97 protein-coding genes and 2 pseudogenes (1 of these 99 running past the window's edge) are annotated in these 115,343 nt (G+C 61.2%); 50 read left to right on the top strand and 49 right to left on the bottom strand.

Annotated features, from left to right (window positions below):
- A protein-coding gene (locus O7A70_RS29100; RefSeq protein ID WP_337143415.1) for a DUF1176 domain-containing protein crosses the window boundary here: on the top strand, positions 1–446 show its end. 604 nt of this gene lie to the left of the window's left edge; only the last 446 of its 1,050 coding nucleotides appear in the window; its start codon lies beyond the left edge, outside the window; it ends in the stop codon at positions 444–446.
- Positions 447–466: 20 nt separating this feature from the next.
- Here O7A70_RS29100 and O7A70_RS29095 read toward each other — a convergent pair whose 3' ends face one another.
- From O7A70_RS29095 to O7A70_RS29065, 7 genes are all read right to left on the bottom strand, one after another.
- Positions 467–1,318, bottom strand: a complete 852-nt coding sequence (locus O7A70_RS29095; protein ID WP_337143436.1) for an alpha/beta hydrolase — start codon at positions 1,316–1,318, stop codon at positions 467–469.
- Between the two features lie 252 nt (positions 1,319–1,570).
- On the bottom strand, positions 1,571–3,181 hold the full coding sequence (locus tag O7A70_RS29090; protein WP_337143414.1) for a molybdopterin-binding/glycosyltransferase family 2 protein: 1,611 nt from the start codon (positions 3,179–3,181) through the stop codon (positions 1,571–1,573).
- Positions 3,178–3,882, bottom strand: a complete 705-nt coding sequence (locus tag O7A70_RS29085) for an XdhC family protein (RefSeq protein WP_337143413.1) — start codon at positions 3,880–3,882, stop codon at positions 3,178–3,180. The genes O7A70_RS29090 and O7A70_RS29085 overlap by 4 nt, the downstream gene beginning before the upstream one ends.
- Before the next feature lie 6 nt (positions 3,883–3,888).
- Positions 3,889–4,227 carry an XdhC family protein gene (locus O7A70_RS29080; protein WP_337143412.1) on the bottom strand — a complete coding sequence of 113 codons (339 nt, stop codon included), beginning with the start codon at positions 4,225–4,227 and terminating at the stop codon, positions 3,889–3,891.
- Positions 4,228–4,276: 49 nt separating this feature from the next.
- On the bottom strand, positions 4,277–5,527 hold the full coding sequence (locus O7A70_RS29075) for a vWA domain-containing protein (protein WP_337143411.1): 1,251 nt from the start codon (positions 5,525–5,527) through the stop codon (positions 4,277–4,279).
- Positions 5,528–5,531: 4 nt separating this feature from the next.
- The gene (locus O7A70_RS29070; protein WP_337143410.1) at positions 5,532–6,461 is read right to left on the bottom strand and encodes an AAA family ATPase; all 930 of its coding nucleotides are present in this window, start codon (positions 6,459–6,461) and stop codon (positions 5,532–5,534) included.
- Positions 6,458–6,985 carry a flavin reductase gene (locus tag O7A70_RS29065; protein ID WP_337143409.1) on the bottom strand — a complete coding sequence of 176 codons (528 nt, stop codon included), beginning with the start codon at positions 6,983–6,985 and terminating at the stop codon, positions 6,458–6,460. Before O7A70_RS29065 ends, O7A70_RS29070 begins: the two co-directional genes overlap by 4 nt.
- A gap of 175 nt (positions 6,986–7,160) precedes the next feature.
- Here O7A70_RS29065 and O7A70_RS29060 point away from each other — a divergent pair, with 175 nt between their 5' ends.
- The gene (locus O7A70_RS29060) at positions 7,161–8,234 is read left to right on the top strand and encodes a branched-chain amino acid ABC transporter substrate-binding protein (protein WP_337143408.1); all 1,074 of its coding nucleotides are present in this window, start codon (positions 7,161–7,163) and stop codon (positions 8,232–8,234) included.
- On the top strand, positions 8,234–9,259 hold the full coding sequence (locus O7A70_RS29055; RefSeq protein WP_337143407.1) for a P1 family peptidase: 1,026 nt from the start codon (positions 8,234–8,236) through the stop codon (positions 9,257–9,259). The genes O7A70_RS29060 and O7A70_RS29055 overlap by 1 nt, the downstream gene beginning before the upstream one ends.
- 9 nt (positions 9,260–9,268) lie before the next feature.
- Here the strand turns inward: O7A70_RS29055 and O7A70_RS29050 are convergent, their stop codons facing one another.
- Positions 9,269–9,523, bottom strand: a complete 255-nt coding sequence (locus O7A70_RS29050; RefSeq protein WP_337107049.1) for a DUF2171 domain-containing protein — start codon at positions 9,521–9,523, stop codon at positions 9,269–9,271.
- A 266-nt stretch (positions 9,524–9,789) separates the two neighbouring features.
- On the opposite strand from O7A70_RS29050, the gene purB reads away from it, so the two are divergent.
- Positions 9,790–11,097: an adenylosuccinate lyase gene (gene purB, locus O7A70_RS29045; protein WP_337143406.1), complete on the top strand. Its 1,308-nt coding sequence runs from the start codon at positions 9,790–9,792 to the stop codon at positions 11,095–11,097.
- 246 nt (positions 11,098–11,343) lie between these two features.
- Here purB and O7A70_RS29040 read toward each other — a convergent pair whose 3' ends face one another.
- On the bottom strand, positions 11,344–12,156 hold the full coding sequence (locus O7A70_RS29040) for a VOC family protein (RefSeq protein WP_337143405.1): 813 nt from the start codon (positions 12,154–12,156) through the stop codon (positions 11,344–11,346).
- Positions 12,157–12,401: 245 nt separating this feature from the next.
- Here O7A70_RS29040 and O7A70_RS29035 point away from each other — a divergent pair, with 245 nt between their 5' ends.
- A complete protein-coding gene (locus tag O7A70_RS29035; protein ID WP_337143404.1) occupies positions 12,402–12,950 on the top strand; it encodes an RBBP9/YdeN family alpha/beta hydrolase in 549 nt (182 codons plus the stop codon).
- Between the two features lie 125 nt (positions 12,951–13,075).
- On the top strand, positions 13,076–14,248 hold the full coding sequence (locus O7A70_RS29030) for an acyltransferase family protein (RefSeq protein WP_337143403.1): 1,173 nt from the start codon (positions 13,076–13,078) through the stop codon (positions 14,246–14,248).
- 48 nt (positions 14,249–14,296) lie between these two features.
- On the opposite strand, the gene O7A70_RS29025 is transcribed toward O7A70_RS29030, so the two are convergent.
- Together O7A70_RS29025 and O7A70_RS29020 are read right to left on the bottom strand one after the other, a co-directional pair.
- Positions 14,297–15,070, bottom strand: coding sequence for an HpcH/HpaI aldolase family protein (locus O7A70_RS29025; protein ID WP_337143402.1), 774 nt, complete (start codon positions 15,068–15,070; stop codon positions 14,297–14,299).
- Positions 15,071–15,180: 110 nt separating this feature from the next.
- Entirely contained in the window at positions 15,181–15,501 is a 321-nt protein-coding gene (locus O7A70_RS29020) for a DUF1476 domain-containing protein (protein WP_027143682.1), read from the bottom strand.
- Between the two features lie 276 nt (positions 15,502–15,777).
- On the opposite strand from O7A70_RS29020, the gene purC reads away from it, so the two are divergent.
- The 7 genes from purC to O7A70_RS28985 all read left to right on the top strand — a co-directional run bounded on the left by purC (position 15,778) and on the right by O7A70_RS28985 (position 19,564).
- Positions 15,778–16,572 carry a phosphoribosylaminoimidazolesuccinocarboxamide synthase gene (purC, locus tag O7A70_RS29015; protein ID WP_013532127.1) on the top strand — a complete coding sequence of 265 codons (795 nt, stop codon included), beginning with the start codon at positions 15,778–15,780 and terminating at the stop codon, positions 16,570–16,572.
- 43 nt (positions 16,573–16,615) lie between these two features.
- Positions 16,616–16,858: a phosphoribosylformylglycinamidine synthase subunit PurS gene (gene purS, locus O7A70_RS29010; RefSeq protein ID WP_013895864.1), complete on the top strand. Its 243-nt coding sequence runs from the start codon at positions 16,616–16,618 to the stop codon at positions 16,856–16,858.
- Between the two features lie 18 nt (positions 16,859–16,876).
- Positions 16,877–17,116 carry a hypothetical protein gene (locus O7A70_RS29005; RefSeq protein ID WP_084636618.1) on the top strand — a complete coding sequence of 80 codons (240 nt, stop codon included), beginning with the start codon at positions 16,877–16,879 and terminating at the stop codon, positions 17,114–17,116.
- The gene (gene purQ, locus O7A70_RS29000) at positions 17,113–17,781 is read left to right on the top strand and encodes a phosphoribosylformylglycinamidine synthase subunit PurQ (RefSeq protein ID WP_015318137.1); all 669 of its coding nucleotides are present in this window, start codon (positions 17,113–17,115) and stop codon (positions 17,779–17,781) included. Before O7A70_RS29005 ends, purQ begins: the two co-directional genes overlap by 4 nt.
- Before the next feature lie 64 nt (positions 17,782–17,845).
- The gene (locus O7A70_RS28995; protein WP_337143401.1) at positions 17,846–18,511 is read left to right on the top strand and encodes a glutathione S-transferase family protein; all 666 of its coding nucleotides are present in this window, start codon (positions 17,846–17,848) and stop codon (positions 18,509–18,511) included.
- Positions 18,508–18,915 carry a hypothetical protein gene (locus O7A70_RS28990; RefSeq protein WP_027143680.1) on the top strand — a complete coding sequence of 136 codons (408 nt, stop codon included), beginning with the start codon at positions 18,508–18,510 and terminating at the stop codon, positions 18,913–18,915. The genes O7A70_RS28995 and O7A70_RS28990 overlap by 4 nt, the downstream gene beginning before the upstream one ends.
- A 7-nt stretch (positions 18,916–18,922) precedes the next feature.
- Positions 18,923–19,564, top strand: coding sequence for a Pr6Pr family membrane protein (locus O7A70_RS28985; protein ID WP_337143399.1), 642 nt, complete (start codon positions 18,923–18,925; stop codon positions 19,562–19,564).
- An 8-nt stretch (positions 19,565–19,572) separates the two neighbouring features.
- On the opposite strand, the gene O7A70_RS28980 is transcribed toward O7A70_RS28985, so the two are convergent.
- A complete protein-coding gene (locus O7A70_RS28980) occupies positions 19,573–19,824 on the bottom strand; it encodes a DUF1127 domain-containing protein (protein ID WP_337143398.1) in 252 nt (83 codons plus the stop codon).
- 92 nt (positions 19,825–19,916) lie between these two features.
- Between O7A70_RS28980 and O7A70_RS28975 the strand changes: the two genes are divergently transcribed.
- The gene (locus O7A70_RS28975) at positions 19,917–21,326 is read left to right on the top strand and encodes an aminotransferase-like domain-containing protein (protein ID WP_337143397.1); all 1,410 of its coding nucleotides are present in this window, start codon (positions 19,917–19,919) and stop codon (positions 21,324–21,326) included.
- A 77-nt stretch (positions 21,327–21,403) separates the two neighbouring features.
- Here the strand turns inward: O7A70_RS28975 and O7A70_RS28970 are convergent, their stop codons facing one another.
- Complete coding sequence (locus tag O7A70_RS28970; RefSeq protein ID WP_167531216.1) at positions 21,404–21,568, bottom strand: hypothetical protein; 165 nt, start codon at positions 21,566–21,568, stop codon at positions 21,404–21,406.
- A gap of 247 nt (positions 21,569–21,815) precedes the next feature.
- Here O7A70_RS28970 and purL point away from each other — a divergent pair, with 247 nt between their 5' ends.
- The 5 genes from purL to O7A70_RS28945 all read left to right on the top strand — a co-directional run bounded on the left by purL (position 21,816) and on the right by O7A70_RS28945 (position 26,927).
- Positions 21,816–24,047 (top strand): phosphoribosylformylglycinamidine synthase subunit PurL, encoded by a 2,232-nt coding sequence (purL, locus tag O7A70_RS28965; protein ID WP_337143396.1) that lies wholly within the window; start codon positions 21,816–21,818, stop codon positions 24,045–24,047.
- Between the two features lie 7 nt (positions 24,048–24,054).
- Complete coding sequence (locus tag O7A70_RS28960; RefSeq protein WP_337143395.1) at positions 24,055–24,618, top strand: hypothetical protein; 564 nt, start codon at positions 24,055–24,057, stop codon at positions 24,616–24,618.
- 122 nt (positions 24,619–24,740) lie between these two features.
- Positions 24,741–24,974 carry a BolA/IbaG family iron-sulfur metabolism protein gene (locus O7A70_RS28955; protein WP_015318146.1) on the top strand — a complete coding sequence of 78 codons (234 nt, stop codon included), beginning with the start codon at positions 24,741–24,743 and terminating at the stop codon, positions 24,972–24,974.
- Between the two features lie 151 nt (positions 24,975–25,125).
- The gene (gene grxD, locus O7A70_RS28950; RefSeq protein ID WP_013895877.1) at positions 25,126–25,461 is read left to right on the top strand and encodes a Grx4 family monothiol glutaredoxin; all 336 of its coding nucleotides are present in this window, start codon (positions 25,126–25,128) and stop codon (positions 25,459–25,461) included.
- Positions 25,462–25,604: 143 nt separating this feature from the next.
- Positions 25,605–26,927, top strand: coding sequence for a multidrug effflux MFS transporter (locus O7A70_RS28945; protein ID WP_442921224.1), 1,323 nt, complete (start codon positions 25,605–25,607; stop codon positions 26,925–26,927).
- Between the two features lie 30 nt (positions 26,928–26,957).
- Here the strand turns inward: O7A70_RS28945 and O7A70_RS28940 are convergent, their stop codons facing one another.
- From O7A70_RS28940 to rpsD, 3 genes are all read right to left on the bottom strand, one after another.
- Positions 26,958–27,785, bottom strand: a complete 828-nt coding sequence (locus O7A70_RS28940) for an inositol monophosphatase family protein (RefSeq protein ID WP_337143394.1) — start codon at positions 27,783–27,785, stop codon at positions 26,958–26,960.
- Positions 27,775–28,662 (bottom strand): tRNA 2-thiocytidine(32) synthetase TtcA, encoded by an 888-nt coding sequence (ttcA, locus tag O7A70_RS28935; protein WP_337143393.1) that lies wholly within the window; start codon positions 28,660–28,662, stop codon positions 27,775–27,777. Before ttcA ends, O7A70_RS28940 begins: the two co-directional genes overlap by 11 nt.
- A 137-nt stretch (positions 28,663–28,799) precedes the next feature.
- On the bottom strand, positions 28,800–29,417 hold the full coding sequence (gene rpsD, locus O7A70_RS28930) for a 30S ribosomal protein S4 (protein ID WP_027028657.1): 618 nt from the start codon (positions 29,415–29,417) through the stop codon (positions 28,800–28,802).
- Between the two features lie 374 nt (positions 29,418–29,791).
- Here rpsD and O7A70_RS28925 point away from each other — a divergent pair, with 374 nt between their 5' ends.
- On the top strand, positions 29,792–29,989 hold the full coding sequence (locus O7A70_RS28925) for a hypothetical protein (RefSeq protein ID WP_136618780.1): 198 nt from the start codon (positions 29,792–29,794) through the stop codon (positions 29,987–29,989).
- Positions 29,990–30,074: 85 nt separating this feature from the next.
- Here O7A70_RS28925 and O7A70_RS28920 read toward each other — a convergent pair whose 3' ends face one another.
- A complete protein-coding gene (locus O7A70_RS28920) occupies positions 30,075–30,257 on the bottom strand; it encodes a DUF3008 family protein (RefSeq protein ID WP_015318153.1) in 183 nt (60 codons plus the stop codon).
- A gap of 155 nt (positions 30,258–30,412) precedes the next feature.
- Here O7A70_RS28920 and O7A70_RS28915 point away from each other — a divergent pair, with 155 nt between their 5' ends.
- Positions 30,413–31,795, top strand: a complete 1,383-nt coding sequence (locus O7A70_RS28915) for an RNB domain-containing ribonuclease (protein WP_337143392.1) — start codon at positions 30,413–30,415, stop codon at positions 31,793–31,795.
- On the opposite strand, the gene murI is transcribed toward O7A70_RS28915, so the two are convergent.
- Together murI and O7A70_RS28905 are read right to left on the bottom strand one after the other, a co-directional pair.
- A complete protein-coding gene (gene murI / locus O7A70_RS28910; RefSeq protein WP_337143391.1) occupies positions 31,739–32,608 on the bottom strand; it encodes a glutamate racemase in 870 nt (289 codons plus the stop codon). The genes O7A70_RS28915 and murI overlap by 57 nt on opposite strands.
- Complete coding sequence (locus tag O7A70_RS28905) at positions 32,601–33,524, bottom strand: RNA methyltransferase (protein WP_337143390.1); 924 nt, start codon at positions 33,522–33,524, stop codon at positions 32,601–32,603. Before O7A70_RS28905 ends, murI begins: the two co-directional genes overlap by 8 nt.
- Positions 33,525–33,737: 213 nt before the next feature.
- On the opposite strand from O7A70_RS28905, the gene O7A70_RS28900 reads away from it, so the two are divergent.
- Complete coding sequence (locus O7A70_RS28900) at positions 33,738–34,949, top strand: NADP-dependent isocitrate dehydrogenase (RefSeq protein ID WP_337143389.1); 1,212 nt, start codon at positions 33,738–33,740, stop codon at positions 34,947–34,949.
- A gap of 79 nt (positions 34,950–35,028) precedes the next feature.
- Entirely contained in the window at positions 35,029–35,655 is a 627-nt protein-coding gene (locus O7A70_RS28895) for a glutathione S-transferase family protein (RefSeq protein WP_337143388.1), read from the top strand.
- 65 nt (positions 35,656–35,720) lie between these two features.
- Here O7A70_RS28895 and alaS read toward each other — a convergent pair whose 3' ends face one another.
- Both alaS and recA read right to left on the bottom strand, forming a co-directional pair.
- Positions 35,721–38,387 (bottom strand): alanine--tRNA ligase, encoded by a 2,667-nt coding sequence (alaS, locus tag O7A70_RS28890; RefSeq protein ID WP_337143387.1) that lies wholly within the window; start codon positions 38,385–38,387, stop codon positions 35,721–35,723.
- Positions 38,388–38,659: 272 nt separating this feature from the next.
- A complete protein-coding gene (recA, locus tag O7A70_RS28885; protein ID WP_013895892.1) occupies positions 38,660–39,760 on the bottom strand; it encodes a recombinase RecA in 1,101 nt (366 codons plus the stop codon).
- 302 nt (positions 39,761–40,062) lie between these two features.
- On the opposite strand from recA, the gene O7A70_RS28880 reads away from it, so the two are divergent.
- Both O7A70_RS28880 and O7A70_RS28875 read left to right on the top strand, forming a co-directional pair.
- Entirely contained in the window at positions 40,063–41,007 is a 945-nt protein-coding gene (locus O7A70_RS28880) for a carbohydrate kinase family protein (protein WP_337143386.1), read from the top strand.
- Positions 41,008–41,064: 57 nt separating this feature from the next.
- The gene (locus O7A70_RS28875) at positions 41,065–41,982 is read left to right on the top strand and encodes a pseudouridine-5'-phosphate glycosidase (protein WP_337143385.1); all 918 of its coding nucleotides are present in this window, start codon (positions 41,065–41,067) and stop codon (positions 41,980–41,982) included.
- A gap of 185 nt (positions 41,983–42,167) precedes the next feature.
- Here the strand turns inward: O7A70_RS28875 and O7A70_RS28870 are convergent, their stop codons facing one another.
- Positions 42,168–42,491 carry a TfoX/Sxy family protein gene (locus O7A70_RS28870; RefSeq protein WP_337143384.1) on the bottom strand — a complete coding sequence of 108 codons (324 nt, stop codon included), beginning with the start codon at positions 42,489–42,491 and terminating at the stop codon, positions 42,168–42,170.
- A 90-nt stretch (positions 42,492–42,581) separates the two neighbouring features.
- On the opposite strand from O7A70_RS28870, the gene O7A70_RS28865 reads away from it, so the two are divergent.
- Positions 42,582–43,079 (top strand): GFA family protein, encoded by a 498-nt coding sequence (locus tag O7A70_RS28865; protein ID WP_337143383.1) that lies wholly within the window; start codon positions 42,582–42,584, stop codon positions 43,077–43,079.
- 35 nt (positions 43,080–43,114) lie between these two features.
- Here the strand turns inward: O7A70_RS28865 and sufA are convergent, their stop codons facing one another.
- Positions 43,115–43,495, bottom strand: coding sequence for a Fe-S cluster assembly scaffold SufA (gene sufA / locus O7A70_RS28860; RefSeq protein ID WP_027143660.1), 381 nt, complete (start codon positions 43,493–43,495; stop codon positions 43,115–43,117).
- Between sufA and O7A70_RS28855 the strand changes: the two genes are divergently transcribed.
- On the top strand, positions 43,494–44,213 hold the full coding sequence (locus O7A70_RS28855; protein ID WP_337143382.1) for an STM3941 family protein: 720 nt from the start codon (positions 43,494–43,496) through the stop codon (positions 44,211–44,213). The two genes, sufA and O7A70_RS28855, sit on opposite strands and share 2 nt — an antisense overlap.
- 2 nt (positions 44,214–44,215) lie before the next feature.
- On the opposite strand, the gene O7A70_RS28850 is transcribed toward O7A70_RS28855, so the two are convergent.
- From O7A70_RS28850 to O7A70_RS28815, 8 genes are all read right to left on the bottom strand, one after another.
- Positions 44,216–44,608, bottom strand: coding sequence for an SUF system Fe-S cluster assembly protein (locus O7A70_RS28850; RefSeq protein ID WP_027143659.1), 393 nt, complete (start codon positions 44,606–44,608; stop codon positions 44,216–44,218).
- A 5-nt stretch (positions 44,609–44,613) separates the two neighbouring features.
- Positions 44,614–45,855 (bottom strand): cysteine desulfurase, encoded by a 1,242-nt coding sequence (locus tag O7A70_RS28845; RefSeq protein WP_337143381.1) that lies wholly within the window; start codon positions 45,853–45,855, stop codon positions 44,614–44,616.
- Positions 45,856–46,061: 206 nt separating this feature from the next.
- The gene (gene sufD / locus O7A70_RS28840; protein ID WP_337143380.1) at positions 46,062–47,330 is read right to left on the bottom strand and encodes a Fe-S cluster assembly protein SufD; all 1,269 of its coding nucleotides are present in this window, start codon (positions 47,328–47,330) and stop codon (positions 46,062–46,064) included.
- Between the two features lie 39 nt (positions 47,331–47,369).
- Positions 47,370–48,125, bottom strand: coding sequence for a Fe-S cluster assembly ATPase SufC (sufC, locus tag O7A70_RS28835; protein ID WP_337143379.1), 756 nt, complete (start codon positions 48,123–48,125; stop codon positions 47,370–47,372).
- Positions 48,118–48,300, bottom strand: coding sequence for a hypothetical protein (locus O7A70_RS28830; RefSeq protein WP_337143378.1), 183 nt, complete (start codon positions 48,298–48,300; stop codon positions 48,118–48,120). The genes sufC and O7A70_RS28830 overlap by 8 nt, the downstream gene beginning before the upstream one ends.
- A gap of 5 nt (positions 48,301–48,305) precedes the next feature.
- Complete coding sequence (locus O7A70_RS28825; RefSeq protein ID WP_337143377.1) at positions 48,306–48,545, bottom strand: hypothetical protein; 240 nt, start codon at positions 48,543–48,545, stop codon at positions 48,306–48,308.
- A gap of 8 nt (positions 48,546–48,553) precedes the next feature.
- Positions 48,554–50,071 carry a Fe-S cluster assembly protein SufB gene (sufB, locus tag O7A70_RS28820; protein WP_337143376.1) on the bottom strand — a complete coding sequence of 506 codons (1,518 nt, stop codon included), beginning with the start codon at positions 50,069–50,071 and terminating at the stop codon, positions 48,554–48,556.
- A 215-nt stretch (positions 50,072–50,286) separates the two neighbouring features.
- Entirely contained in the window at positions 50,287–51,447 is a 1,161-nt protein-coding gene (locus O7A70_RS28815; RefSeq protein ID WP_337143375.1) for a cysteine desulfurase family protein, read from the bottom strand.
- A 254-nt stretch (positions 51,448–51,701) separates the two neighbouring features.
- On the opposite strand from O7A70_RS28815, the gene O7A70_RS28810 reads away from it, so the two are divergent.
- Positions 51,702–52,376: an alpha/beta hydrolase gene (locus tag O7A70_RS28810; protein ID WP_027028091.1), complete on the top strand. Its 675-nt coding sequence runs from the start codon at positions 51,702–51,704 to the stop codon at positions 52,374–52,376.
- Between the two features lie 97 nt (positions 52,377–52,473).
- Here the strand turns inward: O7A70_RS28810 and O7A70_RS28805 are convergent, their stop codons facing one another.
- The 4 genes from O7A70_RS28805 to O7A70_RS28790 are packed head-to-tail and all read right to left on the bottom strand — an operon-like array spanning position 52,474 to position 56,068.
- Positions 52,474–53,295 carry a phosphatase PAP2 family protein gene (locus tag O7A70_RS28805; RefSeq protein WP_337143374.1) on the bottom strand — a complete coding sequence of 274 codons (822 nt, stop codon included), beginning with the start codon at positions 53,293–53,295 and terminating at the stop codon, positions 52,474–52,476.
- A 25-nt stretch (positions 53,296–53,320) separates the two neighbouring features.
- A complete protein-coding gene (locus tag O7A70_RS28800; protein WP_337143373.1) occupies positions 53,321–54,970 on the bottom strand; it encodes an ArnT family glycosyltransferase in 1,650 nt (549 codons plus the stop codon).
- A gap of 38 nt (positions 54,971–55,008) precedes the next feature.
- Positions 55,009–55,341 carry a lipid-A-disaccharide synthase N-terminal domain-containing protein gene (locus tag O7A70_RS28795; RefSeq protein WP_140506409.1) on the bottom strand — a complete coding sequence of 111 codons (333 nt, stop codon included), beginning with the start codon at positions 55,339–55,341 and terminating at the stop codon, positions 55,009–55,011.
- Positions 55,334–56,068, bottom strand: coding sequence for a glycosyltransferase family 2 protein (locus O7A70_RS28790; protein WP_337143372.1), 735 nt, complete (start codon positions 56,066–56,068; stop codon positions 55,334–55,336). Before O7A70_RS28790 ends, O7A70_RS28795 begins: the two co-directional genes overlap by 8 nt.
- A gap of 323 nt (positions 56,069–56,391) precedes the next feature.
- On the opposite strand from O7A70_RS28790, the gene tyrS reads away from it, so the two are divergent.
- Positions 56,392–57,645, top strand: a complete 1,254-nt coding sequence (tyrS, locus tag O7A70_RS28785) for a tyrosine--tRNA ligase (RefSeq protein ID WP_337143371.1) — start codon at positions 56,392–56,394, stop codon at positions 57,643–57,645.
- A gap of 7 nt (positions 57,646–57,652) precedes the next feature.
- Here the strand turns inward: tyrS and O7A70_RS28780 are convergent, their stop codons facing one another.
- Positions 57,653–61,033 (bottom strand): hypothetical protein, encoded by a 3,381-nt coding sequence (locus O7A70_RS28780; protein WP_337143370.1) that lies wholly within the window; start codon positions 61,031–61,033, stop codon positions 57,653–57,655.
- A gap of 95 nt (positions 61,034–61,128) precedes the next feature.
- Between O7A70_RS28780 and O7A70_RS28775 the strand changes: the two genes are divergently transcribed.
- Positions 61,129–61,596 (top strand): peroxiredoxin, encoded by a 468-nt coding sequence (locus O7A70_RS28775; protein WP_140506416.1) that lies wholly within the window; start codon positions 61,129–61,131, stop codon positions 61,594–61,596.
- A gap of 41 nt (positions 61,597–61,637) precedes the next feature.
- On the opposite strand, the gene O7A70_RS28770 is transcribed toward O7A70_RS28775, so the two are convergent.
- A complete protein-coding gene (locus O7A70_RS28770; protein WP_337143369.1) occupies positions 61,638–62,774 on the bottom strand; it encodes a GNAT family N-acetyltransferase in 1,137 nt (378 codons plus the stop codon).
- Entirely contained in the window at positions 62,771–63,772 is a 1,002-nt protein-coding gene (locus tag O7A70_RS28765; protein WP_337143368.1) for a sterol desaturase family protein, read from the bottom strand. The genes O7A70_RS28770 and O7A70_RS28765 overlap by 4 nt, the downstream gene beginning before the upstream one ends.
- A 303-nt stretch (positions 63,773–64,075) precedes the next feature.
- Between O7A70_RS28765 and O7A70_RS28760 the strand changes: the two genes are divergently transcribed.
- The 6 genes from O7A70_RS28760 to O7A70_RS28735 all read left to right on the top strand — a co-directional run bounded on the left by O7A70_RS28760 (position 64,076) and on the right by O7A70_RS28735 (position 70,592).
- A complete protein-coding gene (locus tag O7A70_RS28760; RefSeq protein WP_337143367.1) occupies positions 64,076–65,380 on the top strand; it encodes a M23 family metallopeptidase in 1,305 nt (434 codons plus the stop codon).
- A gap of 274 nt (positions 65,381–65,654) precedes the next feature.
- Positions 65,655–66,821: an ROK family transcriptional regulator gene (locus tag O7A70_RS28755; RefSeq protein ID WP_337143366.1), complete on the top strand. Its 1,167-nt coding sequence runs from the start codon at positions 65,655–65,657 to the stop codon at positions 66,819–66,821.
- Positions 66,818–67,582, top strand: coding sequence for an ATP-binding cassette domain-containing protein (locus tag O7A70_RS28750; RefSeq protein ID WP_135864119.1), 765 nt, complete (start codon positions 66,818–66,820; stop codon positions 67,580–67,582). The genes O7A70_RS28755 and O7A70_RS28750 overlap by 4 nt, the downstream gene beginning before the upstream one ends.
- 39 nt (positions 67,583–67,621) lie before the next feature.
- Positions 67,622–68,662, top strand: a complete 1,041-nt coding sequence (locus O7A70_RS28745; protein WP_140506426.1) for a sugar ABC transporter substrate-binding protein — start codon at positions 67,622–67,624, stop codon at positions 68,660–68,662.
- A gap of 115 nt (positions 68,663–68,777) precedes the next feature.
- Positions 68,778–69,773, top strand: coding sequence for an ABC transporter permease (locus O7A70_RS28740; RefSeq protein ID WP_337107091.1), 996 nt, complete (start codon positions 68,778–68,780; stop codon positions 69,771–69,773).
- Positions 69,774–69,821: 48 nt separating this feature from the next.
- Entirely contained in the window at positions 69,822–70,592 is a 771-nt protein-coding gene (locus O7A70_RS28735; protein ID WP_337143365.1) for an SDR family oxidoreductase, read from the top strand.
- Between the two features lie 100 nt (positions 70,593–70,692).
- Here O7A70_RS28735 and O7A70_RS28730 read toward each other — a convergent pair whose 3' ends face one another.
- The 4 genes from O7A70_RS28730 to O7A70_RS28715 all read right to left on the bottom strand — a co-directional run bounded on the left by O7A70_RS28730 (position 70,693) and on the right by O7A70_RS28715 (position 74,608).
- Positions 70,693–71,877: an NAD(P)/FAD-dependent oxidoreductase gene (locus tag O7A70_RS28730; protein ID WP_337143364.1), complete on the bottom strand. Its 1,185-nt coding sequence runs from the start codon at positions 71,875–71,877 to the stop codon at positions 70,693–70,695.
- Positions 71,856–72,593 carry a methyltransferase domain-containing protein gene (locus tag O7A70_RS28725; protein WP_337143363.1) on the bottom strand — a complete coding sequence of 246 codons (738 nt, stop codon included), beginning with the start codon at positions 72,591–72,593 and terminating at the stop codon, positions 71,856–71,858. Before O7A70_RS28725 ends, O7A70_RS28730 begins: the two co-directional genes overlap by 22 nt.
- Before the next feature lies 1 nt (position 72,594).
- Entirely contained in the window at positions 72,595–73,674 is a 1,080-nt protein-coding gene (locus O7A70_RS28720) for a type III polyketide synthase (protein WP_337143362.1), read from the bottom strand.
- A gap of 763 nt (positions 73,675–74,437) precedes the next feature.
- Complete coding sequence (locus O7A70_RS28715) at positions 74,438–74,608, bottom strand: hypothetical protein (protein WP_337143438.1); 171 nt, start codon at positions 74,606–74,608, stop codon at positions 74,438–74,440.
- Here O7A70_RS28715 and O7A70_RS34265 point away from each other — a divergent pair.
- A complete protein-coding gene (locus O7A70_RS34265) occupies positions 74,567–74,791 on the top strand; it encodes a hypothetical protein (protein ID WP_442921225.1) in 225 nt (74 codons plus the stop codon). The genes O7A70_RS28715 and O7A70_RS34265 overlap by 42 nt on opposite strands.
- 328 nt (positions 74,792–75,119) lie before the next feature.
- On the opposite strand, the pseudogene O7A70_RS28710 reads toward O7A70_RS34265, so the two are convergent.
- Positions 75,120–75,371, bottom strand: a pseudogene (locus O7A70_RS28710) (NAD(P)-binding domain-containing protein); the annotation flags it as partial.
- 112 nt (positions 75,372–75,483) lie between these two features.
- On the opposite strand from O7A70_RS28710, the gene O7A70_RS28705 reads away from it, so the two are divergent.
- Positions 75,484–76,404 carry a LysR family transcriptional regulator gene (locus O7A70_RS28705; RefSeq protein ID WP_337143361.1) on the top strand — a complete coding sequence of 307 codons (921 nt, stop codon included), beginning with the start codon at positions 75,484–75,486 and terminating at the stop codon, positions 76,402–76,404.
- 844 nt (positions 76,405–77,248) lie between these two features.
- On the opposite strand, the pseudogene O7A70_RS28700 reads toward O7A70_RS28705, so the two are convergent.
- A pseudogene (locus O7A70_RS28700) lies at positions 77,249–78,175 on the bottom strand (IS110 family transposase); the annotation flags it as partial.
- A 247-nt stretch (positions 78,176–78,422) separates the two neighbouring features.
- On the opposite strand from O7A70_RS28700, the gene O7A70_RS28695 reads away from it, so the two are divergent.
- The 6 genes from O7A70_RS28695 (at position 78,423) to O7A70_RS28670 (ending at position 93,764) form a co-directional block, all read left to right on the top strand.
- Positions 78,423–79,160 (top strand): DUF2971 domain-containing protein, encoded by a 738-nt coding sequence (locus O7A70_RS28695; RefSeq protein ID WP_337143360.1) that lies wholly within the window; start codon positions 78,423–78,425, stop codon positions 79,158–79,160.
- A gap of 131 nt (positions 79,161–79,291) precedes the next feature.
- The gene (locus O7A70_RS28690) at positions 79,292–80,935 is read left to right on the top strand and encodes an SIR2 family protein (protein WP_337143359.1); all 1,644 of its coding nucleotides are present in this window, start codon (positions 79,292–79,294) and stop codon (positions 80,933–80,935) included.
- Between the two features lie 572 nt (positions 80,936–81,507).
- Positions 81,508–82,590: a hypothetical protein gene (locus O7A70_RS28685; RefSeq protein WP_337143358.1), complete on the top strand. Its 1,083-nt coding sequence runs from the start codon at positions 81,508–81,510 to the stop codon at positions 82,588–82,590.
- 122 nt (positions 82,591–82,712) lie between these two features.
- Positions 82,713–83,627, top strand: a complete 915-nt coding sequence (locus O7A70_RS28680; RefSeq protein ID WP_337143357.1) for a hypothetical protein — start codon at positions 82,713–82,715, stop codon at positions 83,625–83,627.
- A 168-nt stretch (positions 83,628–83,795) separates the two neighbouring features.
- The gene (locus O7A70_RS28675; RefSeq protein ID WP_337143356.1) at positions 83,796–86,564 is read left to right on the top strand and encodes a UvrD-helicase domain-containing protein; all 2,769 of its coding nucleotides are present in this window, start codon (positions 83,796–83,798) and stop codon (positions 86,562–86,564) included.
- 819 nt (positions 86,565–87,383) lie between these two features.
- Positions 87,384–93,764, top strand: a complete 6,381-nt coding sequence (locus tag O7A70_RS28670; protein ID WP_337143355.1) for an HTH domain-containing protein — start codon at positions 87,384–87,386, stop codon at positions 93,762–93,764.
- 868 nt (positions 93,765–94,632) lie between these two features.
- On the opposite strand, the gene O7A70_RS28665 is transcribed toward O7A70_RS28670, so the two are convergent.
- From O7A70_RS28665 to O7A70_RS28655, 3 genes are read right to left on the bottom strand one after another with little or no spacing between them, the layout of a single operon-like run.
- Positions 94,633–95,937 (bottom strand): HlyD family type I secretion periplasmic adaptor subunit, encoded by a 1,305-nt coding sequence (locus O7A70_RS28665; RefSeq protein WP_337143354.1) that lies wholly within the window; start codon positions 95,935–95,937, stop codon positions 94,633–94,635.
- On the bottom strand, positions 95,937–97,691 hold the full coding sequence (locus O7A70_RS28660) for a type I secretion system permease/ATPase (protein ID WP_337143353.1): 1,755 nt from the start codon (positions 97,689–97,691) through the stop codon (positions 95,937–95,939). Before O7A70_RS28660 ends, O7A70_RS28665 begins: the two co-directional genes overlap by 1 nt.
- 19 nt (positions 97,692–97,710) lie before the next feature.
- Positions 97,711–106,158 carry a calcium-binding protein gene (locus O7A70_RS28655; RefSeq protein WP_337143352.1) on the bottom strand — a complete coding sequence of 2,816 codons (8,448 nt, stop codon included), beginning with the start codon at positions 106,156–106,158 and terminating at the stop codon, positions 97,711–97,713.
- A 904-nt stretch (positions 106,159–107,062) separates the two neighbouring features.
- Here O7A70_RS28655 and O7A70_RS28650 point away from each other — a divergent pair.
- The 5 genes from O7A70_RS28650 (at position 107,063) to O7A70_RS28630 (ending at position 111,816) form a co-directional block, all read left to right on the top strand.
- Positions 107,063–108,031, top strand: a complete 969-nt coding sequence (locus O7A70_RS28650) for a UbiA family prenyltransferase (RefSeq protein ID WP_337143351.1) — start codon at positions 107,063–107,065, stop codon at positions 108,029–108,031.
- A gap of 5 nt (positions 108,032–108,036) precedes the next feature.
- Entirely contained in the window at positions 108,037–108,426 is a 390-nt protein-coding gene (locus tag O7A70_RS28645) for a GtrA family protein (RefSeq protein WP_337143350.1), read from the top strand.
- On the top strand, positions 108,426–109,148 hold the full coding sequence (locus O7A70_RS28640) for an HAD family hydrolase (RefSeq protein WP_337143349.1): 723 nt from the start codon (positions 108,426–108,428) through the stop codon (positions 109,146–109,148). The genes O7A70_RS28645 and O7A70_RS28640 overlap by 1 nt, the downstream gene beginning before the upstream one ends.
- Complete coding sequence (locus O7A70_RS28635; RefSeq protein ID WP_337143348.1) at positions 109,145–110,071, top strand: class I SAM-dependent methyltransferase; 927 nt, start codon at positions 109,145–109,147, stop codon at positions 110,069–110,071. Before O7A70_RS28640 ends, O7A70_RS28635 begins: the two co-directional genes overlap by 4 nt.
- Before the next feature lie 122 nt (positions 110,072–110,193).
- Positions 110,194–111,816, top strand: coding sequence for an ArnT family glycosyltransferase (locus tag O7A70_RS28630; protein ID WP_337143347.1), 1,623 nt, complete (start codon positions 110,194–110,196; stop codon positions 111,814–111,816).
- Between the two features lie 408 nt (positions 111,817–112,224).
- On the opposite strand, the gene O7A70_RS28625 is transcribed toward O7A70_RS28630, so the two are convergent.
- Positions 112,225–112,392, bottom strand: a complete 168-nt coding sequence (locus O7A70_RS28625; RefSeq protein WP_337143434.1) for a type IV toxin-antitoxin system AbiEi family antitoxin domain-containing protein — start codon at positions 112,390–112,392, stop codon at positions 112,225–112,227.
- 432 nt (positions 112,393–112,824) lie between these two features.
- Here O7A70_RS28625 and O7A70_RS28620 point away from each other — a divergent pair, with 432 nt between their 5' ends.
- Positions 112,825–113,046 (top strand): helix-turn-helix domain-containing protein, encoded by a 222-nt coding sequence (locus tag O7A70_RS28620; protein ID WP_337143346.1) that lies wholly within the window; start codon positions 112,825–112,827, stop codon positions 113,044–113,046.
- 496 nt (positions 113,047–113,542) lie between these two features.
- Here O7A70_RS28620 and O7A70_RS28615 read toward each other — a convergent pair whose 3' ends face one another.
- A complete protein-coding gene (locus tag O7A70_RS28615) occupies positions 113,543–115,177 on the bottom strand; it encodes a hypothetical protein (RefSeq protein ID WP_337143345.1) in 1,635 nt (544 codons plus the stop codon).
- Positions 115,178–115,343 lie beyond the last annotated feature (166 nt).

The following is a 115,343-nucleotide window of genomic DNA, read 5'->3' as shown; positions in this document are numbered from 1 at the left end:
TCTTTTCGATCAAATACAAGGACAAGAATGCTCAGCCGGGCGACCCGGACAAGGAAACCCGCCTGTTCCACTTCTCCTGCTCGGCCGCCGCCTACAATGAAAGCTCAGTTTATTACATGACCGACGAGGTGGACGTTGTCAGGCAATTGCAGTTCGCCGAACCCCAGACCGATATACGCTACGAGAATAATGACAGCGAAGGCAAGCTGTTGAGTGTAACGGTAATCGGCTTCCAGACCACAGGATGGGCGGTCAATTCCGACTATGACCAGGACGCCCACACGATCACCACGTTCAACAAATGGCGCGGCGTCGGCGATGCTTCGGACGCCGGGACGTATCTGTTCCGCAACGGCGATTTTTCGCTGGTTCAGTATGACGTCGACGCGTCCTATGACGGCGAGGAGAATCCGCAGACCATTGTCGACTACAACACCGCGCCTTAGAGCGGTCCACACATTGGCCTTTACGGCGCCTTCGACAGCATCCAATTGAGCGTGCCGCGCCAGTCGACCATGCGGATCGGCGTGCCGTGGGTACCGGTTTCGAAGCGGACGAAGCGGGTCGGATAGGTTTTTGATTTCGCAAGGATGGAGCGGAAGAACGCTTCCTGGCTGGCCACGGGAAAGACCACGTCATGGCTGCCCTGGCCAAAGAACACCGGCACGCGACGCTTGAAGGCGGGACTTGCGAGAAAACCCTCGTCCCACAGCGATCCGAGCAGCAGCAGTCCATTCACGCGGCCGCCAGTATCCTTGCGTGCGGCAAGCTTCCAGCACAGCGCGCCACCCATCGAGCCGCAGGCGACGAAGATTTTCGCGCCCGGGGACTGTTCGGCATAGTGATCGATCAGGGCGGCGACCAGTGCTGCGCCCTTATCGCCGAAATCAGGAAAATCCGGAGAGATGTAGAGCCCGCCATTGCCGGCCATCAGATTCTTGAGGCGGTTGAAATTGCCGCCGAAGGTGAAGTCGTCGACGCCTTGCTTACGGCTGCCGCCCTGCCCGTGCAGATAGAGCACGATGATCGCGGCCCCTTGCGTCTTGCCGACGGCGACATGCCTGACATCGCCGGCGTCCGTCTTCAGCATCAAATCCTGCTGCACCTTGCGCACGCCGGTGTCGGTGTACTGGGCATGTACGCGCTTTTCCGGCACCTCGTCGCGCTGGTTGATGTCGCGCATCTCGCGGTAGTCGAGGACCGTGTAGGCGCCGTTGCTGTCGGATGAGAGCGTCGCCGGATAGGTGAAGACATCGTCCTTGAACGGTTTTAGCGTGAGAGCATCAGCGTGAGCAGCGATTGGAAACAAGAAGGATATTGCAAGCAGAAATGCAGGGAAAGCGCGAGGCGCCCCCCTCTGGCCTGCCGGCCATCTCCCCCTCAAGGGGGGAGATTGGCAACGTCCATCCCTGCACCCTTTCTCCAGCATCGACGATTGGCGAAAGCCGTCGTCATGTCCGATCTCCCCCCCTGAGGGGGAGATGTCCGGCAGGACAGAGGGGGGTAAGCGGCGGCGAAGTAAGAAAGTGAAGGCCATGCCATCAGGCATGCGAAATTCGACCTCTATTTGTCAATCCTGCAGCACGCCGCCTGCGCCTTCCAGCGCCTCTCGGGTGTCGACGTCGACGGATGCGCCCTCGCCGATCTCGACATCGATGACATCGAGCCCCTCGGCCTCGACCAGATGGCGTGCGCCGGTGTCGCCTTCGAGATGGGTGATAGCCGCGAACAGCGAACGCGGCAGGAGCACCGGATTGCCGCGTTTGCCTTCATGCGAGGCGCGGACCACTGAGTTGCCGCCGGCCCGGCGGAAGGCATTGATGAGCCTGTCAAGGTCGTCGGATGCGACACCCGGCATATCTCCCAGAACGATCATCGCACCAGCGATGTCCTCGGGGAGATAGGCAGTACCGGCCTTCAGCGAGGTCGACAGGCCATCGGCAAAATCGGGATTGTCGGCGAAGGTGACGTCGAGGCCCGACAATGCCGCGCGTACCCGCTCGCGCTGATGGCCGGTGACGACAATCGTGCCTGAAGCCTTCGAGGCGAGAGCGCGTTCGGTGGTGCGGCGCACCAGCGGTTGACCGTCGAACAGCGCCATCAGCTTGTTCGGTCCGCCCATGCGGCTCGACCGGCCCGCCGCCAGAAGCACGATCCCGACCTTGAGCCGGTTTTTGGCCGGCAGCGGCTCGCGCGGCTGCGGCCGCGTCGGTATCTCCATCAGCAGGCCGCCGACACCCATGCCGGCGATGTCGCGCGCGGTGACATCGAGGCCTGCAATCAACCGGTCGAGTACCCAGTCGAAGCCGTTTTCCTTGGGGCTGCGGGCGCAGCCAGGCGCGCCGATGACGCGCTTGCCGCCGAGTGTGCCGAGCACAAGCAGATTGCCGGGATCGACAGGCATGCCCGCGCGGATGACGGTACCGCCCGCCCTCTCGATCGCCGCCGGAACGACGTCGGCGAAATCGCTCATGGCTGAAGCCCCGAAGATCACCACCATGTCGTTGTCGCGCGCAAGCGCGATGGCGGCCTCGGCGACAGGGCCGATCTCATGCGGCGTGCGGAGCTCCGCCGTCAGCCTGCCGCCCGATCGCGCCAGCCGGGCTTCGGTGACGCGCAACGTTTTGTCGAGCACAGTTGGTTTGGTACCCGGCAGCACCGTCTGAATGACACCGACACGCACCGGCTGATAGGCGTTGACGGCAAAAATTTCGACGCCGGCGCAGATTTTCACCACGGCGTCGACCAACGCGGAAGAGACCGCGAAGGGAATGATCTTCACTGTCGCGACCATCTGGCCCTTTTCGACCGGCGAGTGCCGGGCCAGCGTGGCGATGGTGATGGCGGGATCGACGGCATTGATGGCGTCGATGACAGCTGCGTTGACCGTGAAGATACCAGCCGCCTTGGCGTGGAGATTGACCCGACCGGTGGCGGCGGGCTTCGCCTCGATGCCGCCAAAGGTCATGCTCTGCGCAATTGTTTGCGCCGCGGCGTCCTCACCGAGATCGTCAGGGGCCAGCACGGCCGCGACGACCTGCAGGATACCCGCCCCTTTGAGTATGGAGACATCTTCGGCGCTCAGCCTGTGCGCCTTGCGAAACCGCTTTTCGCCCGCCGTGGTGGCATGCGCCAACACCGCCCCCTCAGCGGCCTCGATCGGTATCGGACCAAATTTCACGCCGCCGCGCCCTTCACATCGAGACCGCGCGAGCGGAAGGCAAGGATGGTCTGCGCGAGAATGGCGACGGCGATTTCGGCGGGGCTTGCCGCCCCGATGTCCAGCCCGATCGGCGCGTGGATACGCGCGATCTGGTCGGCACTCGCGCCCAACGCCAGCAGGCGCTCGACGCGCTTGGCATGCGTCTTGCGGCTGCCAAGTGCCCCGACATAGAAGCAGTTGGCGTCGAGTGCCGCCTTCAGCGCGAAATCATCGATCTTCGGGTCATGGGTGACAGCGGCGAGCGCGGTGTAACTGTCGAGCGGCTGGCGCTCCAGCACATCCTGCGGCCAGTCGGCATGCAACGCGACGTCGGGAAACCGGTCTGATGTGGCGAAGGCGGTCCGCGGATCGATGATCTCCAGGGGATAGCCGGCGATCCGGGCCATCGGCGCGAGCGCCTGGCTGATATGGACGGCGCCGATCACCACCAGGCGCGGCTGCGGCAGATGCGCATTGAGAAAAAAGCTCCGTCCTTCCGCCTCGACGGAGCCGGAATTACCGGACCGAAACGCCTTGGCGATCGCCGCTCCGAGATCGCCAGCGACCTGATCGCCCTCCCGCACGATACGATCGCGACCGTCACCGAGATCTGTGACGAGGATCGCCGCGCGGCGGGCGCGTCGTTCGGCATTGAGCGTCTTCAGCGCGTAGGGATCCATCCGAGGTCAGCCCAATCGCTCAACATAAACCTTGATGCGGCCGCCACAGGACAGGCCAACCTGCCAGGCCGTCTCGTCGGCAACACCGAACTCCAGCATCCTGGCCTTGCCGGAGCCGATGACGTCGACCGCCTCGGTCACGACGGCGCCCTCGACGCACCCACCCGAAACGGATCCGTGGAAATTGCCATCGGCATCGATGACAAGGTGGCTGCCGACCGGGCGTGGCGCCGAACCCCAGGTCTCGACCACGGTCGCGATAGCCACATCCTTGCCGTCCTTCATCCAGGTTTCCGCGATGATCAGCGGGTCGCGGGCCTCATCGAGATACATGCTGTCGCTCATCGTTGCTTCTCTCAGGGTCTGTTTTTCCAGGGAACCAGGAAACATATGGCTATGCGGCGTGCCTCGCGCCAGCACCCATCCACCGCCGCGGATCGACCGAAAGCGCCGATTTTTTGTCGAGCGAGGCGCAGAGATCGGCGAGCGCTTCGAGATTGTGCACCGAGCGGAATTCGTCGACATGCGGCAGCATCGCCTTGACGCCTCGGGCGCGCGCCTGAAAACCATCGAAGCGCAACAACGGATTCAGCCATATCAGCCGCCGGCAGGATTTGTGCAGCCGCTCCATCTCTTCCGACAAGCCCATGACGTCGTCGCGCTCCAGCCCGTCGGTGATCAAAAGCACCACCGCGCCCTGTCCCAGCACGCGCCGCGACCATACAAGGTTGAACTCGGCCAGCGTATCGCCGATGCGCGTGCCGCCCGACCAGTCCTTGACCGCCGCCGAGCAATCGGCAAGGGCGGCATCGGGATCGCGGTGGCGCATCTGCCGGGTCAAATTGGTCAGCCGCGTGCCGAAGACGAAGGTGTGCACGCGCCGGCGCTTTTCCGTCAGCGCATGCAGGAAATGCAGGAAGATGCGCGTGTACTGGCTCATCGAACCGGAAATGTCGGCCAGTACCACCAGCGGCGGGTGTGTTTCGCGGACCGAGCGGAATTTCGGCAGGATCAGTTCACCGCCGGTGCGCGCCGCCGAGCGCATCATGGCGCGTGGATCGATGCGGCGGCCGTGCGCATCAGCTTTGAAGCGCCTGGTCCGCACCATATCGAAAGGCAATCGCAGCTCGGCGATAGCCTTCCTGGCGTCCGCCATCTCGGCTGCATTCATCTGCGCGAAATCCTTGCCCCGCAACACCTCGTTGCCGGAAAAGGTGAAGCGGGCGTCGACCTCGATCTCAGGGACTTCCTGCGGTGGTTGCTTTTTCTGGTGGCTCTCGAACATCGCCTGGCTGACGCGGTTTTCGGCCGCGCGCGGCTTCTGCTTCTGCCTGACGTCAGGCGCCACCGGCGAAAACATCGCCAGCAGCTTCTCGATCAGTTCGCGCGATTTCCAGAACAGCCTGAAGGCTTCGTCGAAGGTGGCGTGATCCTCATGGCGCGAGACCAGCACGGCGTGCAGCGTCCAGTAAAAATCATCGCGCGAGCCGATGCCGGCGACGAGCACCGCCTCGATCGCATCCTTGACCGAGGCCGGTCCGACCCGCATGCCGGCCTTGCGCAAGGTGCGGGCGAAATAGACGATGTTGTCGGCGATCCGCCCGTCCTCGGTCGCCTCTCTGGGGTCGGGACGCGAAGCCTTCATTCCCCTACTCCGCCGCCGCGAGCTCGGCCTTGACCTCGTCGAGGATGCGCCGGCCCTCACCCGCACCGATGCGGGCAATGTCGTCCTGGTATTTCAGCAGCACGCCGATCGTGTCGGACACGGTCTCCGGATCGAGCGCCACCTTGTCGAGTTCGGTCAGTGCACCGGCCCAGTCAATGGTTTCGGCGACGCCAGGTACCTTGAACAGGTCGAGTTGGCGCAGCTTCTGGATGAAGGAGACCACTTCGGCCGAAAGCCGCTGGTTGGCCCGAGGCACCTTGCGGCGCACGATCTCCAGCTCGCGTTCCGCATTGGGATAGTCGACCCAGTGATAGAGGCAGCGCCGCTTCAGCGCGTCGTGGATCTCGCGCGTGCGATTGGTGGTGATGATGACGATCGGCGGCTCTTCCGCCTTGATCGTGCCGAGTTCAGGCACCGTCACCTGGAAGTCGGAGAGAATTTCGAGCAGGAAGGCCTCGAAGGCTTCGTCAGTACGGTCGAGCTCGTCGATCAAGAAGACCGGGGCGGCGCCCGTCTTGCCGGTCAGCGCATCGAGCACCGGGCGGCGGACCAGGTATTTTTCGGAGAAGACGTTGCGCTCCATGGCGGAGCGGTCGACCGTTCCGGCTGCCTCCTCCATGCGGATCTCGATCATCTGCGCGGCGTAATTCCACTCATAGACGGCCGAGGAGACGTCGAGCCCCTCATAGCACTGCAGTCGGATCAGCCGGCGGCCAAGCGCCTCGGCCAACACCTTGGCGATCTCGGTCTTGCCGACGCCGGCCTCCCCCTCGAGGAAAAGCGGCCGTTTCATGCGCAGCGACAGGAAAAGTACCGTGGCCAGCGACCGGTCCGCGACATAGTCCGCGCCGGTCAGGAGATCGAGCGTCTCGTCGATCGTCCGCGGCACGGGGCGCGGTTTCAAGTCGCTCATTCTTTCTCCGTGGGTGCGACCGCCCCACTTTCCAGGACGTGGTAGCCGCGCGCGTGGTAGATCAGCGGCCGCAAATTATCGCCCATGCGAAGGCCTGTCACCTTGCCAAAAAGCACACGATGGGTGGCCAGGTCCTTGGTGTCGATCAACTCGCAATCGAAAACGGCGAGCGCGCCCTTCAGCGTCGGCGCGCCGGTGGAAATCACGTCCCACTCGCCAAGCGCGAAACGCTCTTCGACCGGCAACCCAGTCATACCGGAGAATCCAATCGACAGCGGCTCCTGGTGCGAAGCCAGCGTGTTCAAGGCAAACCTGCCGTTCTTCACGAACGGCTCGTTTTTGGGGTTTTCACGGTTGAGGCAGACCAGGATGGTCGGCGGCGTGTCCGACACGGAACAAGCCGCGATCACCGTCGCGCCACGCTTGCCGGCGGGTCCGTCGGTGGTCACTACATGAACGTGACCGGCAAAATGGCTCATCGCGTCGCGATAGGCCTGCGGTCCAATATCGTTTATCTTCAGCACTGGAGATTTCCACAGCCAAAACCTGAACTGTTATATATGGCCAGACATCACATGCCACAAGCGAAGTGCTTGGCCCATATCCGGAATTCGCGTGTTGCACCAAGGCCGGACAGCCTTTAGGTCTTGGCGGGAATTGGCGCTCGCGCGCGCGGGCTTGGAGGGACGGTTCGGCAGGATGCGATCCGGGGGAACGATATCCATCGCACTGGCCTGGCTGTCGCTGACCGGGGCCGCCGGCGCCCAGACGCTCACGATCGGCGTCGCCGCGCCCCTGTCGGGACCATCGGCCATCCTCGGCAAGCAGATCGAGGCCGGCGCCCGGCTGGCGGCAGAGGCGAACGGCATCCAGTTCAAGACCGTGGATGACGCCTGCACCGGCAACGGCGGCGCCGCGGCGGCCAGCGAGTTCGTGGCAGCCAAGGTCAATGTCGTGATCGGCTTCCTCTGCACGGAGGCTATCGAAGCGGCGATGCCTGTCCTGAAGGACGCCAACATCCCGGTCATCACCATCGGCGTGCGAACCGAAAGCCTGACCGACCGCCGCGCCAAGACCGGCTGGCCGGTGTATCGCTTGGGACCACGCGGCGACGATGAGCGCTACGCTGTCGCCTCTAACCTCATGCGGCTGTGGCGTGACGAACTGTTCGCCATCATCGATGACGGCACCATCTATGGCCGCGAGATCGCCGAGACATTTCGCGCGGCGGCCGAGCAGGCAGCGCTGAAACCGGTCTTCGTCGACACGTTCCGGCCGCAGCTCGACAACCAGATCGGCCTGGTGGGGCGGCTGAAAAAGGCCGGCGCCACGCATGTTTTTGCCGGCGGCGACGGCGACGACATCGCCATCATGGGGCGCGATGCCGCCCAGCTCCAGACAAGCATCGTTCTTGCCGGCGGCGAAAACTTGCGCACGCCTCCCGGCGACGTGCCTTATGCAACGGGCACGCTGATGATCGCGCCGCCCGAATGGGCCGATGTCGCGGACCCTAAAGTGCTGGAGAGCTTCTCCGCGCAAAAGATCGTGCCGGATGGCTACACCTTGCCGGCCTATGCGGCCGTCGAGATTGCCAAGGCGGCGACGGCGGACGCCGCAAGCTCCGGCAAACCACTGACCGACGCGCTCACCGGGCATGATTTCACCACGGCGATCGGGCCAGTCCGCTTCGACGCCAAGGGCGACCTCAGCCAGAGCCCCTACCGTGTCTTCCGCTTCGACGGCACCCGCTTCGTGCCCTTGGAAAACAACTGATGTTCCGCACCGGTCCGCGCAATCTCATATCAGACGTCGCCGGCCTGCGCGTCGGCAATGCTTCCGATGCTAGGCTTAAGTCCGGCGTGACGACCGTCCTTTGCGACGAGCCGGCGGTGGCGGGTGTGCAAATCCTTGGCGGCGCGCCTGGGACCCGCGAGACGGATCTGCTGGAACCGCACAATTCCGTGGAGACAATCCATGCCGTCGTGCTGTCGGGCGGCTCGGCTTTCGGCCTCGATGCTGCGTCCGGCGTGCAGGCCGCGCTGCGCGAACGCGGCATCGGCTTCGAGGTGGGCGGCTTCCGGGTGCCGATCGTGCCGGCGGCGATCCTGTTCGACCTGCGCAATGGCGGCGACAAGGACTGGGGCCGCTATCCGCCCTATCGCGACCTCGGCTACGAGTCGGTACAGGCAGCCGCCGTCGATTTCCAACTTGGCACGGCCGGCGCCGGTACCGGTGCACTGACGTCGGGGCTGAAGGGTGGTCTGGGTTCCGCCTCGACGTTGCTGGACAATGGCGTCACCATCGGCGCGCTGGCCGCCGTCAACCCAACCGGATCGGTCACCGTCGGCCGCACCCGCCATTTCTGGGCGGCGCCTTTCGAAATCGGCGATGAATTCGGCGGGCTCGGTTATCCCTCGCCCATGCCCGACGACGCAAAGCGGATCTTGCTGAAATACCGCGACAAGGATCACGGGCGGCAGATGGAAAGCGGCGGCAACACGACCATCGCCATCATCGCGACAGACGCGGTCCTCACCAAGGCCGCCGCGAAACGCCTGGCGATTTCGGCGCATGACGGCTTCGTGCGCGCCATCTGGCCGACGCATACGCCGGCCGACGGCGACCTGGTGTTCGCGCTGGCCACCGGCAGGAGCGGGGTCGAACTGACCGCTGACGCCGCAGTCGACCTCTACGCCGCAGCCGGCGCCACCATGGCGCGCGCCATCAGCCGTGGTGTGTTTGCCGCGACGCCAGCGGGCAACGATCTGTTTCCTGTCTGGTCGTCGCGCCTGGGCTAAAGCCTTCGATCAAACCGGATCGGATTTTTCTTCCTCGAACGTCACCGCGACATCCGAATTTGCGGACAACCACACCTTCTTGCCATCGACCTCGGCAACCAGGGCCAGGGAAATATAATGGTGATGGCCCTTGTGAGCGCCCTCGCCGCTGTCGGCCCTGGTCAGCTTGATGCGCTGGCCATCGACCTTGTCGACGGTGCCGATATGCACGCCATCGGCGCCGACGACTTCCATGTGCTCACGAATTTTGCTGGTGTCGGTCATGTGAGGTTCTCCATTGGGGTGGTTGCCATTGGGATTGCGACAATAACAAATGACGAGCGGATTGGATGCATCGGCTTTGGCCCGCACGGCGTTTTGATTGGGCGGTCAACCGCGTCCAATTTCCTCTCAGGTCCCTGCGCTCGCCTTCACTCGCCTGCGGAATCCGGCTCTATTTCCGCTTGACCAGCCTCTGCAGCAACGTTGAGCATTTTGCCCGCCTCTGTTAGGACGCGACCAACGCAACGCGAAGCTGGAAATCGATCCATATGATCCCTCGCTACTCCCGGCCGGAAATGGTCGCCATCTGGTCGCCCGAAACCCGGTTTCGCATCTGGTTCGAAATCGAGGCTCATGCCTGCGACGCGCTGGCCGAACTGGGCGTCATCCCCAAGGAAGCGGCCAAAACCATCTGGGAAAAGGGAAGCGCGGCGGAATTCAACGTCGAGAAGATCGACGCCATCGAGCGCGTCACCAAGCATGATGTCATCGCCTTCCTCACCCATCTTGCCGAATTCGTCGGGCCCGACGCGCGCTTCATCCATCAGGGCATGACGTCCTCGGACGTGCTCGACACCTGCTTTGCGGTGCAACTCACCCGTGCCAGCGACATCCTGCTGGCCGACATCGATACGTTGCTTGCCGCGCTCAAGCGTCGCGCCTTCGAGCACAAGGACACCGTCACCATCGGCCGCAGCCACGGCATCCATGCCGAGCCGACCACCTTCGGCATCAAGCTCGCGCAGGCCTATGCCGAATTCTCGCGCTGCCGCGATCGGCTGGTGCACGCGCGCGAAGACATTGCCACCTGTGCGATTTCAGGGGCGGTCGGCACCTTCGCCAACATCGAGCCCTATGTCGAGGAACATGTGGCCCAAAAGCTGGGGCTGAAGCCGGAGCCGGTGTCGACGCAAGTGATCCCGCGCGACCGCCACGCCATGTTCTTCGCCACGCTCGGCGTCATCGCCTCGTCCATCGAGCGGCTGGCGATCGAGGTCCGGCATCTGCAACGCACCGAAGTGCTGGAAGCGGAAGAGTATTTTTCGCCGGGCCAGAAAGGCTCGTCGGCGATGCCGCACAAGCGCAATCCGGTGCTGACCGAAAACCTGACCGGCCTTGCCCGCATGGTGCGCTCCATGGCGTTGCCGGCAATGGAGAACGTGGCGCTCTGGCACGAACGCGACATCTCGCATTCCTCGGTCGAGCGTATGATCGGCCCGGACGCCACCGTGACGCTCGATTTCGCGCTGTCACGCCTGACCAGCGTCGTCGACAAGCTCGTCGTCTATCCCGAGAACATGCTGGACAACATGAACAAGTTCCGCGGCCTGGTGCATTCCCAGCGCGTGATGCTGGCGCTGACGCAGGCTGGCCTCTCGCGCGAGGACTCCTACCGGCTGGTGCAGCGCAACGCCATGAAAGTATGGGAACAAGGCGCTGATTTCCTTGAGGAACTTCTGGCCGACAAGGAAGTGACCGCAGCGCTGCCGGAGGCGCAGATCCGCGAGAAATTCGATCTGGGCTACCATACCAAGCACGTAGACACGATTTTCAAGCGGGTGTTTGGAGAGGCGTGAAGCGGATCTGGTGAAACGCAGGCGCCAAGCTGGAACACCCCTCATCCGTCTTGGCGCTACGCGCCAATCCACCTTCTCCCACAAGAAGGGGAGAAGGGAAGGTGTGCAGCGTCGGCGCCAAACGTCGACACCTGCGATTAGCCGAGGCCTAAGTGCAACGTTTTGCCTTCTCCCCTTGTGGAAGAAGGTGGCCGAGCGAAGCTCGGTCGGATGAGGGGTGCTCCAGCTTGGCGGAAGCTTCCGACTTCAAGCCTTGCCGGGAACAGTCCTGATCACCGTGCCCCAGGGGTCCTCACGGGTCGTTTCGCTGCTCACATTGTCCGAACGCATCTCAACCCAGGCGAGGCCGGAGCGGGAGGGGTCGCGGCGGCCGGCGCCGGCGCTCTGCCAGGCATTGGCGCCGATGTGGTGGTGGTAGTGGCCTGACGACAGGAACACCGCCTGGCCGCCATATTTGGCCACCGTGTCGAAGCCGAATTCCTGGTTCCACCAGGCTTCCGCCTCTTCCGGCCTGCCGACGCGCAGGTGGACGTGGCCGACAATGCTGTTTTCCGGCGCGCCCTGCCAGCCCGCATCGCCGGCCGGCACTTCGGCAACGACAGAAGGAATGTTCATCCGCTCGGTCGCCATGGCGATCCTGTCGCCGTTCCATTTCCAATCCTGCGGGCGGCGGTCGGCATAGATCTCGATGCCGTTGCCCTCGGGATCGGTCAGGTACAGCGCTTCGCTGACCAGATGGTCCGAAGCACCCTCGATGGCGATCTTGTCTGCGATGGCGTGGTTGATCCAGCGGCCGAGATCGGCGCGGCTGGGCAGCAGGAACGCCGTGTGAAAGAGGCCGGCGCTGCGCGGATCGTCCGGCTTGGCGGCTGCGTCCGGTTCAAGGACCAGCAGCGGACGGTCGGCTGCGCCCAGGGTGATCGCGCCATCGGCACGGCTCAGTTCCTGGAGGCCGACAACCCGGCGGTAATAGGCCGCGAGGCTTTCCGCATCACGCGCCTTCAGCCCGACCCGGGCGACGCTCACCGGCGTGGTGGCGGCAAATGGCAGTTCGCTCATCATTGTCTCCGTTGCGGCAACGCTTCGCGAAGTTCCCAAAGCCAGGAGCCCGGCGCCGCCGATCATTGTACGTCGTGTCAGCGCCAAAATCCCGGTCCCTCCACGGCTGTTTCTTTCCCGACAGAGATCGTCGATCGCCATCGTTCACACAAGACTGCGAAAAGCGAACATGGTGTTCACCATTGCAAGCACGAGCGCATCCATCAACGGTTGCATCACACAATCGCGCTCGCTATCTCAGCGCCATGAAAGTCAAGGACGCAGATATTCTGATCATTCCCGGATACACCAATTCCGGGCCCGAGCATTGGCAGACCCGCTGGCAATCGAAGCTGTCGACGGCGCGGCGCGTGGAACAGGCGGAATGGTCGAAGCCGGTGCGCGAGGACTGGACGGCGAGCGTGGCCAAAGCGGTCAACGAAGCGCAGAGACCTGTCGTTCTCGTCGCTCACTCACTGGGAGTGGCCGCGGCCGTGCAAGCCATTCCGCAATTCCGGAAGCCGGTCGCCGGCGCCTTCTTCGTGGCACCGCCCGACGTCGCCAATCCCAAGATCAAGCCAAGGCATCTGATGACCTTCGGCCCCTATCCGCGCGAGCCGCTGCCGTTTCCATCCATCTTGATCGCCAGCCGCAACGATCCCTTTTGCCCGTTCGATGTCGCCGAGGACATCGCCGGCACTTGGGGCTCGCTGTTCATCGACGCCGGCGAGACCGGTCATCTCAGCGAGGATTCAGGCTTCGGCCCATGGCCAGAGGGCTCGATGACTTTTGCCAAGTTCCTGACGGATCTCTAATCGCTCGGCAGTCCATGCTCCGCCTTTGGAGGTTATATGCCTGGCGAGACGATGGCCGCCGGGCAGCTTTACGGCAAATGGCCGGTCGGATAAGCCAAGGCGGCTGCGAAGTAAGAGGCTGGGATTTGCGTAAGGACGATTCGCTGGAATTCTTGCGGGGCGTCGCGTCAATTGTCGTGATGTTCTGGCACACGCTGCTCGGTTTTGCGCCTTCGGCGAGCGGTATTTTTGCGAATGGCCCAGCCAACTCGCTGCAAACGAGCTTCGTCTTCGTCGCGCTGAATGGCCAGTCCGCCGTGTATCTGTTCTTCGTGCTGTCTTCCTTCGTGCTGCTGAAACGTTATTTCGCGAGCCGCAAGATCGGGGATCTCCTGCTGGCCACGGCCAAGCGCCTGCCGCGGCTTGCGGGGCCCGTGCTTGTCACGGTGCTGCTGTCCTGCCTCATCTTCAGGCAGGAACTGTATTTCTTCCAGGATGCCGGCACCCAGACGGGATCACCCTGGCTCGCCAATTTCGCCTTTGCCTCAAAGCCGCTGACGCCGGAGACCGCGAACTTTTCGGACGCCCTCGCGCAAGGGGCATGGCGGACGTTCATTTTCGGGGACAGCTATTACGACACGAGCCTGTGGACCATGTGGTTCGAGTTCTGGGGCAGCCTGATGGTCTTTGCCCTCGCGCCGGCCATCTTCTTCGTGCACGACCGCATACCTTTGCTTTCCTGGTGCGTGCTTGCTATCGGCGTGTTCTTGGCGTGGTTGGTCAATTTCGTTCTCGTCGCTTTCCCCGTCGGACTTTCGCTGCATCTTCTGCTCGCCTCGAAATTTCGTCCGAACGCTTGGACAAGACTGGCTCTCGTCGCTGTGTCACTGGCTTTGCTGGGCTATGCCGGGAATGCGGTCGGCATCTACCGGCCCTTTGCCGTGCTGGAGGTCGGCGGTCTCCCCGAGAACGCCAGGCGGGCCTATACCGCCATATTGGGCAGCGTCATGCTCATCTATGCCGTGGTGGCCTCGCAGAGCCCGCCATCATGGCTGACGGGCAAAGCCGCGCGCTTCTTCGGCGACCTGTCATTCCCGCTTTATCTCGTGCATGTGCCGGTCATCTGCTCGTTGGGGTCCTGGGTTCTTTTGACCAGCGGCTCCGCTGCCTTCGGCGCGGCGGCCGCCATGCTGGGCTCGGTCCTCACAGCATTGCCGCTAATGGCCTTCAACAATTGGTGGATCGCAGCGCTTCGCGTCCTGTTCGACAGATTCAGGCGCATCGACACGGTAGCGGCGGCTGAAACCGCGCATATCTGATCGCAGGGCGCCCCGGCGACAGGCCAGCGAAATCTGGAGGAGGCCTGCTCAGGCCCCGATCGAATCCTTGATGTCTTTCAGCAGCGTCTTTGCTCCCAGTGAAATCAGCGCGTGTTCGGATCCGGTGGCCAGCAAGCGGTAGCCCATCGATACGACGCGGCCGGCGATAGCCGGTTCGACGACGTAGATCGCCGCATGCTTGCCGGCCTTGCGAGTGCGCTCGGCAACCGAGGCCACTGTCTCCATCATGCTTTCCAGCGTGGAGTTGACGGCGGCGCCGTTGGTCCAGGCGATCGAGAAATCGGATGGTCCGAGGAAAATGCCGTCGATGCCCGGCGTGTCGAGGATGCCGTCGAGCGCATCGAGCGCGGCGCGAGTCTCGACCATCGCAAAAGCCATGGTGCGCTGATTGGTATCGCGCAGCCATTCGGCATAGTCGCCCTTGCCATGGCGGGGGAAGGCATAGGTCGGCCCCCACGAGCGTTCGCCGAGCGGGGGATATTTCATGGCCGCGGCGAACAACTTTGCATCGGCCACCGAGTTGACCATCGGCGCAATGACCGCGTCGGCGCCAAAATCGAGGGCACGGCTGGCCATGTCGAAACGGCCAACGGGTATGCGCACCAGCGCCGGCTTGCCCAGGGCCAACACCGGTGCCAGGCCGCGCAGGACGCTGTCCTCGTGATGGCCGCCATGCTGCATGTCGAGTGTGACGGCATCGAAGTCCTGCCTGGCGAGGATCTCCACGGTCAGGGCGTCGGGCACGCCCGACCAGGCGGTGACCAGCGTTTCATCGGCGGCGAGACGGGACTTCAGCGACATCTAATCTCTTTCCTTGTTAGCGTCGGCAGTTTCAGCCGGAAACCGCCGCAAAGGCAAAGAAAAACCGCCCGGATCGGCCGGGCGGTCGATTGGTCCAGTAAGAGGCCGGATCAGGTGTTCCTGATCTGCTCGATCGCCTGCGCCATCAGTTCATCCATGGTACGGCGGATCTGGTGATCGGACTGCTCGACGCCCGCTGCGTCGAAATCCTTGCGGATCTTGCGGAACACGTCATGGTCGCCGGCTTCCTCGATGTCGGAAACAACGACTTCCTTGGCGTAGGCGTCGGCGTCATCACCGGATTTTCCGAGCTTTTCGGCGGCCCACAGACCAAGCGCCTTGTTGCGCCGCGCCGAAGCCTTGAACCGAAGCTCCTCGTCGAATGCAAATTTGCGCTCGAAGCCCTCTTCGCGGTCTTTCATGCTGCTCATGGCGTCCCTCCGGGTCAAATCCGATTCGTTGGCAGGTGAATATGTGTGTTGCCGAAGCACAAACCAAAAGGTCGCGGGCCGGTCAATATGCTTCGTCATATGCTGCGCTGCGGCATTTCAGTCCCGAAAGCGGTTGATTGGAAGGATTTGCCGATTGAGCAAACGGTGTGATTGGGATAGACCCGGCATTGAACGTCACCGTCGCCGCATTAATTCAGGCGGACGGACAGGAAGTGGTCGCTTACCGCCTGCCCGCAAATCCAGAGAAAAATTCAAATGAAAAATCGCCGCCGCATTTATGAAGGCAAGGCCAAGATCCTCTATGAGGGACCCGAGCCGGGCACGCTGATCCAGTTCTTCAAGGACGACGCAACCGCGTTCAACAAGAAGAAACACGAGGTCATCGACGGCAAGGGCGTGCTCAACAACCGCATTTCCGAATACATATTCAATCATTTGAACCGCATGGGCATTCCGACCCACTTCATCCGCCGGCTCAACATGCGCGAGCAGCTGATCAAGGAAGTCGAGATCATTCCGCTCGAAGTGGTGGTGCGCAATGTCGCCGCCGGTTCGCTGTCCAAGCGCCTCGGCATCGAGGAAGGCACCGTTTTGCCGCGCTCGATCATCGAATTCTACTACAAGGCCGACGCGCTCGACGACCCGATGGTTTCGGAAGAGCACATCACGGCGTTCGGCTGGGCAAGCCCACAGGAGATCGACGACGTCATGGCGCTCGCCATCCGCGTCAACGATTTCCTCTCCGGCCTGTTCATGGGCGTCGGCATCCAGCTGGTCGACTTCAAGATCGAGTGCGGCCGCCTGTTCGAGGGCGACATGATGCGCATCGTCGTGGCCGACGAGATTTCGCCGGACTCCTGCCGCCTGTGGGACGTGGCAACGCAGGACAAGCTCGACAAGGACCGTTTCCGCCGCGACATGGGCGGCCTCGTGGAGGCCTATCAGGAAGTCGCCCGCCGCCTCGGCATCATGAACGAGAACGAGCCGCCGCGTCCCACAGGTCCGGTGCTTGTCGCCTCGACCGACGGTCTCAAGGGCAAGCCGCACTGATTGCGGCTTGCGCCCCAACATTCAGAACAGGAGCATGTCCAGCGTGATCAAGGCCCGCATTACCGTCACCCTCAAGAACGGCGTTCTGGACCCGCAAGGCAAGGCAATCGAACACGCACTGTCAGGGCTGGGCTTCGATGGCGTCGGCGCGGTGCGGCAAGGCAAGGTGTTCGACGTCGAACTGGCGGAAAGCGACAAGGCCAAGGCCGAAGCCGATCTCAAGGCCATGTGCGACAAGCTGCTGGCGAATACGGTGATCGAGAATTATAGTGTGACGCTTACCTGAGGTTGTGTCGGAGGCAATATGCCGGAAGTCACGAATGAGTTGATGTTCGAGCTGCTGAAATGCGTGCATCACGAAATTGGTGAACTTCGTCAGGATGTGACGAAACGGGAATTGAGTGTTATGCGGGGTCATGTGGTGGCAACGCAAAGTGACATCTGTGGTATTCTCGCCCGCCAGGATGATCGATTTGAACGCATAGAACGCTGTCTCGATCCGCGCGAATTTGCCGAAGCTCAGAGGCCTTACGAACCAAAATGAAATCAGCTGTCGTCCTCCTGCCTGGCCTCAATCGCGACCGCGACATGATTGCGGCGCTGACCAAGATTTCCGGACAGGCGCCGGCAACCGTCTGGCAGACCGACACAGAAATCCCCGATGTCGACCTGATCGCCATCCCCGGCGGCTTCTCCTTCGGCGACTATCTGCGCTGCGGCGCCATCGCCGCGCGCATGCCGGTGATGCGGGCGGTCGCCGAAAAGGCCGCCAAGGGCGTCATGGTCATCGGCGTCTGCAACGGTTTCCAGATCCTGGTCGAGGCGGGACTGCTGCCCGGTGCGCTCATGCGCAACACCTCGCTGAAATTCGTCTGCCGGCAGGTCAAGCTCGAGATCGCCAACGCCAACACGATGTTCACCCGCCGCTACCAGCCGGGCCAGATCATCCGCTCGCCGGTGGCGCATCATGACGGCAATTACTTTGCCGACGCCGACACGCTTGCCCGTCTCGAAGGCGAAGGCCAGGTGGTGTTCCGCTATGCCGAAGGCACCAATCCGAACGGCTCAATCAACGACATTGCCGGCATCGTCAATGAACAAGGCAATGTGCTTGGCCTGATGCCGCATCCCGAGAACCTGATAGAAGCAGCGCATGGCGGCAATGACGGAAGGGCGCTGTTCGAAGGCGCCCTGGGCATTGCCGCTTGAAGTTTACAACCGCAACCTTAAGAATTGCGGCAATTCAAAATCATAGCGTGAGGGAGAGACGGTCATGAAGCTCTATTCGCGGCCGCTGTCGCCCTACTCTTCGATCGTGCGGGCACTGGCCTATATCAAGGACGTGCCGCTCAAGATCATCGCGCCGCCACCGGGTTTTCCGATCCCCGAAGAGTTTCGCGCCATCTCGCCGATGAACCGGATTCCGGTTCTGATCACCGGCTCGGGCGAAACGATCGTCGAATCGGTGGTCATCGCCGAATATCTTGAGGAGCGGTTTCCCGAACCGGCGCTGTTGCCGCCCGATTCGAAGGACCGCGCGCTGGTGCGCATGTTCGCCCGCATCACCGATCTCGATGTGCTGACGCCGACGATGAAGCTTTTCGAGCTGCATTTCGTGCCGAAGCGCAACACCGCCGAGATCGACGCCCAATTCGCCCGTCTCCACCATGGGCTGGCGGCCATCGAGGCACGCATGGCGCAGGGCCCCTTCGCGCTCGGTAGCGACATCAGTTTCGCCGATGCCTGGCTGACACCGACGCGGTTCATCCTCAACAACTTCCGCGCCATGACAGGCCGCCATGACCTGCTCGACGCCTATCCCAAATTCGATGCCTATGAGCAGATCGCCTCGCAGCACCCCGCATTGTCCAGGGTGTGGGGCGAGATGACCGACGGCCTCAAGATCTTTCTGTCCGAACTTGAAATGGGTGCCGCTTGATCAAGACGAGGACGATTGCCATCGTCGCCGCGGCGGGGTTTGCGCTGGCATCGTGCCAGTCGAGCCCCAAGAGCACGCCCATGCCGTCGGGCAAAAGTGCCGCGCTGCTGGCGATGGAACAGGTAGCGATATCGGCCCACAAATGCTGGATCGCCAGCAAGGACCCGGCCTTCAAGCAGTATCAGATGGCCAATGAGTTGAACTCGTTCAGCGGCCAGCCGCGCTTCCTTCTGGTGCCGGCCAAGCACTATGGCGGCAAACCGCTGCTGGTCGTGCAGGCGCAGGGGAATTCAAGCCATGTCGACGTCTTCGGACCGTTGATGAACGACCCGCTTGGCGCACGCATCAGCTCGGATGTAGCGCGCTGGCAGGCGGGCAATCCGGCCTGCGCAGCCACCGCCTGAGCCAGCCATGGGCCGGTTCCTGCAGATCGCGGGATTGGTTGTTGGCCTGATAGCGCTTGCCCTGCAGTTCTCGATCACCATTCCAGCGTCGATGGAAGCGGGCCGCGGCCTGTTTGGCTCGATCGTGTTCTATTTCAGCTTCTTCACCATCCTGACCAACATTGGCGCCGTGCTGGTTCACACCTCGCTGTTGTCATCCAACGGCCATGCGTGGCTGCCAGCCTTTGCCGGACCACGGATGCGTGCGGGCGTCGCGGTTTCGATCACCCTGGTCTTCATTGTCTATGCCACCGTGCTGGCGCGGCTCTGGCAGCCACAGGGCCTGTTCCTGCTTTGCGACGTCCTGCTGCACTACGTGACGCCGGTGCTGTTCGTGCTGTGGTGGCTGATATCAGGCGCCGACGGCAAAACGAGATGGAGCGATATTTCCTGGTGGGTTGTCTATCCCATCGCCTATTTGGCCTATGCGCTGGCGCGGGCGCCCCTGGCGGGCGAGGTGCCCTACCCCTTCCTCGATATCGCCAGGAATGGCGTTGAGAGCGTCACTATAGCGGCGCTCGCCATCACAGCGCTGTTCGTGGCGATATGCGTCGTCGCCGTTTTCGTCGATCACGGCATCGGACGCCTCAGGAGCAAAGGCACCCGATAGACCGGTCCCTATTCCCAGAGCGGCTTGATGCCCTCGCGGTGAGCGTCGCAGCGCGAGATGCCGATATCCTTGAGTTGATCGTCGGTCATCTCCAGCAGTGCCAGCCGGCCGCGCCGGCGCTCCAGCAGATGGTCGATCCATTTCGCCAGCGACCTGACCACTTGCACAAGTCGGCCGGCGAAGCCGCGCTGCCCGGACGGGCGAGCAGGCTGGCCGAGCAATTCGGTTCTCGAGTGGCGAAATGTTCCGATTGTATCCATTTTCTTTCTGCCAGAATATCAATTGCACCCTTTTTGGCGCGCTAGTGATATGTATTGACTCCCGAAACGGTGCAATATAGAAAATTGTCACCATGACAAATTGGGTTCCAGATCTCACGGGTTCAGGTCCGCTGTATCAGCGCCTCGCAGACGCCATTGAAGCGGATATCGACCGGGGTGTGATCGGCGCCGGGGCAAAGCTGCCGCCACAGCGCGACCTCGCCTACGACATCGGCGCCACGGTCGGCACGGTCGGCCGGGCCTATCAATTGCTGCGCGAGCGCGGTCTTGTCAGTGGCGAGGTCGGACGGGGGACCTATGTGCTGGGAGAGAACATTGGCGTTACAAAGCCAGAGGAGGCCGACACCAGCGTCGAAGGCACGCGTTATGCCGATGCCCCCAAGGACAAGCTGCGTTTCGACAGCACGGCAGCCCCTGACATCGGTCAGGGCGCCATTGTTGCCGACGTCCTGTCACGCGCCGCGCAAGACCATCCGCATGAGATTTCGAGCTACACGCGCGATTTCCCGGATCGCTGGTACGAAGCCGGCGCCCGTTGGCTGTCACGGAACGCCTTCCGGCCAGCGGCCGATACAATCGTCCCCACCCTCGGCACTCATGCCGCGGTGATGGCCGCGATCGCGGCCCTTACCACGCCCGGCGACTATGTCGCCTTCGAGCACCTCACCTACTCGCAGATTTCCCGCAGCGCCGGACTGATTGGCCGGCGCACCGCGCTGGTGGCCTCGGACGATGAAGGCCTTGATCCAGCGGATTTCGAACGCGTCTGCGCGCAAAAGCATCCCAAGATGATATTTCTGATGCCAACGGCGCAGAATCCGACCTTGGTGACCTTGTCGTCGGCGCGCCGTGAGGCGATCGCGCGTGTCGCTCGTGAATACAACGTCGTCCTGATCGAGGATGACCTCTACGGCCATCTGACCGACGACCCGACACCGCTGCTTGCCGAATTTGCGCCTGAACGCACCATCATTGCCGGTGGCCTGTCGAAATCGGTCGCGGCCGGCCTGCGTGGCGGCTGGCTCTCCTGCCCGCCCGCCTATCGCCACCGCATCCGGGTCGCCCACAAGATGATGACCGGCGGCATGCCATTCCTGTTGGCGGAGGTGAATGCCCGGCTGGTGCTTTCCGGCCAGGCCAGCGAAATCCGCGAGCGCAGCATCGCGGAGATCAGCGCCCGCATGGCCATGGTGCGCGAAAGCTTGACGGGCTTCTCATTCAAATCGCACGACAAAGTGCCGTTCGTCTGGCTCACCCTGCCCGATCCCTGGCTTTCCGGCACGTTCAAGAATGCCTGCCTGGAGCACGGCGTGCTGATCGACGATGAGGATGAGTTCAAGGCGGGGCGCTCGGAGCGGGTTTTCCATGGGGTGCGGTTCGGCGTCTCGCAGCCGAAGCGGCGCGAGGATATTGCCGGCGGCGTCGGGGTGATCAGGCGGCTGCTGGACGAGGGCCGCGCAGGTTACGACAGTTTTTCCTGAGCCATTCGCGGCCACCCGCCGTGCTTGCCTCGAGACGCCGCCTTTGTGAAACCGGGACTTGTCAGAACCGGACCGGATCAGCCTTCGGCCTTAAAGTTCTTGGCTTCCTTCTCGGCCTTGTCCTTGCCGTGCTTCTCAGCCAATTCCTTGGCTTGCCGGGGCGAAACGTCGGTGGTCTCCGCGATATGGAGAGCCTCCTTGTCCGAGAGGCGATTGTCGTTCTTGCCTTGCTTGGTAGCCATCGTGCTGTCTCCTGAGTGATAGGACCTAACGGCTGGGACATCATGGCGTTCCCCATTTGGCTTTTGGGGGAGCTTCAATCACTGGCCTGGCGCCTCTCATTGCTCACGAGAGAGCCTGCCGCGATCCATCGTGGTCATCACCCTGTTGCTTTCTGCCTTTTTCCTCAGCCGACGGGTGTATCGACCGCAAAGCTTGCGATAAGAGGAGACTCAAAAATCCCTGCTCCATGGACATAAACCGCCGCCCATGACCATTTCCAATTCCGTGCCGATCACATCAGAGCTCATCGCCGCGCATGGGCTGAAGCCCGACGAGTATCAGCGCATCCTCGACCTCGTCGGACGCGAACCGAGCTTTACCGAACTCGGGATCTTCTCGGCGATGTGGAACGAGCACTGCTCCTACAAATCCTCGAAGAAATGGCTGCGCACCTTGCCGACCACCGGTCCGCAGGTCATCCAGGGCCCGGGCGAGAATGCCGGCGTGGTCGACATCGGTGATGGCGACTGCGTCGTCTTCAAGATGGAAAGCCACAACCACCCCTCCTTCATCGAGCCTTATCAGGGTGCGGCGACCGGCGTCGGCGGCATTTTGCGCGACGTCTTCACCATGGGCGCGCGGCCGATCGCGGCCATGAACGCGCTGCGCTTCGGTGCTCCCGACCATCCCAAGACCAGGCATCTCGTCGCCGGAGTGGTTTCCGGCGTCGGCGGCTACGGCAATGCCTTCGGCGTGCCGACGGTCGGCGGCGAGGTCAATTTCGACGCTCGCTACAACGGCAACATCCTGGTCAATGCCTTTGCCGCGGGCCTTGCCAAGACGGACGCCATCTTCCTGTCAGAGGCAAAGGGGGTCGACCTGCCGGTCGTCTATCTCGGCGCCAAGACCGGCCGCGACGGCGTCGGCGGCGCCACCATGGCCTCGGCCGAGTTCGACGACAAGATCGACGAGAAGCGCCCGACCGTGCAGGTCGGCGATCCCTTCACCGAAAAATGCCTGCTCGAGGCCTCTCTCGAACTGATGGCCTCGGGCGCGGTCATCGCCATCCAGGACATGGGTGCGGCCGGCCTTACCTGTTCGGCGGTCGAGATGGGCGCCAAGGGCGACCTTGGGATCGAGCTCGACCTCGACAAGGTGCCGGTGCGCGAAGAGCGCATGAGCGCCTACGAGATGATGCTGTCGGAAAGCCAGGAGCGCATGCTGATGGTGCTGCGCCCCGAAAAGGAAAAGGAAGCCGAGGCGATCTTCCACAAATGGGGCCTCGACTTTGCCATCGTCGGCAAGACCACCGACGATCTGCGCTTCCGCGTGCGGCACCAGGGCGACGAGGTCGCCGACCTGCCGATCAAGGACCTTGGCGACAAGGCACCGGAATACGATCGCCCGTGGGTCGAGCCGAAGAAGCCGGCGCCGCTTGCCGCCAACGATGTCCCGCAAGCCGACCTCGCCGATGCGCTGCTGAAGCTGCTTGGCGGACCGGACCTGTCTTCGCGTCGCTGGGTGTGGGAACAATACGACACGCTGATCCAGGGCAATTCGCTGCAGCTTCCGGGCGGCGATGCCGGCGTGGTGCGTGTCGAGGGACATCCGACCAAGGCGCTGGCCTTCTCCTCCGACGTGACGCCGCGCTACTGCGAAGCCGATCCCTATGAGGGCGGCAAGCAGGCCGTGGCCGAATGCTGGCGCAACCTGACCGCCACGGGGGCGCTGCCGCTCGCCGCCACCGACAATCTCAATTTCGGCAATCCCGAACGGCCAGAGATCATGGGCCAGCTGGTCGGCGCGGTGAAAGGCATTGGCGATGCCTGCCGGGCGCTCGGTTTCCCGATCGTGTCGGGCAACGTCTCGCTCTACAACGAGACCAACGGCCAGGGCATCCTGCCGACACCGACCATCGGCGGCGTCGGCCTGATATCGGACTGGTCGAAGATGGCACGGATCGGCTTCGCCGCGGAAGGCCAGATGATCCTGCTGGTCGGCGCGCCGGCTTCCTGGGGAACGCATCTTGGCCAGTCGGCGTATATGCGCGATGTCCACGGCCGCAGCGATGGCCCGCCTCCGCCGGTCGATCTCGGGCACGAGAAGCGCGTCGGCGACCATGTGCGCTCGTTGATCGCGTCCGGTATCGTCACGGCGGCGCATGATGTCTCCGATGGCGGCATCGCGGTGGCGCTGGCCGAAATGGCGATGGCGTCCGGCATCGGCGCGACCGTTCCCGGACTGGTCGGCACCGATCCGATCCCGGTCTGGTTCGGCGAAGACCAGGGCCGCTATCTCCTGACGCTGTCGATCGATCCGCACGGCGATGAATGGGACGCTATTCGCAAGCAGCAGGGCGAACTCGGCATCTTCGCGCCGTGGATCGGCTCGACGGGCGGCAACGCGCTGAAGCTCGGCGATGCCAGGGAGGTCCCGGTCAGCGATCTGACCGCCGCCCATGAAGGCTGGTTCCCGCGTTTCATGGACCAGGCCAGTTGATGAGAGCATGATCCCGAAAAGTGGAAACCGGCTTTCGGAAAAGATCCTGCTCAATCATAAGAAACTCGCCGTCCGAGCGCTGCTTGCGGTCGTCTTCTGGCCGTCGCTGTTCTTCTTCTGGTGCCTCGGGCCGTTCGTCTTCTTCTTGCTGTCGACGACCTCGAGCGAGGTTTGCCCCAGGCTGGAAACACGCGCCGAGTTTCTCGCCGCGGCCAACGATACGCTTCCGATGCTGGTCCTGCAGAACCTCATCTATGCGGTTCCGATTGTGTGTCTGGTGCTTTGGAACCGGCTCCTGCCGGAGCCAGCGCGAGCCAGGCATATCATCACCTGCATCAAGCTTTTCGCCGTCTCGGCTGTCCTCGGGGCCTTGTGGGAGTATGGCTCTTCGCTTGTCTGCGATGGCTACGGCCAGCCGTTCTTCTCGCCCGCGTGGCGGATGACCAGCTATCTGCCGATCGCCAACCTGGCGGTCAACACCCCGCTCTACGTGCTGGTCTTCAGTCTGGGCCGCGCCTTCTCGATGCGCGAGGACGAGCCGGCGCAGGGGCCGGGTGAAACCATCTCCTGAACACCAACAGAACGAACTCCGGACGGAACCGCTTCAATCCGGATTGGAAAGGCTTTAGGCTTGCCCGACTCTCATCGCATGGGCCGCCGCGCCGCCGCCCGCCCGAAACAGGAATTTCTGCAATGGCAATGGACGCCCACGATATCGAAAAACTGATCAAGGACGGCATACCGGACGCCCGCGTGACGATCCGCGATCTCGCCGGCGATGGCGACCACTACGCGGCCGAAGTCGTGGCCGAGAGCTTTCGCGGAAAGAGCCGCGTCCAGCAGCACCAGATGGTCTATGACGCGCTGAAGGGCAATATGGGCGGCGTGCTGCACGCGCTGGCGCTGCAGACCAGCGTTCCCGACTGAGGCATTTCCACCCGACACGCTTGGCCCAAAACGGCCCATTCTTTGCGCCATTCGGGTGATGGCATGGCTAAAGTCTTGTTTCGGGCAACCTATGGGTTTATTTGAAAGACATGCTTCGAGCCTGACTCCCACAGGCATGAAAGGATATTCCATGAGCGGTATCAACGACTACATCGACAATGAAGTGAAGGGCAACGACGTCGTCCTTTTCATGAAGGGCACGCCCGGCTTTCCGCAATGCGGGTTTTCCGGCCAGGTCGTCCAGATCCTCGACTATATCGGCGCCGACTACAAAGGCGTGAACGTCCTGGACTCCGCCGAACTGCGCCAGGGCATCAAGGATTATTCCAACTGGCCGACGATCCCGCAGCTCTATGTCAAGGGCGAATTCGTCGGCGGCTGCGATATCATTCGCGAAATGTTCCAGGCCGGCGAGTTGCAGACCTTCCTGGTCGAGAAGGGCGTCAGCGTCAAAGGCGCCGCCTAATTCAGCCAAGGCATGTCGACACCGCCATGCCTTGGGCACCGGGGGCACCCCACCTCGGCAATTTTACATCCCGGACACCGGGACCAGGACGAGCCAATGCGCCGGCCCGCCGGCGCGTTTTCGTTTGAGAGATCGGACTTGCCGTGGACCAGCAGAAATCAGCGCCGCAAGGGGCAAGCGCCTTGCCCGGGGCAAGCGCCTTGCCCGGGGCAAGCGCCTTGCCCGGGGCAAGCCAATTGCCCATTCCGCGCTGGGAGTTCATCGCGCTCTGCGCGGCGCTGATGGCGCTCAATTCGCTGGCCATCGACATCATGCTGCCGGCGCTGCAGCAGATTGGCGCCTCGCTCGGCGTCGAGAATGAAAACCACCGGCAATATGTGATCACCGCCTACATACTGGGTTTCGGCGGTGGCCAACTGTTCTTCGGGCCGATCTCGGACCGGTTCGGACGCCGTTCGCCGCTTGTCGCCGGCCTGATCATCTATGTGGCGGCGGCTGCCGCGGCCGCCATCGCGCCCAGCTTTGAAACACTTTTGCTATGCCGTGTCGTGCAAGGCATCGGCGCGGCCGCCACGCGCGTGATCGCGGTCTCGATCGTGCGCGATACATTCGATGGCAGGCGTATGGCCGAAGTCATGTCGCTGATCTTCATGGTATTCATGGCCATTCCGGTCGTGGCGCCAGGCATCGGCCAATTCATCATGCTGTTCGCGACCTGGCATTGGATATTCGTCACCATGGCCATCGGCGCCTTGATCGTGTCGGCATGGTCGCTGCTGCGCCTGCCCGAGACGCTGCATCCCGAATATCGCCGGGCACTGACGGTCTCCTCCATTGTCGGCGGCTTCCGCATCGTGCTCACCAACCGCATCGCGCTCTGCTATGCCTTCGCCAGCACATTCATCTTCGGTGCCATGTTCGGCTTCATCGCCTCGGCGCAGCAGATCTATGTCAACGTCTTCAATGTCGGCGAGATGTTTCCCGTCATCTTCGCCGGTGTCGCGGGCGTGCTCGCCTTCTCCAATTATCTCAACTCGCGCCTCGTCGGCCGCGTCGGCATGCGCCGCCTGTCGCAAAGCGCGCTGCTGCTGTTTCTGGTGATCAGCCTGGCTTGGCTGGTGGTTTCGTTGGAAACGAGGATGCCGCTCTGGCTGTTCATCACCTTCTTTGCCGGCGCCATGCTGCCGTTTGGCTGCCTCGGCGCCAATTTCAACGCGTTGGCCATGGAGCCGCTTGGCCAACTGGCCGGCACGGCGTCGTCCATCCTTGGTTTCATGCAGACGTTTCTCGGCGGCATTCTCGGCACGCTGATCGGCCAGGCTTTCAATGGCACGGTGACGCCACTGGCCGCTGGGTTCTGCAGCGTCTCGGTTGCCGCGCTGCTGATGATCCTGATTGCCGAGCGCGGCAAGATGTTCCAGCCGCAGAACGCACCCGTCTCAGGGCACGTCACCGACCTGCACTAGATCTGCCGCAGACGCCGCGTGGAACTTAACCTATTGCGCCCACAACTCGCGGCGCAGCTCCTGCCAGCTGTCTTGGTCCGGCGCGACAAGCAGGCCGCCATCGACGTGCGAGGGCAGATAGGCGCTGCCGTCGATGCGCGCCGCATGGCCGCCGGCTTCCTGATGGATCAGCACGCCGGGCAGGTGATCCCAGGGCATCAGCTTGTTGTAGACGATAAAATGCGCGTGCCCGCTCGCCAGCAGCCGATATTCGTGCGCGGCGCAGCGATAGGCGAACTGCGACAGTGCCTTGGTCTGGTTGCGTGCAAGGCGTGAGCGCTCCGGTTCGTCGAGATATTGCCAGGAGACCGCGCCGGTCATCTGCGAGATCGGCACGGGTGCCGCCACATGCACTTTCTGCAGGCTGCCATGGGCATGCCTGATATGGCTGCCGGCGCCCTTGGCGGCGATGAGCCAATCCTTGCCCACCGGATCATGGATGATGCCCGCGACCGTCTCGCCCCTGACCACGACCGCCAGCATGACGCCGAACAGCGGTACGCCGGATGCGAAATTGAAGGTGCCGTCCACCGGATCGATGGTGAATGCCAGTTCGGCATCACCCAAGCCATCGAGCAGCGCCGGATTCTCGGAACAGGCCTCCTCGCCCACCATCATGGCCGAGGGATAGCGCTCGCGCAGCCTGGCGGTGATCAGCCGCTCGGCGTTGACATCCGCCTCCGTCACCAGGTCGGCTGCGGAAGTCTTCTGCCTGATATCGCCGTCGCCCAATCGGCGAAAGCGCGGCATGATTTCGGCCTGGGCTGCCTCGGCCAGAATACCGGCCAGCCAGTCGATCGCGGTATCGTCAAATGTCATCGGAAATGTCTTGCCTGGTCGCAAGGGTTTCATTGAGGGCGGCGAAATCGAACAGCTTTCGGTCGAGCAAATGCGACGGCCTGGTGTTGGACAGAGCGCGGATCATCGTGTCCTTGCGGCCAGGCATGCGCTTTTCGATGTCTTCGAGCATCGCCTTCATGGCGTTGCGCTGCAGCCCTTCCTGGCTGCCGCAGAGATCGCAAGGGATGATCGGGAACCGCATCGCGGCAGCGAATTTCTCCAGGTCGATTTCGGCGCAGTAGCTCAGCGGCCGCAACACCATGACGTCGCCGTCGTCGTTGAGCAGTTTTGGCGGCATGGCGGCAAGCCGGCCGCCATGGAACAGGTTCATGAAGAAGGTTTCGAGAATATCCTCGCGATGATGGCCGAGGACCAGGGCCGAGCAGCCCTCCTCGCGGGCGATCCTGTAGAGATGGCCGCGCCGCAGCCGCGAGCAGAGCGAACAATAGGTGCTGCCCTCCGGGAGCTTGTCCGTGACGACCGAGTAGGTGTCCCGGTATTCGATACGGTGGGCTATGCCGTTGGCGTCGAGATAGTCGGGCAGGATGTGCTTGGGGAAATTCGGCTGGCCCTGGTCGAGATTGCAGGCCAGCAACTCGACCAGCAGCATCCCGCGCCATTTGAGATCAAGCAGCATGGCAAGCAGACCGTAGGAATCCTTGCCGCCCGACAGCGCGACCAGCCAGCGCTCGCCGGGCTTCACCATCGAAAAATCCTCGATCGCCTGGCGGGTCAGCCGCAGCAGCCGCTTGCGCAGCTTGTTGAACTCGACCGAGGACGGCACATCAGCGAACAGCGGATGGAAACCACCGTCGGCGACCGGTTCAAGCGTTTCGATGTCTGGCTGCATGTTCATGGCGCGACGGCCCCGGAAATGTGACTTCCGCCCGGATTAACGCATCGGCCGGAAAATCGAAACGGCAAAGCGGATGCCCGAAAACAAAAAGGCCGCCTCGAAGGCGGCCTTTTCCGATATCGCAGAAAAGCCTTCGCTTAGCGCGAGTAGAATTCGACGACCAGGTTCGGTTCCATCTGCACGGCGAACGGAACGTCGGCGAGGCCCGGGATGCGCGAGAAGGTCGCGACCATCTTGTTGTGATCGGCTTCGATGTAGTCCGGCACGTCGCGCTCGGCGAGGCCGACCGACTCCAGGACGATGACCAGCTGCTTCGACTTTTCGCGCACTTCGATGACATCGCCCGGCTTGCAGCGGTACGAGCCAATGTTGACGCGCTTGCCGTTGACGTTGACGTGGCCGTGGTTGACGAACTGACGGGCGGCGAAGATGGTCGGTACGAACTTGGAGCGATAGACGACCGCGTCGAGACGCGATTCGAGCAGGCCGATCAGGTTCTCCGAGGTGTCGCCCTTGCGGCGGTCGGCCTCTTCATAGACCTTGCGGAACTGCTTTTCCGAAACGTCGCCATAGTGACCCTTCAGCTTCTGCTTGGCGCGCAGCTGCAGGCCAAAGTCGGAAAGCTTGCCCTTGCGGCGCTGGCCATGCTGGCCGGGGCCGTATTCACGCTTGTTGACCGGGGACTTCGGGCGGCCCCAGATATTTTCGCCGAGACGGCGGTCGATCTTGTATTTCGCGGATTCGCGCTTGCTCATCGCATTCCCTTTTCAAAACAGCACACCCGGCACCTCATGGTCCGGGTGAAGGAAACGCGCCCTCCTCTGGCCTCCGTTTTCGAGACCTGACAGGGTTTTCCCACGCAACGCGGCGGAAAACCCACGGGACACGTCAGTTCAAACAAGGCCAGAAACAGATAGGGTGACTGACTTTGCGTATATAAAAGAAACACCGGACATCGCTGCCCGGCGTTGGCGGCTGGTTAAACCGAGATTTAACCGATGTCAAGCTTGTGAGTAGCGTGGCCAACCACAACCATGTAGCGTTTGCGACGTTGATGCGATGCCGGATGTGGCGGGAGGTTTGCGCCAGCGGCACCAGGAAGGGACTGGAGCTAGAGGAGCCCAATTGCATGAAGAAGTTCTTCCTTACCCTGGCAGGCGCCGCGGTGCTTGCAGGATCGATGGCGGTGGCGCCGGAACCGGCCATGGCGCGCCATTGGCACGGCCACAAACAGGTCTGCCGGGTCATCGTCAAAAAGAGAGTGGTGTGGCGGCATGGTCATCGCAGGGTGATCGTCGAGAGAATACGGCGCTGCCACCGCTGGTAGGCTGTTCAAGCAACAATCCCAAGGGCCAGCGGACGTCGCTGGCCCTTTTTCAGTTCCAAGATAGTCTGGCTCGAAGCGCTCAATCCTAGGATTTTTTCTCCGGTAGTCCCTTGCGCTTGGTCTCGGCGAATTCCTCGAGCTGCTTTTCATTCATCGATTCATACATGCCCTTGGAAGCGCCTTTGAGCTCGCTCTTCTTGGTCTCGCCACGTTTGGCGGAGAGTGCGGCGCCGGCGGCCTTCTGCTGGGCTTTCGAGGTGGCTGGCATGGCGGTTCTCCTTTGCTGTTAGGAGAAACGCCGCGCTTCGGCGGCGGTTCCAGCGCCAGTGGCCCATCCGGTCCGCTCGGTGCCAGCCGGTGGCCGGCCTTGGCGATTTTCGTTGGTACCTTCCCGTGTCCGGAACCCCAGTGTAGGACGGCTGAATGAAATCCCTGACCGATCCCTCACAGGCTCTCTCCACCGGCCTGGCAAAAATCCGCACCGAATTACACGTGCCGGATGGATTTCCGGCTGATGTAGTTGCCGCGGCGGGGGCGGCGGCCAAACGCGTGCCCGACCAGCATGCCGACCGAAGGGCGATGCCCTTCGTCACGCTCGATCCGGCTGCCTCCACCGATCTCGATCAGGCGTTCTCGATCGAGGCGAGCGGTGGTGACCTTCTGCTGCATTATGCCATTGCCGACGTGGCCTGGTTCGTCGAGGACGGCGACGCGGTGGATCTCGAAGCCTGGACGCGGGGAGAGACACTTTACTTGCCGGACGGCAAGGCCGGACTCTACCCGCCGGTGCTTGCCGAGGGTGCGGCAAGCCTGTTGCCGGATGGACCCCGCCCAGCTGTTATCTTCACGGTTCGGATTGCGCAGGATGGTGCGACGAAGTTGGACGGCGCGGAGCGGGCGATCATTCAAAGCCGCGCCAAGCTCGCCTATGACAGCGTGAAGGCTTCCGACGTTCCGGCCGGCTTTGCCGAAATGGCGCTGCGCATGGCAATGAACGAACAGCGCCGCGGGGCTTCCCGCGTCGACCCACCCGAGCAGGAGGTGGAAAGGCTTGCCGATGGCACATACCGGCTTTCGTTCAGACCGCTGCTGCAATCCGAGCAGGACAACGCAGCACTTTCGCTGGCCGCCAACATGGCGATTGCCGATGCCATGCTTGCGCACCACACCGGCTTGTTCCGGGTGATGTCGGGGCCGGATGCTTTCAAGGTTCAAAGATTGCGCAACGCAGCACAGGCTCTCGGACTGTCCTGGCCGGCGTCCACCGGTTTGCGAGATTATCAGCGAACCCTCGATCCGACCGATCCGCGACAAGCAGCGCTGATGCTGGAAATCCGCCATGCAAGTCCCGGCGCGTCTTATCAACCCTATCACGACGGCGTTGTCCCATGGCATGAGGCCATGGCTGCGACCTATGCCCATGCAACGGCACCACTCAGGCGACTTGCCGATCGCTATGTCGTGCGCTGCGCGCTGGCTATCGCTAACGGCCAGCCCGTGCCCCACGCTGTCACCGACGCGTTCGCCAGATTGCCGAAGACTATGGGACGTGCGGATAGCCGCGCTTCGCAGATCAACCATGCGGCTATCGACCTTGCCGAGGCCATAATGCTCAGGGGACGCGAGGGGGAGATTTTCAAAGCCGTCGTCACCGACTTCGTCGACCATGGCGTGCGCGTTCAGCTTGCCGACATGCCTGTCGTCGCCACCGTAAAGGCCTCCGGCCTCAGACAGGGCGACGGTCTGACGCTAAAGCTGGTCCTGGCCGATCCGGATCAAGGCAGCATCGTCTTCGAACCTGTTTGAATGGCGGGCACCTCCGCCACCTTTTAAGTGCACGGTCAGTCCAAAGCCCTGCATAAGGCGGCTGACGGCGAAATCCGCCTTGCCCGAGGTGAAGACCGCGATATCGGGCTCGCCTTGCGGCAGCGCCCCAACGATGGGCGGCAGCAGCGAAAGGGCGCGCCGTGCGATCGCCTCGGCCGGATCGATCCAGTCGACCGGCCAGGGCGCGGTCTTGCGCATGCGATTGACCAGAAAGGGATAGTGCGTGCAGGCCAGCACAACGATATCGGTGCGCATGCCGTCACGCTCGATGAAGCATGGCGCGATCTCGGCGCGCACGGCTTCCTCGTCGACGAAGCCCTCGCGCATATAGGCTTCGGACAGGCCAGCCAGCCTGTCGCTGCCAACCAGGCGGACATGGCATTTCTGCGCCCATTTGCTGATCAGGTCGCGCGTGTACTGGCGCTTTACCGTGCCCGGGGTCGCCAACACCGAGACCAGGCCCGAGCGCGTGCGCTCGGCCGCCGGCTTGACCGCCGGCACCGTGCCGACGAAGGGATGACCGGGAAAGGTATCGCGCAGAGCATCGATCACCAGCGTCGAGGCGGTGTTGCAGGCGATGACCGAAAGGGCCGGCGCAAAGCGGTCGAGCAGTCTGGCGAACAGCTCCAGTATATGGGCCCGCAGCGCCGGCTCTTCCCAGGCGCCAAAGGGAAAGGCGGCATCGTCGGCGACATAGATGAAGCGACGGTCGGGCATCAGCACGCGCGCCTCGCGCAACACGGTGAGCCCGCCGACGCCGGAATCGAACATCAGGATCGGCTGGTCAGTCATTGTCGGTTCCCTTGCCGCCGAGCGGCGGCGTGTCCGCGTCGTCGCCGTTAGCGTCCGGCGCCACCCGGCCAGCAGCCTCCGCCTTGCGGGCGCGCGCGGCGGCCGCGGGCAAACGCCTCGGATCATCGCCCGGCGAGCCATCGCCGCGCGGCATCGCCGGTGAGAACCGGTCTAGTGACGAGATGATGCCGCGCAACACCTTGAGCTCCGGTTCGGCGAAGCCGGCGCGCGTCAGCACGGCGCGCAGATTGTCGACCATTTTCGGCTTCTTCGGCGCCGGTCGGAAATAGCCGCGCGCTTCCAACGCGCCTTCCAGATAGGCGAACAGGCCGTGCAATTCTTCCTTGCTTGCAGGCTTCATCTCCGGCCCCGTAAAGTTTGTCCTGGTCTCGTCCTCCAGGCCCGACTTCATCCACTCATAGGACATCAGCAAGGCCGCCTGGGCGATGTTGAGCGAGGAGAAGTCGGGATCGACCGGGAACGTGACGATCTCGTCGGCGAGGCCAACCTCGTCATTGTAGAGACCGAAGCGTTCGCGTCCGAACAGGATGCCGGTGCGTTGCCCCATTCCGTGACGGGCACGCAGCATCCTGCCTGCTTCCACCGGGCCGCGCACGGATTTGAAGCCGTCGCGCTGCCTGGCGGTGGTGGCGAAGACGAAGTTCAGGTCGGCGAGCGCCGTGGCCAGGTCGTCAAAAACCTTGACGGCATCAATGACATGGTCGGCACGGCTGGCGGCGGCGCGCGCCTTCTCGCTCGGCCAGCCGTCGCGCGGGTTGACCAGGCGCAGCTCCGAAAGTCCGAAATTGGCCATGGCGCGGGCGACCATGCCGATGTTCTCGCCAAGCTGCGGCTCGACCAGAATGATCGCCGGGCCGGCGGCTGCGGGGTTAGTGGGGTCTTTGGTGATGCGCATGATTGTCAATGAACTGCTGTTTGCGGCATTTCAGCGTCCCCTGCCATATTCGACCGGGAAAATGAAGCATTCGCAAATGGCTGCGGTCACGGCCTCGCATTCGTGACCGATCGCCGTTTGCGTGGCCAAAAGCGCTTTGATATACGGGCGGCATCCCCGGCCAACGCCACGCGGGCAAGGCCGTCCCATTCCCAGCAACGAGGCATTCTTTCCATGGCGAAGATCAAGGTGGCGAACCCGGTCGTCGAACTCGACGGCGACGAGATGACCCGCATCATCTGGCAGTTCATCAAGGACAAGCTGATCCACCCTTATCTCGACCTCAAGCTTGAATATTACGACCTCGGCATCGAGCACCGCGACGCCACCAATGACCAGGTGACGATCGATTCGGCCAACGCCATCAAGAAATACGGCGTCGGCGTGAAATGCGCGACCATCACCCCCGACGAGCAGCGCGTCGAGGAATTCAAGCTGAAGAAGATGTGGAAATCGCCCAACGGCACCATCCGCAACATTTTGGGCGGCACCATCTTCCGCGAGCCGATCATCATGAAGAACGTACCGCGCCTGGTACCTGGCTGGACCAAGCCGATCATCGTCGGGCGTCACGCCTTCGGCGACCAGTATCGCGCCACCGATTTCCGCTTCCCCGGCAAGGGCAAGCTGACGATCAAATTCGTCGGCGAGGATGGCCAGGTGATCGAGCATGACGTGTACGATGCGCCCGGCGCCGGTGTCGCCATGGCCATGTACAATCTAGACGAGTCGATCCGCGAATTTGCCCGGGCGTCGCTGAACTACGGGCTGCTGCGCAATTATCCGGTCTACCTGTCGACCAAGAACACCATCCTCAAGGCCTATGACGGCCGCTTCAAGGACATATTCCAGGAGGTCTACGAGGCTGAATTCGAGGCCGAGTTCAAGTCGAAGAAACTTTGGTACGAGCACCGCCTGATCGACGACATGGTGGCGTCGAGCCTGAAATGGTCGGGCGGCTATGTCTGGGCCTGCAAGAACTATGACGGCGACGTCCAGTCCGACACGGTTGCGCAGGGTTTTGGGTCGCTCGGCCTGATGACCTCGGTGCTGATGACGCCGGATGGCAAGACCGTCGAAGCCGAAGCCGCGCACGGCACTGTCACCCGCCACTATCGCCAGCATCAGAAGGGCGAGGAAACCTCGACCAATTCGATCGCCTCGATCTTCGCCTGGACACGGGGCCTGGCGCACCGCGCCAAGCTCGACGACAACGCCGAACTGAGGCGTTTTTCCGAGACCCTGGAAAAGGTCTGCATCCAGACCGTCGAGAGCGGTTTTATGACCAAGGACCTGTCGCTTTTGATTGGCCCCGACCAGCCTTGGTTGTCGACCACCGGCTTCCTCGACAAGATCGACGAGAATTTGCAGAAGGCAATGGCGTAGGTACCCGCAGTTCCAAATGCCGAAGGCTCCGAAAGGAGCCTTCGGTTTTTAGGGCCGGCGAAAGCAAAGGGCTGACAGCGTGACCAAGCCAATCCTCTACGGCGCGGAGTACAGTGTGTATGTTCGCATCACGCGGATGGCGCTGGCAGAGAAAGGCATCGACTGCGAGCTGGTGCCGCTCGACATCTTCGCCTCCGAGGGGGTCCCGGCTTGGTATCTCGAACACCATCCGTTCGGCCGCATTCCGGCCTTCGAGCACGACGGGTTCCGCCTCTTCGAGACCAGCGCGATCGCTCGCTATGTCGACGAGGCCTTCGATGGGCCGGCGTTGCAGCCTGCCGATGCGCGCGGCCGCGCCAGGATGGGCCAGATCATCGGCATGGTCGATGCCTATGCCTATCGGGCGATGGTCTGGGACGTCGCTGTCGAGCGGCTGGAAAAAGAAGCGCCCGACGAGGCGCTGATCGCCGACGGGCTGCGGCAAGCCGAAACAGTGCTCAGGGTGCTGACGTCGCTGAAGGCACAAGGGCCATGGCTGCTTGGCGACCAGCTGACGTTGGCCGACCTGCATGCGGCGCCGATGATCGGCTATTTCGTCAAGGTTGCCGAAGGACGCGACTTGCTGGCGCGGTTTGCGGATATCCGGGACTGGTATGCGCGTGTCTCGGTGCGTGCAAGCTTTGCGCGCACCGAGAAGGTTAGTTGACAAGGATTGAGATGGCTGCGGGGGCAGCGCCCCTCCCACCCGTCGTAATAAGTCCAATCCGACGCTTACGCCGCCTCGAGAGCCGCCCTCACCGCCGCGATCGCATCGTTGGCTTTCGACGCGTCCGGTCCGCCGGCCTGGGCCATGTCGGGACGACCGCCGCCGCCCTGCCCGCCCAATGCGGCAGAGGCGACGCGCACCAAGTCGACAGCGCTGAAGCGGTTGACGAGATCATCGGTGACGGCGACCACGACGCTCGCCTTGTTGTCCTCGCCAGCGCCAACGAACACGACGACGCCAGAGCCCAACGAAGTCTTGCCGGCGTCGGCCAGCGGCTTCAAATCCTTCGGCGAGACGCCGGAAACCGCCTTGCCGAGGAAGCCGACGCCAGCGACGATCTCGCTGGCGGCCGGGGCATCGGCAGGCGACCCGCCGCCCAGCGCCAGCTTCTTGCGCGCTTCGGCCAGGTCCTTCTCGAGCTTCTTGCGCTCTTCAAGCAGTGCTTCGACGCGCGCTGGCACATCCGCCGGCGAGATCTTCAGCGTGGCAGCGGCCGCCTTCAGCCGCCTGTCCTGCTCGTCGAGATGTTTTCGCGCGGCTTCGCCTGTCAGCGCCTCGATGCGGCGCACGCCTGCGGCGACCGCGCCGTCCGAAACGATGCGTACCAAGCCGATATCGCCGGTCGCCCTGACATGCGTGCCGCCACAAAGCTCGACCGAATAAGGCCGGTTGGCCTTGGCGCCATGAACGCCCGTGCCCATCGATACGACGCGCACCTCGTCACCATACTTCTCGCCGAACAGCGCCATCGCGCCCTCAGCAATGGCGTCGTCGACCGACATCAGGCGCGTGGTCACCGGGCTGTTTTGGACGACGATCTCGTTGGCCATGCGCTCCACCTCCTCGAGCTCCTGCGGAGAGATCGGCTTGTTATGCGAGATATCGAAACGCAGGCGCTCGGGCGCGACCAGCGAGCCTTTTTGAGCGACATGGGTGCCCAGCACCTCGCGCAGCGCCTCATGGATCAGATGCGTCGCGGAATGGTTGGCGCGTAGCCTGGAACGCCTGGCATGATCAACCTTCAGTTCGACCGCGGCACCCGTCTTGACCGTGCCTGCGATCACCTTGCCGAGATGCACAAACAGACCATCGGCCTTCTTCTGCGTATCGGAAATCTCGATCGAGAACCCCTCACCCGAGATTACGCCGGTGTCGCCCATCTGGCCGCCGGATTCGCCATAGAACGGCGTCTGGTTGACGACCACGGCGACCGCATCGCCCTTGGCGGCGCTGTCAACGGTCTTGCCATCCTTGACCAGCGCCTGGATGAGGCCCTCTGCCTGCTCAGTTTCGTAGCCGAGGAATTCGGTGGCGCCGGTTTTTTCACGCACGGAGAACCAAACCGTTTCGGTGGCGGCCTCGCCGGACCCGGCCCAGTGCTTACGCGCCTCCGCCTTCTGCTGCTCCATCGCATTGGTAAATCCGGCAAGATCGACCGAAATGCTGCGCTGGCGCAGCGCGTCCTGTGTCAGGTCGAGCGGAAAGCCATAGGTGTCATAGAGCTTGAATGCCGTCTCGCCATCCAGCATGTCGCCGGCGCCGAGCTTCTCCGTCGCCTCGGAGAGCAGCCCGAGGCCGCGCACCAGCGTCTTGCGGAACCGTGTCTCCTCGAGTTTCAAGGTCTCGGTAATCATCGTTTCGCCGCGCACCAGTTCCGGATAGGCCTGGCCCATCTCGCGCACCAGCGCCGGCACCAGCTTCCACATCAACGGATCGCGGGCGCCGAGCAACTGCGCATGGCGCATGGCGCGGCGCATGATACGGCGCAGCACATAGCCGCGACCTTCATTCGACGGCAGCACGCCATCGGCGACAAGGAAGGAGGACGAGCGCAGGTGATCGGCAATGACGCGGTAGGAGGCAACCGTTTCCGCATCGGGCGCGCGCCCAAGCGCGGAGGACGCCGCATCGATCAAATGACGGAACAGGTCGGTCTCGAAGATGCTCTCCACCCCTTGCAGGATGGATGCCATGCGCTCCAGGCCCATGCCGGTGTCGATCGACGGGCGCGGCAGGTCGACGCGCTCCTCCTTCGTCACCTGCTCATACTGCATGAACACCAGGTTCCAGAATTCGAGGAACCGGTCGCCATCCTCCTCCGGACTGCCGGGAGGGCCGCCCCAGATGTGCTCGCCACGGTCGATGAAGATTTCCGAGCAAGGGCCGCAGGGTCCGGTATCGCCCATCGCCCAGAAATTGTCCGAGGTCGGGATGCGGATGATGCGATCGTCGGAGAAACCGGCGATCTTCTTCCAGAAACCGGCCGCCTCATCGTCGGTGTGGTAGACGGTGACCAGCAGCTTGTCCTTCTTCAGCCCGAATTCCCTGGTGATGAGGTTCCAGGCAAGCTCGATGGCGCGCTCCTTGAAATAATCGCCGAAGGAGAAATTGCCGAGCATCTCGAAGAAGGTCAGGTGGCGCGCGGTATAGCCGACATTGTCGAGATCGTTGTGCTTGCCGCCGGCGCGAACGCTTTTCTGGGCCGTGGTGGCACGCGAATAGGGCCGCTTCTCCAAACCGGTGAAGACATTCTTGAACTGCACCATGCCGGCATTGGTGAACATCAATGTCGGATCGTTGCGCGGCACGAGCGGGCTCGAGGCCACGACCTCGTGGCCCTCCTTGCGGAAATAGTCGAGAAATGTCGACCGGATCTCGTTGACGCCACTCATGGATACTGCCTTTTCAAGAGAGCCGCCGGCCGGACCGGCGGGAGATGGCTCTGTGTTTTCTAGAAGATGGAGTTGGCCTTTTAGCCGTAGCTCTTGACCCTGTCCAGAAACACGGAATTGGGCCAATTCGCGCTTTGCACCGGCACTTACGCAGGCACGCAAACGAAAACCGCCGGCGCGAAGGCCGGCGGTTTGGAACGCGGGTACTACAGAACTCTGTTACTTAAGCATCAGATAATAGGCTGGATTTATGGCCAAACTCTGGCGCTGCCCTACATCGCGCCGGCTTCGTCCTCAAAACCATCGTCGCCATTGCCCTCTGAGCCACCGTTTTCGAGGAACTTTTCGGCGATCAATCCGGCATTCTGCCTGAGCGCCAGTTCGATCTCGCGCGCGGTGTCGGGATTGTCGCGCAGGAACAGTTTGGCATTCTCGCGGCCCTGGCCGAGACGCTGCGAATTATAGGAGAACCAGGCGCCCGACTTCTCGACCACACCGGCCTTGACGCCGAGATCGACCAGCTCGCCAGTCTTGGAAACGCCCTCGCCATACATGATGTCGAACTCGACCACCTTGAAGGGCGGCGCCAGCTTGTTCTTGACCACCTTGACGCGGGTCTGGTTGCCGACCACCTCGTCGCGATCCTTGACCGAGCCGATACGGCGGATGTCGAGACGCACCGAGGCGTAGAATTTCAGCGCGTTGCCGCCGGTCGTCGTCTCGGGCGAACCGAACATGACGCCGATCTTCATGCGGATCTGGTTGATGAAGATGACCATGGTGTTGGAGCGCGAGATCGAGGCGGTCAGCTTGCGCAGCGCCTGGCTCATCAGGCGGGCCTGCAGGCCGGGCAGTGAATCGCCCATCTCGCCCTCGATTTCGGCGCGCGGCGTCAGCGCCGCCACCGAATCGACCACCAGCACGTCGATGGCGCCGGAACGCACCAGCGTGTCGCAAATCTCCAGCGCCTGCTCGCCGGTGTCGGGCTGCGAGATCAGCAGGTTTTCAAGATCGACGCCGAGCTTGCGGGCGTAGACCGGATCGAGCGCGTGCTCGGCATCGACGAAGGCGCAGATGCCGCCCTTCTTCTGGGCTTCGGCCACGGTGTGCAGGGCCAGCGTCGTCTTGCCCGAGCTTTCCGGCCCGTAGATCTCGATGATGCGGCCGCGCGGCAGGCCGCCGACGCCGAGCGCGATATCGAGGCCGAGCGAGCCTGTGGGCACCGTTTCGATCTCGACGACCTGCTCGTTGGCGCCGAGTCGCATGATCGAGCCCTTGCCGAAAGCCCGCTCGATTTGCGACAGCGCCGCATCCAGAGCCTTTGATTTGTCCACTGCCTTATCCTCTACCAGCCGCAAAGAATTCTGAGCCATGATACATCACCCCTTGGTCGTCAATGAAGGCCGAACAATCCGTAATCCTTGTCATTTTGTACCTTTTTTGTTCTCATTTGGCAAGGGGTGACAACCAATTGAAAAACAAGTGATATCCTGATTTGTTCTTTTTTTGTCTCGCAAACCCGGGCAGGAACAGGCTCCGCCCGGGCAGGAACAGGCTCCGCATTGGGCCAGACAGCTCGATCCTATAGTCCGGCCGAATCGCCGTCCTGCATGCGAAGCTCTGTCGCGCATAGTAGCGCTTGTGCGGCCCCAACAACAAAGGTCATATCGCCGCCATGGTGGAATCCGCGAAGATACTGGCCGTGGGCGGTGCCCATATCGACCGGCGTGGCCAGGTGTCCGGCCTCTATGTGCCGGCCGCCTCCAATCCCGGCACGATGCGCGAGGATGTCGGCGGTGGCGTCTTCAATGCGTTGCGCAGCATGGTGCGGCGCGGCCTCTGCGCATCGCTGCTTTCGGTGCGCGGCGGCGATGTGTCAGCCGATACGGTTTCACGGGCCATCGCCGAGGCTGGCATCGTCGATTTGTCTGCGGTGTTCCTCGACCGTACCACGCCGAGCTACACGGCGCTGATCGACCGCGAGGGCGAACTGATCGTCGGCTTTGCCGACATGGCGCTGTACGACCTGGCTTTTCCCAAGCAGATCAGGCGTTCCAAGATACGCCAGGAAGTGGCCGCCGCGGATGCCATCCTGTGCGACGCCAACCTGCCGTCGGCCGCACTGGAGGGGTTGCTGTCGCTCGCCGCCGATAAACCGGTTTTCGCCATCGCGATTTCGCCGGCCAAGGTGACGCGGCTGATACCGGTGCTCGGCGGGCTGGCCCAACTCTTCATGAACCGACGGGAGGCCGCTGTGCTGGCCGGCGTCAATGCAAGTGCCGGCGAGCAGGAAATGATCGACGGGTTGCGGAGCAGCGGCCTTGCCAGCGGCGTGGTCACGGCAGGCAGTGGCCCTGTGCTGGGTTTCGACGGTACGGGCGCCTTCTCGATCGTGCCGCCTGCCCCCAGAAAAATCGCCGATGTCACCGGCGCCGGCGACGCGCTGGCGGGCGCGACGGTCGCGGCGCTGCTGCGTGGCCTGCCATTGCGCCAGGCCCTGCGCGAAGGCGTCGCGGCGGCAATCCTGGCCATCGAAAGCGCCAACGCGGTGCCCGAATTCACCGCGGCGAGCTTCGCGGAGGCGCTGGCCCTTGTGCCCGATGCCAGGGAAGTGGCATGAGACCGGCAAATTCATAGAGCGCAGTGGATGCGCCGCACTCCGGATTGGAGATCAGAGATGACGCCAGAAACCGCCCGCCCTTTCATCGATATCCACGCACCGGTAGCGCAAGCCCTGGCCGCCGGGCGCCCGGTGGTGGCGCTCGAAAGCACCATCATCACCCATGGCATGCCCTATCCCGACAATGGCGCCATGGCGGCCAATGTCGAAAAGATCATCAGTGACGGCGGCGCGGTGCCGGCGACGATCGCCGTGATTGGCGGCCGCATCAAGATCGGCCTCTCCGACGGCGAGCGCGAATCGCTGGCGATGACGGGTGACGCCATGAAGCTGTCGCGCGCCGATCTCGGCTTCGCCGTCGCGCAAGGCCGCACCGGGGGCACCACGGTCGCAGCGACCATGATCGCGGCTGACATGGTCGGGATAAAAGTATTCGCCACCGGCGGCATCGGCGGCGTGCACAAGGGCGCGGAAAAGAGTTTCGACATCTCGGCCGACCTCGATGAACTGGCGCGCACGCCGGTCATCGTCGTCTCGGCCGGCGCCAAGGCGATCCTCGACATCGAAAAGACGCTGGAAGTGCTGGAGACGCGCGGCGTGCCTGTGGTTGGCCATGGCTGCGAGACGATGCCGGCCTTCTGGTCGCGGCAGTCGCCGTTCCGGGCGCCATTGACGCTGCACAAGCCGGAAGACATCGCGCATTTCTATCAGACGCGCCTGGCTCTGGGTTTGGGCGGCGGCTTGCTGATTGCCAATCCGGTGCCGGAAAACCACGAAATCCCCGCTGAGGAAATGGCGGGCTACATCGAAGCCGCGCAGAAGGCGGCCGAAGCCCTCAACGTCACCGGCAAGGCGGTGACGCCGTTCCTGCTGGGAAAAATCCTCGAACTCACCGGCGGCCGCAGCCTGAAGACGAACATCGCGCTGGTCGAGAACAATGCAAGGCTGGCGGCTGAGATCGCCAAGGCCTTGTAGGTTCACGCGGCGAAGGCCCCCTCACCCGGATTGCCAAAACCGAATTGCAAAGAGCAATTCGGGGCAATCCGACCTCTCCCCGAGGGGAGAGGAGCTTGCAGCGCCGACGCCGACCTCTTCTCCCCTCGGGGAGAAGGTGGCCGCGAAGCGGCCGGATGAGGGGGCGGCCTCGCGCTTGCCGGAATCTACTTCCCCGCGCGCCGCCCCGCGTCATAGGCGCGGCGTGCCCAGACCGTCATTTCGTCCGGATCGTCAAAAGCGCTGTCGGGAATGCTCCAGTAGGGCATCGCCACCAGCTTGCCGTGGCGCGTGCCGGTGTAGGTCCACTGCCGGCAGCCCGCGGCTTCGAAATCCGGCGCGCTTTGTTCGTCCGCCTTCAGCAGCAATTCGCCACGCAGGACAATGGCGACGATGACGCCGTCGAAATAGATGCCTTTGCCGCCGAACAGTTTTCGGATGCTGACCGGACCGAGGCCCTCGAACAGTTCGGCGATGCGTTCATTGTCCATGCCGCGATCATGTCACCGGCATTTGGCCTTGTCATCGCCGCAACCAAAATCATGCTGACAGGTTGAGGCTATCCTGTCGGAGATTTTGCCATGCCTGTGCTGCTCAAGGGGTCCTGTCGCTGCAACGCCGTGCGTTTCGAAGTGGAAAGCCACACGCCGGTGCCGTTCATGCTGTGCTACTGCTCGATCTGCCGCAAGCAGCAAGGTGGCGGCGGTTTCGCCATCAATCTCGGCGCCGACTACGAAACGCTGAACATCAGGGGCAAGAGAAACCTTGGCGTCTATCGGGCCGAGATCGAGGACGACGAGCATCCCAACTGCGAGGTCTCGACCGGCGAGCGCAATTTTTGTCGCAAATGCGGGTCGGCGCTGTGGCTCTACGACCCGACCTGGCCGGAGTTGGTGCATCCCTTCGCCTCGGCGATCGACAGCGACCTGCCGAAGCCGCCCGAAAAAGTGCATCTGATGCTGAAATACAAGGCGAACTGGGTCGAGCCCGATGTCGGGCCGAAGGACAAGGTGTTCGACGTCTATCCCGAGGAATCGATCGCCGACTGGCACAAGCGGACAGGCATGTGGGTGGATTAGCTTTCTTCTCCCCGAAAGCGGGGCGAAGGAAATGCTCAGGCCGAAGCGCGCGCCTCGGCCAAGGCTTTCAGATCGGCGGGCTTCAACTCGACCGATTCGCCGCAGCCGCAGGCCGAACTCTGGTTCGGGTTGCGGAAGGTGAAGCCGGTGCGCAGCGTCGTTTGCTCGAAATCCATCTCGGTGCCGAACAGGAAAAGTGCTGCTTCCGGCGCGACATAGACATGGGCGCCGTCGCGCTCGATGTGATCGTCCTTGGCGTTCGGCTCGGTTACCAGATCGACCGTGTATTCCATGCCGGCGCAGCCGCCCTTCTTGATGCCGAGGCGAATGCCATGCGCGTTGTCGCGCGTGGCGACGATCTCGCGCACCCGGTCGGCGGCCTTTTCGGTCATCGTGATGACGGCAAAGCGTCCCATGTCTTTCCTTCTCCATTCCATGCAGGTTCAAGGCCTGCCGAATGATTCCTCACCTAAAATGGTGAAGTTTTCTGCCCAGTGCAACCCGATCGAGGCTCTATTTCAAAAGACGGCAATCGAAATTAAATGTCCACTAGGTATGTTCAACGCAACGCCGACGATGACATGGCGGGAAAGCCGAATGCCATTTGACACCAATCGAACGGTTGAGTTTCGCTCATCTCCTGCTCGGCTCGGCTTGGGTGCTATCTTATTGGTGATGGTAGGAACCCTGTGCCTTGCATTAGGCTGGCCGCTACTGCCGGGCATCGCTCCCACTGGTTTCGAACAAATTCTCGGTTGGACAGGTGCAATTTTGTCCGCCGCCACTTTTGTGATTGTCGTAGTGCGTCTTTTCGACTTGAACCGGCCAACGCTAATTTTATCGCCAAAGGGCTTTTGGGACGTCCGCTTGTCGGCCGAATTCATTCCATGGAGCGCCGTGAAGCGCATTTCGGAGCGGAGCCATCGGCGACAAAAGTTCCTTTTGGTAGAAGTCCTGGAGAGCGTCTGGCAGAATTCGTCTTTGACCAAAATGGCGCGCTGGAGTCGGGGACCAAATAGGATGATGGGTCTCGATGCAATGTGTATTGGCACGGGTGATCTCGAGGTCAAATATGACGAGCTGTCCTCAATGATCACAGCTTACGCCAAAGCACACGGCGTCAAAGTCTACTAAGCTCAATACCAGCCCACCGCGACCTGCGCCTCTTCCGACATGCGGTCGGGCGTCCAGGGCGGATCGAAAGTCATGTTGACCTCGACGCCAGACACGCCTTCGACGGCGCCGACGGCATTCTCGACCCAGCCAGGCATTTCGCCGGCCACCGGGCAGCCGGGCGCGGTCAGCGTCATGTCGATCTTGACCGAGCGGTCGTCCTCGACGTCGATCTTGTAGACGAGGCCGAGCTCGTAAATGTCGGCCGGGATTTCCGGGTCGTAGACCGTCTTCAGCGCCGAGACGATGTCATCGGTCAGCCGCGCCAGTTCATCGGCCGGGATGGCCGAGGCGGAAACGACGCTATTGCCGGCGGTTTCCGGCGTAGCTTCGGTGGTGGTGCTCACATCATCCATGGTCGTCACCCGAAAAACTTGCGCGCTTTTTCAAGCGCCTCGGCCAAAGCGTCGACTTCGGCCCTGGTATTATACATGCCGAACGATGCCCTGCATGTGGAGGTTACGCCAAAGCGTTTCAACAGCGGCTGGGCGCAATGGGTGCCCGCGCGGACAGCCACGCCTTGCCTGTCTATCACCATCGAGACGTCATGGGCATGAATACCTCTTAGTTCGAAGGAGATGATGGCGCCCTTGCCAGGCGCATCACCGAAGATGCGCAGCGAATTGATGGCCCGCAGGCGTTCATGGGCATAATTCTTGAGGTCTTGCTCGTGTGCCGCGATGTGCTCACGGCCGACAGAGTCCATGTAGTCGAGCGCGGCGCCCAGCCCGATCGCCTGGACGATCGGCGGCGTGCCGGCTTCGAAGCGGTGCGGCGGGTCGTTGTAGGTGACGATATCTTCCGTCACCTCCTCGATCATCTCGCCGCCGCCCATGAAGGGCCGCATGCCGGCGAGACTATCCTTCTTGCCGTAGAGCACGCCGATGCCCGAGGGGCCGTAGACCTTGTGGCCGGTAAAGACGAAGAAATCGCAGTCGAGATCCTGCACGTCGATGGGCATGTGCACGGCGCTCTGGCTGCCGTCGACAAGCACCGGAATGCCGCGGGCGTGAGCGATCCGGACAATCTCCTTGATTGGCGTCACCGTGCCCAGCGCATTCGACATCTGCGTGATGGCGACCAGCTTGGTGCGGTCGGTCAGGCGTTTTTCGAATTCCTCGATGTGGAAGACGCCGAGGTCGTCGACCGGCACCCAGACCAGCTTGGCGCCCTGGCGTTCGCGGATGAAATGCCACGGCACGATGTTGGAATGGTGCTCCATGATCGACAGCACGATCTCGTCGCCCTCGCCGATATTTGGCATGCCATAGCCATAGGCGACGGTGTTGATCGCCGAGGTCGTGTTCGAGGTGAAGACGATGTTGTCGGTGCTTGGCGCGTTGAGGAACCGGCGCACCGTTTCTCGCGCCTTCTCATAGGCGTCGGTAGCGGCATTGGAGAGGAAATGCAGGCCGCGATGGACGTTGGCATATTCCTGGCTGTAGGCGTGCTGGATGGTGTCGAGCACCACCTGCGGCTTCTGTGCCGAGGCGCCGTTGTCGAGATAGACGAGCGGCTTGCCATAGACTTCGCGCGACAGAATCGGAAAGTCACGGCGGATCGCCTCGACGTCGTAGGGGGTGGTTTCGATCTTCTGGTCCATCACAACTTCATCGCCTCATTCTGCCGCGCACCCCTCATCCGACCGCTTCGCGGCCACCGCCCAGGGCGAGTCACTTGCCTCGCCCGCCCTTCAGGCCCCACAATGGGAGAAGGAAGAGCGCTTTACCTTCTCCCCTTGTGGGAGAAGGTGGATTGGCGCGCAGCGCCAAGACGGATGAGGGGTGGCTTAGCCAGGCCCCATCCACTTCACCCGTGCGTCACGAACCACTCATCGAGCCGCGCTTCCAGCGCCTCGACGATCGCTTCGTCATCCAGTTCCTCGATCACCTCGGCGACGAACGCCTTGACGAGCAACCCCCGCGCGCTCTTTTCGTCGACGCCGCGCGCCATCAGGTAGAACAAATGATCGTGGTCGATCTCGGTGACCGTCGCGCCATGGCCGCAGACGACGTCGTCGGCAAAGATCTCGAGCTCCGGTTTGGTCGAGAACTCGCCATCGTCCGACAAAAGCAGCGTGTTGCAAGCCATCTTGGCGTTGGTCTTCTGCGCATATTGATGGACGTTGATGCGGCCCTGGAACACGCCCCGCGCCTTGCCGGTCACCACATTGCGGATGACCTCGGTCGATGTCGTATGCGGCACGGCATGGTCGAGCACCATGGTGACGTCGGTATGGGTGTCGCCGGCCAGAAGATTGATGCCGCGCAGCTTGAAGTCGGCGCCTTCGCCCGTCGTCTTGACCATGACTTCCTGGCGCACCAGCCTGCCGCCGGCGTTCATGACGAACAGCGTCAGTTTGGCATCCTTGCCGATATGGGCCTTGAACTGCGCCAGATGTGTCGCCGTATCCGGCTGCTCCTGGACGATCAGCCAGGTCACCTCGGCGCCCTCGCCAAGCACGAGCTGGCTGACCGAGCTCGTCAGCGCCGCGCCGTCGCCGGCCTGACGCTCGACGATGACCGCCTTGGCGCCGGTGCCAACCCGCACCGGCAGGCGCACATGGGTCTGGCCACCGGCCTGCAGGTTCTGCAGCTCGATCGGCTTTTCCAGTTCAATACCGTCGGCGATATCGACAAAATAGCCGTCGGCGACGAAGGCCGTGTTCAGCGCGCCTATGGCATCGTCGCTGCCATAGGGATCGAGCCCCGGCGCGATGCTGCCGTCGGTCAGCTTTTCGGACAGACGCTGGACGCTGACGCCGTCGACGACCGGCCCCTTGGCACTTGATACGCCGTTCAACAGGGTGAGGACCGTCGAACCCTCGACGATTGGCGCGATGGCTTTCGCGGCGGCGGCCGGATCGAAGTCCGGCACCGCACTCAACAGCCGGCGCAGGTCGGTATAGTGCCAGGATTCGATGCGCCGCGTTGGCAGGCCGTGCTTGACCGCTTCGATGGCGTCGTCACGTTTCAGCATCACCGCGCCGTCTCCCGGCAAAAGCGACAGCCGTTCGCCGAAGGCGTCGATTAACGCTGTCTCGGCCGGTGTCCGCTGCGGTTGTGTGTGCATATTCATCAGTCTCGCCTGTCTTTTGGAACAAAATGACTTGGCACGTTACGCGGCTTGCCCGATGACGCCGGCATAGCCGTTCGCTTCAAGATCGAGCGCCAGCGACTTGTCGCCCGACTTGATAACCTGGCCCCTGTAGAGCACGTGCACGCTATCAGGCACGATGTGTTCGAGCAGGCGCTGGTAGTGGGTGATGACCAGGAAAGCCCTGTCCGGCGAGCGCAGTGCGTTGACACCATCCGAGACAATCTTCAGCGCATCGATGTCGAGGCCGGAATCGGTCTCGTCGAGCACGCACAGTCTCGGCTCCAGCAGCTTCATCTGCAGGATCTCGGCACGCTTCTTCTCGCCGCCGGAGAAGCCGACATTGAGCGGCCGCTTCAGCATCGCCATGTCCATATTGAGCGAGGCGGCGGCTTCCTTCACCCGCTTCAAAAATTCCGGGATCTTCAGCGGTTCCTCGCCACGCGCCTTGCGCTGCTCGTTCATCGCCACCTTCAGGAATTCCATGGTCGCCACGCCCGGTATCTCCATCGGATATTGGAAGGCGAGGAAAATGCCGGAAGTGGCGCGCTCGGCCGGGTCCATTTCGAGGATCGACTGGCCGTTGTAGAGGATGTCGCCCTCGGTCACCTCATAGTCCTCGCGGCCGGCGAGGATGTAGGAGAGCGTCGATTTGCCCGAGCCGTTCGGCCCCATGATCGCGGCGACCTCGCCGGCTTTCACCGTCAGGTTCAAGCCGCGAATGATCTCGGTGCCGTCATCGACGATGCGGGCATGCAGGTTTTTGATCTCAAGCATTGTTCTTTTCTCTGAAATAATCGTCATAAGTGATCGAATAGTCGGTGTGCGTGCGTTGCAGGGCCTTGAACCACCAGAATGACAAGCCAAGGCTGACCGCGAAGACGCGCACGGCCCAAAGCCGCCGCCAAAAAACGGCGAACCAGATGTCCTCTCTGGGAATGGGCGCGGTCATCAATATCACCCAGCACCGCCATCGACTTTGTGCTGCCCCATCGGTCTCATCCGGGAAACAAAGCCAAACACCAGAATGGCAGCAAAGAAGCAGAGCACTCCCAAGGCAGACAGGGAGCCGCCGACTTGCTTCAGATCTGGAAAGCCGCCGATAGAGCCGACGAGCGCCAACACCGCACCGGCGATAGCCAGGAACAGCGCTATCGCCAAGGTACCAAGTAGCGTGTTTCTCAAGACCTTCAGCATCTTCTCGACTAGCCCACCGAGCCTTCCAGCGAGATGCCGATCAGCTTCTGCGCTTCCACCGCGAATTCCATCGGCAGTTGCTGGATGACATCCTTGACGAAGCCGTTGACGATCAGCGCGATGGCTTCCTCTTCCGGGATGCCGCGCTGCATGACGTAGAACTTCTGGTCCTCTGATATTTTCGACGTCGTCGCCTCATGCTCGAACTGCGCCGTCGAGTTCTTGGCTTCCATGTAAGGCACGGTGTGCGCGCCGCACTGGTCGCCGATCAGCAGCGAGTCGCAATTGGTGAAGTTGCGGGCGTTGGTCGCCTTGCGGTGCGCCGAGACCTGGCCGCGATAGGTGTTCTGCGAGAAGCCGGCCGCTATGCCCTTGGAGATGATGCGGCTCGACGTGTTCTTGCCGAGATGGATCATCTTGGTGCCGCTATCGACCTGCTGGTAGCCGTTCGACACGGCGATCGAATAGAACTCGCCCGAGGAATCGTCGCCGCGCAGGATGCAGCTCGGATATTTCCAGGTGATCGCCGAACCGGTCTCGACCTGCGTCCACGAGATCTTCGAACGATGGCCACGGCAGTCACCGCGCTTGGTGACGAAGTTGTAGATGCCGCCCTTGCCCTCGGCATCGCCGGGGTACCAGTTCTGCACCGTCGAATATTTGATCTCGGCATCGTCGAGCGCGACCAGTTCGACCACGGCGGCATGCAACTGGTTCTCGTCGCGCTGCGGCGCCGTGCAGCCCTCGAGATAGGAGACGTAGGCCCCCTCCTCGGCGATGATCAGCGTGCGCTCGAACTGGCCGGTGTTCTTCTCGTTCATACGGAAATAGGTCGACAGCTCCATTGGGCAGCGCACGCCCTTGGGCACGAAGACGAACGAGCCATCGGTGAACACGGCCGAATTCAGCGTCGCGTAAAAATTGTCGGAGGTCGGCACGACCGAGCCGAGATATTTCTTGACCAGTTCTGGATGCTCGCGGATCGCTTCGGAGATCGAGCAGAAGATGACGCCGGCCTGCGCCAGCTCCTTCTTGAAAGTGGTGACGACGGACACGGAATCGAACACGGCGTCGACGGCGACGCGGCCCGATTTATAGACATTGTCGCTGACTTCCTCGAGCTCCGAGGCGTCGGTCTTCTGCACACCGGCGAGGATTTCCTGCTCCTTCAACGGAATGCCGAGCTTCTCGTAGACTTTCAAGATCTCGGGATCGACGTCGCTGAGCGAAGTCGGTCCGGGCGTGCTCTTGGGCGCCGCGTAATAGTAGATGTCCTGGAAATCGATCTTGGGATAGTTGACGCGCGCCCAGGTCGGCTCGTCCAGCGTCAGCCAACGCCGATAGGCTTCGAGGCGCCATTCCAGCATCCAGGACGGTTCGTCCTTCTTGGCCGAAATGAAACGGATGATGTCTTCGCTCAGACCCTTGGGAGCCTTGTCGACAGCGATCTCGGTCTGGAATCCGTATTTGTATTGGTCGACGTCGATCTTTCGGACCCGATCGATCGTGTCCTGCACAGCAGGCATATGCGTTCTCCATCCACGCCGGGGTCAAGGCCCGACAGTTTTCAAACTATGGCACCGCCGAATGAACGCCCGAGCAGCGTCCGCGGCAGCGTAAGTTTCATATAGTGCGCCTCGACCGGAAATTCACCCGGCCAGCATGAAACGCACGGCTCTACCAGGCCGAAGCCTGATCCTTTTTCTCAAGCATCGGATTTCCCGGTCCGATGCTCCAACCGCTACGCGGCCTTCTCTCTACCCGCCCGTCGCGCGGCAATGCTTGCCAGCGCGGTGCGGAACAGTTCGATGTCCTCGTCGGCGGTCGCGGCACCGACCGACACGCGCAAGGCACCAAGGCTGTCGCCGTGTCCCATGGCCTTCAGCACATGGCTCGGCCCGACCTTGCCCGACGAGCACGCGGAACCGGCGGAAAGCGCCACGCCCGCCAGATCGAAGGCGATCTGGGCGGTTTCGGCTTTGACGCCGGGAATAGCGAAGAATGTCGTGTTGGCAAGCCTTGGCGCGCCGGCTCCGAAGATTTCCACGTCCGGCACCAGCGTCTTGATTGACGTTTCGAGCTCATCGCGACGCTGACGCACGGCACCGATGGCCTCCAACCCGGCCAGCGCTTCTCGCGCGGCGGCGCCAAAACCGGCAATGCCGGGCAAGTTCTCGGTGCCGCCACGGTGGCCCTTCTCCTGGCCGCCGCCATTGATCAGCGGCTTCGGCATCATCAGGTCGGCAGCGGCAACGACAGCGCCGGCGCCCTTGGGGCCGCCGATCTTGTGCGAGGACAGAATCACATAGTCGGCGTATCCGGCCGACATATCGATGGAAACGCGGCCCGCGGCCTGAACGGCATCGACGACAAGAATGCCGCCCGCTGCCCTGACGATCTCCGCGATGCGGTCGATCGGCTGGATGACGCCGGTTTCGTTGTTCGCGGCGTGGATCGCGACCAACGGCAAGCCATCGGCCTTGTCGTGACCGCCGAGCGCTGCCGTCAAGGCGTCGAGACTGACGATGCCATCAGCGCCGACACCGAGCCGCGTCACCAGGTTTGCCGGAAAGCGTCCGCCATTCAGCAGGCACGGATGGTCGGCCTCGCACACGTAGAGCCGGCTCATGCGAATGGCGCCGCGCCCCATCTGCCAGTCCGGCGTCAGCAGCATCGAGGCGGCCTCGGTCGCACCCGAGGTGAAGACGACATGTTCGGCCTTGCCGTTGATCAGTGCCGCCACGTCGCGCCTGGCATTGTCGACCAGCCTGCGCGCGGCGCGCCCCTCGGCATGGACCGACGAGGGGTTGGCTGCGTCAAACGCCGCGACCATGGCCTCGCGCGCCGCTGAAAGCAGCGGCGCACTGGCATTATAGTCGAGATAGGCGCGTATCGCGGCCATTTTCGTCCAGTTCTTCCCGTCAAAAGCCATTCCGCCGACGTATGGCGTTATTTCCTTGAAATTCCAAGGCAAGCCGTCCTATTTACGCGGCTTGCGGCGAGTGCGACCGGGCGATTGCGTTTCGGCCACCCAGTTTTGAACAATTCTAAACTAGCTTCTAGGAAGACGCTCGCCCTGCGTCAAGGTCTGTGGAAGCGGGGCCAGAGCAAGAGTTCCGGGCGCCGCGCATTTGTATATGTCACGTGGAGTATTTCATGCCTGAGGTCATTTTTACCGGTCCGGCCGGCCGCCTGGAGGGACGCTACCAGCCCTCGAAGGAAAAGAGCGCGCCGATCGCTATCGTGTTGCATCCGCACCCGCAGTTCGGCGGTACGATGAACAACAAGATCGTCTATGACCTCTTCTACATGTTCCAGAAGCGCGATTTCACCACGCTGCGCTTCAATTTCCGCGGCATCGGCCGCAGCCAGGGCGAGTTCGACCACGGCACCGGCGAGTTGTCGGACGCGGCGGCCGCACTCGACTGGGTGCAATCGCTGCATCCGGATTCCAAGAGCTGCTGGGTGGCCGGCTATTCCTTCGGTTCGTGGATCGGCATGCAGCTCCTGATGCGCCGGCCCGAGATCGAGGGCTTCATCTCGATCGCGCCGCAGCCCAACACCTATGATTTCTCCTTCCTGGCGCCCTGCCCGTCCTCGGGCCTGATCATCCACGGCGATGCCGACAAGGTGGCGCCGCCGAAGGATGTGCAAGGCCTGGTCGACAAGCTTCACACGCAAAAGGGCATCACCATCACGCAGAAGACCCTGCCCGGCGCCAACCATTTCTTCGCCAACGACGCCGATGTGCTGATCGAGGAATGCGCCGACTATCTCGATCGCCGGCTGGCGGGAGAATTATCCGATCCGAGGCCGAAGCGGCTGCGCTAAGACACCAGGCGGTCCGTATTCGCGGGGCTATGAGCGGGCGGGCAAGGCCCGCCTCCTCCACATGAGGCCGCCGCGGTGCGGACGCTCCGGCAGCGACCTATTTTTCCGGGGCAATAAGCCGGAACGATGGCTTGCGGACCGGCAATCCTGACGGTGCCGGCCGGAAGATGAAGCCGAGCCTGGCAAAGACCAGTCCGCACGCCAGCGCGAAGGCGCAGCCGAGGCCGAAGCCGGCAACGGTGTCGCTCGGATAGTGCGCGCCGACGAAGACCCTGGTCGAGGCGATGCAGGCCGTGACCACCAAGGCGATGTACCAACGCCGCGGAAACAAAAGCAGCAGGATGCCGAACACGGCGCCCATCGTCGTGGCATGGCCGGAGGGAAAGCCGGCAAAGCGCGCATCGAAAGCAAAAGGGTGCAGCGCAAGGACGCCGAAATCCTGGAAATAGAGCGGGCGGGCCCTGCCAATCGCATATTTGAGGACATTCACCGTTAGACCGGACAGGCCAACGGCGCTCAGCACCAGGAAAGCCAGGCAGGTCCAACTGTAGACCAGCATCAGCGCGCGGTGCGAAAGGCTTCGCCAATCCGTCAGATTGGCCGCGACAAGCAGCAGCGCGGACGGGATGAGATACCAGCCGCCCAGTCCGAACTGCGTGAAGAACTCGGCAAGCCTGGCGGCGCCCGCCGACCACTGGCCATGTGCCACTCCCGCCGGCGTATCGAGACGGACAAAGGCCGCGGCCGTCAGAAAGACCCAGACCAGGCCCCACGCCCACCATGAGATGTTGGGATAGCGAGCGGGGCGAACGGCAAGGCGCCGTCTGGCGATCTGCAGGGTGTCGCGAAAATTGCCGAGGGACCGGCGTCCTATCCCGAGGAGCGATCTGGAAACTCGAGGCCGCGATTTCACGAGCATTGGGAACTCGACCCCATCATAGAAGTCATTGCGCTATACGGTAAAGACCGAGCGACAGTTTGTCTCCCGACGAATAGTTGAGGCCGTCGACTTCGGCGAGGCGGTTCGCCGACTTGCCTTGCACGGACAGCATGCCATTCAATTTCTGCTCGTCGCCGGTCGGCACCAGGCCCAAGGAGCAAGCAGGATCGGCGAGCAGATGTTCCGCCACGCCACCGACATCGGTCAGCACCGTTTTCGTGCCGACCAGGAACACCAGGCTCGGCTCCTGATAACGCGCCGAGGCGAGCACGGTCGTGTCGCAAGGTTTGTTGGCGCGCACCGCGTCCCTGATTGCCGGGCTCAGCCAGATCGGCTTCAGGGACGGGGCGATGACGCCGAACAGCAAGGCGTAGGCGATGCCCGCACAGGCGGCGGTGGCGCCGATGCGGGGCAGCGGCACCTGTAACTGCCGCGAAAACGCGAAATAGCCCGCGCCAAGTGCGGCCGCGGCCGCCGGAATGCTCCACCAGGAGAAAGTGTGGGTGAGATAGATCGGCGCTCCGATGCAGACCGCCGCCAGGCCCAGGCTGACCACGACAAGACCGAATGCGGTAGACCACCACAGCCATTGCTGCCAGCGCCTGAGCGGCGCATTGGCGTCCTGCGGCTGCAATGTCAGCAGCCAGCCGATCAGCAGCGCCATGCCGGGATAGGCGGGCAGGACATAATGCGGCAGCTTGGTGGGAATGAGTTCGAAAACGAGCCAGAACGGGATGTACCAGGCGAGGCAGAAGCGAAGCCTGACATCGTCGCGCATGCGGTTGAGGGCCTGCAGGCCAGCGCCTACCGCGATCAGGCCGAACGGCCACATGAACAGCGAATAGGTCAGCATGTAGAAGCCGGGCGGCAGGCCGTGCGATTCCGCGCCCGACGCGACCTTGCCGAGCATGTCCTTGCCGACGGCCTGCTGCAGGAAAGCACCGTGGCTCTTCCAGGTGATCGCGGCGAGCCAGGGCAGCGCAATCACCAAGACAAGCAGCAGGCCGCGCCCAACCCTGAGCTTCGACAGCCAACGGCCGTCGCGTTCGAAGGCAAACAGGACGGCGATGGTCAGCGCCGACAGCAGCGGCGCAATCGGCCCCTTGATCAGGATCGCGGCCCCTTGCGCGATCCAGAAGATCCACCAGAGATGGCCGGCGACCGGTTCATTGCGGCGCGATGCGAGATAAATCTGCGCCAGCGCGCCTTGCGCCGCAACGCAGCAGGCCAGCAGCATCGCATCGGTCTTGGCGTCGCGGCCCTCGAAAGCCGTGGCGAAGATCGCGGCCATCACCAGGCCGGCCGCGAGGCCCGCATTGGCACCGAAAAGATTGGTCCCTGTCCAGGCGATCGCCAGCACTGCAAGGGCAATGCCAAATGCCGAGACGGTGCGATAGACCCAGATCGGTGCCTCGGCACCCTGCCCGCTCAGCGCCACGGCCGCCGATTGCAGCCAGTAGATGCCGATCGGCTTCTGGTAGCGCGAGGTCTCCTGAAAGCGGATATCGACATAGTCGCCGCTCTCGACCATCTGCTTGGAGGCCTGGACGAAGCGCGGCTCGTCACGGTCGACTGGCGGCATGGATGCCAGGCCCGAAGCCGTCATCACCAGGCTGAACAGGAAGAGGAAGATGTAGTTCCTGTTCAACGCCATTTCTGAGTCTCTCCGATCATTTCTTTTTGGGCGGTTGCTCAATCGACCTTGGTCATCGCCGCCTTGCGCTCATTGGCGATCAGCCAGAGATTTCTGATGTAGATGAACATGCCCATGGCCTGCCCGGCGATGAACACCGGATCCTGGCGCTGGATGGCATAAATCAGAAGCAGGCCGCCGCCGAACAGGGAGAAGAACCAGAAGGCCACCGGCACGACGCTGCGCTTGGCCTTTTCCGAGGCCAGCCACTGCACGACGAAGCGCATGGTGAAGAAGAACTGGGCGACGAAGCCGAGCAGGATCCACGCATCGAACTGCTTGATGAAAACCTGATGAAGCCAGGCTCCCAGTTCCTGAAGCACATTAAACACGCTTGATTTCCTCTATTTTTGGCATTCTGCGGCGCCGGCGGCGCAACCACCAGACACCGCAGAGATCGAGCACACCCTGCAGGCCGCGATCGAAAATGCCGTAATTCGATTTGCCGTGCCGGCGCGAGCGGTCGACGACGTCGCAATGCACGACGCGATACCCCTCCTGGATGACCAGGGCCGGAACGAAGCGATGGGTGCCGTCGAAGAACGGCAGTTTGCGCAGGATATCGGTATGAACCGCCTTCAGGCCACAGCCGGTGTCGCGCGTCTCGTCATGCAGGATGGCGTTTCGCAGCCAGTTGGCGAAACGCGACGCCAATTGTTTGACCTTGCTGTCGCGGCGCTTGAGGCGCTGCCCTTGCGCGGCGCCGAAATCGGGCCCGGCTTGGCGCAGCGCATCGACCAGCACCGGAATGTACTGCGGATCGTTCTGGCCGTCGCCGTCGATGGTCGCGACGATGCCGCCGCGCGCCGCCCAGGCGCCCGAACGCACCGAAAGGCTCTGGCCGGCGGACTTCCGATGCCGCAATTCGCGTAGCGGAAACGGGCGTCGCGCCGCCTGTTCGGCGAGCACGGCAGCCGTCTCGTCGGTCGAGCCGTCATTGACGATGATCAACTCGAAGTCGCGGCCGGCCATCGCCGCCTCGATCTCGTCGATCAGCAGTGGCAGGTTTGCCGCCTCGTTCCTGCTAGGAATGACAATGGATATCAATGCGTCCGGCATGTCGCGTCGGGGCTCTGTCGTCGGATATGGCATTTTATGGATGCCGTGCGGTGCCGCTTGAGGTCGTGGACTGTTAGAACCTTGTGGCGCGGCGCCTCATTACGCCAGCCGAAACGATGAAGCAAGCATTGCGGCCGGACCGCCGCTGGCACCATCCGCGCGGCCGCAAAACCGGAATCCACTTTTGCTGATCGCCAACTCTTGGTTGGCGCGCGATCCGGCGCAAAACCGGAATCCACTTTTGCTGATCGCGCTTGGGTGCTAAACGCGCGCGTTCACATATGCCCGCCACGGACCGTGGCGTACGCTTCGGGAAAGAAAACATGCCTGCCTTCAAATCCGATTTCCTGCGCACGATGAGCGAGCGCGGTTTCATCCACCAGACCTCGGATGATGCCGGTCTCGACACTATTTTCGCCAAGGAAACGGTGACGGCCTATATCGGCTTCGACGCCACGGCCAAGAGCCTGCATGCCGGCTCGCTGATCCAGATCATGATGCTGCATTGGCTGCAGCAGACCGGCCACCGGCCGATCGCGCTGATGGGCGGCGGCACGTCGATGATCGGCGACCCCTCCTTCAAGGATGAGGCGCGCAAGCTTTTGACGCCTGCGGATATCGACGCCAATCTCGCCGGTATCCGCCGCAACTTCATGCCCTACCTCAAATTCGGCACCGGTCCGAACGACGCGGTCATGATCAACAATGCCGACTGGCTGATGGAGATCAACTACGTCAATTTCCTGCGCGATGTCGGGCGGCACTTTTCCGTCAACCGCATGCTTGCGTTTGATTCCGTCAAGTTGCGGCTCGATCGCGAGCAATCGCTGTCGTTCCTCGAATTCAACTACATGATCCTGCAGGCCTATGATTTCGTCGAACTCTACAAGCGCCTCGGCTGCCGCCTGCAGATGGGCGGCTCCGATCAATGGGGCAACATCATCAACGGCATCGATCTCGGCCGCCGCATGGAGGATGCGCAACTCTACGCACTGACCACGCCGCTGCTCACCACCTCGTCGGGCGCCAAGATGGGCAAGTCGGCCTCGGGCGCGGTCTGGCTCGATCCGGAGATGCTGAGCCCCTACGAGTTCTGGCAGTACTGGCGCAATACCGAGGATGCCGACGTTGCCCGGTTCCTGAAACTCTACACCACGCTGCCTTTGGAAGAGGTCGCACGACTCGAGCGGCTGGGCGGTTCCGAGATCAACGAGGCAAAGAAGATCCTCGCTACCGAGATCACCGCTCATCTGCATGGCCGCGCGGCCGCCGAACAGGCCAGCGAGACGGCGCGCAAGACCTTCGAGGAAGGCGCGCTCGCCGACACGTTGCCGACCGTCGAGACGGACAAGGCCGCGCTCGAAGCCGGCATCGGCATCCTGGCGCTGTTGGTCAGCGCGGGGTTGGCTTCATCCAATGGCGAGGCACGGCGGCACATCCAGGGTGGCGCCGTGCGCCTGAACGACCAGCCGGTAAGCGACGACCGTCGAATGGTCACGCTTCAGGATTTGAGTCCGGAAAACGTCGTAAAGCTTTCATTGGGCAAGAAAAAACACATCCTGGTGAGACCGGCCTGAGTACCCCTCACCGGTATTCGAAGATCGACCTGAATATCCCCGGCGCGATCACCGACAGCGGGTTGACGTCGAGCACCGGCTTGTTGGCATTGCCCCTGAGCCGGAAGGTGACGCCGATCAGGCCGCGGTCGCGACCATTGCCCAGAAGCGCGCCGACGATGGGCAGTTCGCCGAAAATGCGGTTGAGGCCGTAGGCCGGCATGAAGGTGCCGGTCATGTCCATATTGTTGTTCTGGTCGTAGAGGATGCCTTGGAACGTCGTGCCGATGCGCGGGCCACGCAGCACGCCATTGGTCAGCTTCAGATAGCCACTGCCCTTGTCGATCTCGGCGTAACCACGTTCGAATTTCACCCGCGACGTGTCGAGCTTGCCCTTCACCGCCTGGTCGAGGCTGCGACTGTCGCCGGCCGGCGTGGTCGAGACGATGGAGGCGAGCTTGGGTTCGTTGACGACGAAGAAGTTGCTGGTGTCGACCTTGCCCTTCATCGGTCCGTCGCTGGCCCCCGTCAGCGCCAGCGCGATCGACCCACCTTCCATGTGCTCATAGATGTTGAGGAACCGCAGGATCGCGCCGGCGTCCGCCGACTGCACGTTGAGCGAGCGCCTGCCGTCACCGGTGGTGTTGCTGATGGCGATGGCTGCGCCGGAACTCGCCGTCGCGCTGACCTTCAGTCCGTTGACCCTTGAACCAGCCGCACTGTAATCGAGCTTCAGGTTGGAGAGTTGCTCCTCGTGGAAGCCGGTCAGCTGATCGACATCGGCGCTGACGGAAATGTTGTCTGTTCCCGTCGTCTTGGTTGCGGTGTCCACATCGGACGTGAACTGCTTGATGAGCGAACGAGCGTCGAGCGCGTTGCCAGTGATGTCGACCGCATAGCCCTTGCCCGATCGCTTCACCGAAACCGCCACGTCGTCACCCCTGTTCAAGGTGACCTTGCCGAACTTGGCCGAAGACAAGGCGCCGTTGACCAGCACGATGCTGCCGTCGACGGAGAACGTCTTGCCGTCGAGCTCGAAGTCCGACAGCGTCGTGGTGTCGCCGGACTTGGTCATGACGAATGTGGCGCTGGCGGGAACCCCCGCCCCCTTGCTCCAGCCGGCCCAGGGAATGTCCAACCTGGCATTGGTGAGGTCGGCCGACACATTCTGGTTGCCGCTGCCGCTCTTGTCGATCGCGACCTTCACCGTTCCGGCAAGCAGCGGCGTCAGGCCGGGCATGGCGGCGGCGCGGATCTTGTCGTCGAGTACCAGGGCTACCTTGCGGCTGCGCGCCGGCCCGTCATCCGCCAGCGGCTCGACGAGATCGAGTTCGGCCGGAATGCCGTTCAGCGATGCCTTGGCCGAAATGACAGCCTTTTGCGGGTCGACGGTGATCGAGCCATCGGCATCGGTCACGGCCTGTCCCTCGAACGGCTTGGCCAAGGACAGGCCGGTGTAGTCGAGCGACACCAGCCAATCGAGCTTCGCGGTGTCGACGCCCGACTGCAGCGGAATGTCCGCCTTGACGTGGCCGGTGACGCCGCCGGAAAGGTCCTCCGGCAGAATGCCGACATGGCGCATGGCATTGATCGGTTCGTAGGATGCAAGTTCGGCGACGGCAGACGCATCGCCGGCAACGTCGATATCGAGAGCGCCGATGACCGGCGGGCGGTTGGCTGCCTTGACGGCCAATGTCCCGTTGCTGGCCGCCACCACGCGGCCACTGGGCATGAAGACGGTGCCCGACGACAACGAAATGTCGACGTCGTTGCCGTGGAATCCGACGACGCCCACCGCATCGCGTATCGGCGGAATGCGGCCGGCCGTGTCGAAACGCGCCCCCTCGATCTGGAAGCGGCCAAAGACCTCGTCGGCTGAAAGCGGCACGCCATTGCCGAGGCGGTCCGGCACCACCTGGAACTGGAGATTGGCGTCGACCACACGGCCGCCGAACAGGTTGTCCAGACACCAGAGCCGCGCATTGCGCGCCGAAAACCACGGCCACAGCTGTTTGACATGCGAGACCGGCATGTCATGGATGTTGAGCGCCAGATTGATCCCGGGAGCCTTGCCGTCGACGAATTGCATCGCCGCGGTGCCAAGCACCTCGCCGGAACCGGCGGACCGAACCGCGATCTGCTCGGCCACCAGTTTACGGCTTTGCGGCTGGTAGACGCCGGCGATCCGCGCCAGGAAGATCAACGCGGGCTCAGGCGATTCCGATGGCGCCAAGGTCGAACCGTCGCTGGTCAGGTCGTAACGGTAGGAGGGTTCCTCGCCCGCTACCCCGGTTGCCGGTTTTGGCCCGATCGAGCCGCCGAAATCGAATGAAGACCGGCCGGTTTTCAGCAGCAATCTGTCTACCTGGATCTTGTTGGAGCCGTGGACCAGCGTCGCATTGACATCGGCATCCGCCGGCAGCAGCCCGCGCGTGCCAAGATCCAGCACCGACCCGGTGGACGAAAGGGCGGCCATCAAGCGTGATGCGGTGGCACCTGAGCCTTCCGATCCTGTCAGCTTCAACGCGACGGCACCAAGCCTGCCGGAGCCGGCAGCAGTGTCACCGGCATCCGCCAGATTGATGCTGGCATCCAGGCTTATCACCCGATGCGCGGCGATATCGCGGGTGGCGGAGGCGGCAACGGTGACTGTCCTGCCGTCGACATCCGCCTCGGAGGTAAACTCCATGCCGCCCGGCCCCGACTGAACGACGGTGGCGTCGGCGATCTTGACCAGTTTGATCGATCCGGCGTCGGGCAGCACGAACTCGACATTGCTGAGATCGATGCGACGCATCGAATCCTCCCGCACGGCGTCGAGCGCGCGATGGATGTTGCCGAACACCGCGTCCGACAGTTTTTCCGGATCGACGAGGCCGTTCTCGTTGCGCAGCGCCGCGGTCCAGTCGCCGCCGGACGGCATCGCCGCCATGACGATGCGGGCATCGGAGATCCTGGCGCTGGTCAACCGCACCTCACCCCATAGCAGCGGCACGAGACGCACGCCAAAGCGCACACGACCGGCATCCGCCATCGGTTTGCCGTCTGATGTCTTCAGGCTGACATCGCTCACCTGGAGGGCGACGAAGCTCGAACTGTCGAGCGTGATGCGGGCTGGCCCGACCGCGACATCGACGTCGACGCCCGCCAGCCTCTCTATGGCGCTCTCCGCCTCGACGCGCAGCCTGTCCGACCCGATGCCGGAAAGGCCGATGAGATAGATGGCGACCGCGGCCAGCAGCATGAATGCGACCACGCCGGCAACCACGCGCGAAAGGATGCGAAAGCCTCGGCCGATCGCCGCCTGGCCGAGAGGCGGGACGCGGCACGCGGACGGCAAGGCTCCCAGGTCGGTGATTTCGTCCCGCCTGAACCGGATCTTCTCGTGCTGCGGTTGGTCCTGATCCACGCAATCTTCCGTTGTACAAACTCGCTCGTGGACGAATCCCCGCTCGACACTATATCGGTGTGGCTTCGCGCGTAACCATAAACAAGGGCATCGATATGGCTGACCTGGAAGTAGGCGATCCCGCGCCGCAATTCGATCTGCCGCGGGACGGCGGCGGATCGCTCAGCCTGGCCGCATCCGCCGGCAAGCCGGTCGTGCTCTATTTCTATCCGCAGGACGACACGACAAGCTGCACGCAAGAGGCGATCAGCTTCTCACAGCTGAAGCCGGAATTCGAGAAGGCCGGCGCCGTCGTCATTGGCCTGTCGCCCGACAGCGCCAAGAAACACGACAAGTTCAAGTCGAAATACGATCTCACCATCGATCTTGCCGCCGACGAGGAGCGCAAGGTGATCGAGGCCTACCATCTATGGGTCGAGAAATCGATGTATGGCCGCAAATACATGGGCGTCGAGCGCGCGACGTTCCTGATCGGCCGTGACGGGCGGATCGCCAGGATTTGGCGCAAGGTCCGGGTCAAGGGCCATGCCGAGGCCGTGCTGGAAGCTGTTCGCGAGCTTTGAGCGTCACCGAAGCCCACCAAAGCAATCGACAATTATGGTCGCTACTCGTCAGGTGCCTCGGCCTTCGGCTGCCGCCCAGTCCTCCAGGATTTCGAAACATGGCTCACATGATCGGCCAGCGCGGCGAGATGACCACGCAGGCCGCGCGCGCCCATCATCGATGACAGCGTGACTGATTGCGTGGCGAAGCGCCGCTTGAAATCCTCGCCGCCGCAGAGAAAATCAATTGTGGCAAGGCCACGGTCGAACGACCACTGGATATAGTCCATCATCAGTACCATACCCGGCGAGCCGCGCTCATATTCGGGATCGTAGGTGGTGACGAAAGCCATCATCGTGCCGTGCTGCTCGAAATTGATCGAGACGGCGACGATCGTCTCGTCAAGCTCCAGCACGAAGATGCGCAACAGCCCGAGGTCGGCAAGCACCGAAATAAGCGCGGAGAGAACTGGCGAGCCCTTATCGAATAGATCCGAGGCGCGACCATGCCGGGCGAGCCAGAGGCGCTTCAACGTCGCGACCCGCTCGAGCACCGGCTCGCGCGGGTCCTCCGCATCGAGGAGCCGGAAACGCAATGCACCGCTCTCTTCCATGGACTTGCGGCCACGACGATAGTTCTGCCGGCCCTTCTTGGACAACGTCTCGAACCATTCCGCCCCACGTTGCCAGGGACCCGCAACACGATAGCTGATTTCAGTGCGGTGGTTGCGCCGAAGCGCCTTGCCATGGGCCGGTCCCAACAGAGCATGAACACCGGCATCCGGCAGCAGACGGTTGAGATAGATCAGGTCGAAGCCGCCCTGGTCAAAAACATACTGCCAAAGGCCGGAGATCGCTCGCGGATCGCTGTCGGGTGCAACCAGCGCGTCGCCATAGTCACTGTGATCCTTCGCCGCCCATTCGAGCATGCGGATGCCGGAGCGCCTGAAGGTCGCGAGCGCTATCACGCCATCGAGCCGGTCACCGTTCCAGGCAAGCCCGATCCTGAGCGCGCGCCGCTCCTGATGCGGGGTGGTGCGCCACCAGGCCGCAATCCAGTTCGGATGCTGGAAGACAAGCCCGCCAGCCCGCTGCCAGAGCGCACTCCAGGCCGGTGCGATCTCGGCCAGGCGCACCGCCGATGTCACGACTTCGAAGGTGCGTGTCCGCGGGATCGCGAGCACAACGGGAGCGTTCATGGCCGTGTTCCTTCCGATGACCGCGCGGTCCTTGGCCGTGGCTTTCCTGGCCGCATGCGCCTGGCGATATGCCCCCACATCCGCTTCAACGGCATGACGTAGAGCCCGGCGAGCGACTGGTAGTCACGCACATCGCGGTCGACCAGCCCGAACTTGAAGTCCTCGTCGGGCCTCGGCACACACAATGTTCCGAAGAGCCGATCCCAGAACGAGAAGAGCAGCCCGAAATTCTTGTCGTAGTGGCGCGGATCGACGCTGTGATGCAACTGGTGCCAATGCGGACACAGGATCAAATTGTTGAGCGGGCCGAACGAGATCTTGAAATGCGTGTGCCTGACGAAATCCATCATCAGTATGTTACGCATGACATAGACGTTGACGCCAAGGACGGTCAGTTCGACAAGGTTCAGCGAAATCAGCGACCAGATGCCGAAGCACAGCCCCACGATGAGGCCGTCCCAGGCTCGGTTCATCAACTCGTCCAGCGGATGGACCCTGTCTTTGGTGATCCCGACCATCACCTCGGCCGAGTGATGCACCTTGTGCAGTTCCCAAAGCAGCGGATAGCGATGCTGGGCGACGTGATAGAGATAATAGGAGATGTCGTAGGCCAGCAGCATGCTGACGGTGAAGATCAGCACCGTCACCGGCCCTGCCGGCCCCTCGATCAGAGGCGGCTGAAACTGGAACAGTGTCGAAAACAGCCAGTTGGTGCCGTAGCCCACCGCCGTGACGAAAACGATTCCGGCGGGGAGCATCAGGAAAGGCATCAGGGCCTTCTTCGTCACCCAGAACAGCAGGTCGGCCTTCGCCGAGGGATGGGTGATGACCTCATGCGGGATGACGAACTCGAAGAACTCCTTCCAGCTCTTCTCCTCGACCGTGCGCCAATAGGCCACGAGCGCGCTGACAAGGGCAGTCAGCAGCAAAAGCCCGGTCGCCAGCAGACTGGTGGCCGAAATCTTGTCGAGGATCTTGCCAATCAGATCGTTCAGCATCCCTACCGCCACGGTGAATCCGAAGTACCAGCACGCCTTTACTCGAAAAACGTCAACTAAATGCAATCGAAGACAGTTAAGAAACCCAAGCCTTGCTCTGCGGGCGACAGGCCATTGCTGGCGGAGCATTGGTGCTCATCGCCAACGATTTCGCGACATGGCGGCCGCACCCCGGCGGCTTTCATGCAACCTCTTGCCCGTGCTGCGTGCATTCGGCGCGGCGCAGTGGACAAGGCAAGCCTTTGTTAACCCTAATAATGTGTAATCAGGCTGTCGTGGTGTCGTAAACGAAAGCTTGGTCCCGTGAACGTAACCGGTCAGTCCGCAGTCTTCGGCAGGCGCAAGGAACCCCACACGGTCATTATCGCACGGGGCAACGAGATCAGGCACTTCACGATCCGCCCCTGGCTCGCGGCATTCATCGGTTCGGGACTCGCCGCCATTGCCATCGGCTATCTCCTGGCCACATCCTATCTTGTGCTGCGCGACGACCTGATCGGCGCCACCACCGCGCGCCAGGCGCGGATGCAACAGGCTTACGAGGACCGCATTTCGGCGCTTCGCGCCCAGGTCGACCGCATCACCAGCAGGCAGTTGCTCGACCAACAATTGATGGAAACCAAGGTCAGCGAACTGCTTCAGCGCCAGACACAGCTCAGCCAGCGGCATGGCCGTCTCGGCCCGCTGTTCGAACGTGCCGAGAACGACGTCGGAACGGTGCCCGCGGAAGATCCGGCCGCGACCGCCAAGCCGGACAAGCGCGCCGATGTGACCGGCAGCATCAACCAGCCCGCGCAGACCTACGCGGTCGCTGGCCTGGGCGCCGACCTCGGCACCGCCGACACAAGGCCCTTCTCCTTGTGGTCGACCCGCACCGATCCGCTGCCCAGCGATTCAGCCGCCGATCGTGCCGACAAACTGTTCGTTTCGATCAACCAGTCGCTGAAATCCATCGAGAATGATCAGCTCAGCCGCATCAGCACGCTCGCGGACAATGCCTACAAAAGCGCAGATGCCATCCAGCAGGCGCTGCAGGCAGCCGGACTGCCGGTCGACAGCGATTTCGGCAAGAACGAAAGCGATGTCGGCGGACCGTTGATCCCGCTCGACTCCTCGATGATCTTCGACAGCAAGGTCAAGGAACTGGACGAGGCGCTGGACACGCTCGATCAGCTGAAAAAGGAAGCGCGCCGGCTGCCGCTCGCCAATCCCGCCCCTGGCCACTCCGTCACCAGCCCGTTCGGCGTGCGTACCGATCCCCTTCTCGGCACGGCCGCGCTGCATTCGGGAATGGACTTCAGGGCGCCCATCGGCATGGCCGCCAAGGTCACCGCGCCCGGCATCGTGACCAAGGCCGGCTGGAACGGCGGTTATGGCCGCATGGTGGAAGTCGATCACGGCAACGGCTTTGCGACCCGTTACGGGCATCTGAGCGAAATCGACGTGACCGTCGGCGAGAAGCTGGACGCCGGCGCCATCATCGGCAAGACCGGCAGCAGCGGCCGCTCGACCGGCCCGCATCTGCATTATGAAGTGCGGCACAATGGCGAGGCGATCGATCCGCTGCGCTTCCTGACCGTCGGCAGGAAAGTCGCGCAATATCTTTAGCAAGGGCAACCGCTCGCCTGCGGGCTGAATCGGGACCACCGGCCAGCCACGCCTCTCCCTCGCCAAGCAGTCTCCCGCACGTCGCCAGGCTGCTGACGGCCATCCGCCAACGGCAGGACCGCAAACCGTCGCTTCTTAGTCTCATCCCTAATCCACACCGAAGGTGAGAAGCCGTGGGATCGGCAGCTCGGTCCGCGTGCCGGATTATTTTTGAATTCCATTTGACTGAATAAATATTTGATGCGAACCTCACGTCAAGCAAGGGGCGCAAGGCATGGCATTGCGAGGGACCAACCAGGAGTTCGGGCGGCCGTACAACAGGCGCATCGTGCTGGAGTCCATCCGCCGTCATGGCCCGATCGCCCGTGGCGACATCGCCAGGCATGTCGGGCTCACCGTCCAGACCGTGTCGACCATCGTTCGCGAACTGGAGGAACAGGGCTACATCCTGTCCGTGCGCGAAGAGCCGAAGGGCCGTGGCCTGCCACCGGCGACACTGCGCATCAACCCGGAAGGCGGCTATGCCGTCGGCATCCACCTGACGCCGCTTGGAATAGACGCCGCACTGATCAATCTCAGCGGCGACGTCATCGAGAGTTCACGTCGAGAAGCGCCCAACGCGGCGCCCGATCATGCGTTCGAACAGATCGGCGCCATGGTCCGCGACCTGACGGGCAAGCGGCCCGGCGGCCGCGTCATCGGCATCGGCATGGCGCTTCCCGGCCCGTTCGACGTGGACTCCATGAGCTTTGTCGGCCCGACCACGATGACCGGCTGGAAACACGTGGCGCTGCGTGAGCGGCTGACGGCCGCGACGGGATTGCCGGCGTTCTTCGAGAGCGACATGGCCGCCGCCGCGATGGGCGAGCGGCTCTATGGCATCGGTGCCCGACATTCCGACTATTATTATCTCTATTTCGGCGTTGGGCTTGGTGGCGCCATGATGCATGACGGCAGCGTTCTGCGCGGCGCCTGGGGCAATGCGGGCGAGATCGGCCATATTCCCGTGGTCCCCGAAGGCGAGCTTTGCCCCTGCGGCAACCGAGGCTGCCTCGAGCGCTACCTCTCGCTCGAAGCGCGGGGCCGCCGGGCCGGCAATGACGCCGATTGGGTGGCGCAGGTCGGCCCGATCTTCCGCAACACCATCGCCATCATCGAAAACCTCTTCGACCCAGAGACGGTCGTGCTCGGCGGCCTGGCGGCATCGGAGTTGCTCGAACGCCTGGCAGACGCGGCCGAACCGCTGCACAATTCGGTTTCGGCCCGCGCGGACCGCAAGACGCCGCGCGTCGTCGTCGCCAGCGGCGGCCAGCATGCGGTGCTGCGCGGCGCGGCGGCACTCGCCGTTTCCGGGGTGTTGTCGCCACGCTTCGGCCAGATGTTCGCCGCCGAACGCGAGCGCGGCCGCGACATCCTTTCGGCCGGGGAGATTGCAGCATGAGCGAACCCCTGCTGGTGCTCGACAACGTGACCAAGAACTATGGCGCGATCGAAGCGCTGAAGGGGATCAGCTTTTCCATCGGCAAGGGCGAGGTGGTGGCGTTGCTCGGCGACAATGGCGCCGGCAAGTCGACGCTGGTCAAGATCATTGCGGGCGGTCTCGAACCGACCTCCGGCCGCATGCTGTTCGAGGGCAAGGAGTTCCTGGCCCGGTCGCCGGCAGAAGCCAAGGCGGCGGGTATCGAGACCGTCTACCAGGACCTGTCGCTCTGCACCAATGTCGACGTGGTGGCCAATTTCTTCATGGGCCGCGAGATCACCAGGAAGGTGCTTGGCATTCCCGTGCTCGATGAGCGAGCCATGGAAGCCGTTGTCGGGAAAGCGCTGGCCAGCGCCGGTACCCGCATTCCTTCACTGCGCACCAATGTCGAGCATCTCTCGGGCGGCCAGCGGCAGGCCATCGAACTCAACCGCTTCGTGCACTGGGGCGGCAAGCTGGTGCTGCTCGACGAACCGTTCGCCGCACTTGGCGTCGAGCAGACGCGGCGCGGCCTCGACATGATCCGCCAGGTGGCGAGCCAGGGCATCGGCGTCGTCATCATCACCCATATCATGCAGCAGGCTTTTCAGGTCGCCGACCGGATCGTGGTGATCCGGCAAGGCGTCGTGGCGGGCGATGTCGCACGCAACAAGACAAGTCCCGACGCGGTGATCAACATGATCACCGGGGAGACGCTTGCCGGTGCCGGACCGGCGGGCTGAGGGACAAAGAGGGGTCCGGCTTAACAGGGAGCCAACGACATGAAGCGAATACTTCTTGCTGTCTTCGGTATCCTGGCACTGGCTTTTGCCACACTCACGCCGGCATTCGCGCAGTCCAAGGGTATTGTCTACTACATGGTGCCGACACTGCTCGACGAGTTCCAGACTGGCTCGGTGAGCGCGCTGGAGCTGTTCCTGAAACAGACCGGCTACGACATGAAGACGCTGAACGCCGACAACAAGACCGACGCCCAGCAGTCACAGATGAACGACGTCATCGCGCTGAAGCCGGCGGCGATCATCCTGGCCGCCGTCGATTTCAATGCGCTGAAACCGTCGATCGAGGCAGCGCGCGCCGCCGGCATTCCGGTGGTCGAGTTCGACCGCCAGATCACGTCGACGCCGTCCGACTTCACGTCGGTCGCGGGTACCGTCGAGATCGGCTACGTCGCCGCCGACCAGGCCGAAAAACTTCTGAAAGCCAAGAACGGCTCGGTGAAGGGCAAGGTCCTGCAGGTGCTTGGCGATCCCGGCGATCCCTACACGCTCGACATCCAGAAGGGTTTTGAAGAAAAGATGAAGGCGTTCCCGGACGTCAAGATCATCTCTCTGCCTGCCATGCAATGGGAAGCCAGCAACGCCGGCACCATCGTTGCCGACCAGATGCTGGCCAATCCCGACATCGACCTGATCTTCAGCCATGCCGCGCACCTGTCGGTCGCCGCCGTCGCTTCGCTCGAGGCCGCCGGCAAGAAGCCTGGCGACGTCATGCTGATGAGTTCGAACGGCGCGCCGGTCGGTCTCGACCTGATCCGCAAGGGCTGGCTCAACGTCGAGGTCGAGCAGCCGCTTTACGCACAGGCCGCGGCCGTCGCCATGTTCATGGACAAGGTCGTCAAGAAGGAAGAGATCAAGCCCGGCGAATACGATGTGCTTGGCCTGAAGTCGACCGTCACCAAGGAAGCCTGGGGCCCGAACATCAAGATCCCGGGCGCCGCAATCACCAAGGAGAATGTCGACAATCCGGCCTTCTGGGGCAACCAGAAGCCGCCGACCGATACGGTCAAGCCGGTCGAATAGACAGATGGCCCAACCGCTCCGGGCCATACCGGCCCGGAGCCCTTCCCTGCCCGTATCGAATGAGACGCAGGCAATGTCCTGCGGCCTTGATTGCGCACGCCAACCGGATCGACATATGAACCCTCGCACACGCAACGCCCTGGAGTTCGTCCTCGACAACCTCGTCTGGTTCATGCTGCTCCTTGTCCTGGTCGTCTTCTCGCTGTTCATCCCGAACTATTTCCAGCTCGGCATCTTCGCCAACATCATCGAGGCGTCGAGCGTGCTCGGCGTGATGTCGATCGGCCTGGCGCTGGTCATCATTGCCGGTCACATGGACCTGTCGGTCGAATCCGTCGCCGCGCTCAGCGCCATGGCGGTGGGCATCCTGTTTTGTTCCTCGGGCATCGGCCTCGGCGTCCAGTTGCACCCGGAATGGCTGATGGTTCCGGTTTCGCTGCTGCTGGCGCTGGCCGTCGGCGGCCTCATCGGAGCCTTCAACGGCTATCTTGTGGTCAAGGTCAAGATGAGCGCCTTCATCATCACGCTCGCCTCCTACATCTGGGTGCGCGGCCTGGTGCTGGTCATCTCGGGCGGCCGCTCGGCCCAGGATCTGGCACCTGCCATCCGCTGGTTCGGCATCCAACGCCTGATCGGCCTGCCGCTTACCGCCTGGATCGCGGTGGCCTGTTTCGTGGTCTTCTCGCTGATCATGGCCAAGACGCCGTTCGGCAGGCACCTCGTGATGATCGGCGGCAATGAGACCGCGACTTTCCGCGCCGGCATCCGGGTGAACCGCAACCTGATCATCGCCTTCGTGCTCGCCGGCGCCATAGCAGGGCTCGCCGGCTGGCTGCTGGCGATCCGCACCTCGGGCGCCACGGCCAATCTCGGCGTCGGCCTTCTGTTCAACGCCTTTGCCGCGGTCGTCATCGGCGGCGTCAGCCTGAAGGGTGGTGTCGGCACCTTGCCGGGCGTCTATGCCGGCGTGCTCCTGCTCTCTGCCATCAACACGGCGATCAACCTGATGGGCCTGCCCGCCAACTTCACCCAGGTCATCCACGGCCTGCTGGTTCTGGCAGCCGTGTTGCTCGACGCATTCAAGCAAACCATTCGTCAAAGACTGGCGTGAGAGGGGAATTGGCGTGAGGCGGGGATTTGGCATGACAGGACGGCTCGCATGACAGGACGACTGGAAGACAAGGTGGCGTTGATCGTCGGCGGCGCGCGCGGCATCGGCAAGGGCATCGCACTGCGCTTCGCCGAAGAAGGCGCAAGGCTGGTGCTGGCCGACACGGAGGAGGAGGCCGGGCAAGCCAGCGCGGATGAACTCGGCGTCCCCTTCATCCGCACCGACATCTCGCAAATGAGAGACGCCGAGGGCGCGGTGGCGATGGCGCTGAAACACCACGGCCGCCTCGACATCATCGTCCAGAATGCCGGCATCTATCCCTGGCAGTTGATCGAGAACACCAGCGCCGACGACTGGGACCGCGTCATGGCCGTCAACCTGCGCGGCACTTTCAATGCCAGCCGCGCGGCCCTGGTACCGATGAAGGCGCAGCGCTTTGGCCGCATGCTCTACACCTCCTCCATCACCGGCCCGCATGTCACCAGCCCTGGCCATGGCCATTATTCGGCGACGAAAGCGGGCATCAACGGCTTCATTCGCGCTGCGGCGCTGGAGTTCTCCGGCTACGGCATCACCGTCAACGGCGTCGAGCCCGGCAATATCCTTACCGAAGCCATCCAGCAGCATCGCGGCGCCGCCTATATCAAGAACATGGAAGATTCGATCCCACTCGGCCGGCTCGGCAACCCGCGCGACGTGGCCAACGCCTTCCTGTTCCTCGCCTCGGACGACGCCAGTTACATCACCGGCACCACCATTGTCGTCGATGGCGGGCAATTGCTGCCCGAGGGCAAGGATTTCCGGATGGTGCCGCCGTGAGCGGGGGCAGCCATACGCCATGAACCGTGTGCCTGCTGAATTGCCGATTTGGCTCGAGCGCTTCGGTGAATTCCTCCAGGCGTCCGGCCGGCTTCAGCCCTTACGGATGGCTGAGGGCAGGCAAGGCTTTCGTCTTGCCGGACAATCTGGCTCCTAAGGTCAGGCTATTCGGGAACCACCCCACGAACGCCTTCATCGCCGTATTGGACCTGGGGAGGACGGCAATGCGCGCCAACAGTGCGGCCGCATGAATGCGAGTGGCAAATTGCCGGCTCCACGCTCTTGAATAGCGGTTGCCGACGGCGATGCGCGCCGTCCGGTCCCATTGTTCGAACCTTGCCAATTCGCCAGCGAGAAGCCAGCTGGACTGCAGGGCCATGGAGATGCCTTCGGCGATGATGGGATGGGACTCGCCGGCGATGTTGCCGACCCGAAATATGTCGTCGGCAAATCGTGGGCGCATCCCCGGACGTATGGGACCGGCGGCAAGCCATTCACCTTCGAGGCTGGCGTCGCCGATCGTGGAAACCACCGCCGGGCACGATGCCAGTATGTGCGCGTGAACGGCTTGGGCCGCTGACGTGGCAGCGCCCTTTTTGCGCAGCCTGGCCAACACGTCGCGGCGTATGCAACACGACAGCGATATCCTGTCCTGATCCGCCCACACCATGCCACCATAGCCGCCCGGAAACACCAGGAGCGGCATGAGGTCTCGAGCGAGCGAAGCTCCCCTGAAATGAGCCTTGAAGCCAAACAGATCAGAGGCCGCGCTGCTCTTTGGAAGATTGGTCGGCAACCTGCCCTGGCCCCAGGAGCCATGCGCCGCAATCACCACCTGCCCGCTAAGACTTATCTGACCGTCCTTGTTGGCGATCCGGACGATGGCACGATCGCCATTGCTGGCGATCTCCACCGCGCGCCACGGCTGAAAAACGTCGGCTCCGGCGTTGCGCGCCGTGTCCAAGAGGATGCCATCCAGAACGTCCCGTCCAAGCGCCCGCCCGAAAGCATCTCCGGCGGCGCGCGGCATGCCTGCTTGGATGCAGGGGCCCGACGCGAACAACGCAACCCGCTTGACCTCGGGTCCTGCCCTGGCGCGAACCGCCACGCCCGCCTCCAAACGGTCCAGCAGCTCCAGATTGACCGCCGACATGAATTCGCCGCAGACCTTGCGGCGTGGAAACTCGCTTGCTTCGATGATGGCCACGGAACGACCCTGGCCGCGCAAGGCCAGGGCTGCCGACGAGCCGCTTGGGCCGGCACCTATGACGATGGCATCGTACATCGCGCAAATCCTTCCTTGGGGAAAACGCGGAAGGCGTGGGTAAACGGGCCAATCCTGCGTTCTTCACACTGCTGCGCGGGACCGAGAGGCCACAAACCGGAAAGTTCCTTGCCAGCGAAACCTGCGCGGACGCTTGCCGCCGCATCGTGCATGGTGACCTGGTTTGCACCGACAAGGCGCAGGAGCGAGCATGCTTTCAAGGCGATAACGTTTCGGCTTGGCTCGGCGGCGAGGAACACCGGTGCCAAACGGCGCAGGGCTTCGAACAGGATCTTTAAGGCGGCGTCGGAAAAGTGGTGCAGGAACAGATTGGCCGAGACAACGTCGTACGCGTCACCCCCGGGTTTTGCGATCCAGTCGAAGACATTGTCGGTGACGGTTTCAACCCGCCAGCCCAGTGCCGCGAAATCGGCGCGCCGCCGGTCGGTGAGGAGGTCAACTTGGTCGAGCATGACCAGCTCCACGTCGATCCACTTCCTGGCGAGGCGCCTTGCAACCGAGAGCATGAATTCACCGTCGCCGGACCCGACTTCCAATATTCTGATCGAACCCTCGCGCACGCTTGCCTTCAGGAGGCTGGACATGATCGCATGTTGAAACATCAGCGAATTTATCCAAATCAAGTCACGCCGGGAGCCAATCGCCTCGGGATCGTCGGGAGGCAAATGATCGAGCAGTTCCGGCTGGATATGACGGCTGTCGAGACCCGTGGCCATGTCAGGCACTGCCGGCAGTGTGGAACATCATCGTCTCGGCCGTGAGGCCGGGGCCGAATGCCATTGCACAGCCCACGTCATCATCCGTGACCCCCCGAAGCATCCGCTCCAGCACGAACATCACGGTGGCGGAGGACATGTTTCCGTTTTCGCGAAGCACGTCGCGCGACTGCAACAGCGCATCGGGAGGAAGATCCAGCGCGCGCTCCACGGCGTCGAGAATGGAACGCCCACCCGGGTGAACAGCCCAAAGGTCGACGTTGGCGGCGGTCCTGTTTCCCAGGATGGCGCCGACGCCTTTGCCAAGCGCATTCTGGATTGCAGCAGGAACCTGCCCCGACAGAACCATGTCGAACCCGTCGTCGTGCACGCTCCAGCTCATCAGGTCGCGGGCGTCGGCCTCCACGATCGCGTGAAAACTGTCCAGGCCGATGCCGAACGGGCGGGCGGTCACCGACGCGGCCGCGCAGCCATCGCCCCAGAGGGAGAAAGATAGCAGTTTTTCGAGATCGGCCGTCTCCTTGAGATGGAGCGTACAGAGTTCGATGCAGACGATCACAACGTGGGCCGCAGGTTCCGACAGGACGATGTGCCGCGCCAGTTTGAGCGCATTGATTGCCGCATAACATCCCATAAAACCGATGATCGTGCGCTCCACGGTGGTGGGCAGATTGCACCGGGCGATTATTTCCAGATCGATGCCGGGGGCGGAGAAGCCCGTACACGTGGTGACAATCAGATGCGTGACACCCTTCCTGTCTTCGCCCTCCAGGAGCCGCTCCAATGCTCGCTCGGCCAGCGCGGGCGCGGCCGTGGCAAACATTTCCATGCGTTTGGCCGTACCTGGAAACGCACCGCGCTTGAAAACACCCGCCAGGTCGACGCTCAGACCCTCAGGATCACTAGCGGGTGCGAAGCAGGAATAGCGATGTTCGATGCCGCCCTTGTCGGCCATGCGATCGAAAATTGCGCGGCGGCGGGGATCTGCCAGCTGGGAGCCCGCAAATTGAAGGAAGAATTCGTGGACACCGTGATCAGGGACGGCCGTGGCAATTCGGTTGATGAAAGCTTGAACGGGCATTTTCCTTGACCTGCAGCCGCAAATCCGTGGTCGCGAACCGAGAGGCACAGTTGCCTTCGGCGGAAGCTGCGGCCCCCACGGCAATGGCTATCTCTATCGAGGTGAACGCTGGGAGGCCCAAAAGATTTCCCGAAAATGCCGCTCACCCGTTAAAAAGCAATGCACGCCCTTAGGAGGGAGAACAGGTGAGCTGTGCGCGGAACTGTTGTCGACGCGGCGGTTCGTGGCGCCCGCAAACCGGAAAACATCAACGGGTGGAAAGATATGGTGGGCGATGACGGGCTCGAACCGCCGACATCTTCGGTGTAAATGAAGCGCTGACAGCTAAGTTATGAAATAATAGCTGCTTTTCCGCCTACTGATACCCGTCAATTTCCATGAATATCGCTGTTTCGGTGGTAAACGGCGGTGGCATTGACTCCGCCGCCATCATTTCCGGAACCCGCGGCGACCAATCTCCCGACCGAGCGGAGCGCATTCGACCCCGGTGTCTTCTTGAAGATTGACACCAGTTCGCTGGCGGCTGGATTCGACATTTCATCCACGAACTGTTTGAGGATTTCGGAACACCGTTACAGGCAAAATTCCCTTCAGCCAACAAGGACGGCTGCGTGGGATAGCCCGCTCGCCGCCGGAGGCGATGTAGCTGATCGCATAAGCGGTCGTATCTATGATCTCGATCATATAATTTTTGGTCCCGAAGCCGTAACGTTCAGCTCATGAGCGAGCTGAAAGCAAAACCATTCCGTCGGTCTTCCGCATGCTATTCGAGCGCGCGCCAATGAGCGGAGAACTTGCCAGGCTCGACCTCTCTTCCCTGTTCCGCGAGGGTCGAGATCGCGTCCTTGCGCCAGGGCAGTTCTTGTTCCGCCAGGGCGAGTCGGCAGAGCGCGTGTTCTTGATCCGGCGCGGGCGGCTGCGCATGATCCGCCATCTTGCCTCCGGGGAGGCCGTAATCGTCCATACGGGACAAGCGGGTGAACTCTTCGCAGGGGCGGCCCTCTTTGCCCCGAATCGTATGTGCCGGGGCTGTTGGGCGTGGCGCGCCACTCGGGCTGACGTTCGGGGTTCGCCTCGGCGAGCGCGCTACGGACGCCCTGGACGCCATAGTCCTTGAGATAGCCCGGTGATCCCGGTTGCTGACGCCAGGATTCCGCGATAGTGCCGGCGTCCACTGCGTCGAAGCCGATCCCGTCGATCAGCGCCATGGCCTTAGACTTGGTCCGGACGTCATCACCCGCCACCGCCAGAGCGATACGGTCCGCGGAGCCCGCAGGCTTGGCGCCCGGTTGGAGATGGGTCGCTTCTATCGTGTTGAAGGCTTTGATCACCGGACGCCCAAGGTGCTGCTCAACCCATTCGCTTTCGGTGTTCGCGTCCTCAATTCCGTCCAGACGACCGTCGCGCTGTTGTGGATAGTAGTTGGTCGTGTCGATGACGGCGACGTCGGCGGGCGTGGACGCGAACAGTTCGCGGGGCAGACTAGGGATTTTGTTTGTAGGAACGGCGACCACCACGACCTCCTGGCCGCGGACAGCATCTTCAATCGCAGCGGCCCGCGCCCCGGTTTCCGCCGACAGAACCGCCAAAGACCCTGGTCCGCGCGAATTGGCGATCGTGACTTCGTGCCCTGCGGCCCGGAAGAGGCGGGTGAGTGCGCTGCCGATATTGCCAGCGCCAACAATGCCGATTTTCATGTTTGTGCCTTTCGAAGATGTGAGGGAGGAGAATGCTGACAAGCTATATGGACCCTGGCATTCGATCGACAAATGGCGTCATGAAGCCCACTCTCCCAACCAGGAGTGTGGAATGGATCGTCTCGCCAGCATGGCCGCGTTCGTGAGGGCGGCAGAAAGCGGCTCCTTTGCAACGGCGGCATCGGCGCTCGGCATCTCACCGCAGATGGTGGCCAAGCACGTCACCTACCTGGAGGCACGCTTGGGGGCACGCCTGCTCAACCGCACAACCCGAAAGCAAAGTCTGACGGTGATCGGCAAGTCCTATTACGATCGGTGCAAGGTGGCGCTGGCCGAGGTCGATTGGGCGGATGCAATTGCTGATGAGGCCAAGGGCAAGCCGCGAGGGCTCTTGCGCGTCAACGCGCCGGTTTCATTCGGGGCTCATTGCGTGACTCCCGTGGTCGCACGCTATTTGAGCAGTCATCCCAGTGTCGATGTCGACCTGGTTCTCAACGACCGCTTTGTCGACCTTATCGACGACGGGTTTGAGGCGGTGTTCCGGATCGGTCCTCTCGGAGGATCTAACCTCGGTGCGATAAAGCTCGCGCCCTTTCAGACTATCGCCTGCGGGTCGCCTGCATACCTAAAAGAGCGAGGGATGCCATCGACTGTATCGGATCTGGCCAATCATGAATGCCTGCTCTTCGGCAACTGGCCCGAACCAACGTTCAGCGACTGGCTCTTTGTGCGGGACGGTCTCACCTCAAAAGCCACAGTCCATGGCCGTCTCAAGGTCAACAACCCCGCTTCGTTGCTGGAGGCGGCGCTCGCAGGTTTCGGCTTGGCGCTCCTCGGGGAAGAGTCGGTGCGCACGCACCTCGCGACCGGGCGGCTCGTCCGAGTGTTGCCGAACTACGAAACGCCTCCGCGTCCCATTCATCTGCTGTTTCACCCTGATCGGCGACAAACACCGAAGCTGAAGAGCTTCATCGAAATGGTGGTGGAACAGCTAGGATGTGGCGAAGCAGCTGGACACGGACAACAGCCCTAGCCAGCACGGCGATTGCGCATGGGCTTCGATTGCAAGCAATGGGTGCCCCTGACTGCCATTACATCCTCCATTGCAACGCTCCGGTACGTGCGTGCGGGAATGCTCCGCACAATAGAAAATCTCTCGAGTCACCGCCGGTCGCTCGTCACCGCCAGCCAGATGGCTCAGCTGCCTGCCGACCAAGCGTCACCGAAGGGGCTCGCGTCCCCTTCCGAGAACTGGGTCTCTGTCGAGCGTCTCGCTGCCGTCTCTGACTACGCCCCCTTCCCGGCCCAACGTTCCTCAACACCCGACGAGCCGCCGCACCCTGCACTAAGGCGCAGAAATCGCTGAGGAATCGCACGTCTCGCAATGTGCAGCATACATGCGCACATTGCGAAATCACCTTCCAACTCATTGAAAAACAACCGATCGCCAGGCTCGCAATGTGCGGGCTTTTATCTTGCCATCTTAATCGGTCGTATTTCACGATACTTACTATACATCGTCTCTATTCTTCTAACGTACGATAATACACCATTCTATGCTCTACGCTACGATTGCGTACTTTTGCGTTTAGTCCGATGCACCGCGCAGTCTTCCGCGCTCTGCGACGGCGTAGTTGCGCTGCTTATTTGCAGCACTAGAACCGTCGCGGGGCACTTTTCCATCGGACTGACGGAGCATCATCACAGGCAATCGGGCGCGGTCCGGCCGTGTCGCAATCAGCGGGGCCGCATGCAAGATAAGGTGCGTTTCGTCGTTCCTAGTCTGCATCGGTCCTCATCCGCCGGAGCGGACCTCTTGTGTCAGGTGACGCTCGTGAGCGTGCCGGCGCCATGCGTTTCAACTTCCATTGCGCTGCTCATCGATGCGCTCCCAGCAGCCGGCGATGCTTGTCATGGGCATGCCGCGCGGCGTCCGCTTGGCTTGCTGCCGAAGCGCCGACATAGAACGTTCCGTCGGTCCAGATCGCGTGCATGATCACCGCCAGCTTGCGCGCCACGGCGACACAGGCCTTGCGGTGGCAGGAGCGTTTGGCGATCGCCTGGCCCCAGTTCTTGACCTTGTCCCTGCCCTTGAAGCGCGTCATCAGCCCCGAAGCCGCCTCGTAGAGCGAGCGTCGAACATCGGCATCGCCGGCCTTCGATATACGACCCTGAACGTCGATCGAGGTGCCCGACTGCCATCGCCGCGAGGTCAGCCCGAAGTAGGCCGCGACGTCGCGCGAGCGACGGGAGCGCGACGGATCGTCGATCGCCGTCATGAATGATAGCGCTGTGACGGGGCCGACGACTGGGATTGCCATGAAGCGCCGGCACGGTTCGCTGCCGGCCACCATTTTGACGACGAGATCGTGCCAGCCGGCAATACTGCCTCCAAAGCGTTGCGCGTGCCGACAGCAAGGCGTCCATCAACTCGCACGACAGCGGATCCTCCGCGACGGCGGTGCGCACGGCCTTCTCCAAAGCCCCTCGCCCGACCTTGCTCAGGCAGATGCCGAACGCCTTCAGCGAGTGGCGGAGGCGTTCTACAGGTCGAGGGACTCGGCCTTCAAATTGCGCCGGAGCGTCGGCAGAAGCCGTGTCCAGTAGCAGCTCTGCAACTTGATGTGGGCCTGGCGATACCAGACCGTGCGCGTCAGATGGGCGATGCCCCGGCGCGTCGGCCTTGTCGGTCTTGTTGCGCTGCGCCGACATCGCGGCGCGCACATGCACCGTCTCCAGGCAGATCGCCGGCAAGCTGAGCTTTTGAACTCCGGATGATGCCAGGGCGATAGCGATCCCGCCTCGCGGCGAGCTACAGCGCGGTAGCGCCAAGAGCAAGGATCGTTACTCGAAGGGGCTGAGGTGCCGACGGCTCTATCCGGCGTCGCCCTTGGCCGAACCGGATAGGCTGGTGGGTGAAGTAGGATGCTTCCATTTTGTGAGCACCTCGCGATTTCCGCAATATCCCGGATGAGAGCGCAGATTTCATCTTGCCGAACGAGGGGCTTCGCGCTGTGGTGCGCCCACCCATTGAGCAGGAAGTGCGCTTTCATGAAGTTAGACAATCTGTTGGACATTCCCGATCTGGACGCGCCGCTTTACCGCGTCTTCTCCAAAGGCAGGTTCCTCGAGCTGGTTCGCACCGGCAAAAATGCTCTGGTAAAGCCCAGGTTGTGGGATGATCCTTTCGAGAACTTTTTCTTACAGTCGGAGGTGGAGGATTCCAGCGGCCAAAAAATCTCGATCGAGGGGCTCGCCGAGGACTGGTACGGCCAGTGCTGGACGCTGAACGAAGACACAGACGCCATGTGGCGGATCTACAGCCACGACAAGGATGGCATCAAAGTCAGAACGACGATCCGCAAATTGTTTGACAGTTTTTACGATGACACAGACACCTTCGCTTCACTGAAGTACCTGATCGGCAACGTGCAGTACCGCAAGGAAGCAGAAATTGCCGACTTTATGGCCTCGGCCACTTTCACGGATATCGCCTTCGGCGGCCAGGCGACGGGCTTTGCGAGGCTCCTATGCGTGAAGCGCGAAGCCTTCGACCACGAGCGGGAGGTTCGCCTGTTGTTTCAGGACACCAATCCCAAGCGAAGCGCGGGAAAAGCGGTTCTGTTTGATTTTGATGTGAACGCCATTTGCGATGAGGTCATGGTCGATCCACGACTGGACGATGCCGGCGTCTCTTCGCTAACGGCGGAGATAAAGGCGGCCGGATGCACCGTGCCGGTGCTGCAATCACCGCTTTACCGGGTCCCAAAATTCACGCTGCGGCTTTAGCGCAAGCGAAGCCGGATAGAGCCCGGTCCGGCAGAGCAGGATGAACCAATTCTTCACGGGCACTTGCTTAATCGAGATTGCTTGCGTTCTATTGAACGTAGTTTTCAGCACCAACTTAATTGCAGGCGGCCGTGACTCCCAAGTATCTGTCGTATTTCCCTAAACCGTTGCTGGACGACCTTGTGAGCGGTCGCTGGTTGCCTGTGGTCGGTGCAGGTATGTCGCTTAATGCCGTGCTCCCACCGCCAGCGAAAATGCCGCTTTGGGGGGATCTCAGCAAATATTTTGCTGATGAGCTGACGGACTATTCACCGTCCGGCGTTCTGGACGCGATTTCCGCCTACGAACATGAGTTCGGACGAACACGCCTTATCGAACGGCTCGCCGAGTTGCTACATCTCGACAAGGTGCAGCCGGGTCCCGCGCACAAGGAGTTTTGCAGCCTTCCGTTCGATATCGTTTGCACTACGAATTTTGATTTCCTGCTGGAGAAACAATACGACCTTGCGCGGCAGGACAACCGCTCGGTTCATCCGGTGGTGGATGAAGACCAGCTCTCAATCAACATCGGAGCGGCTGGTATTCTGCTGCTCAAACTGCATGGCGATATCAGGCACCCTAAGCGGCTTGTGGTGACCGAGGCCGACTACGACGGTTTTCTTACCAACTATCCGCTGATCGCAACTTATCTGGCAAACCAGCTCATCACCAAGACGGCGGTGTTCATCGGCTACAGCCTGGACGACCCTGACTTCCGGCAAATCTGGCATGTGGTGGCAAGCCGGCTGGGTAAAACCCGGCGCATGGCCTATGCCGTCGTTGTCAATGCCCGGCCAGGCGACATTGCCCGTTTTGAGCGGCGAGGCGTCAAAGTGATCAACCTTCCGGGAACGCGGGACCGATACGGCCAGGTATTAGCAGAAGCTTTTGCTGAACTCCGCGAATACCGGCGCGAGAATGCGGGCCCAACGCTAAAGCCGACCGAGGAAAAGCCGCTCGAACAGCTTCTGTTGCCACGTGACGCGCTGTCGCGGCTCTGCTTGTTCGCAACGCCGCTCGACGTGCTTCCCTTCTACAGGCAATACATTTTTCCACTCGCTGAAGCTGCCGGGTTCGTGCCGGTCACCCCTGCCGATGTGGTCAATCTGGGTGAAAGCATAAGCGCCAAGATCGACACCCTTATCGACCGTGCTGCGGTGATGGTGGTGGATGCAACGACACGCAGCACAGAGGCTGAGTTAGGCTTGGCGCTCGGACGCGCCCGGGAAGTCTCCACGCGTCCTAATCGCCGGTCATTGCGCGTTATTCCGGTGCTGACAGATGGCGCCCGGATTCCGACTGATATCAGCGGGATCATTTATATCAGGCGACCAGTCGTCTTGTCGGAAGACGGCGAATTTGTGCGCGCGCTTGGTCTGGAGTTCGCTCGCTTGGCGCAAGAGATGGGCAATGTGCAGAACCTTGAGCCGAGGCGGCTTTTCGACGCGAAAGAGTACCGCGCTGCAGTAATCGCGGCAATGTCTCTACTAGAGGCAGAGCTGCGTCAACGGCTGGATAAAGAGCCGTGGGAAAAGGTCGAAAAACCCGCATCGATGAGGCAACTCGTGGGCCGAGCCACACAAGCAAATCTTATCCAAAACGTTGCGGATCAAGAGATTTCAAACTGGATCAAACTGCGCAACGCGGCCGTTCACTCCGCATTGCCACTTGGCCGCAATGAAGCAAAAGCGGTTGTCGAAGGTGTCGAACGTATTCTAGGTCTCCAGCCTGCGTAGCCAGCCTGCAGCTCATTCCGCCTGACCGCCAGCGATCCGATAGCCATGAAGGTCGCGTCCATTCACTGCGCGGAATGGAAAATTGCTTTCGAGGACCTTCTGGCCTTCAATAGCAATCCCGCAGAGATCGTCCCTTGCGCGCAAAAGGCCGAGCGCCCGGCGCGCTAGCCACGCTTCGTGAAACTGATGCGCGTCTCGGGAAGCGCGCACGGTGTCAACGCCACTCCGATTCCCCGGGATCCTCCGTTCCCCTACAAGTTTCTTTGTCGAAGTTTTCGTCAAGGCACTCTCAGCTGATCGTCTGTCCCGTCAACTAGGAAGTTGACCGATTCTAATGTACGGCGATAGCCTGGCACAGAGGTTTCACGCAGACGATTTCGTTGAAGTGTCCCTGCTGGTGGATATAGAGACGAACTTTGCCTCGGTGATTTCTTCAATCGGCAGTCATACGATTCCCCAGACGTCAGCCTAGTGACCAGATTTAGCGAACGGCTGGGTCCTAATCGCCCGGTTCCTGATCCAGGAGATGACAGAAAATGGTACCTAGCGTACCGCAATTCACACGCGAGCGGATGTTCGCGCTGTTGAAACAGCAGGAAGAGCGCGAAGCGCAGCAACGCGAGCTTATTCGGCAAGCCGTGGCAGCAAGCAAAGTGCCGCTGCCGGATGACCTTGCGCAAACTGTCATTGAGCTCAATAACCGGTATGCACGTGCGATCTTGCGCGACCATGCTGGTTATCCGATTGCGGAGCGGCGAGATTCTTACCTGACCAGCCTCGCTATCATGGAGCAGTGTCTTCAGGATTTACTCGTCGCTATCTGCGTTTTTGAGCGCTCGGCACTGTCCAAAGAGTCAAACTACTTCGCACCTGGTGGGGAGGATGAATCCGGCAGGACGGAGCGCCGGATCCAAAAGGAACTATTTGCCACAGCGAACGCGGCGGCTTCGCTGGTCGATCATGGGCGACGGGTACACAAGCTCCAACCCCTCCCCGGCTACAATGCCAAGCGTGCGGAGTGTTTCGGGTCTGACGGCTTGCATGAGTTCGTCATTGGCCTTCGGGTTATTCTTCACCACTTGCAGGCCGTAGAACCCGGGTGGCTCATTGAGGGTTCGAGCAGTGCGACATTCGTGATAGATAAGGATGTTCTCCAGCGCATCGTAGGCGCCCACGCGAATGGCTTAGGCGCCAACCTTACCGCTATCAGGGCGTATGTCGAGGCGTCGCCCGAACACGTCGATCTGCGAACGGTATTTCTCGACTACCGTGCCCGCGTGGCCGCATTCAACGGGTGGATGAAGAAGGAACTTGAGGCCGAGAGCTTGGTCGCTCTGCGCGACTATGATGCCCTCCACAAGCGGAAATCGGCTGCGGACCAGCGTATGTTCTGGAAAGCGATGACGGGCAATTGGCTACGCAACTGGAAAGTGCCGCCGGATCCCCATGCTCACTTGCCGAAATACCTCAGCCAACCCCAGCTCGATGAAGTTTATGAGCTGCCAAGAAACTCGAAAGAGCAGGTCGATCTCGTCATCCGGTACATGGACAAGAATGACATTGTGGATGATGTTTTGCGGGCGGACGCGTATGAACTGTTCGCGCGGTCGCCATCACCCCAATCGGAGCCTTTGCCAGCTTCGGAGTTAAGTTGAACAGCCACAGTGTTTGGTTGCCTCCACATCTGATGCACAATGGCCAGTGCTTTAGGCGTTACCAGCTTTCCGGATATCCGCCATCCGGTCTCACGATGTCACGGTCATGAGGTTATGGTTTGATGACGCTATCGATCGCCTGGGTTCGGCAGCGCGGCAATGCCCACGAGTTGATATTCGCTTCCGATAGCCGCCTAAGCGGGGGTGGCAATGTGGATCACTGTCAGAAGGTTTTTTCCCTCCCCCGAGAAGACTGCTGCATAGCTTTTGCGGGTCATACCACAATCGCCTATCCCTTCATCTTGCAGCTTCAGAATGCGATCATCGACTACAAGAAGGCATTCGATCGTGAGGTTGACATAACCAAACTGAAAACCCGCGTGCTTTCCCTTTTGAATTTTTTTGTGAGGGTCCACGAAGGTACAATCCCGGCAGATTTCGAGAAGGACCTTCTTGAAACAAGCTTCATTTTCGGGGGATGGTCGTGGATCAAATCAAGGTTCTTCATCTGGAAGATATTCTACAACAAAGCCATAAAGCGCTACGTAGCTTCAGGCACCGGAACCTGGCGTGGTTTTGGAATTCCTCGGACCAGCGAAGCACCGATCCGCTTCGTCGGTGACTACATAACCGAATTTCAAGCCGCCCTGAGGGACAAAATGGGCGCTGAGATCAACATCGCCAAGGAGAGTGGCGGACGTATTAAGCTAAACTATGAGCCACTAACTATCCTGGCAGAGATGCTTAGCGATCCAAAGTTCACGGATCGCAAGAAAGAGCTGAGGGGAAAGATAGGAGGAGCACCGCAGGTAACGAAGATTTACCCCTTCCTCCGCGCAGTGAACTTCGCTGTGGAATGGAACGAAGGGCCAAAGTTCGTCTACTCAATCAAGGGCCGGGTGATCGCCGACTTTGAAATCTTCGCAGTCCCCGGGCTAGACCCCTTCACGGGAGCGATCAGACAGCCCGTCCGAGGCAGGGAAGGTGACGAATCGCCTTCTAGCTCCGGCAATCTACCGAGTATGCTCTGTCCCTGATCATTGTTGGCTACGTTTCAATCGAGTCTATCGAAGCGCAACCTCAAAAAGGGGCTCGTGACCACTAACTGTCGGCATGAGTTTGCATCGCCCGCAGCGATTTGGAACATCTCAATCTGTTCATGATATTCGGCCGTCGGCACTATTGGCTTACTGGGCGTACTGAATGTGGCTTTGATCAAATTGTTATCTGGCCGCTCGCGGCCCTACCGTCCCGGCTTCTTTGCACGGCTTTTTCCGGCGGGAAAATGGAAGCTGACCCTAAACCCGAAAATCTCGGGATATTTCCGGCTGGCTCAAGGTAGCGAGGTAGAGCTTAGCTGCCTCGATATGGTGTCGATTTCCGTCAGCAAGGCCCTCTTGTGGCACACAGTGGAGATCCGCGCTCGTGGCAGAACAGATTCGCTATCGGCGCTGTCGGGCGACGCGGCCACACAACTGGCCGCAGACCTTCATGCCTTCATCAACACTCACCTCTTCGGGCTGATCGCCACCGAGAAGGATCGCCTGCTCGATGTCGACGAAAGGCTTCGCGAAATCACCGAAGGCAACAGACAGTATCTTGCACAGGCCGATCTGGGCAGGGCCGTTGCCGGCGTCCCTGGGGCCGCAGCGGCCGCCCTCTCTCACCCGCTTCTAAACCCGGACCTGATGCCGGCAGGACTTAGGGCCGCCCTCCCGGCCTCGTTCGCCATGATAACTGACCCGGGCGTCCGCCACGCCTACAATGAGGCTTTCGTCAGCTCGGAACTGATACAATTCCAAACGTTCTTTGACGATCTCGACAGGCGTTCTTTTTCCGATCAGCAGCGCGAGGCCTGCATCCGCTTGGAGGACAGCAACCTGCTGGTGGCCTCGGCAGGGTCTGGCAAGTCGGCGACCATGGTGGGCAAAGTCGCCTACGTTCTTCAGAAGCAGCTCTATCGGCCCGAGGAAATCCTGCTCCTGGCCTTCAACAGAAACGCAGCCGATGAACTCAGGGCGAGAATCGCCACCCAGCTACAGGTCGCAGAGGACGCCCTAGAATGTCGTGTTACGACCTTTCATGCGCTCGGGCGCGGAATCATCGAGGAGGTCGAGGGGCGCCCACCCCAGCTCGCCAATTGGGTTGATCATCCCGCCGGCGAAACCAGGGTCATCGAGGCGATAATACAGAACCTTGTCGAGAGCGATCCGGAATTTGCCCGGATGTGGGCCGAGCTTCTCGTCGTGCATCCCAAGGCCGACATCCCGATGGAGGTATTTGACGGGGAGGCCGACTACCGGCGCTACGTTTCGGACACCCTTAGAAAGGGTAGCGCCACGATCGGTTCCTTGTCCGCCCTGATCGTAAAGTCGTTGCAAGAGAAGAAGATCGCCAACTGGCTTTGGCTGCATTCAGTCGCCTTCGAATACGAACGGCAAATTGCGGTGGAGGAAGACGGTGGCAGCATCCGCCATCTGCATCCAGATTTCTACTATCCGCAGACCGAAACTGTGCATGAGCATTTCGCGCTCGATGCGGACGGAAGCTCACCATTTGCGGACTACGCCGAGCACGCCGAGAACAAGCGGCAGGCATATCGCCGCAATGAGATCGATTTCTTCGAGACCACATCCGCTCAGGCCAGCGACGAGACGCTGCTCAGCACGCTCGAGTCCGAACTGGTTCGCCGCTCAATACCTTTCGAGCGCAAGAGCTACGCCGAAATCACCAAGGCGCTCGATCCGGTCGTTATCAAGCACTATCACCAGCTGATATCCACCTGCTTGAAACACATACGTGCCAGCCACTTGACGCTCGACATGCTGCTCGAACGTGCCAAGACCTTGCATGACAAGGAGCGTGCGAAGCTATTCGCGCGCGTCGTTTGGGCGATCACTCAGGGATATTCCCGAAAGCTCGAGGAAACGAAACGGATCGACTTCGATTCGATGATCGCGGATGCGGTGCGGCTGGTCGAGACCGGACGATATCGGAGCCCCTATTCCCTGATTCTCGTCGATGAGTTTCAGGACATTTCGGAGCCGCGGGCCAACCTCATCAAGGCGCTCAAACAGCAGAAAGCCTTCAGCAAGGTGTTCGCGGTCGGAGACGACTGGCAGTCAATCTACCGCTTTGCAGGATCGGACATAACGATCTTTACGCGGTTCGAAGCGAACTTCGGGACCAGTTGGCAGGGGCGCCTTGAGCAGACGTATCGCTGTAACCAGCTCATTGCCGAGACAGCCGCTAAGTTTGTCCAGCGCAATCCTGAACAGATCAAAAAGTCCGTTCGCTCGACGCGCCCGGCAGTCCCGCGATCGATCCGTGTCATTCCCATTGAGGATAAGTGCGACAAGCCGGACTTTGCGACGGCCTGTCAGCGCCTGCTCGAACGGCTGGATGCCGCTCTGGGCGGCATCGCCAACCGGTGGCGCGACGAAAAGCGCGACAAGCTCAAGGTTTTGGTGTTGTGGCGCTATAACGTCCTCGATCCATTCGAAGGGCGGCCGCCGTCCTTTGCCAACATTGAGGTGGCCGGGCTGTCGTTCCACCGGGCAAAGGGCCTTGAGGCCGACTATACGGTCCTGCTAGATGTCAGCGAGGGAAACTACGGCGTACCAAGCCGCATCGAAGACGATGAGTTGCTGAACTTGGTCATTCCCCGACCCGAGACCTTCGCCTACGCGGAAGAACGACGCCTGTTCTACGTAGCGCTTACGCGTGCCAGCCGAGGCGTCTACATGCTTACCAATCGCCGTCAGCCATCCCGCTATATTCAGGAGCTTTGCGAGATCGCCGGCGACGAAGTCCGATTCGAGACGGTTGATGGAGCCGAATTGAGCCAATGTCCAACCTGCCTCGTCGGTCAATTGGTCGAGCGACGCAGCAAAGACGGATCGATGTTTCGCGGATGCAATCAGTTTCCCGATTGCAAACACACTGAACCGGCAAGCGTAGTGCGAAGACGGTAGCCGCCTGCACTCATTGTGACGGTGAGCTGGCATCCTTTACGAACTCACGCTCTAACGAGCATTGAGTTGAGCTTTGGCCTAACGGGGAAAGAAGCGGCTGCTGGATTTATCTCGGCATCGCTCAAAATTGCGATATACGGAAAATGGGCGATGAGGATTTGACCCATACCAGGAGCGAATACTTAGTGATCAAAACGAATCCGTGACGGCTGATCTGGTCGGGCTGACTGCAGACATTGTCTCTGCCTATGTCAGCCAAAACCCCCTGCCCGTCGCTGGGCTTGCCAAACGAAAGCCCAAGGCTTAGCGAAGGCTGGCTGTCGGTGTGTCAAACCTCGGCGCGCCGTGAGGGCAGTTAGCCTATCGAGATCGTGGGCCATGCAACCTAAATTCGAGCGATCTTCAGCGAAGTTATGGGCTATGCAGAGCGTCGCCGATAGCAGAAGAGTGCTTCTTCGATAGTGGGTATCGCGATGGAGCGGCCTACCGGCTCGAACCTCCGTAGGTGCTTGAACCAAGGGTCGCACTATGTCGGATCCAGGCATGCCAATTTCTTTCAGAAGAGCGCGCATTTCGACTTTTGGCTGGGACCGCGACACAGAAAGGTTGAAATCCCGAGAACCCCGGTCGACGGCCACTAGTAGAATTGTCTGACGTCCGCTTGGGGCCGATTCCGGACCGCCTGGTTCTGGAGAACGATCAATGCTAGCTGCCGTTTGATGAAGTCGATCGGTTAATAAGCTCTGTTCGAGCCTCGGACCTATGCTGATCTCAATTTGAGTTCGATGACATCATGCGTTCTTTCGGTGAGAATGAAGCATGACCTCTCGAACCCGCCGAGTCGCCGCGCCAAGCCGTCAGGAAAACCCGGAATGGCTGACTGCGAAACCTGCCAAAGAAACCATCAGTCCTCCGGTGAATACGCGGGGTGACAGGCTTCCGTTCCTCGAACTCAGTTGGGAGAATTTTGAGAGGCTTTGTCGACGGCTTGCTGAAGCCGACGGAGATGTCGAGCGCGCCTGGGCATATGGTACGCGCGGACAGAAGCAATATGGTATCGATCTTCTCGTCCGTCGCTCTGACGGCACCTATGAGGTCTGGCAAACGAAGCGCTACAAAACATCCAAGGCGACGGATGTCACAGCAGCACTTGAGATTTTTCTTAAGCACCCATGGGCCGAAAAAGCGAAGCGATTTGTCCTGGTGTTCGCCTGCGCACTGGAAGACACGAAAGTTGTAGAATCGATTGAGGACGCCGGTACCATCCTCTCATCAAAACCCATCGGGTTTGATCCGCTGGATGCCGTTCGTCTCACGCAACGCCTGGTCCCACATCCCGAGATTGTCGACGATTTTTTTGGCCGTACTTGGGTTGAGAAGGTCTGTCCGCGCGAAGCGATGACGCGGTTGGCAGCGCGAATTCCTGCCATCAGCAAGGATGCTTCGACGGTGGCATACCACTCTCCAGCCGCAGAAGAGGACAACCGCTTCGCGGCGTCATTGTCCAAACAGGAACAGATGCTTGACGTGCTAACGCAGGCTCATGCCAATCTCGCCACCAAGGACGATCTTGCGGCTGTCGCCCGGAGTCTCCAAGGACATGATTCTGAACCCGTAGTTAGACTGCCAAGAACGTTCGCCGATCGGGAGTTGCAGACGGAGTATTCGAAGGCCCTGCGGCGACGCGGCTTTAGCCATACGGATACAGCGACAGAACTCGCAATGCTCGCTGAGCGGGCTATCGATGGCGATCTTGCGCTCGCCTCTCCGTTGTTGCGGGCAGAGGTATGTGAGCGGGCGGCCCGAGCCAACGCTGTACCCGAGACAAGGGCTGCCGCCGCTCGGTTTCGCAGTGAGGCGGCAACGCTTGATCCGACGCGCGATCTTTTCCTCGTGGATGCCTATCTTAAGGAGGCGGCTGGCGAGGCTGATGCAGCCTTGCGCGATCTGAAGACACGCCACGATATCGAGGCCCGATCGGCGGTATTTTTCATGTTGGTCCGAGAGCGGGGAACCAGTATTGCCTTAGAATGGGCGCGCGCAGAAAATTTCAAGGCCGTCGATTTTACGCCGCCCAGCGCATTGAATCTTGTGATCAAGACAATCGAAAATGGAGAATTCGATGACGCTCTGACGTTTGTCCAAGAAATCCCTAACTCGTATTTCGATGAAATCGCGGCGCTTTATCTCCTCAGGGCACAGCTCCTTCTCGCGTCGCTCCTCCCCCGCGATCGCAGAGCGGCTATCTTTCAGGGCCTGCCGATCAATCCTCGCATCCTGCAGTTTGCCACCGGCCCGAACGCGGAAAACTTTGTCAAAGCGGCATTCGCTGACGTGCAGACTCTCCAAGCTAAGGTCCAAGAGCTTGGAATTGATCACCTAGGCGAGTTTCTGTCGGAGTTCGCTCTTTGGCTTCGCCTAGAGATTCCAGATCAGCGAGATGCTGCCTGTGCGCAGTTGGCGGCAGAACTCGCCGACCCGAAAACAATCCTCCAGCGTGTTCGCCTAGCGCTCGCCTATGGTGCGCCGTTTGATAAAGATGCGCTCCAACGCAGCTTGGTCCGGCGCAAGGAACTCGGCGGATGGTCGTCGGACGAGCGTTTCGCTGCGTTCCTTCTGGCTTTTCACGATGGCGAGGCGAACACGATCAACGCGTTCTTTGCCGCTCATCGCGAAGATCTCTTCGCACAGAGTGATCTCGCACTCGGCTATCTCGCTGCTCTCGAAGTTGAAGCCCTTGCCCGTAGCGGCCGTATCGACGAGGCAAGGCAAACGCTTGATAGGCATCGCGGCAAGCATCTTACCAATGAGCAGGCCGGAGAGGCCGAAGAGGCGATCGTCGCCATCGAAAATCAAGATGAGGTGGAATGGCATCGGGAGCGTTATGAGCAATCTAAAAACCTTCAAGAACTGCAACTTCTGGTCGGGGGCTTACGCGCCCGACGCGATACAAAAATGCTCGCCGACTACACGCCTAGATTGGCCCGCGAGACGAGGACGCGCGAAGATTTCGACGTAGCGATCAAGTCTCTCTATGCAGAGAAGCGGGACGCAGAACTCATTGAACTCTACAACGAGCTACCGGACCAGGCGGGACTTGATCCCGAATACGAAGCGATAAAGGCATGGTCGTTGTATCGTATTGGTCGGGTTGTCGAAGCACGCGCGATCGCGCGCAAGCTGTTTTCATCGCGAGGTGAGGCCAGTGACCGCGAGCTGGTCATCAATACCTCAGTGGAAACCGGCGACTGGGGATACTTACAGGGCATTGTAGCGCGCGAGATAGACCGGCTGGATATCCTTTCGCCAAAAGACTGCATTCGGATGGCCAGGCTCTGCCTTGAGATAGCCAGTCCCTATGTGAACCAGTTTCGCGATGCCGCGATCGAAAAGGCACCCGACGATCCACATGTCTTTCTTTCCGCGTATGTCCTCGCAACCGAGCGTGGTGAAGAGGATCACGAGCCGCGAGCTCACGAGTGGTTTCAGAAGGCGATCGAACTTTCCGGGGCCGATGGGCCTGTCCAAAGTATGTCGTTTCGCGGTGTGATCGAACACGCATCCGGATGGAGAGAGCGAACTAATAGGTTTGAAAAGGCGCTTCGCGAAGCGACGATTCCCGTTTTCATGATCGCGCGCGCAGTCAATCGCCGCTTGCTTGATTTGACCCTCGGCCAAAGCCATCGGAACCTCAATGTAGACGATCAACGAGTAAGCTATCCGGTATTTGCTTTTTCAGGGGCAAGGGCCATCGACGAGGTTGCGCAGACATCAACGGTGGCACTCGATATCAGCGCCCTGCTAACCTTGGAGTATCTCGGCCTGCTTGACGCGGCGGTGGCATGCTTCAAGCACGTGATCATCTCTCCGCGCACCCTCGGGTTTCTTTTTGCAGAACGGCAATTCATTCGCATTCAGCAGCCTTCGCAAGTTGCCAAAGCACGGCGTATTCAGTCCTTAATCGCGAGCGGACGGCTAAAGACACTCCCACGTTCGGTCGGGCATGCCACGGCGGCAAGCAAGGAAATGGGCGGAGACTTGTTCACGCTGCTGGAAACGGCCGCGGCTCTAGGCGGCTTGGTAGTGAGAACCGCTCCTGTCTCGAAGCTCGGCTCTTATCTCGAAGAAACGGTCGACATGGACGCCTACAAGTCGGTCCTTACCGATACGCATCGTGTCATGTTGCTCTTGTCATCCAAGATCGATTCCGCGCGAAAGAATGAGGCGGAAGCTTATCTAAGACAGCTAGACCAAGGCTGGCCTGAAGCGAAGCCTATCGAAACCACGTCGACTCTCTACCTCGACGACCTCGCCGTCACGTACCTCGATCACGTTGGCGTTCTCGATAGTGTAACGAGTTCTGTTGCAAGCGTGTACGTGCACGAGGATGTCGCCGAACAAGCTCAGGCCACCCTGCGGCATGCCGAAGATACCAACGGCTTGCTCACGGCCATTGACGAAATACGCCGCAAAATATCGGCACAAGTTGAAAGTGGCCGGATCACCTTCTCCGCCAGACACGCATCGGAACGAGACCAGACGGATGACGAGCACGAGGACCCCACCGATGCGGCGCCTACTCTCGATCTTCTCTCCAAACTTGCTGACATTGACGTCATCGTCGCTGACGATAGATGTCTAAACAAACTGCCAAATTGGTCCGACGGCGCGGGTCGAACGGTTCCGTGTGCGACTACGCTCGATGTGCTTGCGTCGCTGCGTCGATCCGGCCAACTAAATAGCGATAGTTATTGGCTGGCACGCCATCGATTGCGTGCCGGCGGTTTCTATGCGGTGCCGCTGGAAGCCGACGAGCTGATGCATTGGCTAGGACTCGCGTCAAGCAAGGACGGACGTCTGGACGAGACGCCCGAGTTAAGGGCGATCCGTGAAAGTATCGCTCTGCCGCAAATTCACGGGCTGTTCCTCCCACCAGAAGATTGGTGGTTGGCCGGCATACGCCTAGCGATTTACAAGGCAGTACGTCAGACGTGGAGTGCGCTAATCAACGCAAAAGTAGCCGCAACTCGTGCCGATTGGCTGATGTCAATTTTGCCCGATCCACTGGCTTGGTGCCCCGACACCGACAATCAAATTCTTTGGTCAACTGCGCTGCAGCAGGCCGGTATGCAGGCCGCCATGTTTTTGGTCTTCACTGAAGGCAAGAAAGGACGGCAGCGTGAGTATTTTTCTTGGGTTGAGGAGCGAGTAGTCGGCCCCATTCAAAAGGATCGACCAGAAATTTGGGATGCGACTATCGAGTTCCTGAAATCGTACATTTGGCGGCTTTGGAGGATCGACGATCAATCGGATGTTGAGATTCATCGCGAGGTGCTGGCCGCACTGCTTCTCAATCCGCTCCCGCCATCAGTGCGAATGCCATTGCTCCTCGACGAGGAGTTCCGGGCCAAACTTGGTATCAAGCCGCGCTTCTCCTACCCGCTGGGCGAGCAGCTTTCTGTCGAGACTGGCGGTCTGCATAATGCGCTTCGGGCGGCAATTAGGGGCCGTACCAGCGCGGTGATAACGCTCAGTGATGGACAGCGCGTGCGCGGTAAAGTCGGCCGCCAGTCCGGTGGGAAGGCAACCTTGGTCGTGAAAGGCGAAAGCTTCTCTTTCAACAACGCGGATCTTCTGAGTGATGAGCGAGAGGTTCGGATCGAGGGTTTGCAACGTATTTTCGCCACTCAGCCGCTTTCAGAGAAAGAGGAGCGGTCCTGGCACGAGACCGCCGGAGGTCGCGCCCTGACAGACAGCGAGTACGACGAACTGATGACGACGTTAGGCTACACGCCTGAAGCGTTCGCAGCCGACCTACAGAAGCCGCAGTCGCTCAGTCGTGAAACGATGTTGCCAGACGCGCCTGCATATTTTGACCGACTTGTCGCGCCGGTAGGCGAAACTCGGGACATGGAAACGTTCATACGAGGCGAACTCAGGAGCGCTCGTCGATCGCTTCTTGAGCGCAACCCGACGGTAGCTGTTCGTCGGATCGCTTTCACGGCACTGTGGCAACCGCTAATTCCGTTCGACCAGCTAGAAGGTCTCGCTGCCGCCGATCTCTCCCCCTTGCTGGACGCGGAAGACCCATTCACTCTAATCTTTGGATTTGAGGTATGTCGCGCGCTGCTTGACAAGGATGATGCGTTTGTCGATCTCGGCAGCGCGTTCCTCAGAAAGTTGCTCGGTGACGCGCAAGCTTCAGAGCGTCGCTATGAGATGTTTTCAGCGTGCGCCATTGTCGCGACCATTGAAATCCGTCGCGCGGCGAAAGCTGCTTCCGCGCCGGTCTTCTGGACGAGACTTGCAGCTCTGACACACGCCGGAGTGTTAGCCAACGCTCTCGGGAGAATGCCTGATACGGTGGGCTTCTTGGGTTGGGTGGCCCGCAATTTTTACGCGCACTATGTCTGGAATTGCATTGTTGATCGCCGTGACGCTCCGCGTTGGTGCCCTGATTGGATCAGCCCCGAACATATTTTTGCGGAGTTGGTCGGTCGTGTACGTGGAGCGCTCTATATGCTGGCGGAGGCCAACCGACCGGCCGCGTGGGTGGAACTGATTGACGCGGCCACAACACGCCTCGCCGACAGTAGGAGTATGCTTACGTCAATGTTTCCCGGGCCATTCGATGATTTCATCGCATCAACGAATGCCGTTTCTGCGCTGCGAGACGTGCTTACTGAGGTAGAGGCGGCGCTCGACCAAGCCACTCGTCTCGCCGATGTACCCGGCCTTGCTGCGCTAACATATGCCTCGATTCCTTCCCAACAAGCTATCAACAATGTGGCGCGTATTTTGACGGTAGGCGTGAACGAGCCCGTCACCGACATCGAGATCGAACTTCGTTATCTTAAACTTGCAGCGCACTTTGCTCTTGCCGGCCGATCTGAGGTTGTGGCGCAAGCCCTGATTGATCGGTGTTTTGTCATAGCCCGCGGTGCTGATGCTTCCACGGAGATCACAGATGTTTTCGCCGTGATAACGGAAGCGTGCGCCGTCTGTCCCGCTAGCCATCGATATTATGAGGTTGTAGGTGAGTATGCGGCCCGCATCTGCTTCTTGGTGAACGGCAACGAAGCCCTTTCCAGGCTGGATGACATTTTCGACGTCCTAGTTCAACGCGATGAAAGGCTCACGCAGGCACTCGGCAGGGCCCGCGCGATCACTCGAACTAGGCGAAATCGAACAGTTCACTGACCGTGCCTCGAGGAGGCAATCGCTTCGCCCGAGCGTCGTGGTTGAAGGCGCAGGACCAACTTCTGTTCGCGCCCACCGAGCGACCGCTTTTGGGCAGAAGCAAAGTCGGCCTGAACGTCTGCGATGAGGCGCATTGCGGACCGGCAGCCTTGGGTCGACTTCACGGTCCGCAAACAGGGCACACGATGCGGACGGCTGACGCACCGGACCCGCTCAAGCGATCGGCACACCCAAACCTGTTGCTCGCGACAGGCTCACCCAACGTATAGAGCCGCGGGATCACGCCAAGGCCGGGGTAGGGTAGTCGGAGGGGTAACTCAGCCATCCTGAACGCCGAATCGCCCTTAAACGCAAAAACCGTCCCGGTTAGACCGGGACGGTTATAGATTTATGATAAAATTGGTTGCGGGGACCGGCTTTGAAGCCGCAAAGCTCGCGAAGAATCTTCCTTCAGCAAACGGACGCAGTGCTAGCGCTGTATTGGCGGTATTCGAACCCCAGAATGGGAGCTTCGATCAAATTTGCGCCACTGTGGATCGAGAGACCCCAGCGTCCCTCATGAGCACGAACAATTCGACCGGAGGATCGCGATCGGAGTCGGAATAGCTGTAGGGCACGCCCTCGCTGGGTCGGTCTAAAGGTGGAGCCCGCTTGTGCGCGTTCTGAAGCTCGCGTGCGTGATGAACTGCAGGCATCGTCGTCGACATGATGGCAAAAGGTCCCCTGACCCTGCCTGGTGACGCTACCATCGCGACCTCGTTGCAAGGCTGGTCGACGCGGAAGGATATGTCCGGCGCATTTTTGAACGGATGCGCGCTGGGAAACTCGACCAGGTGCTCGACATTCGCTCCCGAAGCGTTCGAAATGTTCACTCTTCCCTGAAGGCCCGCGCGATCTGATCGGCCAGTGGCTTCACGAGGTAGGATAACATTGTGCGGCTGCCGGTTGAAAAGAAGGCTTCGACGGGCATGCCAGGCGCCAGGGTCAAACCTTTCAGCTTTTTCACCTGTGTACGCGGCAGGCTGACCCTGACCGTGTAGAAGCTCGCCCCACTGCGCTCGTCGACACTGAGATCGGCCGAGATCTCGCCGACGACGCCGTTCAGTTCCGGCGTTATGCGCTGGTTGAAGGCCGAGAGCTTCAGGGCAACATCCTGACCCAGCGAGAGCTGGTCGATGTCCTGCGGCGCAATGCGTGCCTCGACAGTCAGATCGTCCGCCACCGGCACCACCAGCATGATGAGCTCTCCTGGCGAGATCACGCCGCCAACCGTATGAACGGCAAGCTGGTGAACGACCCCATCCTGCGGGCTGCGAATATCGATGCGCTTGAGCTGGTCCTCGGCCGAGACCTTGCGTTCGACGAACTCGGCTATCTTTCCCTGGACATCGCGCAGTTCAGTCGCCACCTCGCTGCGCAGGTCCTGGTCGACCTGGATGATCTGCAGCCGGGTTTCGGCGATACGACCCTTTGATTGCGCGATCGACGCGGTCAGCTGGCCATGCTCGCCATCGAGCCGGACGGCATCGCGTTCCAGAGCCGTCAGCCGGTCGATCGACACAAGTTTCTGCTGCCAGAGCTTGCGGATGCTGTCGAGCTCGGTGCCGATCAGTTCGATCTCCCGGCTCTTAGCCGTCCGCTGCTCGGCAAGTCCTGAGGCTTCCTGCGAAAGCTGGGCGATGCGTTCCTCCAGCTGGGCCTTCTGACCGGCGCGAGCCTGGAGGCGAAAATCGAACAGCGATTGCTCGCCTGCCATGGCGCGCGCGACCGCCGGATCATCCTGCCTGGAAGTCAGCGAGGGCGGAAAGGCGATGGCGGCATGGTCGTCGCGCTCGGCCTCGAGACGGGCCAAGCGAGCGTCGAACTCATCGAGGCCCTTGGTGACGATGGCGAGGTTGGCGCGGGTGACGGTCTCGTCGAGGCGCAGCAGGACCTGGCCGGATTTCACCGCGTCGCCTTCGCGCACCATGATCTCGCCGACCACGCCGCCGCTCGGGTGCTGCACCTTCTTGACGCTGGAATCGACGACCAGCTTTCCCGACGCTATCACGGCGCCCGACATTTCGGTGACCGCCGCAAGGCTGCCGGCGCCGCCGACAAGCAGGACGCAAGCCGCGACCCCGCCAAGCAGATAGCGGCGAATGGTACGATCTATGGTGCGAGCCCCGGCCATCAGGATGCGTTCTCCTCGGCCGCGGGCACGACTTTCAGGGGGACGCCAGCCGGCCGCGTGACCTTGTTCAGGACCTCGTTCTTCGGGCCGAAGGCCTGGACGCGGCCATTCGCCATCACCAGGACCTGATCGAGGCTCGCCAGCGCGCTTGGACGATGCGCCACCACGATGGCGATGCCGCCGCGGGCGCGAACACCCTGGATCGCCTCGGTCAAGGCGGCCTCGCCTTCGGCGTCGAGGTTGGAATTGGGTTCATCGAGAACGACCAGGAACGGCTCGCCATAAAGAGCGCGCGCCAGCGCCACCCTTTGCCGCTGGCCGGCCGACAGGGCCGAGCCTGCCTCGCCGATGCGTGTCTCGTAGCCTTCCGGCAGATGGACGATCAGGTCGTGGACGCCGGCCGCCCGGGCCGCCGACAAGATCTTTTCTGAGGGCGCCTCGGGCTCGAAGCGTGCGATGTTCTCGGCAATGGTGCCGTCGAAGAGCTGCACGTCCTGCGGCAGATAGCCGACATGCCTGCCGAGTTCCTCCGGCGACCACTGGTCGAGCGTTGCGCCATCCAGCCTGACCGCGCCGCGGGCCGGCAGCCAGATACCGGCAACCGCCCGCACCAGCGAGGATTTGCCGGAAGCGCTTGGCCCGATAATGCCGAGGCCAGCGCCCCTCTCCAGAGCAAAGCTTGCGTCCTGCACCACCAACCGCCGCTCACTCGGCGGACTAACGCTGATGGTCTCGACCGTGAGGGCAGAGGCCGGCGCGGGCAGCGAAACGGTCGTCGCGGCCTCGGGAAGCAGCGCCAGGAGTTGGGTCAATCTTCCCCACGCCTGACGGGCAGTGACAAAGCCCTTCCAGTGCGCGATCGCCAACTCGATCGGCGCCAGCGCCCGGCCCATCATGATCGAGCTCGCGATCATGATGCCGCCAGTCGCTTCCTGGTGAATGACCAGCCATGCGCCGATCGCCAGGATGCCCGACTGCAGCATCATGCGCAGGATCTTCGAGATTGTGCTCAGCGTGCCGGCGAGATCGCTCGCCTTCGCGTTGGTGCCGAGATAGTCGGCGTTGATATCAGCCCAACGGCTTGCAATGCGCGAGCCGAAACCCATCGCCTGCAGCACCTCGACATTGCGCCGTGTCGCTTCGGCGAGGGTGTTGCGCGCGGCTGCCTGGCTGTTGGCCCTCCTTGCCGGCTCCCTGGTGCGCGCCTCGGCAAGCAGTGTCAGGCCAAACAGGACGATTGCGCCGGCCAGCGCCGTCATGCCGATCCAGAAATGAAAGAGGAAGCAGATGCCGAGATAGAGCGGCATCCATGGCAGGTCGAAAAGCGCGGTCGGACCGGCACTCGACAGGAAGGAGCGCACTTGATCAAGATCGCGCAGCGACTGCAAGCCGTCGCCCGCGAGCTTGGTGCGCAGCGGCAGCCGCATGAGCGCGGCATAGACCTGGCCGCTCAGGCGCGCGTCCAGACCCATGCCAATGCGCACCAAAAGGCGCGACCGGATGAGTTCGAGAACGCCCTGGAAGACAAAGAGCACGGCGGCGAATACCGCTAACCCGACCAGCGTCGGCACGCTGCGGCCGGGAATGACGCGGTCATAGACCTGCAGCATGAAGAAAGAGCCGGTCAAGGCCAAGATGTTGACGACGCCACTCATCAGCGCGATGCCGGCGAACGCGCGGCGGAAAGAACCAAGAACCGCCGCGAGGGTCGTTCGCGGCGGTTCGGAGGGATGGGGCTGCGGCGACGCTTTCAAGTTCTTTCCAGTTCAGACATCAGGCGGCGATGAACTGGAAATCGTCCTGATGAAGATTTGCCAGGGCAACGTTCTTCAGGGTCAGGACATTGCTGGCGTCGTGCGTGATCACCGTGTCGGCGCCGACCTGTGTAGCCGAGGCAAGAACCGAAGCGAAGTCGTCGAAAACATTGTCGGCGAATTCGATGACGTCTGCAGAACCGGCACCGGCTGTGAAGTCGACAATCGTGTCTGGTCCGAAATTGACGTGGAAAATGAAAGTGTCGTCTCCCGCGCCGCCCGACAGCACATCCTGACCGCCACGGCCCTCGATGACATCGTTTCCCTGGCCGCCAAACAGGCTGTTGGCAGATGAATTTCCAAGCAGTGTGTCGTCGAAAGCGGTGCCAGTGACGTGCTTGATATTCGTCAGCGTCTGCGTGCTGCTTGCCGCGAACACGGTGTCGCTTATGGGAAATGTACCGGCGTAGTGCACGGATTGAGCCCCAGGCTGCGAGATCGCATCCTGTAGCGTTGCAGATGCTGACAGGGGTTGGCTGGTCACGACGATGTCAAAGTCGCTGAGCCGATATGAAAAATCTGGCCAGTTGAACACGACGATCTTGTCGATTGTAGCGGCTCGGCCAAGATCGACCTGCCACCATTCCCCAACGTCGGGCGTGCCCGTGTGGCTTACCGAGCCGTGACTGAAATTCCCGTCGGTGTTCCCATCATTGGCGCGGCTGGCATCACCTCCCCAGCCTGTGGTTTTTTGGCTCGCAGTGCCGTTCGGGGCGATGTTTTGGCCGTTCTCGAATACCTCCACTTCCGCAAGATGCAGATAGTTCCCATTGGTCTGGTAAAGGCGAACATATTGCCCCACGATGTCCGCTTTGTTCACCATCGCCGTGCCTAGGTCGAGATCGACGGTTACCAAACCGGAATTGGAGGAATAGCTGACGGTAGAGTTGATCCGATCAACCATATCCGCTCTCGTCCAAGTGGTGCCGTCGGCGAAGACGACCTTCTCCACGCCCTGATAGGATGCGTCGTTGAGGCTGTTCTTGAGCAGCACCGAGCCGCCGTCGCCAGCGCCCGGTGCGCTCTCGGCGATCACCACCGTCACGTCGTTGCCGTTGCGCACCAGCGTCACGTCGGACGCATTGAGATCGGTGAACATTAGCCTGTCATTGGCACCGTTCCAGGTGTCCTCGGTGATGGTGTCATTGCCGTCACCACGGGCATAGACATAAGCGTCATCGCCGCCAGCCCCGTTCAGCGCATCATTGCCGCCGTTGCCGTGAAGCGTATCGGCTGTGTTGAAGCCGGTGATGGTGTCACTGCCGGAAGTCGCGGCCTGATCCAGCACGAACTGACGCACTTGGCCTCTGGTCCAGGTGCTGCCGTCGGCGAAGACGACCTTCTCCACGCCCTGGTAGCCAGCGTCGTCGAGGCTGTTCTTCAGCAGCACCGAACCGCCATCGGCGGCTCCCGGTGCGCTCTCGGCGACCACCACCGTCACGTCGTTGCCGTTGCGCACCAGTGTTACATTGGACGCATTGAGATCAGTGAACAGCAGAGTGTCGTTGGTGCCGTTCCAGGCATCCTCGGTGATGGTATCGTTGCCATCGCCGCGGGCATAGACATAGGTGTCGTCGCCGCCAGCGCCGTTCATCGTGTCGTTGCCGGCCTTGCCGTGGACCGTGTCGGCGGTGTTGAAGCCGACGATAGTGTCATTGCCGGCAGTGGCGGCCTGATCGAGCAGCGCGACCCGGATATCGGCCCGGGTCCAGGTGGTGCCATTGGCGAAGACGATGCTTTCCACGCCCTGGTAACCAGCGTCGTCAAGGCTGTTCTTCAGCAGCACCGAGCCGCCGTCGCCAGCACCCAGTGCGCTCTCGGCGACCACCACCGTCACGTCGTTGCCGTTGCGCACCAGTGTCACGTCGGACGCATTGATGCCGCTGAAGACGAGCCTGTCATTGGCACCGTTCCAGGTATCCTCGATGATGGTGTCGTTACCATCACCACGGGCATAGCGGAACGTGTCGTCACCCTTGAAACCGATAAGGGTATCGTCGGCTGCTGTGCTGGTAAGGCAAATATCGCGCAGTTGAGCCCTCGTCCATGACGAGCCGTCGGCAAAGACGACCTTCTCCACGCCCTGATAGGATGCGTCGTCGAGACTGTTCTTCAGCAGCACCGAGCCGCCGTCGCCAGCACCCAGTGCGCTCTCGGCGATCACCACCGTCACGTCGTTGCCGTTACGCACCAGCGTCACGTCGGACGCATTGAGATCGGTGAACAGCAGCCTGTCATTGGCACCGTTCCAGGTGTCCTCGGTGATGGTGTCATTGCCGTCACCACGGGCATAGACATAAGCGTCATCGCCGCCAGCCCCGTTCAGCGCATCATTGCCGCCGTTGCCATGAAGCGTATCGGCTGTGTTGAAGCCGGTGATGGTGTCACTGCCGGAAGTCGCGGCCTGATCCAGCACGAACTGACGCACTTGGCCTCTGGTCCAGGTGCTGCCGTCGGCGAAGACGACCTTCTCCACGCCCTGATAGGATGCGTCGTCGAGGCTGTTCTTCAGCAGCACCGAGCCGCCGTCGCCAGCGCCCGGTGCGCTCTCGGCGATCACCACCGTCACGTCGTTGCCGTTGCGCACCAGTGTTACATTGGACGCATTGAGATCGGTGAACATTAGCCTGTCATTGGCACCGTTCCAGGTATCCTCGGTGATGGTGTCATTGCCGTCACCACGGGCATAGACATAAGCGTCATCGCCGCCAGCCCCGTTCAGCGCATCATTGCCCTTGCCACCGTGCATTATGCCCGAGGCGGCACTACCAACCAGGATATCATCGCCATCAGTTGCCGAATCCGACACCGACATTTGCCGAAGAATGTCTCCATTCCAAATCACCCCGTTGTCGAACTCGATGACCTCGATGCCATACTGGTCGTAGTGAAGGTTGCCGTTTTGAGGTGCAGCGACGGTCAGGCTACCTGCATCGACAACACCGGGAGCACTCCCGGCGATCTGGATGACAAGGCTGCCGTTCAGGCGTGAGAAGCTGACTTTGGCCGGATCAACGTTGTGCAACCGAATCCGATCGTTCGAACCCGTTTCGACCTGCGTCTCGAAGATCGCATCGTTGCCGTCGCCGCGCGTATAGTCATAGACGTCATTGCCGAGACCACCGGTCAGCGTGTCGTTGCCCGCGCCTCCAACCAGGGTGTCATTGCCGATATAGCCGTCGAGCGTGTCATTGCCCAAGCCACCCAGCAAGATGTCGTTGCCGGACCGTCCGTCGAGGAAATCGTTACCCGCACCGCCGACGAGCTGGTTGTCGGAGGAGTCGCCATGAATCTCGTCGTCGAACGTGGTTCCAGTGACGTTCTCAAGACCTCTCAAAGTGGCCACAAGCCGCAATGTTCCGACCTGTAACGACGGAGCGTCGCTTGTCTTGGCCTCGCCCTGGTTTTCAACGAGGTCGACGCGGATCGCCGCGCCGAAATTCTCGAATGTCGCAATATCGGTGCCTGCTCCACCGTCGAGCGCATTGACATCGCCGGGCTCGGCAATGCTCAACGAAAGCGTGTCGTTGCCGGTATCACCGAAGATCAGGTCGGCGCCTCCCTTCCCGTCTATGAAATCGTTGCCGCGGCCACCTTCGATGCGCTGATCCAGATAGGAACCGATAATGGTGTCGTCACCACCGCCGCCCGCGAAGAAGGCTGAGCCTTCCTGAGCCCAGAAACGAATATCCTCACGATTCCAGACCGTGCCATCGGCGAATTCGAAGCGATCTAGCCCTTGCCCGAGCGTTGGCCGTCCCCAGAAAGCGCCCTCATCGAGAATTCTCTGCCCGGTTGGGATAATTGTTATGTAGACGCTATATCCGTCCGTGGCGAGCGCAACATCCTCAGGATTGATCCCTTTGAGGACTAACGTATCCGTCTCTGCGAGCGACCGCGAGCCTTCATAGATCTGGTCGTTTCCGTCGCCCAAAGTGTATATGAAGGTATCATTGCCGTTGGCAGCGCCGTTGTTGCTGTTGCCTCGCCCATTGGCTGAGATAATCAGATCATCGCCCAGACCACCGACAAAGGTCTCGTTTGCGATATAGGCGCTCTGAAGCGTGTCGTTGGTATTGGTGCCCTGATACCACAGCTTTTCTCCCATAGCTGCCCTGTCCCAGATGACACCGTTGGCGAATTGCAAAGCATCGACACCCTGACCGCCCGAACCCCAGAAGAAACCCTCATTGGTGATCACCTGCCCGGTCACAATGTCCTTGATGAGCAGGTCATTGCCAGACTTCGAGATTTGGACTTCATCGTCGTTGATGTCGGTGAAGACGAGCTTGTCGATCTCAACCGTCGACGAAGACCCGTCAAAGATCACGTCGTTGCCGTCCCCACGGCCGTAGACGAACGTATCGCTGCCGTTCCAGGCATAGTTGTTCAGGATACCACGAGCATTCGCGGAGACAATGACGTCGTCGCCGAGTCCGCCATAGAAAGTCTGACCCCATGCGGATTTGTCCTGCAGCCAGTCATGTGAGCTCGTGCCGCGCAGCCACGTCGCCTCAGCGTGGCTGCGAATCTGGGACCGGCTCCATGTGATGCCGCTGGCGAACTCGATTTGATCTATTCCCGCGCCCGTCGTTCCGTCGAGATAGAGAAAATCCTCGCTGATGACGGTTTCGTTCGTCTGCAGCATCCTTATGACGAGGCTGGTGCCGCTGAAGGAGAGTTCCACCTGATCAGAGTTTATGTCGGAGAGGACCAGTCGGTCTATTTCCGTGAGAGATGCTGAGGAGTCCGCAATAACGTCGTTTCCATCTCCGAGGCGATAAAGGAAGGTGTCGTTTCCGGTATTGCTGCCGTTGAACACTGTTCCACGGACAATCCCGGACTGCATGAAGTCGTCGCCCTTGCCGCCATCGAACGTGTCGTTCTCGACGCCCCAGTCCATCAAGGTATCCGAACCGTCCCCGCCCATCAGGTGGTCGGTCCCGGCTCCGCCTATCAGCGTGTCATCTCCCTTGCCGCCGTATAGAAGATCGTTGCCGTCACCGCCGTCGAGGTAATCATTTCCGGCCGCGTCCGGCGTGGCGGAGCTTCCATATCCAGCTAACGGTGCGTCGCCGAAAAGAATGTCGTCACCGCCGCGGCCCACCAAGGAATCGTTACCCGCGCCGCCTGTGAAAAAGTCATTGCCGCTGCCACCGGTTACCGAATTGTGACCTGCTACTGCGTGAAATACGTTGTTGTAGTTGTCATTGCCCTGGGCATCGACATAGCCCGAAAAGATATCATTATCGCCAACCCCAGGTGCTCCGCCAACTATGTGGCCGGAATTGCCGAATTCATCGGTGAAATAGGACCATTGCAGATTACCGTCGACGTATAGAGAGTGTGTATAAAACTTGCGGCCAAGATAATCCTCTCCAGTCTTGTGGAATATCTGTTCCCTGTTCAGCGTCGTCCCGCCAGCGAATGTTATCTGATCGATTCCATATGCGGTCAGAGCCCAATCCTCTTGAAGATTGTCGGCCGAACTGAAGAACCCACTTACCGATATGACCTCTCCGGTGGATTGCACACTAATCTGCAGATTATCGCCGCTATAAGAGAATTTTACGTCGCTAACATAGACATCCTTCAGAACAAGCTTGTCGATCTCAGCTGAATTGTTGACGTTGTCGACGATGTAGTCGCTGCCATCGCCCTTCTTCCAGATGTAGGTATCGGCACCGGTGCCGCCATCCATAGTGTCGTTGCCGCGACCGCTGGTGAACGTGTCATTGAGCGCCGAACCGGAGAGGCCGTTCGCCTTGTCGTCACCGCGGACCCAGGCTTCCTTTACAATCGTCTGCCGGTCCCACACCGCACCGTTGGCAAACTGGATCCTGTCGATGCCGCGTCCATAATCATTCCAGTCGTTCAACTGGTAGGGAGCGCCGCTTTGGTAGAAGAACATCTGGTCGGTGACGACTTCCCCGGTCGCCAGGATCTTGATCGTCAGCGCATTTCCGACGCGCGACAGCTCGACGTCGGATGGCATCATGTTGGCGAGCACAAGCCTGTCGACCTCGGTCTTGACGCCGCTGGTGTCGTTGATGAAATCGAACCCGTCGCCCGCGGCATAGAGGATGGTGTCGTTGCCGCCGCTGATCCTGATTTCGTCGTCACCCCTGCCGCCCTGCAGCACGTCGTTGAGCGCAGAATCCTGGACAAGGTTGTCTCGGCCATCGCCAACAGTCGTCGTGTGGCTGCGGATCGCCTCGCGATCCATCAGCGTGCCGTCGGCGAAACGAATCTGGTCGATGCCAAGATTCTTCGTTCCCCAGTTGGCGAAGAAATCCTCGGATATTACTTTCTCGCTCGAGCCCGAAATTTTCAGGATCAGGGTATCTCCGATCCGTTCAAAAGTGAGATCCGTGGCCGCCAGATTGGTGAGGAACAGCGTGTCTTTTTCGACCAGTGAGGTCGACGTATCGCGAATGTAGTCGGTGCCGTCGCCGCGCGTATAGACGAACAGATCGCTGCCGGCGCCCGACACAAGCAGATCGTCCCCCTTGCCGCCGATGAAAATATTATCGCCCTCGGCACGGACCATGCCGTCCGCGCCTTCCGTTCCAAGCACCGCTGTGCCGCCGGCGATTTCAGTCGCGATCAGCCGCAAATCATGATCGGCAATCGTAGACAGTACGGTGTTGGCCGTCGTCAGATAGGCGGCATGGTCGCCATTGAAGGCGATCGATACAACCCCGTCCAGCCCTGACATCGTCTTGACCAGATAGCTCGCCGCCGCTCCGGTCGCGTCTGGCATCATCCCCTTGATGAGATCGAGCACCATGCCGACATTGCCAGGCGTCTCCGGCGGCTCGGTGCCTGCCGGCCATTCGTGTCGAAAATCGAGCAAGGCATAGAAAAAATAGGGGCTTTCCAACGCAGCCAGCAAATCGCCACCACGCGCGATCGTGCTTCCCGCAGTCTGGGCTAGGAAAGCCGTCAGCATGACGTCGACGATTTGGTTGAAACTCGCTTCGATGTTGGCGCCGAACTGTTGCGTCGTCGGTGAAGTGGAGAGCTGTCCGCCAGCGTACATCTCTTTGTATTCGACACCGAAGAATTTTTCGACGAAGGCCAAATGCTGGGCGTCGACATATTTCCCACGTCCGCCCTCGGCGGTCCCGTCAACGGATGCCCACCGCAGCAACAGATCCTCGAAGGCGGAACGCAATTGCTCCGGCGATAGTGTCGCCGCTGCGTCGGTCAGCGCCGTCCAATCGGCCTTGAACGCGGCATCCTGCGTTGCCTTCCAGGCGATCGAATTGATCTGGCCGGAGCCCGGCAGTTGCGGCAGCTTGTCGACATCTTCGGCCGGTGTAAAGGCGGGCGTGTTGTCGGTGCGTGTGTCCTGCCGGTCAGTTTGAAAGTAAATCGTCTGCGTGGATCCGGTCGTGCCGTCGGCGCGGGTGAACACAGCTTCATAGCCGACATCATGGCCTGCGCTGGTCCCGGCGACATCGGTTCGGGTCAACGAAATCGAGACGATGCCAGCCTCGGCCAGCGTCATCATCTCGCCGGCATCGGCAACACCATCCTGGTCGAGGTCCCGCCACACCCTGAGCGTGCTGAACACTGCGTCGGAGGCATCGATCTTGCCGTCACCATTCGTGTCGAACGTCTCAAGGACGGCGAAACCGTCCTGTGTGGACGAGCCGAAGAGCTCGGACGCACTGTCGACGACACCGTTGCCGTTGACGTCGCGAACCAGAATGCCATCATCGGCCGACACCCAGCCGGTGAGCTCGGCAAAGCCGTCGCCGTCAAAGTCGAAATGGACCGTAGAGCCATCGAGTGGGGAGAGATGGATGCCGTCTCCGTTGAGGTCGAGAATGAGCGGGTCATGCTTTTCGTTGAAGAGTGAGCTCATAACATGAGCGTATACACCTCCAAGAAAAAATCCCAAATCATAGGCCACGCCTTCGGCGCCACCGAATATCTTCTGAATATACTCATCAATCAATTTCTCGAATTGAAGTCCAGCAACCAGGCCAAACGCCAAGGCTATACCCAATAGAATAGCACCCGGCGGGGTCAATTCGAGAAAAATCGGCAAAATTCTTACCAGCGCAGACCCGATTAGTTCACCTGCCGATATATTGAACATCATCGACGCTATGTCGGCAGTTACTATCTGTAGTGTGTCTTTTGCCGTGGCGCCATTAGCGCCATCTGCGGCGGCCGCCACAAAATTAATTGTGGTCACGATTTTCACTGATGGTCCGGTAGCTGCTGATATTATCGGGAACGCTTTTCCGATAGCTTTGAACGCGCCGGACAGCTCATTCAACCAAAACAATGCGTCGGTATCATTGAGATCCGTCGTCAATTGCCCCGAGTGACCATCAAATGTAAGGCTTGGACGACCCGGAAAATTAAGCACGTATTCAAACGGCTCTGCCATTTATTTGTTCCCCCGCATGTTATGCTTACCTTGACAAGAAGTATAGCTCAGGAAATAAGGCATATATCACAAACATCCATATGTACAGGTAAAAGAATGAATCGAATTTCGCGAAGAGTGAATTGATAAAAAAAATGTGACCAAATGTGAACAAAACAACTGCAACTATAAAAATTATACCCGGAGCAGAAGAATTTCTGAGAGTCGTCGACTTGAGTTCAGAAGAAAATCGGCTATCCGGCTCCTTTCTTATGACCAAATAAGCGTATACGAAAGCGGTATCTATAGCCGTTGCGCACAAGTACTTGTAGCCAGTAGCCGTTGACTCGTATCCGAACAAATAAACAGCGACACAGGCTAGAATCGCAAGCGCGCCTGCGAACTTCAGTTTGAGTCTATGTCTTCCTTCTAAAATATACACCTCAATTGCTTCCAGCCATTACTTCTCTGCGTGATAGGCCTCGCCGACTCGGAGGTAAGCGTGCGCGACGGACTTTTTCGCTTTCGAATTCCAGCGTTGGTTTAGGACTCACATAAACGAGAACCAGGTTCGCACCGGCCTCCCCCAAAAAATCTCGGCACATGCTAAACTCACCAATGCCATACAGGCCCGGCACCATGAAGTACCCGCCGCTTTTCTGGGTCTGCGACGATGAAAGGTGCAGTACCCCCGCAAGTAAATCGGTAACACATCCGTGATGGCCTGTTAAGAGCCTGGGAGGGGACTTATCAAGAAGATTTGTTCTCTGCTTATTAGTCTCCTCTAATTGATACTTTCGTCATGTTGCATATCGGCACGTTCTATTTGCGAATTCGCAAAATCTTAAGTCTCAAACGTTAGTGCGGGAGGAGGACACTTGTCGTCGTTCGCAGAACTCCTCGATCTCTGCAACTGAGGCACACCATGCAGGCGCTCAAAACGGCCGTACGAATTCCGCTTGCCGATCTGGTCGCAATCGCGCGTCCCGATCATTGGTTCAAGAACGTTTTCATGATCCCGGGCCTCGCCATTGGGCTGCTTTCCGTGCCGGAGGCTCGCCCGGATCTTGCTTTCGCGATCCTGATCGGTCTTGTCTCTACCTGCATGGTTGCTTCCGCCAACTACACGATCAACGAATGGCTGGACGCGGAATCCGACCGCCATCATCCGCTAAAGCATACGCGGTCGGCGGCCCAAGGCAGGTTGGCCGCGCACCAGGTTTTTGCACAGTATGTCGTTCTTGCGGTCGTAGGGCTCGGTTTGGCGTCCGTGGTGTCGCGAGATTTCTTCCTGGCCAGCAATGTTCTTCTGATGATGGGGATCTTCTACAATGTACACCCGTTCCGGACCAAGGACCGGACGTATCTCGACGTGCTTTCCGAATCCGTCAACAATCCTCTCCGGCTGCTTCTCGGCTGGTTCATCGTCGTTGACGGCAGTTTCCCTCCATCGTCCGTGCTGATGGCTTACTGGATGGGTGGGGCCTTTCTCATGGCCATCAAACGGTACGCGGAATTCCGCTTCATTGGCGATCCGCAGCGGGCCAGCCTCTACCGACGTTCCTTTGCTGGATACACGGAGAAGACGCTGCTCCTTTCGGGATTTTTCTACGCAATCACCGCCAGTTTCTTCCTGGCAATCTTCCTCATCAAGCACAGGATCGAATTTGTCCTGTCGTTTCCGCTCTTCGCCATCCTCTTCGTCTGGTACCTTTCCATCGGCATGAAGGACGGATCGGCGGCGCAGCGGCCCGAGAAGCTCTTTCGGGAGATGCCTTTCATGGCCTATGTCGGCTTCCTGGCTGCGGCGGTGGCCGTAATGCAGCTTGTCGACATGCCTTTTCTCTATCCGTTGCTCGATGGGCGGCAGCTTGGCCTGGGTATGGGCAATTGAGGGTCATGCCGACCAGCCAGATCGCGCGTTACGGGGCTGTCGGCCTCGGAGCGGTCGCAATCCACTATGCCATCCTGATTGCGTTGGTGGAGCTGGCCGACGTGAGAAAGACTGTTGCCTCCGTCATCGGATTTTGCGCTGCCATCCCCTTCAATTACTACTTCCAACATCGATGGGTCTTTCGGTCCGGGGATGAGCACCGCCTGGCACTGACGCGCTACCTGATCGTTACAAGTCTTGGCCTGGCGATCAATTCGGGCGTGTTCTACACCGGGCTGGCAACCGGGCTTCCGTATCTCCTGGCACAGGCCACGGCCATCATGCTGGTAACCGTGTTCAATTTCGCGGCCAATCGGTTCTACACCTTCAACGCCTATGATTCCGCAGCGCGGTGATGACCGAGGGAGCTCCAGCCGGGAGAGCCGTCATAGCCGTCTACGATCTGGACGGCACGATCACGCGTTCCGATACTTTCGTGCCCTTTCTCCTGGGCTTCCTAGCCAGGAACCCCTGGCGCGTATTTCGTTGCGGCCTGCTGCCGTTTTATGCGCTGGCTTTCCGGAGCGGGCTTTGCGGCAACAGCTTTGCCAAGCAGAAATTCCTTGCCGCTATATGCGGCGGGGCCAGCCGCAAAGCACTGGCGGACCATAGCGCCGAGTTTGCCGCGGCTGTCGTCAGAGGCGGCCTTTTGCCCGGCGCCCTCGCCTCGATCGAGGCGCACCGCACTCGTGGTGACAGGCTGATCCTCATAAGCGCGAGCCTCGATCTTTACGTCGACGTGATCGCGCGACATCTGAGATTCGACGATGTCATCGCGTCGAAGACCCGGGGTGGGAGGCTCGATGGCGAGAATTGTTATGGCGCGAGCAAGGTTGCAAGGCTGAAAGCCCTTCTGGCAATGGATACGCATGAGACGCAGGTCATCGCCTATTCAGATCACGCAAGCGACCTGCCGCTCCTGGCTGTCGCCGACGTCGGCTATGTGGTCAACCCCAAGCCCGCGATGCGCAGACTAGCCGAAGCAAACGGTTTGCCGGTGCTGAACTGGTCCGCGTCGTCTGAACGGACGCTGCGCCGGGCTGGGTTCCGTTTCCAGCGCCCAGGGATATTTTCATGATGGATGTCGCGCACAAGCCGGATGGAGTCCGCGCTGCGTCGTGCTGGGTTTGCGGTTCCCTCCGCACGAAGCTATTTCGCCCCTCTACGATCGCCGAGAAGATGACCGCGAACGCTGTCGCCATAACGGATGCCAATTACGGGATAACTGCCGCAATCTTCCGCTGCGATTCATGCGGCTTCCTGCAATGCCCTGACGTCAGCGGCGTCCTTGAACTTTACCAGGATATGGAAGACCCGGGATACGCTCTGACCGCAGGGCCGCGCGCGTTGCAAGCGCGTAAGCTGCTTGAGATTCTAGAGAAATTCCGGCCAGCTCCTGCACGACTTCTGGATGTCGGCGCGGGTATCGGCTTGCTGCTCGATGAGGCGGAAAAGCGCGGTTTTTACGCCGTTGGCATGGAACCGTCACGTTGGCTCGCAGGCTTGGGGCAGGAACGCGGGCTTCGGCTTCACTGTGGCGTGCTGCCCCACGGGGATGTAGTGGGACCATTCGATGCGATCTGCCTCATCGACGTTATCGAACATGTTCCCGACCCCGTCGACCTGTTGCGAACAATTCGCGACGTGATGGCTCCGGATGGAAAGCTGGTCATGGTTACGCCTGATGTGAAATCCGCGATGGCGCGCCTGATGGGCAAGAACTGGTGGCATTTCCGCGCGGCGCATATCGGATATTTCGACCGGACGACGCTGGAAAGAGCATGCCATGCGGCGGGTTTGAAACCAGTTCATGCATCGCGGCCCTGCTGGTACTTCAACGCCGGTTATCTATGGGACCGCGTCATGGCCTATCTCCCTCGGAGATGGCGGCTAAAAGCGCCGTCGATCCTGATGCGATTGACGGTTCCGCTCAACCTCTACGATTCCATCCTGTTTGTAGTCGAGCCCATTCATGGCAGTGACGAGGCCCGATCAGCTTGATGGACAGAAGCGACGATAGGGCGCATGCCGCCTTGCCCGCGGCTTCAGAGCAGGAAGGGGTTCTTCCGCCATCGCGGCTTCCGATAACCTTGCTTCAGTTCGCCGGGTGCTTGGCGGTCATCGTGCTCGCCACGATCGCTGTTCGGCTTGACGCCTACAACTATGAATACGCTTGGGTCAGCAGTCATTTCGCGGTGATGGCTCGGACATTCAACGTCATCGGCCTGTTCGATCTGGGGTTGGTCCCGGTACAGAACAACGCGCCGCTTACAGATTCACCTGACGCCTATCTTCACTGGCCGCCGCTTTATCCGGTCCTCCTCGCCTTGTTGTTCCGGTTCCTTGGCGAGGGTGCGGTTATCCAGCATCTGTTGTCCGTTACCCTGAATCTGGTGTCGGCGGCCTTGATCTGGCGAAGCCTTGCCGACCGGTCGTCCGACAGAACCGCGGCCAGCCTTGCTGTGCTTGCCTTTCTCGGCGCCCCCATGATGTTCAGTTTTGGCTTTGTCGGCCTGCATCTGCACCTGGCCATCATGCTGACCCTGCTCGCGCTGGTTCTGTTCGCAAGCAACACTGGGGCCGCCGCGCGCGGCGGCGATGCTTCTCGGCGGCAAATTCTGCTTAGCGTCGGTGCCGTCGCGTATTTTCTTGCCGTAATGACATCCTGGGAGCCACTGCTGGCTGCCCCGGCCTTGTGCTTTCTTGCGCTGCTGGATCGTCATAGGCAAACCACGCTTGCGCTTCTTTTGCTCGGCTTCGCCGCCACAGCGGCTCTGCTGTCAATCGCCTTGCTTTACGGGTCCGAATATCCGCACTTCGCCGAACGGTTGTGGAACCGGGCCTTGCTGCGCTCGGGCGAAAGCGTGGCCCTCTATCCACCGGACTACACTCCGCATGACCTGCAGGACATAGTCCTTCCGAACCCGACCGACACTTTGACGACTTACGTGTGGCACGGAATTCTGAGCCGCCTGCCGGCGCTTGGCATGCTTGGCATGCTTGGCCTCGCGGGCGGCCTGGCCTGCGTCCGGGCGGCGGCCGAGTTTCCAAGGCCGGCGATCGCGATTTATCTCGGCTCGTTGAGCATGTTCTTCTTGTGGTCAATTCTCATGCGCAACCACATGGGCATACACGAATATGAGATGTTGATCCTGTTACCGGCCGCGGCCTGCGGTGTGGGATTGTCTTGCGAGCGATTTCTTCCGTTTCGAGGCGCGAGTTCATCTGAGCCGACCGGCCGCAACGAGAACCCGTCTCTCCAGGAGGCGCGGGATACGATACGACGCCGCGCGCTCGTCTGCCTTGCGGCGCCATTTCTGGTGGCATCGTCGTCCTATGCCACCATTAGAGACACCATTGGCGATTTCACGCCGAGCAATGAAATGATTGCAATGGCTGAATTGTCCAAAGCGGTGTTGCCCGAGAATGCGATCATTGCCACGCCCTACTCCCGCATGGAGTTCGTCTACTATTCGGGCCGCCACGTCATCCGTGCGATCGAGAGCGAGGAGGTTCTTGAGCGTGAACAAAAGGCGACTGCCGCGCTATGTGCGACCTGCCCTGTCTATTTGGTGGCAGGCAACGACGCGGTCGACGCCTTCCCTTCCTATCGCCATACGAAACCGTTGGCTGAAATATCCAACACGGGTGCTGTTTGGCGGATCGGGAATGTCCTTGACGCAGGGCGGGACAGAGGAAGCGCGGATTCGCCTAAAGATAATCTTATCACGGATATCGAGCCTTAAGGATTTAGGCGACAGTTTCCGCGCATTCGGATTCACCCCACGGACCGGCGATCCTGAAAGGGCTCTGTTTACGGGAGTATTCGCGGAAGGATAACGCTGTCGTAAGCACCGAGACTGCCACCGATGACCGGCGTTTTAACAGTCATCGGTACAGTTACAGCAGCGGCACACGTCACCACGCCGGAGTCGAACAGTAGGCGTGTGATTTGCGTAGTAGCGTATCTGGATCTGGCGACATTTTCATGCTTGCTGACTATCGCACCCGGAAGTTGAACAGCACCTCCTCGATAGTGGGTCTCGCCATGTAGCGGTCTCCTCTCTCGCCTCAAACCAACTATCCAACCTGATCGCGATGCACCGCCTGCCCGACTATCTGTAGCTCGGCTCGATATCGGCGGCACAACCCAATCATGTCGCTTCCTGATCTGCTGCGCGATAGGCTCCATATCCGACCTTGATGAGCAGGCCCTCGTTGCACATCCGGGCTAGGTAACAACGGGGAATACCGATGTTCGTGAGGTCGCGCGTTCGCACCACCTCTTGTTCTTGGGCGAGCGCGACTGCCCGTTGCCTCAGCGATATTCTTGGGCCGCCCGATAGCCGGATCCGCTCCGCGCGCTCGCGATCCCGCTTGCGAATCTTAAGGGAAGGTTCTGGAGTAGTTTTGAGAGGGATCGGCAGCTCATAGTTCGCAGTTTCGTGCGGCCCGGGGAGCCAGTCTCACGTCAAACTGCGAACGCCGCCTTTAGCCCCTTTCACTCCGCACTATTGCCTGACCCCGGCTCGTCGCCTCCCACTTCCACAAGCACGAACATCCTCGACCTGATGGTGCCGGCCGCCCCTCCACCGATTTCTATCCGGACATATCCGCCGCTTCTACTCCCCCACATTGCGGCTTCCATTTCCCATCCACATTCCCACCCATGAGCGTGCAACTGGATGACACACGGTTCGTGAACATGCTTGGGCCTGCTAACACGCGCCCGACGTCGAATGTTGGAGAGGCCGATGGACGGCAGAAAATTTTTGACAGCTAAGGAAGTCTCAGAACGCTATCGCGGAAGCATTTCTCTTGGAACGTTGCGAAATTGGCGGGCCAAGAGAATTGGACCAGCATACGTCAAGCTCGGCAAAGCTGTATTATACCCGATTGATGAACTTGAGATGTGGGATCAAAAGAATAAGGTTACCTGCCGAGGCGTCAACGCGATTCACCGTGGACGCCCGTGATTGAGTGTGATCGGCCACAAAGGTCCATCTAGTACCGCCCCCATTAAGCACTCCCAACCCCTTTGGACATCGTGATATTATCAATATTTTTCAATGAGATAACGTATGACGCAGGGAAGTTCCACAATGATCCCGCTCAGTACCCTTCTGGCATTCTAGGTCATGTACAATCACAGGCGATTACGAAAATGATGTGTTTTCCATAATTTACTGACGGCTCACTCTGCACGGAGTTGGATGACGAATTACCTGATGCCGGCTCTGTCCCCGAAAAGCGCAGCCACTGGCGGCGTGCCCTGAAGGTCAGGTAGCCATCAACCCAGCAGCTCAATACTGCCCATAGCGGAACTTCACGAGCAGCCCTCCTCGCACAGCCGGGAGGGATAGCACCGTGGGATGCCGATATTGGTGAAATCGCGAGTCCGTACGTCGCCGGGCTCTTGAGCCAAAGCACGGCACGGTCCCGGAGCGATGGCGGCCGCCCCACCTGTAGGCTCTACTGCTGCGCCGTCTGGCCGATCTTGCCGATCGACAGCCGCGTGCCGGCACCGGCCAGCGATGCGAGGATGATGTCCTGGACGCTGCCCCATGTCGTGTTGGTCGCCCACAGCACCATCACACCGACGCTAGCGATGCCGGCGAGCGCGATGGCGTTGGTCATGAGGTCCCAGGCCTTCCTGGAATCGGTGAGGTCGGCCAGCGTGGCGCCGGCTTCTGGCTGGAATGCCGTGTCCGACCACTCGAATTTCAGGCCGCTGCCGGCCTCCACGATTGCCGGCACCTCGACCGTGCCATCCAGCCCCTCCAGCCCGGAAAGGCTTGCCAGTTCTTTCCCCAGGCGACCGGCTTCCGCGACCGCCGCCGCATCCGGCACGCGCGACTTGAGCGCCGCCACCTGCGTCTGCAGGCCTTGCAGGCTCTTCTTCTCGTCATCGGTCGACGCTGCCACAAGCTGCGTGGCGATATCGCCGTCCAGCTGGGCTATGATGATCGGCGCGATCGTCGCCGGCATCGCTTCCAGTATGTCGGCTGCCTCATTCAGGGGCTTGGCCCGCGTCGTCGTTTGCGTGCCATCGCCATCAGTCTGGAGCGGCTGAAACGCCTCCTTGCGCAGCGCCAGCGCAGCCTTCCACTGCGTGGTCTCGCCGGCAGCACCCAGATATTCCACAGCCTGCTTCAGCTCGCCCGCGTGCTTGTCGAAACGCTGCGCCGCCGCAAACAGCGGCTGGAAGCCGGTGAGTTCGGCGCTCAGCGTATCTGCCGCAGCAGTCACCGTCTCTTTCTTCCATTCGACCGCGACCAGAGCGGCTTCCAGGCGCTGCGCAAGCAGGCTGAAGACGCCTGCCGCCCCGTTCTTAGGCTCAGCGGCCGCCTGCAGCAGCGCGTCGGCGCGGTTGAGCAGATCGAGCCGCTCCCTGTATTCCGGCAACTTGGCCGGATCGTCCTTGCCGGCGAGGATGTCGCTGTCGAGCACCTTGAGGTCGAGGGCCAGTTGCCTCACCCGCCTCGCCATCGACACCTGGCCGGTCGAAGCGGCCAGGTGCAGCGCTTCCTCGCGCAGGCGCGCCGCCTCGATGCGTTTGTTGACGATCGGCCGCGCCGTGCCGCGCCAGTCCGTCACCGCCGCGCCCAGCGCCACGCCGAGCGCAATCACAACGCCGGCCCACCATGCCGAGGCGCGGATGTCGAGGCTCACCGTCTTGACCGACTGCCCGCCATTCTTACCGGTCACCAGCACATCGCATGAATAGCTGCCTGGGGCCAGTCCGGGAGGAAGCCGGATATCGAACATGCATTGCTGCTTGGACTTGATTTTAGAGCAGCCATTGTTGGTCACCGACGGCGCCGTCGGCGTCGCGGCCTGTGTCAAGGCCTCTGCGCCCCCGGAAAGGATCGGCCCCACGATGGGCGGGTCGGCCTCGACGTCGTCCGCTTCCGCATTGCTGCCGGACAACCGGACACGGTAGGACGACGTCGTTGCAATGTCGGGAAACGCAAGCTCGATGCGGGCCGGCTTCGGGGTCAAAAGAAAATCGGTATCGAGTGCCTGTGCGGCTGTCTCGTCGGCGCCAGCTGCGGCGAGAGCCGCCAGCGACAGAGGCCCCATCCACCAACGCGATTTCGATTGCATCTACCCCTCCCCGCGAAAGATCAAACAGGAATTAAATTGCCTAGCAGGCTGTTGAAAAAGGTGCTCGCCGCAGGTCGATGACCGTGATTCACTAATTCCGAAGAGATTCGGAGATGACACGTGCGCGGTGGCGACAATCGAACTGGCGAGTTGTTCAGCTACGTTG

The sequence above is a fragment of the Mesorhizobium sp. Cs1299R1N1 genome (assembly GCF_037179655.1).
Lineage (GTDB): Bacteria > Pseudomonadota > Alphaproteobacteria > Rhizobiales > Rhizobiaceae > Mesorhizobium > Mesorhizobium salmacidum.
Note: the sequence above shows the minus strand (reverse complement) of the source record. Positions and strands in the feature narration are given on the sequence as shown.

Bases quoted from the DNA above. Each gene is read 5' to 3' on its own strand.
- O7A70_RS28875 (WP_337143385.1), top strand. From the start codon at position 41,065: ATGACGCCAGAAACCGCCCGCCCTTTCATCGATATCCACGCACCGGTA.
- O7A70_RS28725 (WP_337143363.1), bottom strand. From the start codon at position 72,593: ATGGCCACGGGTCTCGACAGCCGTCATATCCAGCCGGAACTGCTCGAT.
- O7A70_RS28915 (WP_337143392.1), top strand. From the start codon at position 30,413: ATGAAATCCCTGACCGATCCCTCACAGGCTCTCTCCACCGGCCTGGCA.
- O7A70_RS29005 (WP_084636618.1), top strand. From the start codon at position 16,877: ATGCCGGAAGTCACGAATGAGTTGATGTTCGAGCTGCTGAAATGCGTG.
- O7A70_RS28940 (WP_337143394.1), bottom strand. From the start codon at position 27,785: ATGACATTTGACGATACCGCGATCGACTGGCTGGCCGGTATTCTGGCC.
- O7A70_RS29050 (WP_337107049.1), bottom strand. From the start codon at position 9,523: ATGACCGACACCAGCAAAATTCGTGAGCACATGGAAGTCGTCGGCGCC.
- O7A70_RS28740 (WP_337107091.1), top strand. From the start codon at position 68,778: ATGAACCCTCGCACACGCAACGCCCTGGAGTTCGTCCTCGACAACCTC.
- O7A70_RS28815 (WP_337143375.1), bottom strand. From the start codon at position 51,447: ATGGCCGCGATACGCGCCTATCTCGACTATAATGCCAGTGCGCCGCTG.
- tyrS (WP_337143371.1), top strand. From the start codon at position 56,392: ATGCCTGCCTTCAAATCCGATTTCCTGCGCACGATGAGCGAGCGCGGT.
- O7A70_RS28775 (WP_140506416.1), top strand. From the start codon at position 61,129: ATGGCTGACCTGGAAGTAGGCGATCCCGCGCCGCAATTCGATCTGCCG.
- purB (WP_337143406.1), top strand. From the start codon at position 9,790: ATGATCCCTCGCTACTCCCGGCCGGAAATGGTCGCCATCTGGTCGCCC.
- O7A70_RS28905 (WP_337143390.1), bottom strand. From the start codon at position 33,524: ATGCGCATCACCAAAGACCCCACTAACCCCGCAGCCGCCGGCCCGGCG.
- O7A70_RS28715 (WP_337143438.1), bottom strand. From the start codon at position 74,608: ATGGCGGATCATGCGCAGCCGCCCGCGCCGGATCAAGAACACGCGCTC.
- O7A70_RS28730 (WP_337143364.1), bottom strand. From the start codon at position 71,877: ATGTACGATGCCATCGTCATAGGTGCCGGCCCAAGCGGCTCGTCGGCA.
- O7A70_RS29025 (WP_337143402.1), bottom strand. From the start codon at position 15,070: ATGTCGCTGAAGTCCCGTCTCGCCGCCGATGAAACGCTGGTCACCGCC.
- sufA (WP_027143660.1), bottom strand. From the start codon at position 43,495: ATGGGACGCTTTGCCGTCATCACGATGACCGAAAAGGCCGCCGACCGG.
- O7A70_RS28985 (WP_337143399.1), top strand. From the start codon at position 18,923: ATGGGCCGGTTCCTGCAGATCGCGGGATTGGTTGTTGGCCTGATAGCG.
- ttcA (WP_337143393.1), bottom strand. From the start codon at position 28,662: ATGAACATGCAGCCAGACATCGAAACGCTTGAACCGGTCGCCGACGGT.
- O7A70_RS29085 (WP_337143413.1), bottom strand. From the start codon at position 3,882: ATGGATCCCTACGCGCTGAAGACGCTCAATGCCGAACGACGCGCCCGC.
- purL (WP_337143396.1), top strand. From the start codon at position 21,816: ATGACCATTTCCAATTCCGTGCCGATCACATCAGAGCTCATCGCCGCG.
- O7A70_RS29020 (WP_027143682.1), bottom strand. From the start codon at position 15,501: ATGAGCAGCATGAAAGACCGCGAAGAGGGCTTCGAGCGCAAATTTGCA.
- O7A70_RS28640 (WP_337143349.1), top strand. From the start codon at position 108,426: ATGACCGAGGGAGCTCCAGCCGGGAGAGCCGTCATAGCCGTCTACGAT.
- O7A70_RS28800 (WP_337143373.1), bottom strand. From the start codon at position 54,970: ATGGCGTTGAACAGGAACTACATCTTCCTCTTCCTGTTCAGCCTGGTG.
- purQ (WP_015318137.1), top strand. From the start codon at position 17,113: ATGAAATCAGCTGTCGTCCTCCTGCCTGGCCTCAATCGCGACCGCGAC.
- O7A70_RS29055 (WP_337143407.1), top strand. From the start codon at position 8,234: ATGTTCCGCACCGGTCCGCGCAATCTCATATCAGACGTCGCCGGCCTG.
- O7A70_RS28670 (WP_337143355.1), top strand. From the start codon at position 87,384: ATGACCTCTCGAACCCGCCGAGTCGCCGCGCCAAGCCGTCAGGAAAAC.
- O7A70_RS28620 (WP_337143346.1), top strand. From the start codon at position 112,825: ATGGACGGCAGAAAATTTTTGACAGCTAAGGAAGTCTCAGAACGCTAT.
- O7A70_RS28615 (WP_337143345.1), bottom strand. From the start codon at position 115,177: ATGCAATCGAAATCGCGTTGGTGGATGGGGCCTCTGTCGCTGGCGGCT.
- O7A70_RS28695 (WP_337143360.1), top strand. From the start codon at position 78,423: ATGAAGTTAGACAATCTGTTGGACATTCCCGATCTGGACGCGCCGCTT.
- recA (WP_013895892.1), bottom strand. From the start codon at position 39,760: ATGGCTCAGAATTCTTTGCGGCTGGTAGAGGATAAGGCAGTGGACAAA.
- O7A70_RS28665 (WP_337143354.1), bottom strand. From the start codon at position 95,937: ATGGCCGGGGCTCGCACCATAGATCGTACCATTCGCCGCTATCTGCTT.
- O7A70_RS28975 (WP_337143397.1), top strand. From the start codon at position 19,917: ATGACAAATTGGGTTCCAGATCTCACGGGTTCAGGTCCGCTGTATCAG.
- O7A70_RS28705 (WP_337143361.1), top strand. From the start codon at position 75,484: ATGGATCGTCTCGCCAGCATGGCCGCGTTCGTGAGGGCGGCAGAAAGC.
- O7A70_RS28645 (WP_337143350.1), top strand. From the start codon at position 108,037: ATGCCGACCAGCCAGATCGCGCGTTACGGGGCTGTCGGCCTCGGAGCG.
- O7A70_RS28995 (WP_337143401.1), top strand. From the start codon at position 17,846: ATGAAGCTCTATTCGCGGCCGCTGTCGCCCTACTCTTCGATCGTGCGG.
- O7A70_RS28865 (WP_337143383.1), top strand. From the start codon at position 42,582: ATGCCTGTGCTGCTCAAGGGGTCCTGTCGCTGCAACGCCGTGCGTTTC.
- sufD (WP_337143380.1), bottom strand. From the start codon at position 47,330: ATGAATATGCACACACAACCGCAGCGGACACCGGCCGAGACAGCGTTA.
- O7A70_RS28845 (WP_337143381.1), bottom strand. From the start codon at position 45,855: ATGGACCAGAAGATCGAAACCACCCCCTACGACGTCGAGGCGATCCGC.
- O7A70_RS28855 (WP_337143382.1), top strand. From the start codon at position 43,494: ATGTCTTTCCTTCTCCATTCCATGCAGGTTCAAGGCCTGCCGAATGAT.
- O7A70_RS28970 (WP_167531216.1), bottom strand. From the start codon at position 21,568: ATGGCTACCAAGCAAGGCAAGAACGACAATCGCCTCTCGGACAAGGAG.
- O7A70_RS28960 (WP_337143395.1), top strand. From the start codon at position 24,055: ATGATCCCGAAAAGTGGAAACCGGCTTTCGGAAAAGATCCTGCTCAAT.
- O7A70_RS28720 (WP_337143362.1), bottom strand. From the start codon at position 73,674: ATGCCCGTTCAAGCTTTCATCAACCGAATTGCCACGGCCGTCCCTGAT.
- O7A70_RS28655 (WP_337143352.1), bottom strand. From the start codon at position 106,158: ATGGCAGAGCCGTTTGAATACGTGCTTAATTTTCCGGGTCGTCCAAGC.
- O7A70_RS28880 (WP_337143386.1), top strand. From the start codon at position 40,063: ATGGTGGAATCCGCGAAGATACTGGCCGTGGGCGGTGCCCATATCGAC.
- O7A70_RS28650 (WP_337143351.1), top strand. From the start codon at position 107,063: ATGCAGGCGCTCAAAACGGCCGTACGAATTCCGCTTGCCGATCTGGTC.
- O7A70_RS28755 (WP_337143366.1), top strand. From the start codon at position 65,655: ATGGCATTGCGAGGGACCAACCAGGAGTTCGGGCGGCCGTACAACAGG.
- O7A70_RS28765 (WP_337143368.1), bottom strand. From the start codon at position 63,772: ATGCTGAACGATCTGATTGGCAAGATCCTCGACAAGATTTCGGCCACC.
- rpsD (WP_027028657.1), bottom strand. From the start codon at position 29,417: ATGAGCAAGCGCGAATCCGCGAAATACAAGATCGACCGCCGTCTCGGC.
- alaS (WP_337143387.1), bottom strand. From the start codon at position 38,387: ATGAGTGGCGTCAACGAGATCCGGTCGACATTTCTCGACTATTTCCGC.
- O7A70_RS29035 (WP_337143404.1), top strand. From the start codon at position 12,402: ATGAAAGTCAAGGACGCAGATATTCTGATCATTCCCGGATACACCAAT.
- O7A70_RS29075 (WP_337143411.1), bottom strand. From the start codon at position 5,527: ATGAAGGCTTCGCGTCCCGACCCCAGAGAGGCGACCGAGGACGGGCGG.
- sufB (WP_337143376.1), bottom strand. From the start codon at position 50,071: ATGCCTGCTGTGCAGGACACGATCGATCGGGTCCGAAAGATCGACGTC.
- O7A70_RS28770 (WP_337143369.1), bottom strand. From the start codon at position 62,774: ATGAACGCTCCCGTTGTGCTCGCGATCCCGCGGACACGCACCTTCGAA.
- O7A70_RS28735 (WP_337143365.1), top strand. From the start codon at position 69,822: ATGACAGGACGACTGGAAGACAAGGTGGCGTTGATCGTCGGCGGCGCG.
- O7A70_RS28750 (WP_135864119.1), top strand. From the start codon at position 66,818: ATGAGCGAACCCCTGCTGGTGCTCGACAACGTGACCAAGAACTATGGC.
- O7A70_RS28920 (WP_015318153.1), bottom strand. From the start codon at position 30,257: ATGCCAGCCACCTCGAAAGCCCAGCAGAAGGCCGCCGGCGCCGCACTC.
- O7A70_RS28830 (WP_337143378.1), bottom strand. From the start codon at position 48,300: ATGACCGCGCCCATTCCCAGAGAGGACATCTGGTTCGCCGTTTTTTGG.
- O7A70_RS28790 (WP_337143372.1), bottom strand. From the start codon at position 56,068: ATGCCGGACGCATTGATATCCATTGTCATTCCTAGCAGGAACGAGGCG.
- O7A70_RS29070 (WP_337143410.1), bottom strand. From the start codon at position 6,461: ATGAGCGACTTGAAACCGCGCCCCGTGCCGCGGACGATCGACGAGACG.
- O7A70_RS28810 (WP_027028091.1), top strand. From the start codon at position 51,702: ATGCCTGAGGTCATTTTTACCGGTCCGGCCGGCCGCCTGGAGGGACGC.
- O7A70_RS28925 (WP_136618780.1), top strand. From the start codon at position 29,792: ATGAAGAAGTTCTTCCTTACCCTGGCAGGCGCCGCGGTGCTTGCAGGA.
- O7A70_RS28825 (WP_337143377.1), bottom strand. From the start codon at position 48,545: ATGCTGAAGGTCTTGAGAAACACGCTACTTGGTACCTTGGCGATAGCG.
- O7A70_RS29080 (WP_337143412.1), bottom strand. From the start codon at position 4,227: ATGAGCGACAGCATGTATCTCGATGAGGCCCGCGACCCGCTGATCATC.
- O7A70_RS28850 (WP_027143659.1), bottom strand. From the start codon at position 44,608: ATGGATGATGTGAGCACCACCACCGAAGCTACGCCGGAAACCGCCGGC.
- O7A70_RS28635 (WP_337143348.1), top strand. From the start codon at position 109,145: ATGATGGATGTCGCGCACAAGCCGGATGGAGTCCGCGCTGCGTCGTGC.
- O7A70_RS28870 (WP_337143384.1), bottom strand. From the start codon at position 42,491: ATGGACAATGAACGCATCGCCGAACTGTTCGAGGGCCTCGGTCCGGTC.
- O7A70_RS28980 (WP_337143398.1), bottom strand. From the start codon at position 19,824: ATGGATACAATCGGAACATTTCGCCACTCGAGAACCGAATTGCTCGGC.
- O7A70_RS28745 (WP_140506426.1), top strand. From the start codon at position 67,622: ATGAAGCGAATACTTCTTGCTGTCTTCGGTATCCTGGCACTGGCTTTT.
- purC (WP_013532127.1), top strand. From the start codon at position 15,778: ATGAAAAATCGCCGCCGCATTTATGAAGGCAAGGCCAAGATCCTCTAT.
- O7A70_RS28685 (WP_337143358.1), top strand. From the start codon at position 81,508: ATGTTCGCGCTGTTGAAACAGCAGGAAGAGCGCGAAGCGCAGCAACGC.
- O7A70_RS29040 (WP_337143405.1), bottom strand. From the start codon at position 12,156: ATGAGCGAACTGCCATTTGCCGCCACCACGCCGGTGAGCGTCGCCCGG.
- O7A70_RS28680 (WP_337143357.1), top strand. From the start codon at position 82,713: ATGACGCTATCGATCGCCTGGGTTCGGCAGCGCGGCAATGCCCACGAG.
- O7A70_RS28805 (WP_337143374.1), bottom strand. From the start codon at position 53,295: ATGCTCGTGAAATCGCGGCCTCGAGTTTCCAGATCGCTCCTCGGGATA.
- O7A70_RS29060 (WP_337143408.1), top strand. From the start codon at position 7,161: ATGCGATCCGGGGGAACGATATCCATCGCACTGGCCTGGCTGTCGCTG.
- murI (WP_337143391.1), bottom strand. From the start codon at position 32,608: ATGACTGACCAGCCGATCCTGATGTTCGATTCCGGCGTCGGCGGGCTC.
- grxD (WP_013895877.1), top strand. From the start codon at position 25,126: ATGAGCGGTATCAACGACTACATCGACAATGAAGTGAAGGGCAACGAC.
- sufC (WP_337143379.1), bottom strand. From the start codon at position 48,125: ATGCTTGAGATCAAAAACCTGCATGCCCGCATCGTCGATGACGGCACC.
- O7A70_RS28900 (WP_337143389.1), top strand. From the start codon at position 33,738: ATGGCGAAGATCAAGGTGGCGAACCCGGTCGTCGAACTCGACGGCGAC.
- O7A70_RS28955 (WP_015318146.1), top strand. From the start codon at position 24,741: ATGGCAATGGACGCCCACGATATCGAAAAACTGATCAAGGACGGCATA.